The organism is Bradyrhizobium sp. LB13.1 (assembly GCF_054056815.1).
Map to the genome: position 1 here is coordinate 115,344 of NZ_JBSRYQ010000002.1, position 113,996 is coordinate 229,339.

General features: G+C 61.6%; 100 protein-coding genes and 22 pseudogenes (1 of these 122 only partly in view). 50 read left to right on the plus strand and 72 right to left on the minus strand.

Features of this window, described 5'->3' with window-relative positions; all coding sequences use genetic code 11:
• Positions 1-11, plus strand: partial view of a helix-turn-helix domain-containing protein gene (locus ACVWYI_RS37875; RefSeq protein ID WP_354052024.1) — the 3' portion only. It extends 274 nt beyond the left edge of the window; only the last 11 of its 285 coding nucleotides appear in the window; the start codon falls outside the window, past its left edge; the stop codon is at positions 9-11.
• Positions 12-343: 332 nt separating this feature from the next.
• Positions 344-532, plus strand: a complete 189-nt coding sequence (locus tag ACVWYI_RS37880; protein ID WP_354052025.1) for a hypothetical protein — start codon at positions 344-346, stop codon at positions 530-532.
• Between the two features lie 71 nt (positions 533-603).
• Here ACVWYI_RS37880 and ACVWYI_RS37885 read toward each other — a convergent pair whose 3' ends face one another.
• The 11 genes and pseudogenes from ACVWYI_RS37885 to ACVWYI_RS37935 all read right to left on the minus strand — a co-directional run bounded on the left by ACVWYI_RS37885 (position 604) and on the right by ACVWYI_RS37935 (position 11,320).
• Positions 604-1,884, minus strand: coding sequence for a cyclic nucleotide-gated ion channel (locus ACVWYI_RS37885; protein WP_456664831.1), 1,281 nt, complete (start codon positions 1,882-1,884; stop codon positions 604-606).
• Complete coding sequence (ccoS, locus tag ACVWYI_RS37890; RefSeq protein ID WP_148752182.1) at positions 1,853-2,014, minus strand: cbb3-type cytochrome oxidase assembly protein CcoS; 162 nt, start codon at positions 2,012-2,014, stop codon at positions 1,853-1,855. The genes ACVWYI_RS37885 and ccoS overlap by 32 nt, the downstream gene beginning before the upstream one ends.
• Entirely contained in the window at positions 2,014-4,203 is a 2,190-nt protein-coding gene (locus tag ACVWYI_RS37895) for a cation-translocating P-type ATPase (RefSeq protein WP_456664708.1), read from the minus strand. The genes ccoS and ACVWYI_RS37895 overlap by 1 nt, the downstream gene beginning before the upstream one ends.
• Positions 4,204-4,212: 9 nt before the next feature.
• Positions 4,213-4,698 carry a FixH family protein gene (locus tag ACVWYI_RS37900; protein ID WP_456664709.1) on the minus strand — a complete coding sequence of 162 codons (486 nt, stop codon included), beginning with the start codon at positions 4,696-4,698 and terminating at the stop codon, positions 4,213-4,215.
• A 15-nt stretch (positions 4,699-4,713) separates the two neighbouring features.
• A complete protein-coding gene (ccoG, locus tag ACVWYI_RS37905) occupies positions 4,714-6,180 on the minus strand; it encodes a cytochrome c oxidase accessory protein CcoG (protein ID WP_456664710.1) in 1,467 nt (488 codons plus the stop codon).
• Between the two features lie 101 nt (positions 6,181-6,281).
• Positions 6,282-7,159, minus strand: a pseudogene (ccoP, locus tag ACVWYI_RS37910) (cytochrome-c oxidase, cbb3-type subunit III).
• A 6-nt stretch (positions 7,160-7,165) separates the two neighbouring features.
• Positions 7,166-7,330, minus strand: a complete 165-nt coding sequence (locus ACVWYI_RS37915) for a cbb3-type cytochrome oxidase subunit 3 (protein ID WP_354052036.1) — start codon at positions 7,328-7,330, stop codon at positions 7,166-7,168.
• 13 nt (positions 7,331-7,343) lie between these two features.
• Positions 7,344-8,078, minus strand: coding sequence for a cytochrome-c oxidase, cbb3-type subunit II (ccoO, locus tag ACVWYI_RS37920; protein WP_354052038.1), 735 nt, complete (start codon positions 8,076-8,078; stop codon positions 7,344-7,346).
• A gap of 10 nt (positions 8,079-8,088) precedes the next feature.
• Positions 8,089-9,738 carry a cytochrome-c oxidase, cbb3-type subunit I gene (ccoN, locus tag ACVWYI_RS37925; protein ID WP_456664711.1) on the minus strand — a complete coding sequence of 550 codons (1,650 nt, stop codon included), beginning with the start codon at positions 9,736-9,738 and terminating at the stop codon, positions 8,089-8,091.
• Positions 9,739-10,023: 285 nt separating this feature from the next.
• Positions 10,024-10,449 (minus strand): CBS domain-containing protein, encoded by a 426-nt coding sequence (locus ACVWYI_RS37930; RefSeq protein ID WP_354052041.1) that lies wholly within the window; start codon positions 10,447-10,449, stop codon positions 10,024-10,026.
• Between the two features lie 36 nt (positions 10,450-10,485).
• Positions 10,486-11,320 (minus strand): annotated as a pseudogene (locus ACVWYI_RS37935) (universal stress protein).
• A 206-nt stretch (positions 11,321-11,526) separates the two neighbouring features.
• Here ACVWYI_RS37935 and fixL point away from each other — a divergent pair.
• The 4 genes from fixL (at position 11,527) to ACVWYI_RS37955 (ending at position 14,931) form a co-directional block, all read left to right on the plus strand.
• Positions 11,527-13,044: a sensor protein FixL gene (gene fixL / locus ACVWYI_RS37940; RefSeq protein WP_456664712.1), complete on the plus strand. Its 1,518-nt coding sequence runs from the start codon at positions 11,527-11,529 to the stop codon at positions 13,042-13,044.
• Positions 13,045-13,047: 3 nt separating this feature from the next.
• The gene (gene fixJ / locus ACVWYI_RS37945) at positions 13,048-13,665 is read left to right on the plus strand and encodes a response regulator FixJ (protein WP_354107613.1); all 618 of its coding nucleotides are present in this window, start codon (positions 13,048-13,050) and stop codon (positions 13,663-13,665) included.
• Positions 13,666-13,709: 44 nt separating this feature from the next.
• Entirely contained in the window at positions 13,710-14,129 is a 420-nt protein-coding gene (locus tag ACVWYI_RS37950; RefSeq protein ID WP_354107612.1) for a response regulator, read from the plus strand.
• A 103-nt stretch (positions 14,130-14,232) separates the two neighbouring features.
• Positions 14,233-14,931 (plus strand): helix-turn-helix domain-containing protein, encoded by a 699-nt coding sequence (locus ACVWYI_RS37955; RefSeq protein WP_354052051.1) that lies wholly within the window; start codon positions 14,233-14,235, stop codon positions 14,929-14,931.
• Between the two features lie 69 nt (positions 14,932-15,000).
• Here ACVWYI_RS37955 and ACVWYI_RS37960 read toward each other — a convergent pair whose 3' ends face one another.
• A complete protein-coding gene (locus ACVWYI_RS37960) occupies positions 15,001-15,441 on the minus strand; it encodes a hypothetical protein (protein ID WP_456664713.1) in 441 nt (146 codons plus the stop codon).
• Positions 15,442-15,703: 262 nt separating this feature from the next.
• Between ACVWYI_RS37960 and ACVWYI_RS37965 the strand changes: the two genes are divergently transcribed.
• Positions 15,704-16,455 (plus strand): IS5 family transposase gene (locus ACVWYI_RS37965; protein WP_247772603.1). Its coding sequence is split into 2 segments (ribosomal slippage): positions 15,704-16,034 and positions 16,034-16,455, totalling 753 coding nucleotides; the frame shifts between segments, so codons are not numbered across the junction.
• 184 nt (positions 16,456-16,639) lie between these two features.
• Here the strand turns inward: ACVWYI_RS37965 and ACVWYI_RS37970 are convergent.
• Complete coding sequence (locus tag ACVWYI_RS37970; protein WP_456664714.1) at positions 16,640-16,945, minus strand: host attachment protein; 306 nt, start codon at positions 16,943-16,945, stop codon at positions 16,640-16,642.
• Between the two features lie 412 nt (positions 16,946-17,357).
• Between ACVWYI_RS37970 and ACVWYI_RS37975 the strand changes: the two genes are divergently transcribed.
• Positions 17,358-17,528 (plus strand): hypothetical protein, encoded by a 171-nt coding sequence (locus ACVWYI_RS37975; protein WP_354107628.1) that lies wholly within the window; start codon positions 17,358-17,360, stop codon positions 17,526-17,528.
• Between the two features lie 268 nt (positions 17,529-17,796).
• Here the strand turns inward: ACVWYI_RS37975 and ACVWYI_RS37980 are convergent, their stop codons facing one another.
• Genes ACVWYI_RS37980 through ACVWYI_RS37990 form a run of 3 tightly spaced genes read right to left on the minus strand, consistent with a single transcriptional unit; the run spans position 17,797 to position 20,810 of the window.
• Entirely contained in the window at positions 17,797-18,909 is a 1,113-nt protein-coding gene (locus ACVWYI_RS37980) for an ABC-type transport auxiliary lipoprotein family protein (protein WP_456664715.1), read from the minus strand.
• 3 nt (positions 18,910-18,912) lie between these two features.
• Entirely contained in the window at positions 18,913-19,680 is a 768-nt protein-coding gene (locus ACVWYI_RS37985; protein WP_456664716.1) for an ABC transporter ATP-binding protein, read from the minus strand.
• 2 nt (positions 19,681-19,682) lie between these two features.
• Complete coding sequence (locus ACVWYI_RS37990) at positions 19,683-20,810, minus strand: ABC transporter permease (RefSeq protein ID WP_456664717.1); 1,128 nt, start codon at positions 20,808-20,810, stop codon at positions 19,683-19,685.
• Positions 20,811-21,010: 200 nt separating this feature from the next.
• Here ACVWYI_RS37990 and ACVWYI_RS37995 point away from each other — a divergent pair.
• Positions 21,011-21,157, plus strand: a pseudogene (locus tag ACVWYI_RS37995) (formylglycine-generating enzyme family protein); the annotation flags it as partial.
• An 84-nt stretch (positions 21,158-21,241) separates the two neighbouring features.
• Positions 21,242-22,594, plus strand: coding sequence for an oxygen-independent coproporphyrinogen III oxidase (hemN, locus tag ACVWYI_RS38000; protein ID WP_456664718.1), 1,353 nt, complete (start codon positions 21,242-21,244; stop codon positions 22,592-22,594).
• 542 nt (positions 22,595-23,136) lie between these two features.
• Here hemN and ACVWYI_RS38005 read toward each other — a convergent pair.
• Positions 23,137-23,259: a hypothetical protein gene (locus ACVWYI_RS38005; RefSeq protein WP_456664719.1), complete on the minus strand. Its 123-nt coding sequence runs from the start codon at positions 23,257-23,259 to the stop codon at positions 23,137-23,139.
• A 931-nt stretch (positions 23,260-24,190) separates the two neighbouring features.
• Between ACVWYI_RS38005 and ACVWYI_RS38010 the strand changes: the two are divergent.
• From ACVWYI_RS38010 to ACVWYI_RS38020, 3 genes and pseudogenes are all read left to right on the plus strand, one after another.
• A pseudogene (locus ACVWYI_RS38010) lies at positions 24,191-25,699 on the plus strand (thymidine phosphorylase family protein).
• 120 nt (positions 25,700-25,819) lie between these two features.
• Entirely contained in the window at positions 25,820-26,623 is an 804-nt protein-coding gene (locus tag ACVWYI_RS38015; protein ID WP_456664720.1) for a ribose-phosphate diphosphokinase, read from the plus strand.
• A pseudogene (locus ACVWYI_RS38020) lies at positions 26,614-28,202 on the plus strand (MBL fold metallo-hydrolase RNA specificity domain-containing protein). Before ACVWYI_RS38015 ends, ACVWYI_RS38020 begins: the two are co-directional and overlap by 10 nt.
• Positions 28,203-28,449: 247 nt before the next feature.
• On the opposite strand, the gene ACVWYI_RS38025 reads toward ACVWYI_RS38020, so the two are convergent.
• The 5 genes from ACVWYI_RS38025 to phbB form a co-directional block, all read right to left on the minus strand.
• A complete protein-coding gene (locus tag ACVWYI_RS38025; RefSeq protein ID WP_456664721.1) occupies positions 28,450-29,271 on the minus strand; it encodes an IS3 family transposase in 822 nt (273 codons plus the stop codon).
• The gene (locus tag ACVWYI_RS38030; protein WP_456664722.1) at positions 29,268-29,564 is read right to left on the minus strand and encodes a transposase; all 297 of its coding nucleotides are present in this window, start codon (positions 29,562-29,564) and stop codon (positions 29,268-29,270) included. The genes ACVWYI_RS38025 and ACVWYI_RS38030 overlap by 4 nt, the downstream gene beginning before the upstream one ends.
• A gap of 33 nt (positions 29,565-29,597) precedes the next feature.
• Entirely contained in the window at positions 29,598-30,089 is a 492-nt protein-coding gene (locus tag ACVWYI_RS38035; protein ID WP_456664723.1) for a poly-beta-hydroxybutyrate polymerase N-terminal domain-containing protein, read from the minus strand.
• Between the two features lie 61 nt (positions 30,090-30,150).
• Complete coding sequence (locus ACVWYI_RS38040; protein WP_456664724.1) at positions 30,151-30,525, minus strand: hypothetical protein; 375 nt, start codon at positions 30,523-30,525, stop codon at positions 30,151-30,153.
• Positions 30,526-30,622: 97 nt separating this feature from the next.
• Positions 30,623-31,348, minus strand: coding sequence for an acetoacetyl-CoA reductase (gene phbB, locus ACVWYI_RS38045; RefSeq protein ID WP_456664832.1), 726 nt, complete (start codon positions 31,346-31,348; stop codon positions 30,623-30,625).
• A gap of 238 nt (positions 31,349-31,586) precedes the next feature.
• Between phbB and mgtA the strand changes: the two genes are divergently transcribed.
• Positions 31,587-34,121 carry a magnesium-translocating P-type ATPase gene (mgtA, locus tag ACVWYI_RS38050; protein WP_456664725.1) on the plus strand — a complete coding sequence of 845 codons (2,535 nt, stop codon included), beginning with the start codon at positions 31,587-31,589 and terminating at the stop codon, positions 34,119-34,121.
• 31 nt (positions 34,122-34,152) lie between these two features.
• Here the strand turns inward: mgtA and ACVWYI_RS38055 are convergent, their stop codons facing one another.
• Positions 34,153-34,473: a hypothetical protein gene (locus ACVWYI_RS38055; protein WP_456664726.1), complete on the minus strand. Its 321-nt coding sequence runs from the start codon at positions 34,471-34,473 to the stop codon at positions 34,153-34,155.
• 162 nt (positions 34,474-34,635) lie between these two features.
• Between ACVWYI_RS38055 and ACVWYI_RS38060 the strand changes: the two are divergent.
• Positions 34,636-35,544: pseudogene (locus ACVWYI_RS38060) on the plus strand (recombinase family protein); the annotation flags it as partial.
• 821 nt (positions 35,545-36,365) lie between these two features.
• Here the strand turns inward: ACVWYI_RS38060 and ACVWYI_RS38065 are convergent.
• The 5 genes and pseudogenes from ACVWYI_RS38065 to ACVWYI_RS38085 form a co-directional block, all read right to left on the minus strand.
• The gene (locus tag ACVWYI_RS38065; protein ID WP_456664727.1) at positions 36,366-37,442 is read right to left on the minus strand and encodes a relaxase/mobilization nuclease domain-containing protein; all 1,077 of its coding nucleotides are present in this window, start codon (positions 37,440-37,442) and stop codon (positions 36,366-36,368) included.
• A complete protein-coding gene (locus tag ACVWYI_RS38070) occupies positions 37,439-37,957 on the minus strand; it encodes a MobC family plasmid mobilization relaxosome protein (RefSeq protein ID WP_456664728.1) in 519 nt (172 codons plus the stop codon). Before ACVWYI_RS38070 ends, ACVWYI_RS38065 begins: the two co-directional genes overlap by 4 nt.
• Before the next feature lie 72 nt (positions 37,958-38,029).
• Positions 38,030-38,781: pseudogene (locus ACVWYI_RS38075) on the minus strand (IS5 family transposase).
• A 428-nt stretch (positions 38,782-39,209) separates the two neighbouring features.
• Positions 39,210-40,187: a ParB/RepB/Spo0J family partition protein gene (locus ACVWYI_RS38080; RefSeq protein WP_456664729.1), complete on the minus strand. Its 978-nt coding sequence runs from the start codon at positions 40,185-40,187 to the stop codon at positions 39,210-39,212.
• Entirely contained in the window at positions 40,177-40,938 is a 762-nt protein-coding gene (locus tag ACVWYI_RS38085; RefSeq protein ID WP_456664730.1) for a ParA family protein, read from the minus strand. The genes ACVWYI_RS38080 and ACVWYI_RS38085 overlap by 11 nt, the downstream gene beginning before the upstream one ends.
• 574 nt (positions 40,939-41,512) lie before the next feature.
• On the opposite strand from ACVWYI_RS38085, the gene ACVWYI_RS38090 reads away from it, so the two are divergent.
• Both ACVWYI_RS38090 and ACVWYI_RS38095 read left to right on the plus strand, forming a co-directional pair.
• Positions 41,513-41,809, plus strand: coding sequence for a WGR domain-containing protein (locus ACVWYI_RS38090; protein WP_456664731.1), 297 nt, complete (start codon positions 41,513-41,515; stop codon positions 41,807-41,809).
• Between the two features lie 106 nt (positions 41,810-41,915).
• On the plus strand, positions 41,916-42,221 hold the full coding sequence (locus ACVWYI_RS38095) for an HU family DNA-binding protein (RefSeq protein ID WP_456664732.1): 306 nt from the start codon (positions 41,916-41,918) through the stop codon (positions 42,219-42,221).
• 264 nt (positions 42,222-42,485) lie between these two features.
• Here ACVWYI_RS38095 and ACVWYI_RS38100 read toward each other — a convergent pair whose 3' ends face one another.
• The gene (locus ACVWYI_RS38100; protein WP_456664733.1) at positions 42,486-42,668 is read right to left on the minus strand and encodes a hypothetical protein; all 183 of its coding nucleotides are present in this window, start codon (positions 42,666-42,668) and stop codon (positions 42,486-42,488) included.
• A gap of 147 nt (positions 42,669-42,815) precedes the next feature.
• Here ACVWYI_RS38100 and ACVWYI_RS38105 point away from each other — a divergent pair, with 147 nt between their 5' ends.
• Complete coding sequence (locus ACVWYI_RS38105; protein WP_024342295.1) at positions 42,816-43,016, plus strand: hypothetical protein; 201 nt, start codon at positions 42,816-42,818, stop codon at positions 43,014-43,016.
• Between the two features lie 169 nt (positions 43,017-43,185).
• Here the strand turns inward: ACVWYI_RS38105 and ACVWYI_RS38110 are convergent, their stop codons facing one another.
• From ACVWYI_RS38110 to ACVWYI_RS38130, 5 genes are all read right to left on the minus strand, one after another.
• Complete coding sequence (locus ACVWYI_RS38110; protein ID WP_456664734.1) at positions 43,186-43,605, minus strand: hypothetical protein; 420 nt, start codon at positions 43,603-43,605, stop codon at positions 43,186-43,188.
• Between the two features lie 108 nt (positions 43,606-43,713).
• Positions 43,714-44,946 (minus strand): plasmid replication protein RepC, encoded by a 1,233-nt coding sequence (repC, locus tag ACVWYI_RS38115; protein WP_456664735.1) that lies wholly within the window; start codon positions 44,944-44,946, stop codon positions 43,714-43,716.
• A gap of 197 nt (positions 44,947-45,143) precedes the next feature.
• Positions 45,144-46,163 (minus strand): plasmid partitioning protein RepB, encoded by a 1,020-nt coding sequence (repB, locus tag ACVWYI_RS38120; RefSeq protein WP_456664736.1) that lies wholly within the window; start codon positions 46,161-46,163, stop codon positions 45,144-45,146.
• Positions 46,160-47,374, minus strand: a complete 1,215-nt coding sequence (gene repA, locus ACVWYI_RS38125; protein ID WP_456664737.1) for a plasmid partitioning protein RepA — start codon at positions 47,372-47,374, stop codon at positions 46,160-46,162. The genes repB and repA overlap by 4 nt, the downstream gene beginning before the upstream one ends.
• A 483-nt stretch (positions 47,375-47,857) precedes the next feature.
• Positions 47,858-48,094, minus strand: coding sequence for a hypothetical protein (locus ACVWYI_RS38130; protein WP_456664738.1), 237 nt, complete (start codon positions 48,092-48,094; stop codon positions 47,858-47,860).
• 1,050 nt (positions 48,095-49,144) lie between these two features.
• Between ACVWYI_RS38130 and ACVWYI_RS38135 the strand changes: the two genes are divergently transcribed.
• From ACVWYI_RS38135 to ACVWYI_RS38155, 5 genes and pseudogenes are all read left to right on the plus strand, one after another.
• The gene (locus tag ACVWYI_RS38135) at positions 49,145-49,381 is read left to right on the plus strand and encodes a type II toxin-antitoxin system VapB family antitoxin (protein WP_456664739.1); all 237 of its coding nucleotides are present in this window, start codon (positions 49,145-49,147) and stop codon (positions 49,379-49,381) included.
• Between the two features lie 6 nt (positions 49,382-49,387).
• Positions 49,388-49,642 (plus strand): annotated as a pseudogene (locus ACVWYI_RS38140) (type II toxin-antitoxin system VapC family toxin).
• A gap of 283 nt (positions 49,643-49,925) precedes the next feature.
• A complete protein-coding gene (locus ACVWYI_RS38145; RefSeq protein WP_456664833.1) occupies positions 49,926-51,095 on the plus strand; it encodes an RHE_PE00001 family protein in 1,170 nt (389 codons plus the stop codon).
• Positions 51,096-51,282: 187 nt separating this feature from the next.
• Positions 51,283-52,020: a type IV toxin-antitoxin system AbiEi family antitoxin domain-containing protein gene (locus tag ACVWYI_RS38150; RefSeq protein ID WP_456664740.1), complete on the plus strand. Its 738-nt coding sequence runs from the start codon at positions 51,283-51,285 to the stop codon at positions 52,018-52,020.
• Between the two features lie 50 nt (positions 52,021-52,070).
• Complete coding sequence (locus ACVWYI_RS38155; RefSeq protein WP_456664741.1) at positions 52,071-52,931, plus strand: nucleotidyl transferase AbiEii/AbiGii toxin family protein; 861 nt, start codon at positions 52,071-52,073, stop codon at positions 52,929-52,931.
• Here ACVWYI_RS38155 and ACVWYI_RS38160 read toward each other — a convergent pair.
• The 21 genes and pseudogenes from ACVWYI_RS38160 to ACVWYI_RS38260 form a co-directional block, all read right to left on the minus strand.
• Positions 52,920-53,232: pseudogene (locus tag ACVWYI_RS38160) on the minus strand (type II toxin-antitoxin system RelE/ParE family toxin). The gene ACVWYI_RS38155 and the pseudogene ACVWYI_RS38160 overlap by 12 nt on opposite strands.
• Entirely contained in the window at positions 53,229-53,537 is a 309-nt protein-coding gene (locus tag ACVWYI_RS38165) for a type II toxin-antitoxin system RelB/DinJ family antitoxin (RefSeq protein WP_354116340.1), read from the minus strand. The pseudogene ACVWYI_RS38160 and the gene ACVWYI_RS38165 overlap by 4 nt, the downstream one beginning before the upstream one ends.
• Positions 53,538-53,668: 131 nt before the next feature.
• The gene (locus ACVWYI_RS38170; RefSeq protein ID WP_456664742.1) at positions 53,669-53,980 is read right to left on the minus strand and encodes a DUF736 domain-containing protein; all 312 of its coding nucleotides are present in this window, start codon (positions 53,978-53,980) and stop codon (positions 53,669-53,671) included.
• Positions 53,981-54,657: 677 nt separating this feature from the next.
• Positions 54,658-55,584 (minus strand): ArdC family protein, encoded by a 927-nt coding sequence (locus tag ACVWYI_RS38175; RefSeq protein ID WP_456664743.1) that lies wholly within the window; start codon positions 55,582-55,584, stop codon positions 54,658-54,660.
• Between the two features lie 296 nt (positions 55,585-55,880).
• Positions 55,881-56,258 (minus strand): annotated as a pseudogene (locus ACVWYI_RS38180) (hypothetical protein); the annotation flags it as partial.
• The gene (locus ACVWYI_RS38185) at positions 56,248-56,412 is read right to left on the minus strand and encodes a hypothetical protein (RefSeq protein ID WP_456664744.1); all 165 of its coding nucleotides are present in this window, start codon (positions 56,410-56,412) and stop codon (positions 56,248-56,250) included. The pseudogene ACVWYI_RS38180 and the gene ACVWYI_RS38185, both read right to left, overlap by 11 nt.
• Before the next feature lie 202 nt (positions 56,413-56,614).
• Positions 56,615-57,081 (minus strand): annotated as a pseudogene (locus ACVWYI_RS38190) (DUF7007 domain-containing protein).
• A gap of 15 nt (positions 57,082-57,096) precedes the next feature.
• A pseudogene (locus ACVWYI_RS38195) lies at positions 57,097-57,543 on the minus strand (DUF1419 domain-containing protein); the annotation flags it as partial.
• A 326-nt stretch (positions 57,544-57,869) separates the two neighbouring features.
• Entirely contained in the window at positions 57,870-58,361 is a 492-nt protein-coding gene (locus tag ACVWYI_RS38200; RefSeq protein ID WP_456664745.1) for a DUF3991 and toprim domain-containing protein, read from the minus strand.
• Between the two features lie 950 nt (positions 58,362-59,311).
• Positions 59,312-59,716, minus strand: a complete 405-nt coding sequence (locus ACVWYI_RS38205; RefSeq protein WP_456664746.1) for a hypothetical protein — start codon at positions 59,714-59,716, stop codon at positions 59,312-59,314.
• Positions 59,717-59,758: 42 nt separating this feature from the next.
• A complete protein-coding gene (locus ACVWYI_RS38210) occupies positions 59,759-60,790 on the minus strand; it encodes a hypothetical protein (RefSeq protein WP_456664747.1) in 1,032 nt (343 codons plus the stop codon).
• 178 nt (positions 60,791-60,968) lie between these two features.
• The gene (locus ACVWYI_RS38215; RefSeq protein WP_456664748.1) at positions 60,969-61,994 is read right to left on the minus strand and encodes a hypothetical protein; all 1,026 of its coding nucleotides are present in this window, start codon (positions 61,992-61,994) and stop codon (positions 60,969-60,971) included.
• 76 nt (positions 61,995-62,070) lie between these two features.
• Positions 62,071-62,466: a hypothetical protein gene (locus ACVWYI_RS38220; RefSeq protein WP_456664749.1), complete on the minus strand. Its 396-nt coding sequence runs from the start codon at positions 62,464-62,466 to the stop codon at positions 62,071-62,073.
• Between the two features lie 47 nt (positions 62,467-62,513).
• Positions 62,514-62,846 (minus strand): hypothetical protein, encoded by a 333-nt coding sequence (locus tag ACVWYI_RS38225; RefSeq protein ID WP_247803868.1) that lies wholly within the window; start codon positions 62,844-62,846, stop codon positions 62,514-62,516.
• A gap of 51 nt (positions 62,847-62,897) precedes the next feature.
• Positions 62,898-64,526 carry a hypothetical protein gene (locus tag ACVWYI_RS38230; protein ID WP_456664750.1) on the minus strand — a complete coding sequence of 543 codons (1,629 nt, stop codon included), beginning with the start codon at positions 64,524-64,526 and terminating at the stop codon, positions 62,898-62,900.
• A 12-nt stretch (positions 64,527-64,538) separates the two neighbouring features.
• The gene (locus tag ACVWYI_RS38235) at positions 64,539-65,108 is read right to left on the minus strand and encodes a hypothetical protein (protein ID WP_456664751.1); all 570 of its coding nucleotides are present in this window, start codon (positions 65,106-65,108) and stop codon (positions 64,539-64,541) included.
• A 468-nt stretch (positions 65,109-65,576) separates the two neighbouring features.
• Positions 65,577-67,667, minus strand: a complete 2,091-nt coding sequence (locus ACVWYI_RS38240; RefSeq protein WP_456664752.1) for a hypothetical protein — start codon at positions 67,665-67,667, stop codon at positions 65,577-65,579.
• Positions 67,664-69,490 carry a hypothetical protein gene (locus tag ACVWYI_RS38245; RefSeq protein ID WP_456664753.1) on the minus strand — a complete coding sequence of 609 codons (1,827 nt, stop codon included), beginning with the start codon at positions 69,488-69,490 and terminating at the stop codon, positions 67,664-67,666. Before ACVWYI_RS38245 ends, ACVWYI_RS38240 begins: the two co-directional genes overlap by 4 nt.
• A gap of 19 nt (positions 69,491-69,509) precedes the next feature.
• On the minus strand, positions 69,510-71,666 hold the full coding sequence (locus tag ACVWYI_RS38250) for a hypothetical protein (RefSeq protein WP_456664754.1): 2,157 nt from the start codon (positions 71,664-71,666) through the stop codon (positions 69,510-69,512).
• 59 nt (positions 71,667-71,725) lie between these two features.
• Positions 71,726-72,658, minus strand: a complete 933-nt coding sequence (locus ACVWYI_RS38255; RefSeq protein WP_456664755.1) for a hypothetical protein — start codon at positions 72,656-72,658, stop codon at positions 71,726-71,728.
• Positions 72,659-74,449 carry a hypothetical protein gene (locus ACVWYI_RS38260; protein WP_456664756.1) on the minus strand — a complete coding sequence of 597 codons (1,791 nt, stop codon included), beginning with the start codon at positions 74,447-74,449 and terminating at the stop codon, positions 72,659-72,661. It lies immediately after the preceding gene.
• A 372-nt stretch (positions 74,450-74,821) separates the two neighbouring features.
• Here ACVWYI_RS38260 and ACVWYI_RS38265 point away from each other — a divergent pair, with 372 nt between their 5' ends.
• Positions 74,822-75,682, plus strand: coding sequence for a hypothetical protein (locus ACVWYI_RS38265; RefSeq protein WP_456664757.1), 861 nt, complete (start codon positions 74,822-74,824; stop codon positions 75,680-75,682).
• A 275-nt stretch (positions 75,683-75,957) separates the two neighbouring features.
• A pseudogene (locus ACVWYI_RS38270) lies at positions 75,958-76,577 on the plus strand (aldehyde dehydrogenase family protein); the annotation flags it as partial.
• A gap of 48 nt (positions 76,578-76,625) precedes the next feature.
• Here ACVWYI_RS38270 and ACVWYI_RS38275 read toward each other — a convergent pair.
• Positions 76,626-77,357, minus strand: coding sequence for an autoinducer binding domain-containing protein (locus ACVWYI_RS38275; RefSeq protein WP_456664758.1), 732 nt, complete (start codon positions 77,355-77,357; stop codon positions 76,626-76,628).
• Between the two features lie 209 nt (positions 77,358-77,566).
• Between ACVWYI_RS38275 and ACVWYI_RS38280 the strand changes: the two genes are divergently transcribed.
• The 15 genes and pseudogenes from ACVWYI_RS38280 (at position 77,567) to ACVWYI_RS38350 (ending at position 90,946) form a co-directional block, all read left to right on the plus strand.
• The gene (locus ACVWYI_RS38280; protein ID WP_456664759.1) at positions 77,567-78,202 is read left to right on the plus strand and encodes an acyl-homoserine-lactone synthase; all 636 of its coding nucleotides are present in this window, start codon (positions 77,567-77,569) and stop codon (positions 78,200-78,202) included.
• A gap of 38 nt (positions 78,203-78,240) precedes the next feature.
• Positions 78,241-78,804, plus strand: a complete 564-nt coding sequence (locus ACVWYI_RS38285; protein WP_456664760.1) for a type IV secretion protein — start codon at positions 78,241-78,243, stop codon at positions 78,802-78,804.
• Positions 78,805-78,879: 75 nt separating this feature from the next.
• Positions 78,880-79,176, plus strand: coding sequence for a TrbC/VirB2 family protein (locus ACVWYI_RS38290; protein WP_456664761.1), 297 nt, complete (start codon positions 78,880-78,882; stop codon positions 79,174-79,176).
• The gene (locus tag ACVWYI_RS38295; protein WP_456664762.1) at positions 79,176-79,514 is read left to right on the plus strand and encodes a type IV secretion system protein VirB3; all 339 of its coding nucleotides are present in this window, start codon (positions 79,176-79,178) and stop codon (positions 79,512-79,514) included. The genes ACVWYI_RS38290 and ACVWYI_RS38295 overlap by 1 nt, the downstream gene beginning before the upstream one ends.
• Positions 79,507-81,873 carry a VirB4 family type IV secretion/conjugal transfer ATPase gene (locus ACVWYI_RS38300; RefSeq protein ID WP_456664763.1) on the plus strand — a complete coding sequence of 789 codons (2,367 nt, stop codon included), beginning with the start codon at positions 79,507-79,509 and terminating at the stop codon, positions 81,871-81,873. Before ACVWYI_RS38295 ends, ACVWYI_RS38300 begins: the two co-directional genes overlap by 8 nt.
• Positions 81,870-82,592: a type IV secretion system protein gene (locus tag ACVWYI_RS38305; protein WP_456664764.1), complete on the plus strand. Its 723-nt coding sequence runs from the start codon at positions 81,870-81,872 to the stop codon at positions 82,590-82,592. Before ACVWYI_RS38300 ends, ACVWYI_RS38305 begins: the two co-directional genes overlap by 4 nt.
• Complete coding sequence (locus ACVWYI_RS38310; RefSeq protein WP_456664765.1) at positions 82,589-82,834, plus strand: EexN family lipoprotein; 246 nt, start codon at positions 82,589-82,591, stop codon at positions 82,832-82,834. Before ACVWYI_RS38305 ends, ACVWYI_RS38310 begins: the two co-directional genes overlap by 4 nt.
• An 11-nt stretch (positions 82,835-82,845) precedes the next feature.
• The gene (locus ACVWYI_RS38315) at positions 82,846-83,832 is read left to right on the plus strand and encodes a type IV secretion system protein (RefSeq protein WP_456664766.1); all 987 of its coding nucleotides are present in this window, start codon (positions 82,846-82,848) and stop codon (positions 83,830-83,832) included.
• A gap of 48 nt (positions 83,833-83,880) precedes the next feature.
• Positions 83,881-84,180: a type IV secretion pathway protein gene (locus ACVWYI_RS38320; protein WP_456664767.1), complete on the plus strand. Its 300-nt coding sequence runs from the start codon at positions 83,881-83,883 to the stop codon at positions 84,178-84,180.
• A gap of 1 nt (position 84,181) precedes the next feature.
• Positions 84,182-84,853, plus strand: a complete 672-nt coding sequence (locus tag ACVWYI_RS38325; protein ID WP_456664768.1) for a virB8 family protein — start codon at positions 84,182-84,184, stop codon at positions 84,851-84,853.
• A pseudogene (gene virB9, locus ACVWYI_RS38330) lies at positions 84,850-85,702 on the plus strand (P-type conjugative transfer protein VirB9). Before ACVWYI_RS38325 ends, virB9 begins: the two are co-directional and overlap by 4 nt.
• Positions 85,703-85,713: 11 nt before the next feature.
• Positions 85,714-86,859, plus strand: a complete 1,146-nt coding sequence (gene virB10 / locus ACVWYI_RS38335) for a type IV secretion system protein VirB10 (protein WP_456664769.1) — start codon at positions 85,714-85,716, stop codon at positions 86,857-86,859.
• Positions 86,856-87,887 carry a P-type DNA transfer ATPase VirB11 gene (gene virB11 / locus ACVWYI_RS38340; protein WP_456664770.1) on the plus strand — a complete coding sequence of 344 codons (1,032 nt, stop codon included), beginning with the start codon at positions 86,856-86,858 and terminating at the stop codon, positions 87,885-87,887. Before virB10 ends, virB11 begins: the two co-directional genes overlap by 4 nt.
• Positions 87,853-89,799 (plus strand): type IV secretory system conjugative DNA transfer family protein, encoded by a 1,947-nt coding sequence (locus tag ACVWYI_RS38345; protein WP_456664771.1) that lies wholly within the window; start codon positions 87,853-87,855, stop codon positions 89,797-89,799. The genes virB11 and ACVWYI_RS38345 overlap by 35 nt, the downstream gene beginning before the upstream one ends.
• Positions 89,783-90,946, plus strand: coding sequence for an LPD7 domain-containing protein (locus ACVWYI_RS38350; protein WP_456664772.1), 1,164 nt, complete (start codon positions 89,783-89,785; stop codon positions 90,944-90,946). The genes ACVWYI_RS38345 and ACVWYI_RS38350 overlap by 17 nt, the downstream gene beginning before the upstream one ends.
• Positions 90,947-92,094: 1,148 nt before the next feature.
• Here ACVWYI_RS38350 and ACVWYI_RS38355 read toward each other — a convergent pair.
• On the minus strand, positions 92,095-92,463 hold the full coding sequence (locus tag ACVWYI_RS38355) for a hypothetical protein (protein ID WP_456664773.1): 369 nt from the start codon (positions 92,461-92,463) through the stop codon (positions 92,095-92,097).
• A gap of 866 nt (positions 92,464-93,329) precedes the next feature.
• Here ACVWYI_RS38355 and ACVWYI_RS38360 point away from each other — a divergent pair.
• A protein-coding gene (locus ACVWYI_RS38360; RefSeq protein ID WP_247772603.1) for an IS5 family transposase occupies positions 93,330-94,081 on the plus strand; the annotation gives its coding sequence in 2 pieces (ribosomal slippage) (positions 93,330-93,660 and positions 93,660-94,081; 753 coding nt in all).
• A 30-nt stretch (positions 94,082-94,111) separates the two neighbouring features.
• Here the strand turns inward: ACVWYI_RS38360 and ACVWYI_RS38365 are convergent.
• The 12 genes and pseudogenes from ACVWYI_RS38365 to ACVWYI_RS38420 all read right to left on the minus strand — a co-directional run.
• Positions 94,112-95,521: pseudogene (locus ACVWYI_RS38365) on the minus strand (IS30 family transposase).
• A complete protein-coding gene (locus ACVWYI_RS38370; RefSeq protein WP_456664774.1) occupies positions 95,436-96,161 on the minus strand; it encodes an IS3 family transposase in 726 nt (241 codons plus the stop codon). The pseudogene ACVWYI_RS38365 and the gene ACVWYI_RS38370 overlap by 86 nt, the downstream one beginning before the upstream one ends.
• 33 nt (positions 96,162-96,194) lie before the next feature.
• Positions 96,195-97,562, minus strand: a complete 1,368-nt coding sequence (locus tag ACVWYI_RS38375) for an IS110 family RNA-guided transposase (RefSeq protein ID WP_456664775.1) — start codon at positions 97,560-97,562, stop codon at positions 96,195-96,197.
• Positions 97,563-97,762: 200 nt separating this feature from the next.
• Entirely contained in the window at positions 97,763-98,080 is a 318-nt protein-coding gene (locus ACVWYI_RS38380) for a transposase (protein WP_456664776.1), read from the minus strand.
• 162 nt (positions 98,081-98,242) lie between these two features.
• Positions 98,243-98,689, minus strand: coding sequence for a hypothetical protein (locus ACVWYI_RS38385; RefSeq protein WP_456664777.1), 447 nt, complete (start codon positions 98,687-98,689; stop codon positions 98,243-98,245).
• A 344-nt stretch (positions 98,690-99,033) separates the two neighbouring features.
• A complete protein-coding gene (locus ACVWYI_RS38390) occupies positions 99,034-99,216 on the minus strand; it encodes an SDR family oxidoreductase (RefSeq protein WP_456664778.1) in 183 nt (60 codons plus the stop codon).
• Positions 99,137-99,679 carry an SDR family NAD(P)-dependent oxidoreductase gene (locus ACVWYI_RS38395; protein ID WP_456664779.1) on the minus strand — a complete coding sequence of 181 codons (543 nt, stop codon included), beginning with the start codon at positions 99,677-99,679 and terminating at the stop codon, positions 99,137-99,139. Before ACVWYI_RS38395 ends, ACVWYI_RS38390 begins: the two co-directional genes overlap by 80 nt.
• Positions 99,612-99,797: an SDR family NAD(P)-dependent oxidoreductase gene (locus tag ACVWYI_RS38400; protein ID WP_456664834.1), complete on the minus strand. Its 186-nt coding sequence runs from the start codon at positions 99,795-99,797 to the stop codon at positions 99,612-99,614. The genes ACVWYI_RS38395 and ACVWYI_RS38400 overlap by 68 nt, the downstream gene beginning before the upstream one ends.
• A gap of 678 nt (positions 99,798-100,475) precedes the next feature.
• Positions 100,476-100,643 (minus strand): helix-turn-helix domain-containing protein, encoded by a 168-nt coding sequence (locus ACVWYI_RS38405; protein ID WP_456664780.1) that lies wholly within the window; start codon positions 100,641-100,643, stop codon positions 100,476-100,478.
• Between the two features lie 284 nt (positions 100,644-100,927).
• Positions 100,928-101,275, minus strand: a complete 348-nt coding sequence (locus tag ACVWYI_RS38410) for a hypothetical protein (RefSeq protein WP_456664781.1) — start codon at positions 101,273-101,275, stop codon at positions 100,928-100,930.
• Between the two features lie 458 nt (positions 101,276-101,733).
• Positions 101,734-102,179 (minus strand): annotated as a pseudogene (locus tag ACVWYI_RS38415) (SOS response-associated peptidase); the annotation flags it as partial.
• Between the two features lie 3 nt (positions 102,180-102,182).
• Positions 102,183-102,437, minus strand: a pseudogene (locus ACVWYI_RS38420) (hypothetical protein); the annotation flags it as partial.
• A 146-nt stretch (positions 102,438-102,583) separates the two neighbouring features.
• On the opposite strand from ACVWYI_RS38420, the pseudogene ACVWYI_RS38425 reads away from it, so the two are divergent.
• From ACVWYI_RS38425 to ACVWYI_RS38435, 3 genes and pseudogenes are all read left to right on the plus strand, one after another.
• A pseudogene (locus tag ACVWYI_RS38425) lies at positions 102,584-102,963 on the plus strand (chromosome partitioning protein ParB); the annotation flags it as partial.
• A gap of 184 nt (positions 102,964-103,147) precedes the next feature.
• The gene (locus ACVWYI_RS38430) at positions 103,148-103,396 is read left to right on the plus strand and encodes a hypothetical protein (RefSeq protein WP_456664782.1); all 249 of its coding nucleotides are present in this window, start codon (positions 103,148-103,150) and stop codon (positions 103,394-103,396) included.
• Positions 103,397-103,470: 74 nt separating this feature from the next.
• Positions 103,471-103,656 (plus strand): hypothetical protein, encoded by a 186-nt coding sequence (locus ACVWYI_RS38435; protein ID WP_456664835.1) that lies wholly within the window; start codon positions 103,471-103,473, stop codon positions 103,654-103,656.
• 472 nt (positions 103,657-104,128) lie between these two features.
• On the opposite strand, the pseudogene ACVWYI_RS38440 reads toward ACVWYI_RS38435, so the two are convergent.
• Both ACVWYI_RS38440 and ACVWYI_RS38445 read right to left on the minus strand, forming a co-directional pair.
• Positions 104,129-104,773: pseudogene (locus ACVWYI_RS38440) on the minus strand (IS3 family transposase); the annotation flags it as partial.
• A pseudogene (locus ACVWYI_RS38445) lies at positions 104,701-105,327 on the minus strand (cation:dicarboxylate symporter family transporter); the annotation flags it as partial. The pseudogenes ACVWYI_RS38445 and ACVWYI_RS38440, both read right to left, overlap by 73 nt.
• A gap of 1,695 nt (positions 105,328-107,022) precedes the next feature.
• Here ACVWYI_RS38445 and ACVWYI_RS38450 point away from each other — a divergent pair.
• From ACVWYI_RS38450 to ACVWYI_RS38460, 3 genes are all read left to right on the plus strand, one after another.
• Positions 107,023-108,762 carry an autotransporter outer membrane beta-barrel domain-containing protein gene (locus ACVWYI_RS38450; protein ID WP_456664836.1) on the plus strand — a complete coding sequence of 580 codons (1,740 nt, stop codon included), beginning with the start codon at positions 107,023-107,025 and terminating at the stop codon, positions 108,760-108,762.
• On the plus strand, positions 108,686-108,895 hold the full coding sequence (locus ACVWYI_RS38455) for an autotransporter outer membrane beta-barrel domain-containing protein (RefSeq protein WP_456664783.1): 210 nt from the start codon (positions 108,686-108,688) through the stop codon (positions 108,893-108,895). Before ACVWYI_RS38450 ends, ACVWYI_RS38455 begins: the two co-directional genes overlap by 77 nt.
• Positions 108,896-109,141: 246 nt before the next feature.
• Positions 109,142-110,327, plus strand: a protein-coding gene (locus ACVWYI_RS38460) for an IS3 family transposase (protein ID WP_456664784.1) whose coding sequence is annotated in 2 segments (ribosomal slippage) — positions 109,142-109,395 and positions 109,394-110,327 — 1,188 coding nt in all. Because the reading frame shifts where the segments join, the coding sequence is not laid out codon by codon here.
• 957 nt (positions 110,328-111,284) lie between these two features.
• Here the strand turns inward: ACVWYI_RS38460 and ACVWYI_RS38465 are convergent.
• Positions 111,285-112,060 (minus strand): annotated as a pseudogene (locus ACVWYI_RS38465) (amidohydrolase family protein).
• A 788-nt stretch (positions 112,061-112,848) separates the two neighbouring features.
• Here ACVWYI_RS38465 and ACVWYI_RS38470 point away from each other — a divergent pair.
• The 3 genes and pseudogenes from ACVWYI_RS38470 to ACVWYI_RS38480 form a co-directional block, all read left to right on the plus strand.
• Positions 112,849-113,115, plus strand: a complete 267-nt coding sequence (locus tag ACVWYI_RS38470) for a hypothetical protein (protein ID WP_456664785.1) — start codon at positions 112,849-112,851, stop codon at positions 113,113-113,115.
• Positions 113,112-113,282: a hypothetical protein gene (locus ACVWYI_RS38475; protein WP_456664786.1), complete on the plus strand. Its 171-nt coding sequence runs from the start codon at positions 113,112-113,114 to the stop codon at positions 113,280-113,282. The genes ACVWYI_RS38470 and ACVWYI_RS38475 overlap by 4 nt, the downstream gene beginning before the upstream one ends.
• Positions 113,283-113,318: 36 nt before the next feature.
• Positions 113,319-113,656 (plus strand): annotated as a pseudogene (locus ACVWYI_RS38480) (acyl-CoA thioesterase); the annotation flags it as partial.
• Positions 113,657-113,996 lie beyond the last annotated feature (340 nt).

The window sequence follows — 113,996 nt, forward strand, 5'->3', positions numbered from 1 at the left end:
ATGGAGCTTAAGAGAGACGTGTCGACGGCACCAGTTCCGACTGTTCGAAATTCGCCCAGGTCTCAAGAAAACATCGGTTGTCCCACCTTTCGTTTTCGACTCAGCTCAACGTCGCCATGCCCCCCTCGTCGCAAAATCGGGCCATGAACTGGATTGCAGACTTTTGGTCGCGACTTCCAAGTCCGCTAGGGTGGCGGGAAATTGCGACGGCGCCGTTTGATCGCGAGATCGAGCTGGCCGTCATCAGCGATCACGTCGCCCCGCTGAAGCGAGCGTGCCTGCGCCACGGTAACGGCTGGCTTGATGCCGAAACACTGAGACCCGTAACCGTGACCGCGACGCATTGGCGCTACCGGATGCCAACCACGCTGCCGATGAGCTGCTGCTGATGAAAGAACCGCTGTTTATCAAACGAATAGCCATCGTCTGGTTTGCGGGATCCCGATTCGGTTCTCGGCGTAAGCGCCCGAACTGGACGCTGCTGATATTATTCACCGCGATCATGTTCGCGTTGCTGCTGCTGGCGCGCTGACCGCGGCCCACGGCGCTTGCAGGCCACCGCGAGGCACAAATACCGCCGCATCAGATGCAGCGGCGTCCGCTCTAGATAATCTTGGTATTTGGCAGTTCAGCCGGTATCAGATCACCGCCTGTTGTTGTTTCCAATTCTTCGCCCAGTCGCGCCTGCGCCGCGTCTCGGATGCGGGCCGCAATCTGCGGCTCCCGGTCCATCAGGCTGTGCAGGTCGGAAGCGTCGAGCGCAAGCAGGCGGGTCGTTTGCAGCGCAATCACGGTTGCCGAACGGCGCGATTGCCGCAAGGCGGCGATTTCGCCAAAGAAGTCACCAGCGCCGAGATGGACATGCTTGTGGCGCAGCCTGATCTCCACCTCTCCATCCAATATCAAATACATCGAATGCGCAGGCTCGCCGCGACGGGCAATAGTCGTTCCCTTGTCCACCTTCTGCGCGCGGAGAATCTTCATCACATCTGCGATCTGTGCAGCAGTTAATTCGCTGAACAAGGGAACCCTCGCCACCAACCCCCAGGTGACGACAAAATCCCTGCGATGCACTTCGTTGGCAAATGCCGTCGCCACGATACCTACTGGCAGCGCCACCATCAGCAGCCCGACGAAGATCGTCAATCCGGCTATCAGCCGGCCACCCGTGGTTATCGGCACGGCGTCGCCATACCCTACCGTTCCGAGCGTCACGATCGCCCACCACATCGCGTCGGGGATGGTGCCGAACCTGTCCGGCTGGGCGGCACCTTCGGCGAGATGCATCAGTGCAGCCGCCATCAGCGTCGCGCCACATAGAATCACAAAGCAGCCGACCAGCGCCCGACGCTCGGCATGGAGCGCCTCCAGTAACGAGCGCATCGCGGGAGAATAGCGGGTGAGCTTGAAGAAGCGTATCAGGCGCAGGACCAGAAGTGCTTTAAAATCGGCCGCTATGAACAGGGGCAGCCAGAATGGCAGCACCGCAGCGAGATCGATCAGCCCGGCTGGACTTGCCGCCAGACGCACGCGTGAACGGATTGCGCCGAACCGTTGCCACCTCGGATGTTCGATCGCCGTCCACAGCCGCGCTGCATACTCGATCGTGAAGGTGAGCAGGGCAGCATACTCGATCGCCTGAAACGCCTTGGCATACTGGCCTGCCAGCCTCGGCACGGATTCCAGCACGGTCGCGGCGAGCGTGACAACTATGAGCCCGATCATTGTCCAGTTCACGACCGCGCCGAATCTATCGACGCCGGAGCCCTGATCGAGGATGCCGTATAGACGTTGACGAAATTGCGTTCCCTGATGAAGGCGAGACACCGTTACCTCTCCGCCGACGACGGCTTCAGACCGAGCGATCCTGCGGCGGATCATCATCAGCAATTGCGCGCCAGGCGGCGCCGTCGAGATCGTCGTACTGACCGCTGCGGAGCGACCAGAGGAAGGCGACGAGGCCGGCTCCGCCGAGGGCCAGCGCCAGCGGGACCAGAATGACCAGGATTTCCATCACACGATCTCCCGCGAGCCGCTGCGCGCCCGCAGCGAGTTCAGCATCACCAGAATTGAGGATCCGCTCATCGCCGCAGCCGCGATCAACGGCGTTACCACGCCGCTGATCGCAACCGGCACCGCCAGCACATTGTAACCGATCGCAAGCCAGAGATTTTGCCGCATCAGGTGCAACGCCTTGCGTGCCGAATCGATGGCGGCGACGACCGGCGCCAGCGGCCGGCCGAGGAAGACGAGATCGGCGGTGGCCTGGCTGAGATGCGCGGCCGAGATCGGCGACATCGAGACATGGGCCGCCGCGAGCGACGGCGCGTCGTTCATGCCGTCACCGACCATCAGCACCTTTGCGCCGCGCTGCTTCAATTCCTCTATCCGCGCGATCTTGTCGGCCGGCGTGACGCCGGCCCGCCACTCGGCGATGCCGAGCGCATGGGCTGCCGCAATCACCGCGGGCTCGCGATCGCCGGAGAGGATCTCGATGCCGATATTGCGCGCCTTCAATGCCGCGATCACGGCTGGGGCGTCCGGGCGAAGGCCCTGCCGCACGGAGAAGATGAATTTTTCGCTTCCCCTGCTGAAGGCCACGATGGAGGCCTCGGAATCGAGGTTGTTCCCGCTGACCAACGCTTCTGCGCTGCAGAAGGTTGGACGGCCGAGGCGGATCTCAACGTCGTCAACTGTGGAACGCACGCCCTGCCCGGCCTCTTCGACCGCATTGAGGATCGGCGATTTGGCGCCCGCGGCCTGCGCGACGGCAGCCGCGACAGGATGATGGCTCGACAACGCGAGCCGGCCGGCGAGTTGGAAGATATCAGCGGGAATGTCGGCCGCGTTCGTGACCTCGAGAGCCGGCAGCGTCAGCGTGCCGGTCTTGTCGAAGATGACATGGTTGACTTCGGCCAGGCGCTCGATGGCATCGCCGGAATTGAGCAGCACGCCGGACTTGAACATCGCGCCCGAGGCGATCGCCTGCACCGTCGGAATCGCAAGCCCGAGTGCACAAGGACAGGTGATGATGAGGACCGCAACGCCGGTGATGATCGCATCATGCCAGCTCGCGCCGGCGATGACCCAGCCGAGAATAGTGATGAGCGCGGTCGCATGCACCACCGGCGCGTAGAGCCCCGAGGCACGATCGGCGAGCCGCATGTAGCGCGAACGGGCCTGCAGCGCGTTGTCGAGCAGCCGCGTGATCTCGGCGAGCAGCGTCGCTTCCGACGCCGCCGAGACCCGCACCCGCAGCGTGCCGGAGATGTTCATCGAGCCCGCATAGATCGGCGTGCCCTGCTCCGCAGTGACATAGAGCGTCTCGCCGGTGATCAGGCTTTGATCGATCTCGGAACGCCCCTCGATTACGGTGCCGTCGATGGCGCAGCGCTCGCCTGGCCGCAGCAACACGATGTCGCCGGGATGGATTGCAGCGACAGGCACCTGTAAAATCTCATCAGACCCGACGAACTTGGCCGCAGTCTCCGCCTTCAGCGCCGCGAGATTGCCCGCGACCGCGCGGGTCCGCCGCCGCATGTTCTGGTCGAGGAAGCGGCCGACCAGCAGGAAAGTCAGCAGCATGATCGCCGCATCGAAATAGGCGTGCTCGGCGTGGTGGACGGTCTCGACCACGGACATGCCGAGCGCGAGGCACACGCCGATCGAGATCGGCACGTCCATGTTGGTGGTCTTGTTGGACAGCGCGCGCCAGGCCGAGCGGAAGAACGGCTGGCCGGCATAGGCCACCGCCGGCAGTGCGATCAGCGCCGAGAGCCAGTGGAAGAAGTCGCGCTGCTCGGGCAGCATGTCCGAGACGTTGCCCGACCATACCGGGATCGACAGCATCATCACGTTCATGGTGGCGAACGCCGCAACGCCGAGGCAGCGCAGCAGGAAGCGCGATTCCGCGATCTCGGTCGCTTCCGCGCTCTCGGTCTCGTAGGGATAGGCCTTGTAGCCGAGTTCCTCGAGCCGATCGATGAAGCGGACAGGATCGAGCGTGCCCTCTTTCCATTCCAGCGCGACGCGCCGGTCGGTGAAGTTGACCCGCGCCAGCGTGACATCAGGAATGGCCGACAGACCGCGCTCGATCTTGGCCATGCAACCCGCGCAGTGAACGCCCTCGACCGCGAGGTCGATGTGCTGAAGGCCAGCGCCCACGGCGCGGACATAGTGAGAGAAATCGCGTGTCACCTGCATGGTGGGATCTCAGTTCAGGATCACGCGGTTACGCGACAGGAACACGCGGTCGCCCTTGGCATCGCCCTCGATGACGAGATCCCACTGACCCGGCGCGACCGATGCGGCATCGCCGCGATAGATGCCGCTGTCGGCCTCGGATAGCTCGACCGCGAGGTCTGCGCGCTTATCGGTCGGCCGCTCCAGGCGGCCCTCGAATTTCAATCCGGTCACCGGCTGGCCCGCCGCATCGCGCGCGTCGAGCTTGAGCACGGCGTGGCCGTCGGCGCGCCGCTCGATATGCGCACTGACTTTCCAGTTGCGCGCGACCTGGTCCCGTGCCGCCGAGATCTCGCGATCGTAAGTGAGGCCCGCGGCATAGGGGCTGTCGACGTCGGTGCCGGGCAGCGTCGCGATCGCGAGCTTCATCATGGTGACGTTGACGCCGATTACGACGCCGAAAAAGGCGACCAGCATCAGGAACACGTTGGATCCGGTCAGCGGCTTGGTGGCCATGGCAGTCTCCTGGTGTTACGGCGAGACGAAATTGTCGGTGGTGGTGGCAACCTCGCCGAGCCCGATATCGGTGACGTGGAAGCGCACGGGGATCGATTTCTCCGGATTGCTGTCAGCTGGCGCGGTGACGAGCAGCCGCAGCTCGCTGGTGGAGTCGCGCGGGATCACGATCATCGGGCGGTCCGGCGTCACGGAATCGGCACCGACGACATGTATGGTCAGATTAGCCGGGCCGTCCGCATCGATCGCGACGACGCGATCATATCCGCTCTTGTTCAGAAGACGTACCGTATAGGCGTTTCGAATCGAACCGTCGCTGAGCTTGACCGCGACCGGGTTGCGGTCGTGCAGCACGTTGAGGTCGAGCAGAGTGCGGGTCGCCAGCACGTAGAGCATGATGCCGCCGACGGCCGCGATGATCGCACTGTAGGCGATGGTGCGAGCGCGGACGATGCGATAGATCGGCGCCTTTCCGTCCAGGCGGCGCTGGATGTTGATGTCGTTGTCATAGCCGATCAGCCGCTTCGGCCGGCCGATCTTGGTCATGACGTTGTCGCAGGCGTCGATGCAGAGCCCGCACTGGATGCATTCGAGCTGCGGCCCGTTGCGGATGTCAATGCCGGTCGGGCAGACCGCGACGCATTGATAGCAGTCGACGCAGTCGCCGACATGCTCGCCGAGTGCGCGCAGCTCCGCGGCCTTCTTCACCGAGGTGCGCTTCTCGCCGCGATCGTAGCGGTAGGTGACGTTGAGCGCCCACTCATCGGTGAGCGCGGCCTGGATGCGGGGCCACGGGCACATATACGTGCAGACCTGCTCGCGCATGAAGCCGGCGAGCACATACGTCGTCGCCGTCAGGATGCCGATCCAAATATAAGCGATCATTGGCGCCTGCAACGTGAGAAGCTGCTTCACCAGCGTCGGCGCATCGTTGAAATAGAGCACCCAGGCGCCGCCCGTCCACCAGGCGATCATCAGCCAGATCGCATGCTTGAGGGCGATCTCGGAGACGCGCTTGAGCGTCAGCGCACCGCCCGCCTTGTCCTTGCGCATCCGCTCGCGGCGGTCGCCTTCGACGAAGCGCTCGACGGCGTAGAATAGGTCGGTCCAGACCGTCTGCGGGCAGAGATAGCCGCACCAGATGCGCCCACCGACCGAGTTCATCAGAAACAGCGCCACCGCGGCGACGATCAGCAGGCCCGTGAAGTAATAGACCTCCTGCGGCCACAGCTCGATGAAGAAGAAGTAGAAGCGGCTGTTGGGAAGATCGACCAGCACCGCCTGGCTGGGCGCGCCGACGCCGCGGTTCCAGCGCACGAAGGGCAGGAAGTAATAGACCCCAAGGCAGAATGCCATGAGGCCCCATTTGATCCGGCGGAAGGTCCCGGAGATGCTCTGGGGATACACCTTCTTCTGGGCCACATAGAGCGGTCCGTTATCGTCGTCCGATGTGAGCTCGTTCGGGTTCACGGTCTTGTTCATCGCCTGGGACTTCTCGAGGTGCGATTCAACCTAGCCCCGACCACGCCGCGTCAGTTGATCCAGCTCAAGCGGAGGCGTTTCTGTTCGCCCCCGCCCCTCAACTATTTTCCGCCGCCCAGGGAGTGGACGTAGACCGCCATTGCCTTGATGGTGGAAGGATCAAGCCGTCCTTCCCAGGCCGGCATGACGCTGGCGCGGCCCTGACTAATGGTCTCGATCAGGGTCGCCTCGTCAGAGCCGTAGAGCCAGATCTTGTCGGTCAAATTGGGAGCACCGAGCTCCGGGTTGCCCTTGCCGCCATCGCCATGGCAGGCGACGCAATTGTCCGCAAAGATCTTCTCGCCCCTGGCGGCGTCATAGCCCTTTCCGGTTGAGAGGCCCGACAGCGACCTGACGTAATTGGCGACCGAAACGATCTCGCCGCCCTTCAGCACGCCGTCCTTGCCGAAGGCGAGCATCTGGCCTTCATGGGTCTTAGGGCATGACCGGAGCGGGCACCAAACTGGATGGTCTGCATGATCTGGTCGAGCGTGCCGCCCCACAGCCAGTCGTCGTCGTTCAGGTTCGGATAACCCGTGGCGCCGGCGCCGCCGGAGCCGTGGCACGGCGCGCAATTGTCGCCGAACACGGTCTTGCCCTTGGCGCGCGCGAGCGCCAGCAAGGCCGGATCCTTCTCGATGTCGGCGAGCGAGGCCGCGCCCAACGCCGCCATCTTGTCGCCCCTGATCTTCTCGAGATTGGCGAGCTCGACCGCGACGTCGGCGCGCGTCGAGTAGCCGAACAGTCCTGTCGTGTTGCTGGAGATCAGCGGCCAGGCCGGATAGACGATCCAGTAGCCGATCGCCCAGACGATGGTGAGATAGAAGGTGATCACCCACCAGCGCGGCAGCGGCGTGTTGAGCTCCTTGATGCCGTCCCATTCATGCCCTGTCGTGGATCTGCCGGAAACGGAATCGAATTCGCCATGATGTTCGGTCATGATGTCTTACTCCTCCCGCAGCGGCAGCTGTGCCGCTTTGTCGAACTCAGCCTTGTTGCGGGGCCAAAGTGCGTAGGCGATGATCGCGAGAAAGATCGCGACGAAGACCGGCGTCCAGATCGTGGTCACGAGACCCGAGGCGAGATTGTCGAGTGTCAGAATGGCTTTCATCGGTGGTGCCTTCTCAGCGAAGATTGGCTTTCTCGTTGTAGATCTTGAAGTCGACCAGCGTGCCGAGCATCTGGAGATATGCGATCAGGGCATCCATCTCGGTCGGCGTGCCGGCCTTGCCGTCAAAATTGCGCACGACCGCCTTGGCGTAGCGTTTGGTGAAGGCGTCGGTGCCGGCATTATCCGGATCGGCCTGGGCCTTCATATCGGCGGCCGCGCTGGCGATCTGGTCGTCTGTATAGGGAACGCCGACCGTCCGCAGGGTGCGCATATGGTCGCCTATCGTCCCTGGATCGACTTCTGTCGAGCTGAGGAACGGATAGCCCGGCATGACCGATTGCGGAACGATCGCGCGCGGATTGCTCAGATGAGTGACGTGCCAGTCGTCGGAATACTTTGCTCCGACACGAGCAAGGTCAGGACCGGTGCGCTTCGAGCCCCATTGGAACGGATGGTCGAACATGCTCTCGGCCGCGAGCGAGAAATGACCGTAGCGTTCGACCTCGTCGCGCAAGGGACGGATCATCTGGGAATGGCAGAGATAGCAGCCTTCGCGGACGTAGACGTTGCGGCCCGCGAGCTCCAGCGGCGTATACGGCCTGATGCCATCGACCACCTCGATCGTGCTTTTGAGGTAGAACAGCGGCGTGATCTCGACGAGACCGCCGATCGCGATCACCAGCAAAATGCCGACGACCAGGATGATCGAGTTCTTTTCGAAGACTTGGTGACGTGTCCAGAACGACATGGGAAGCTCCTCATTCCGCCGCCTGAAGAGCGACGGGCATCTGGACTTGCTGTTCGCCTGTGCGAACCGTCATCCAGAGATTGTAGGCCATGATCAGCGCGCCGATCAGGAACAGCGCGCCGCCGGCGGCACGGATGACGTAGAAGGGATGCATCGCCTCGACGGTCTCGATGAAGGAATATTCAAGAAAGCCGAGCGAGGTGTAGGCGCGCCACATCAGGCCCTGGAGGATGCCGGACACCCACATCGCCGAGATGTAGAGAACGATGCCGAGAGTGGCGATCCAGAAATGCCAGTTGACGAGCTTCAGGCTGTAGAGGCCCTTGCGATTCCAGACCCACGGCACCAGGCAGTACAGCGCGCCGAAGGAGACGAAACCGACCCAGCCGAGCGCACCGGAATGCACGTGGCCGATGGTCCAGTCGGTGTAGTGGCTGAGTGAATTGACCACCTTGATCGACATCATCGGTCCCTCGAAGGTCGACATGCCGTAGAAGGCGACGGAGACGACGAGCATGCGCAGCACGGGATCGGTGCGCAGCTTGTCCCAGGCGCCCGACAGCGTCATCAGGCCGTTGATCATGCCGCCCCACGAAGGCATCCACAGCATGATCGAGAAGGTCATGCCGAGCGTCTGCGTCCAATCCGGCAATGCCGTGTAGTGCAGATGGTGCGGACCTGCCCAGATGTAGAGGAAGATCAGCGCCCAAAAGTGGATGATCGAGAGCCGATAGGAATAGATCGGCCGCTCCGCGCGCTTCGGAATGAAGTAGTACATGATGGCGAGGAAGCCCGCGGTCAGGAAGAAGCCGACCGCGTTGTGGCCATACCACCACTGGAACATCGCATCCTGGATGCCGCCCCAGGCGATATAGGATTTGGAGCCGAAGAACGACACCGGCAGCGCGGGGTTGTTGCCGAGATGCAGAACCGCGATCGTCACGATGAAGGCAAGATAGAACCAGTTCGCCACGAAGATGTGCGGTTCCTTGCGCTTCAGGATGGTGCCGAGGAAGACCAGCAGATAGGTGACCCAGACGATGGTGAGCCAGAGGTCGGCATACCATTCCGGCTCGGCATATTCCTTGGACTGCGTGACGCCGAGCAGATAGCCCGTGCCGGCGATGAGGATGAAATAATTGTAGCCGAGCACGACGAACCAGGGCGCGAGATCGCCGACGAGCCGCGCGCGGCAGGACTTCTGCACGACGTAGAACGATGTCGCGATCAGGACGTTGCCGCCGAAGGCGAAGATCACGGCGGAGGTGTGCAGCGGCCGCAATCGGCCGAATTGAATCCACGGCAAGTCGAAGTTCAGCGCGGGCCAGGCCAGCTGCGAGGCGATGATGAGCCCGACCAGGAAGCCCGCGATGCCCCAGACCATCGCCATGACGGCGGAGAACTTGATCGGGCCCATGTTGCAGTTGGGACGACCATTGATCTCCGCAGGCGGCAGCGCCGCCGGACGATCGTAATAGCGGTTGATGATGAAGAACACCGCGGCCAGACTCGCCGCCGCACTCAGTCCGGCGTGAAAGGCGAACGGCGCGTCGAGCGCCTTGGCCGAGGCGATCAGGCACAGGAAGGCAGTGACCGCGAACAACGCCGCCAGGCCGCTTTCACCTGACGTCATGGACTTGGAGATGGAGGGCTGGGGCATCGCGGATTCTCTCTGAAAGAACACGCCGCCAGAAACCACATTCACCCTCGCCGAGAATTGATTGAGATCAAGATTGGTCTTTGGTTCTTCGTATGAGCGGTATTTTGGTAACGGCCCCGTACATTTAGGGCGCAGCCAGATGAAGTGCTCCTGCTGCCCCCGCGCCGTCATTGCGAGGAGCTCTTGCGACGAGGCAAACCAGGATTTCGCCGTGGCGGCAGTCTGGATTGCTTCGCTTCGCTCGCAATGACGGAGGCTGCAACCCTACCGCTTAGCTTGAGACACTCACGCGCTCGCGGTCGCCTTCAGCGCCGTGATGACGTCCTCGCGCGCGACGATTCCGACCAGCTTTTGAGTGCTGTCGAGCACGATGATGCTCCGGATGCGGTGCTCGACCATGATCTGGAGCACGCGAGTCAAGCGCGTGTCGGGACTGACATAAATGAACTCGGGTGTCATGACGTCGCCGACCTTGCGGCTCATCAGGTCGTGATAGCGCGGCAGCATCTGGCTCGGCGTGAAGGCAAAGCACTTCAGGATGTCGAACTTGGTGACGATGCCGACCACCTGACCGTCATCCTCGACAGGATAGGAGTTGAAATCGTCCTGCTCGAACATCTCGCTGAGCGCGAGCAGGTCATGGTCGCGCTTCACCGTTTTGACGTTACGCGTCATGTAGCCGCCGACGGTCTGCTCAAGGAATTTGTACACGGCGCGTCCTCATCGATTCGTCTTGAGTTCGAAGCGTCAGTGCGACAGCAGCACACATCGGGCGGTTTGCGTGACTAGATATTGCGTGACGCCGCCGAGGATCAGCTCGCGGAAACGCGAATGGCCGTAGGCGCCGGCGACGATCAGCCCGGCCGCGATGTCGTCGGCAACCTTCTCCAATCGTTGGGCGGCAGTTTCTGCTCCACCCGCTCCCGAGACCCGCGCTGTCGCGGTGACGCCGTGGCGGGCGAGCCAGGCGGCAACATCGCTGACCCGCCCCACCACGGCCGAACGGTCGTCATCGTCCTCCGGAATTTCTACGATGGTGACGTCCCTCGCCTTTCGGAGCATCGGCAGCGCATCGGCCACGGCGCGGCGCGCCTCGGGCGTGTCCTTCCAGGCTACGAGAACGTTGCGCAGATCGAGCCAGGTGATCCGGTCAGGCACGGCCAGAAGCGGTCGGCCGGCCTGCATCACCAGATCCTTCGGGCTTACCAGCGAAAACGCATCGGAGAAGGCCGGGCTCTGTCCGCCACTGACCACGATGTCGGCGCAGCGCGCCTGCGCCAGGACGAATCGCGCGGGAAAATCTGCGGAGCTGCGCCATTCCGCGCGCCCGGCGCGGGTCCTGGTGGCAGCGTGGAATTCGGCCTCCAGATCGGCAAGACACCTCTTGACCGAGACCTCCTCCTGATCGATCAGGCGTTTGGGCCGCAGCGCCATCGGTGAAATAAATCGGCGGCGCGAACTTCGCTGCGGCGACCCCGACGAGTGCGGCCTCGTATCGTTCGGCGAGCTCGCCCGCAACCTGAAGGCGCGCATTATTGGGCTGATTCAGCGCGAGGCTCACCATCACGGTCGCGTATGTCATCGGGCGTCTCCGCTGGACTGTGCTTTGACGAAAATTGTAGCCCCGCGGCGATCCGGCAGGATGAGCTAGATCAAATCGCCCTCGCCGTGCCGCGGGAAATCCGCCAACGGAATCAGACATCGGAACTTGCCACCGGGGCTTCCTTGGGCGAAATTGCCGGCAGGTCGCGGCGGTTCGCCCCCGGACAGCAGAATGGGAGCAACCACGTGTCGCCGACCCGCGTAACGCATCCGCCACACGATCATCGCGGCGAGCATTTCCGCGTCCGGATCGAAGGATTCGGCGTCGGCACCTGGGATCTCGACCTCACGACGCGCGAGCTGGAATGGTCGGAAACCGCGCGGATGCTGCTCGGTATCGAGCGTGGCAGACCTGCGACCTACGATCTATTCCTGTCGCGTCTCGAACCCGACGACCGCGCGCGCGTCGAGACCGCGATCAAACAGATCTCCGAACGCGGCGGCGGCTTCGACGTCTCCTTCAGAATTGCCGGGACGTCCGACCGGAGCAAGTGGATCAGGGCCCGTGCCGGCCTGATCAGGGATGATGCGGGTGTCGCGCGCCATCTCAGCGGCATCTTTCTCGATGTCGACGCGGAGAAGCAGGTCGAGGAAACCCTGCGTACGCGCGAGACCCACCTCCGTTCCATCCTTCACACCATCCCTGACGCCATGATCGTCATCGACGGAGGCGGCATCATGCAGCTGTTCAGCACGGCGGCCGAACGCCTGTTCGGCTGGTCCGAGCAGGAGGCGATCGGCCAGAACGTCAGCATGCTGATGCCGGAGCCGGATCGCACCCGCCACGACAGCTACATTGCGCGCTATCGCTCGACCAAGGATCCGCACATCATCGGCATCGGCCGCATCGTGACCGGCAAGCGCCGTGACGGCACCACGTTCCCGATGCATCTGTCGATCGGCGAGATGCAGTCCGGCGGCGAGCCCTATTTCACCGGCTTCGTTCGCGACCTCACCGAGCACCAGAAGACGCAGGCGAGGCTGCAGGAGTTGCAGTCGGAGCTCGTCCATGTCTCGCGACTGACCGCGATGGGCGAGATGGCCTCCGCGCTCGCCCACGAGATCAACCAGCCGCTGGCGGCGATCAGCAACTACATGAAGGGATCGCGGCGGCTGCTCGCCGGCAGCACCGATCCCAACACTGCGAAGATCGAAACCGCGCTGGACCGCGCCTCGGAACAGGCGCTGCGCGCCGGCCAGATCATCCGGCGCCTCCGCGACTTCGTCTCCCGCGGCGAATCCGAGAAGCGGGTCGAGAGCCTGTGGAAGCTGATCGAGGAGGCAGGCGCGCTCGGCCTTGCCGGCGCGCGCGAGCAGAACGTGCAGCTCCGCTTCAATCTCGATCGCGGCGCCGACCTCGTCCTCGCCGACCGGGTGCAGATCCAGCAGGTTCTGGTCAATCTGTACCGCAACGCGCTGGAAGCGATGGCGCAGTCGCCGCGGCGCGAGTTGATCGTCACCAACAGGCGCGTCACCGACGACATGATCGAGGTCGAGGTGTCGGACACCGGCTCCGGCTTCCGGGAAGACGTCATTCCAAACCTGTTTCAGACCTTCTTCACCACCAAGGAGAGCGGCATGGGCGTGGGATTGTCGATCAGCCGCTCGATCATCGAAGCTCACGGCGGCCGCATGGTGGCCGAGAGCAACGCATCGGGCGGCGCGACATTCCGCTTCACTTTACCGGCAGCCGATGAGACCTGAGCAATGACGACCAAGGGACATGTCTACGTTATCGATGACGACGAGGCGATGCGGGACTCGCTCAACTTCCTTCTGGATTCCGCAGGTTTTGGCGTCACGCTGTTCGACAACGCGCAAAGCTTCGTCGACGCCCTGCCCCGCCTCGCCTTCGGCTGCGTCGTCTCCGACATCAGGATGCCGGGCCTCGACGGCATCGAGCTGTTGAAACGGATGAAGGCACAGCACTCGCCCTTCCCGATCCTGATCATGACCGGCCATGGGGACGTGCCGCTCGCGGTCGAGGCAATGAAGCTCGGCGCCGTCGACTTCCTCGAAAAGCCGTTCGAAGACGACCGTCTCACCGCCATGATCGAGACCGCGATCCGTCAGGCCGTGCCGGCGGCCAAGAGCGACGCCATCGTCCAGGACATCGCTGCTCGCGTCGCTTCCCTGAGCCCCAGGGAGCGGCAGGTCATGGAAGGCCTGGTCGCGGGCCTCTCCAACAAGCTGATCGCCCGCGACTACGACATCAGCCCGCGCACCATCGAGGTGTACCGCGCCAATGTCATGACCAAGATGCAGGCGGGCAGCCTGTCGGAGCTGGTCCGGCTGGCGATGCGTGCCGGCATGCTAAAGGATTGAGGCAGGTCAAAACGGCTCCCCCCCGTCCGTGCTACGCGATCGGAATGATCGAGATCGTCTCGCACCAACGGCGGCCAATGGCATCATCCGCACAGCCTATCGTCTACGTAGTCGACGACGATGAGGCCGTGCTGGGATCGCTGCGCTTCCTGCTGGAAGCCGATGGCTTTGCCGTGCGGACCTTCCGGAACGCCACCGCGCTGCTCAACGCGACGAGCCTGCCCGGCGCGGATTGCTACGTGATCGATTATAAGATGCCCGATATCAACGGCATCGAGCTCGCCGACCGATTGCGCCAAACCGACGGCGCCGCCCCGATGATCCTGATCACCGGCGATCCCGACCGCAATATCTCGGCCCGGGCGGCAGCGGCGGGCGTGAAAGACGTGATTTTGAAGCCGCTTCTAGATGAAAACCTGGTCAAGCGCATCCGCCGCGCTATCCAGGAACGGCACGGAAACTGACTTACGGGATTCTACGTAAGGGCACCTCCCTAAGATATCGCTCGAAATTTTCAGGCTGCGCAACCCCGCGTAGCAATGCGTCATCACAACGGAGATGACGCAGATGCTGACCCAGATACTCAACACCAAGACGATGAACACCCGGATCGGCGGCCAGATTGCTCCTGCCCATTCCCTCACCGACCAGTTTGGCGCGATCACCGGCCACGTCGGCCTTCTCGCCACCGAGTTTTCCTACTGCAAGGACGAAGAGATCTACGGGGAGGACGAGCCGGCCGAATACGTCTATCAGGTCGTCACTGGCGCTGTCCGCAGCTATAAGCTCCTCTCGGACGGTCGCCGCCAGATCGGCGCCTTTCATCTTCCCGGCGACGCGTTCGGCCTCGAATCGGTGCCCACCCACCGCCTCGCCGCCGAAGCCATCATCAACACCACCCTCCGCCTCGTGAAGCGTGCGAGCCTCGAAAAGGCCGCCGGCACCGACGTGCAGGTCGCCCGCAAGCTTTGGGCGATCACCGCAGGCGAACTTCGCCACGCCGAAGACCACATGCTGCTGCTGGGCCGCAAGACCGCGATCGAGCGTGTTGCGACCTTCCTGCTTGAAATGGACCGCCGCCTCGCGGTTGCCGGCATGATGGCACTGCCGATGTGCCGCCGCGACATCGGCGACTATCTCGGCCTCACGTTGGAGACCGTGTCGCGCGCGCTGTCGCAGCTTCACGCCCAGGGCATCTTGGGCTTCTCCGGCGCCCGCCAGATCGTCCTGCGCAACCGGGCGCGCCTGCACAATCTCGACGCCTGATTTCTTGTTTCTCGCCACCTGTTTGGCCGGCTGAATTCGTTCAGCCGGCCGTTTCTTTTGTCGCGACGCCTAGCCGGCATCGGCTTCCGCCGTATGCACGCGAACTTCGTGCTCGCAGCGCGCACCGCGTTTCCTGAGAAAATCGGCGACATCCCCGACCCTGCCACGCGCCCCATCCTGTTCGTTCGCCGTGCAGACCTCGACGATCGGGACCTGCGATGCTCGGGTCAGGAAAGGCAGCGCCTCCCGAGCCGCCAGGTGCGCTTCCCTTGTGTCCTTCCAGCCCACGAGGATGCGATCGACTGTCCGGCGTGTCACGCCGTCCGGCACCAGAAGCGTGGGACGCTCCTTTCGAATCGCGCCGACAGGATCGACGTTGTGGGGATGAGCGTCGTCGAGCTGCTGGCGCTTGAGGACGACGAGATCGGCAGCCCTGGCCTGCTCGACCAGACTCCGTCGGAAACTCGATTGCCGAGCGCCACTCCACCATCTCGGCCGGCGAACGGACAATCTGCCTGAACCACGCCTCTTTGGCTGCAGCGCTGCCCGAAAGCGTTCGAGGTCCTCCGACGCCATCTGCTCGATGATAACGCCCTCGACCGCGAATGTGGGCTCTACGGCGATCGCCGAGGCGGCGAGGATGAACGTCTCAAAGCTGCTCGTGAGGCCTTCCGCGATCGCAATCTGCCCTTCTTCCTGCTGTTTCGGTTCAAGCTAGGGTCTGTTGGGATTCAGGATTCTCATCGGGGCTTGGTTGTGATTCAAGCTTGGGATGGACCGATTCGTTTTGACTGACGCCCAATGGGCGAAGATGGAGCCGCATTGTCTTGGCAAGCCGGGAGATCCGGGCCGCAGCGGCAAGGACAACCGACTGTTTGTCGAGGCCGTTCTGTGGATCGCCCGAACCGGCAGTCCCTGGCGGGATCTGCCGGCGATGTTCGGCCACTGGAATAGCACATTCACGCGCTTTCGCGACTGGGTGAAGGCGGATGTCTGGAAGCGGCTGTTCGAGGCCATCTCCGACGATCCCGACATGGAATACGCCATGGTCGACGCCACCATCGTCAAGGTCCACCGCCACGGTCAGGGCGCAAAAGGGGGACGCAAAGCCAGGCGATCGGCCGCTCGAAAGGCGGCATGACCACCAAAATTCTGGCGCTCACCGATGCGCTCGGCAATCTCGTGCGCTTCGTGCTCCTGCCGGGACAGCGTTTCGATACGGTGGGCGTGCCGCCACTCATCGAGGGATTGGCCTTCAACGCGCTGATCGCTGATAAGGCCTTCGATAGCAACGCCATCATCGCCGAACTCGAAGCGCGTGGCGCCAAAGTCGTCATCTCCCAGCATCCGCGCCGTGCACAGCCTCTCGCCATCGACAAGGAGATGTACAAATGGCGGCATCTCATCGAGAACTTCTTCGGCAAGCTCAAGGAATTCAAGCGCATCGCAATGCGCGCCGACAAGACCGACCAGAGCTTCACTTCAATGATCTATCTGGCCGCGGCCGCGATAAACTCCAGATGAATCCCAACAGACCCTAGACCATGACGCTGACGAAAACATGCATGTCCTTCCTCCGTGCATTGAGGCAGGAGGGCACTGTACCCCTGCATCAGCCAGCGCCGGGCTTGACACATATCAAGCGAGCCAGTTCTTCCCTGCCGAGACATCGCGCGAGATCGAGAGCGGATTTCCCTCGCGCTCGGCTCTACGCTTCCATGCGGTGCTTTGCGATATCGCCGACCGGATGCCTCGTGAGATCCCCGGCCAGCTCCGCCACGATCCGCCACATGACGCCGGGATGAAGCTCCGAGCAAAGTGCAGCCAGCGTTCGCGGCGGCGCGACGACGATCGGCGCGATCGATCGTTCGCTGCGGACTACGCGCTCCGCGGCCGCCGCCACGTCGCTCACGAAAGGCCGCTCTTCAAAGGAACAGCGACCTTTCCGGCGGTCGCCGAACACAACGACAAGATGCGGCTTGAACACAACGACAAGATGCGGCTTTTGGGTCATTGCACGCCCTCGTTGCTGATAGTTTGCTGCTTTGGCGCTCACCCGGAAGATGCTTGATCCCAATCAAGGTCCGAGTACGCACAGTGCGACAGGATATTGAGCGGCCTGGGCAAGTAAGCGAGACGGAGACATGTCCCGATCTATCGTTCGTTTCCTCAAGAACATCGTTGGCGACAGAGGCCAACTTTTTGAGGCATGCCAACACACGACAGACGTCGACGCACATGACGAAGCCGAGGCTTTGCGATTGGCCAAGCAGCAGTTCTGCGCGTTGCGGGCGGTGGGCGACTGGACGCTGCATGCGGACCGCGTTGAGGTGAAGTCGGCCGACTTTCCGTCCTGAACCCGATCTGATGGGCAAACAGAGTGGCACGCCTCTCGGGCTTTACCCCGCGGTCACCGGCTTGCGGTCGTGACCGTCGCATCCGAGGCGCTGGTCAAGCCCGGCGCGACGCGTCAGGAAGTCGAGGAGACGCATGGCGTGGCCATCTACATGGGCGGCGGGCCCTCGCTGATGTATGCCGCGGAAAGCAGGCGTCGAAGATCCCACGCGGGCCGGTCACCTAATTTTGTCGAAGATTAGATCGTTTCTCCTCAGCCTTAAGGGATTGCGTTGCATTCCCGTCGGTATCCTGAGGGAGCAACGGTCGACGCGCGGATCACCTTCCGTAGAAGATTGCATCTCAATCAGCAGTTGATGCATGGCTTGGCCCAAGGTCGTACGCAGCAGCATGGACGACCGTTGCGGCATCGGCCGTCCCCGCGCTCTTCAGCTATTATGGTGGTTGATGACATGCATACGCCTGGACCACGTTGCCTTCGGGACATCGACGCAAAATGATGAAGCCGAGCTATCTTCGCATCGGCGCCTCGGCTGTCCAATTGATCATTTCCTCTGCGATCCGGGCAAACGCGGCATCGAAAGCCGCGACCGCGGCTGTCGGTTCAATCCTGTCGAGTTTCTCGCTCGTTTCCATCAGCCTTGAAGTGATTACCTTGCTGTCCTTATCGACGATCCTCACCGAGAATTCGATCTCTACGCGCGGTTCACCTCCCGTTGCAATGCGAAAGCGCCTGATATCAATGAGTAGCTGGTTATCCGCCTGCCCCAAATCAGCCGTACGCAGCGGGGCATGGGCCATGTCGTAGTTTTCAAAACTGTCGATCAGCCGCGCCTGCACCAGCTTGGGAATGCTGTCGGCCCACAGGAAGTCCGCAAAGCCCGGATTGTCGCCGCCTGATGCAAACAGCATGCGCTGGGTCTGGAGCATCGCGACCGCGGTCGGCTCAGGAATGGCCAGTGACGCCGAGAATGTCTTGCCGGCCGGTCCGAGGTTTTGTGGCGCATGCAAATCATAGGTGATCTTTTGTGCCGGCGCGCCGCCACCGGTCATCTTTTCGAGGCCCGCCAGAATACCGTCGAGCTTGCCGGTATTGCGCGCGAGGCCGTCGGAGAAGGTCTTGAAATTGGCGATAGTATCTTTCAGCGGACCGGAATTGTCCTGCAGCACCGAATCGACGCGCCGCAACGCATCGCGCGCCGCCTGCGTCATGCTCTGGCCTGCGCCGGCTTCGGCCGTCAAGGTCAAGGTCTCACTGGATTCGCCGACGATCATGCCGCCCTCCAAGGTCACTACAGGCACACCAGTCAGCCCTTGGAAATCGAGGCCGACCTCGGTATCGGCGCGCACTGGTGTGGTCGAAGCGACCGATATCGTCGCATTAACGAAGCGCGGATTGTCCGATGCAAGCCCGAGCTGGGTGACCTCACCAACGCGGATGCCGTTGAACAGAACCCCGGCGCCGACCAGAAGCCCGGGCACCGGACCGTGGAATTGCACGTGATAGCTCGCGCGGGGCCCGATGCCGCCAGTGTTGTTCAGCCAATAGACGAAGCCGAACACGGCGAGGATCGCGGCCAGCACGAAACTGCCGATCAGCACGTAGGGAGCGCGGGTTTCCATGTCTCATCTCATCTCGTGTTGAAGCATCTGCGAGCGCTTGCCGTGGAAATAGGCACGCACCCAGGGATGCTCGGATTGAAGCAGTTCGCGCATCGGGCCGATCGCCACGATCTTGCCGTCGGCGAGCGCGGCGACGCGGTCGCAGACCGTAGTCAGACTCGCAAGGTCATGAGTGACCATGAACACGGTCAACCCCAGCGTCTTTTGCAGCGTCCCGATCAACTCGTCGAAATCGCCGGCGGCGATCGGATCGAGCCCGGAGGTCGGCTCATCCAGGAACAGGATCGGCGGATCGAGCGCGAGCGCGCGGGCCAGCGCCACGCGCTTGGTCATGCCGCCGGACAGCTCGGCCGGATATTTGTCCGCATCCTGCGCCCGCAGTCCGACCATCTCCAGCTTGGCGATCGCGATCTCGTCCATCAGCTCTTTCGACAGCACGAGATTTTCGCGCAACGGAAACTGGACGTTCTGTCGGACCGTGAGCGACGAGAACAATGCCCCCTGCTGGAACAGGATGCCCCATGTCGTGGCCGCGCGTTTCGTGCGGCCGCCGATCGGCTGGCCCATGACTTCGATGGTGCCGCTTCGGCGCGGGATGAGGCCAATGATGGTTCGCATCAGAACCGACTTGCCGCCCCCAGAGGCCCCCACCAGCCCGAGGACCTCGCCCTTGCGAACATCGAGCGACAGATGGTCGAGCACGGTCTGGCGGCCGAAACCGACCACGAGGTCGCGGACGCGGATCGCCAACTCTTCTTGCGATTCGCCCATTGTCACATTCCGATCGAGGCAAAGAAGATCGCGAACAGGCCGTCGAGCACGATCACCAGAAAGATCGATTTCACCACCGACGTCGTGGTCTGCCGTCCCAGCGACTCTGCGCTGCCCTTGACCCGCAATCCTTCGCTGCAGGCGACGATCCCGATCACCAGCGCCATAAACGGCGCCTTCAGGATGCCCACCTCGAAATGGGTGACGGAGACCGCCTCGTGCAGCCGCGCGATGTAGATCGCCGGCCCCATGTCACCATAGAACTGAGCGACCAGGCCGCTACCGTAGAGCGCGGCAATCGAGCCGATGAAAGCAAGGATCGGCAGTGCGATGACCAGGGCCGCGACGCGCGGCAGGATCAGGACGTCGACCGGATCGAGCCCCATGGTCGAGAGCGCATCAATCTCCTCCCGCATCTTCATGGAGCCAAGCTCGGCGGTATAGGCGCTTCCCGAACGGCCAGCGACCATGATGGCGACGATCAGCACGCCGAACTCGCGCAGCACCAGGATGCCGACCATGTCGACGGTGTAGGACTCCGCGCCGAACCTCCGGAAATGGAAAAATCCCTGCTGGGCGATGATGGCGCCGATCAGGAAGGTGATCAGCACGACGATGGGGATGGCCTGCCAGCCGATGCGATAGAGCTGGTAGATCAGCGATGTCAGTCGCAGCGAGCGCGGCCGGCGCAGCACGCCGATCACGGCGATGAACAACGCGCCCAGCATTTGAAGAAAGATCGTGATGTCTTCGCGCGCCCCGACCGTGGACTTGCCGAGATCGCTCAGCCTGAGCAAAATCGGGTTGGGTGCAGGCGTCGGCGGCGGCTTATGGCGGTTGACCTGACGCACCTCGTCCATCAGGCCGCTGAAATTGTCGGCGACACCGACGAATTGGGCCGATCTGCCTGACGATGCCGCCCTGCGCGATAGCTTCTCCAGGACCCAGGCGCCGAGCGCGCCGACGCCCGACATGTCCAACGTCACTGCCCTGGATCGATCCACATCGGCGCCGACCGAACGCGAGAGCGTTTCAAGCGTAGTCACATTCGCTGCGGTCCAGGGCCCTTCCGGGCGCAATTTCAGCACATCGCCGGATGGCGTTGCCAGCAACAGCGGTTCGGAGTTCACGCTTCCACCTCATCGGGACAACCGGGTCCGCATTCAGCTGTCAGTTCTAGGCCAGCGTGTGGCGGCGGGTTTGACCTGCCTCAAGACCGAGACGACGCTGCCTGCTTGAGGCAAATCAAGCGCGGACGCGCGGGCGGACCTTAGGTTCACTCCATTCAATGGAGAGATCAAATCGATGCTCGACAGCGTCAGGATGCCCAACCGACTTCATCCGCGATCCCAAGACCGGCGGCTGCGCCCAAGGCGTTCCGCCCAGCAATCTTGGCTTCCGACTTGTGATCGAGCCGTCGCAGCCCGCCGTCGCAGGCATCGCCACCAGCGTCTCAAGGCTCCTCCGCAGGAGCTGAACTCTCGCTATCGACTGCTTGCGCCAGAGCAACGTCTTTCGCTCACGGCTCCGGTAGACGATCGGGATCAGAAGGAGACAGAAGATGCGATCGGATCTGGCGCAATCGTACGGACAGGATAGGCTTCCCCGCTACACCAGCTACCCCACCGCGCCGCATTTCTCACCGGCGATCGGCGAGGCCGACTACCGGACCTGGCTCGGATCGCTTTCGCAACGGCAACCAGCCTCGATCTACCTGCATGTACCGTTCTGCCGCTCAATGTGCTGGTACTGCGGTTGCCATACATCGGTGACGAAGAAGGATGACCCTATCGCGGTCTACACCTCCGGACTACGTACGGAAGCGCATCTCGTCGCCGAGGCCATCGGGCACCGCCTTCCGATCTCGCATATCCACTTCGGCGGTGGCACCCCCACCATCATGACGCCGGAAACGTTCGCCGACCTGGTCGGGGCGCTGCGTTACTCCTACTTCGTGCTCCCCGACGCCGAGGTCGCCGTGGAGATCGACCCGCGCACGCTGACGGAGCCGATGGCGGAGGCGCTCGGCTTCAGCGGCGTCAACCGGGCAAGCCTTGGGGTGCAGAGCTTCGATCCCGAGGTCCAGCGCGCGATCAACCGCCTGCAGAGCTTCGAGCAGACGGCCAGGTGCGTCGAGCTTCTGCGGCGGGCCGGCGTCGGCAAGCTCAACTTCGACCTTCTCTACGGTCTGCCGCTGCAGACGGTGGATTCCTGCCTCGATACGGTGGCCAAGTGCATCGAACTCCGCCCCGACCGGTTCTCCGTGTTCGGGTATGCGCACATCCCCTCCTTCAAGAAGCATCAACGGAAGATCGACGAGAACGCCCTACCGGACAGTGTCGAGCGACATCTGCAGTCGGAGACCATCGCACAAGCGCTGATGGATGCGGGCTACGTCCGGATCGGCTTCGACCACTTCGCCTTGCCTCATGATAATCTCGCAGCGGCCAAGCGCGACGGTCGGCTGCGCCGGAACTTCCAGGGTTACACGGATGACACCGCCGAAACGCTCATCGGCTTGGGTGCGAGCGCCATCGGACGGATGCCTGATGGACTCGTGCAGAATGCCGTACCGATACGCGATTACCTCACGCGCATCGCCGAAGACCGAATCGCCAGCGTCAAGGGCTATGCTTTCACCGGCGACGACCGCTTCCGTGCGGATCTCATCGAGCGGGTGATGTGCGACATGGCGGTGGACCTTTCACGGATCGCGCGGTCGCACAACCAGGACCCCAAGACGGCCGTCATAGACCGCGCTCGGCTGCTCAGCCTGATCGCGGACGGTGCCGTGACGATAAAGGACGACCGGATCACGGTCCGCGGCGGCGCCGAATTCCTGGTACGGAGCGTCGCTTCCGCGTTCGATGCCCACCTGGCGCGATCGACTGCCACGCACAGCCGAGCGGTTTGAACAAGTCCACTGGATCCAGAGTGCTCGCGATCTGCGCCAGCTCAAGGGGTGTCGGGATCTCGATCGGTCTCGGACGGCTTCTCCGGAGGGACTTGCGCCTCCGCAGTCCACCATCCGCCGGCGCGCGTGCGGATCTCGGATCTTCGAGAACGCCCGCAGCAATCGCAGCGCTTGCAGATCTTCACGAATGCTCATCGTCACGACCAAGTACCAGCGAAGCCATCATGGGCTCTCATGATGCTACTGCGTGCCGGTATATCGCAGGCGAAGCCGCCGGCAGGCGCTTGATGTTGCCCACGATGGATCGTTCTCCCGTCGCCGATCCCGTCAGTTCGGTGCAGTACCGCCCTGCGGCCCGCAGCGAGCCCGGAGAGAACCTCGGCCGTCCGATTGTTGCGGTGGCCGATCTGAACCGGACGGTTTTGGCGCGCCCGCTGTCGTGGGCATAAACGGCCCACTGGTCGCCCTTCCCGGAATAAGGCGCTTATCCGGACGTACAACGCGTCGGCGGCGCTCCAGATGGTGACGTGGACGACCACCCACTAGTCGTGGCCAAGCAGGTCCAGCGTCTCGGGCGGGTCCACGAAGTCGATGGTCACTAGCACCCGCTGCTCCTCGATCCCCAGCGCCGAGACCTTCAGGAATCCGGCGGGATCTACTCGCACCAGTCCCTGATGGCTGACCGCCCCAGCCGTCGATCCGGACGGGCGCTCCGACCTTGATCTGCACCGCATCGGTCGAGACCCGATCCGCCACGACCTCCAGGTCAGCTGGCTGCCGATGTAGACCAGCGGCGGGCGCGAGCACCCGGACGCAGCTGGCCGGCTCCGCGGACGGCCGGGCGTTTGCCGGGTCCATCAGCCGCGCCGCCAGGGTGCCCGCTGGTCTGCCTTTGGCTTGGCCTGCTCCTGCTTCTGGTCGGGTGGTGCCCTTCGTGTTCCGCGGCCGATTGCGCCCAGTCGGCGTGCCGGAGCATCGTGACGAGTAGCGCGGCGGCAAAGGTGAAAGCGCTGGCAAGCTCCTGATCTGAGGATCCAACTCTTGGATGAGCGCTCCGGCCGCTTGATGCACGTCGATCCGGCAAACGATGCGCTCGCGGCCCGGCTGCGATCACTCGTTGCGCTGTGTCAATACTACCTCTGCGGTTCTCTGCTCCGATGTGCCACATTCACCGGGAGAATGGACATGATCACCAGAACGCTGATTCCCATCGTAGCCGCCGCCGCGCTTGCTGCGCCCGCCATGGCCCAAAGCACGGACGGAAAAGGACGGTCATCACTATAGCGACGGCTCGAAGACCGAAGTCCCTCATCACATGGGCAAAGGACACGGTCGGCTCCTCCAAGGGAGACGGTCGGCTCCACCAAAGGATGGGGCGTCCGGAGGCCATCATTACACGGGGGCCCCGACACTTCGTCGCCGCACCACATGAGCGACAATAAATCACGACGCTTTCGCCCGGTTCGCCCCGGGACGAGCCGTCGCTGACAGAGCGCGGCACGGTCAGTCAGTCGACATCGGCACGCCTGCCGTGACTTCAGCCAGGCGCTCGGTCTCCTCGACGAGCCCTATTCTCGCTTCACCGCGACAAAGAGTCTGCATGATAAATGCTATTCTACCCGGCCGCGCCCAGCTCAAGAGAACGTTGTTGTGATCTCCCGCCGGTCAACGGCGCTGCGGCCCGACTTGTTTCGAGGCTTTTCCAGGGTCGAGCTGCGCAGCGGCTCGAAGACGCAACTGGCGACCGTGCTTCTCACTGATGACGACACCCTCGTCGGGCCCGACGAGCTTGGCATGGCGGAGCCTGCGTTTCGGCGCTTTGGGCAACCGGCGGGCAGCTACATTGCGGTCAGCCCTGCTCCCTCCCCGCCAAGCCTTGACGCGGTTCGCGTCAAGGTTCAGGGCAAGACGCTCGAGGCTGCCGAGATCGGCGCAGTCATCGAGGATATCGTGCATTACCGCTATTCGGACATGGAGATCGCAGCGTTCCTCGTCAGTTCCGCCAATTTCATGACATCCGGAGAGCTAATCGCTCTTACGGAGGCCATGGCAAGAGCCGGGACGCAACTCAGATGGAATGCAAGGACCGTCGTCGACAAGCATTGCATTGGCGGCATTCCGGGCAATCGCACGTCCATGATCGTGGTCCCGATTGTGGCCGCGCACGGACTGATCATCCCCAAGACCTCGTCGCGCGCAATCACGTCGCCTGCCGGAACGGCCGATACCATGGAGGTGCTGGCGCGGGTCGACGTCAGCGTCGAGGAGATGAAGGAAGTCATTGCCGCATGCCGCGGCTGCCTGGTCTGGGGCGGGCACGTCAATCTGTCGCCAGCCGATGACATTCTGATCTCCGTCGAACGACCGCTCAGCCTTGATACGCGCGAGCAGATGGTAGCCTCCATCATGTCGAAGAAATTGGCGGCCGGCTCCACCCACCTCCTGATCGACCTGCCGGTCGGCCCGACGGCGAAACTGACCAATCCCGCCGAAGCGATGCGGCTGCGCAAGCTGTTTGAGTTCGTCGGCGACCATTTCGGAATTACAGTCGAGGTGGTTGTGACGGACGGGCGCCAGCCGATCGGCAACGGCATCGGCCCGGTTCTGGAAGTGGAGGACGTCATGGCGGTGCTCACCAACGATGCCGACGCCCCTATCGACCTGCGCGAAAAGTCGCTGCGGCTCGCGGCGCATCTGCTGGAATACGACCCGCAATTGCGCGGCGGCAGCGGCTATGCGCGCGCCCGCGAACTGCTCGACGGCGGCGCTGCGCTCAAGAAAATGCAGGATATCATCGACGCCAGGGTCCGTCCTCCTGCCGTAACGACCTCGGCAAGCTAACCTTCGACGTCGCGGCCGCCGACGACCGAAATCAACTGCCTCCAGCTGAACCGACTGGGGCGAACCGCAGGCGCGCCGCTCGACAAGGGCGCCGGGATTAAACTGTTGCGCAAGATTGGCGATCGCGTCGAGAAGGGTCAACCGCTCTATCGAATCTATGCCTATGATCAGTCGGAACTCGATTTAGCCACGACCGCCGCAAAGGCGAACTGCGGTTACACCATCGGCACGAAGCACCCGGTAACGGGCGAGACGGCTTCGTGACCACGACCATCATTCAGAGCCTGCCGTCATCGTCCCGCGATGCCACCCGGCTCGCCGCGCGGCTCGGCATTCCCTACCACCTAAATCGCGGTCCATGAATTTCCCGACGGAGAAGTAAAGGTGACGGCCACACCGGCGGCCCCTGTGATCATCATCTATGCATCGCTCGACCGGCCGAACCGGAAACTGATCGCACTGATCTTCGCCGCCGAAACGTTGCGGCGCGGAGGCGCGAAGCGCCTTGTGCTGCTGGCGCCCTATCTCTGCTACATGCGCCAGGACGCCGCTTTCCACCAAGGCGAAGCAATCAGCCAAAGGATCATCGGCGAGCTGATCGCCGGATGCGTCGATCGCGTCGTTACGGTCGACGCACATCTGCACCGAACACCTGACATTGCAACAGTGTTTCCGGGAATCGCATCCGACAATCTCTCGGCGATGCCGGCGATATCAGACGCACTGCGCAAAGCGGGTCTTGATCCGGCGACCTTCCTAGTGGGACCGGACTCGGAATCCGAACCATGGGTCAGCGACCTCGCTGGTAGGCTCGGACTATCCTATTGCATCGCGCAGAAGATCCGGCGCGGTGATCGCTCGGTCGAGATCCGATTTCCGGAGCCTGCCCGCATGTCCGGTCGTCCCGCCCTGATTGTTGACGACATCGTCTCCTCGGGCGGCACCATGGTGGCTTGCGCCAGAGCTCTCAGATTGGCCGGCACGACAACGATCGACGCCGTCGTCACGCATGCGCTGTTCTCCGAAGAGATCTATCGCGACATGATTCAGTCCGGCATTCGCTCGATCCGTTCGACGCACAGTGTGCCGCACTCCACCAACGCAATCGAACTCGACAATCTATTCGTCGACGCCTTGCAAGACGAAATGATGTTCGTAACCATTCCGGAGACAACACGATGGGCGTAACTATCCGGTTTTGCGGTGCGGCTCGCACGGTGACGGGCTCTTGCCACCTCTTTGAAACCCGATCCGGACGCTTTCTGGTCGACTGCGGCTTATGAAGGACAGAAGACCCTGAAGGAGCTGAATTACAAGCCGTTTCCCTTTCGCGCGGCGGACATCGACGCCGTCCTCCTGACCCACGCCCATATCGATCATAGTGGCCTGCTGCCGAAACTCGTCCACAATGGTTTCTCCGGCCGCATCCTGGCAACGCGCGGCACCATCGATCTCTGTTCCTACATGCTGCCCGACGCCGGCAACATCCAGGAGTCCGAGGTCGCGGCGCTGAACCGGCGCAATGCGGCCCTCGGGCGGCCCGAGGTCCGCCCGATCTATACTCAGGCCGATGCGGCTGCCTCGCTGCAGTCGTTCGCGCCAGTCGACTACGAGAAATGGGTCGACGTGATTCCGGGCGTTCGAGCTCGCTACTGGAATGCCGGTCACTTGCTCGGCTCCGCCTCGATCGAGATCGAACTCGCCGACCAGGACCTGCCGCAGATGCCCCTTCGCATTCTTGCCTCCGGCGACATCGGTCCCGACGCAAAACTGCTGCAGCCCGATCCTGAGGCGCCTACAGGCTTCGACTACGTCATTTCAGAATCGACGTATGGCGACAGGGAACGGATGCCGATCACGGCTGATGCGCGCCGGGCTCGTCTGTCCGCAGAAGTCCGCGACGCTGCAGCCCGCAAGGGCGCTGCTCATTCCGGCCTTCGCGGTGGAGCGCACCCAGGAACTGATTGTCGATCTGGTCGACCTGATGGAACGCGGCGAGATTCCGGCTGCACCGATCTTCCTTGATTCGCCGCTCGCGATCCGCGCCACCGAAGTTTTTCGCAAGCACGCATCAAGTCTTGATCCCGCGGTCGACGTCCGTCGATTGCTGAACTCGCCGCAGCTCCGGTTTACTGAAACGGTCGATGAGAGCAAGGCGATCGCCAAGTTGACCGGCTTTCATATCATCATCGCCGCCAGCGGCATGTGCGATGCCGGGCGTATTAGACATCATCTGCGCAATTGGCTTTGGAATGCCAGAGCCACCGTATTGCTGGTCGGCTTTCAGCCCCAGGGAACGCTGGGTCGGATCCTTATCGATGGCGCCAAGGCCGTTCGTATCCAGGGCAACGAGGTCAGGGTTGCGGCGCAGATCCGCAGTATTGACGACTATTCCGGACACGCCGACGGAGCGGAGCTGGCGCGGTGGATCGCCGCGCGTCGCCCGATTCGCCGTGACCTGTTCCTGGTTCATGGCGAGGAACCGGCCATCGCTGGTCTCGCGACACGTACTTCGGGGCAAATCATGCCGGCGCCGCGGGTTATCCAGCCGCTTCTGGATGATGCCTATGAATTGTCAGCCGCGGTGCCGAGGCTTCTCGATGGCTCACATCACCGACGGCTGGCGCCGGAAGCCGTGGTAAGGCTCGACTGGCACAACGACATGTCGAGACTCGTGCTTGACATCAACGATCGCATCGAGGCCGCCGCAGACGATCGCGCGCGCGGCGTTATCGTTCGAAGGCTAAGGCGCGCGCTGGACGAATGAAGCCAGGTCGATCTCACGCCGTGTAGGGCAACATTATCACCCGGCACGGGCTTGGCTCGATGACAACTTTGCCCAGCTTTTTCCGACATCCGGTTATTAACTCCTGATTGAGGCAAATCAAAACTCCGTACGCTGCCGCGTGCGACACTTGTCAATGCTGGTTCAAGGAAACTCATTTGGAGAGAAATGAGCTGGTCCCGGTTGTCTGAACAGAATCTCCGCGTTGATAAGTGGAGCCTCTGCCGGGTTAGGCTGCCAAGCGGATTGGCAGTGGGGTGAAGTAGGCTTGATCACGTGTGCTGCCGTCAAGGCTCGAGTGGGGACGGCGGCGATTGTAGAAGTCGAGATATCTGCCGATCGAGTCGCGCGCCTCGCTGACGGTCTCGTAGGCCCGCAGATACACCTCCTCGTACTTGACGCTGCGCCACAGCCGCTCGACGAACACGTTGTCCCGCCAAGCCCCTTCCATGCTGATGGCGATGCCGTTGCCGGCGAGCACGGCGGTGAAGTCCGCACCGGTGAACTGTGAACCCTGGTCGGTGTTGAAGACGTCAGGCCGGCCGTGCAGCGCCAAGGCATCCTCCAGGGTCTCGACGCAGAAGGCCGCTTCCATCGTGATCGATAACCGCCATGACAATACTCGTCGGGTAGCCCAATCGAGCACGACAGCGAGATACACGAAGCCGCGCGCCATCGGGATGTAAGTGATGTCCATCGCCCAGACCTGGTTCGGACGCGTGATCTCCATGCCGCGCAGCAGATACGGATAAATCTTGTGGCCGGGCTCCGGCTTCGTGGTTCGGGGGCGGCGATAGAGCGCTTCTATCCCCATCCGCCGCATCAGCGTTTTGACATGCCGGCGGCCGATCTTGCACCCCTCGGCAGCAGCAGGCCTCTCAACATCCGCGAACCGGCGAAAGGAAACTCCAGATGCAGCCGATCGAGACGCCGCATGGACCGCGAGATCGGCGTCCGACACCGGGCGCGGCAGGTAATAGACGCTGCCACGGCTGATCTGCAAGACTTCCGCTTGCTTCGTGATCGACAAATCGTGCTCGCGGTCGATCATCGCTTTGCGCTCAGCAATCCCGCCTTGGTGAGCGCACCTTCTAAAAAATCGTTCTCCAGCGTCAGCTCGCCGATCTTGGCGTGCAGCGACTTTACGTCCACAGCCGGCACACTTCCAGATCCGAAAACCTCGGAAGCTCCTCCCTCGAGCTGCGCCTTCCACGCCATAATCTGATTGGGATGGACGTCAAATTGCTCAGCCAGTTGAGCTATCGTTCGGTCGCCATTCACGGCAGCGAGTGCCACCTTGGCCTTGAAAGCCGGCGTGTGGTTCCGGCGCGGTCGTCTGCTCATGGTCTCTCCTGTTCGCGGCGATTATCGCCGCCGTCAGGCAGAAACTCCACTTATCCTCCTGTTCACATTTGCGGGGCCAGCTCTCTCGACGATGGCCTCGTTGGGTTTGGCAACGCCGCGCACGCCGGTCGTCACGTTGTGGCACCATTGCTCGCCAAGCAGAAATGCCTGCGCAAACAGGTTGAACGGTGCAGCTTCCCACTCCGGCCGGGCGAAACGCCGATCCTGCGGCTGCGGCTTGATCAGAGACCAGGGGCCATGACCGGCTGCGAAGAATTGCTGGGATGCTTCGAGAAGCCGTTCGGCGTCCCGGACCGCCTCCTGCGAATTCTCAAGCTGCCGCTGTGGCGAGGCCGCCAAATGCGAAAGCCAGTCGGTATAGGCCAGCAACAGTGCGATGGGCGAGATGCCCCCGCTGAACCGCGCCAACGTCGCATGAAACGCGCGATCAGCGAGGTTGGACTCGCCCACCGTCGGATGCTGGGTCTGCGTTACGTCTACGCCGCTCAGGGCGACCGCGCGCACAGGCGCCGGCAGGACCGGTGCCTCCGGCGTTGGCATGACCGAATTCGCTGGCATGGACTGATCAGCTCAGCGGACGGGTTCTAAACAGACTTGACGCGCCCTCGATCACCCGTTCGCCGTTCTTGAATACCTGATCGCAATCGCGGCGGATGAACTCAAGCTGATGCTTACTGCATTCTTCGTACATCGTTCTCAAGTCCCTGACGGAATGCGCGCCGGCCAATTTCGAGGCAAATTCCGCAAAGAGGTGCATTTCGGTTTGCGTTCGATCGAGGAATTCATTGCCGAGGATAACACACTCCTCGAGCATCAATTTCTGGGCACCAAACAGGAAGCTCGCGGCACGCTCTTTCGCCCTCGCCATTTGCGCTTCGGCCTCCGTCGTTGCCTGCTTCGGGTTCGCAGTAGCCGCTTCGGAAAATTCTGGCCTGGACATGTTGACCTCTGGTCTTGGATGCACCTGATTTTTACGTTCTAGCGCCCAACCACACATTGAGCTGTATCAAGTGGGGCTCCGATGATCCCGCGGGCAATCACGTCATAAATTGCCCTCCATTGATTGAAATCGTGGATCCCGTGATGAAGCCGGCTTCCTCGGCAACGAGGAATACCACCGCGCGGGCGATTTCCTCGGGCTCGCCGAGGCGGCTGACGGGGATCAACGGCAGGATGTTTCTCTCCAGCACGTCCTTGGGCACCGCCTGCACCATTTCGGTATTGATATAACCGGGACAGATCGCATTCACGGTGATGCCGCCCTTGGCGTTCTCCAACGCCAGGGCCTTGGTGAAGCCGATATCGCCGGCCTTTGCCGCCGAATAATTGACCTGGCCGAACTGTCCCTTTTGGCCGTTGATCGATGAGATGTTGACGACCCGGCCGAATTTGCGGGCGCGCATGCCCTCGATCACCTGTCGGGTCATGTTGAACAGCGAGCCGAGGTTGGTGTTGATGACCGCATTCCACTGATCGATCGTCATCTTGTGAAACGCACCGTCCTTGGTGATGCCGGCATTATTGATCAGCACGTCGATCGGACCGAGGTCGGCTTCGACCTTCTTGACACCAGCGACACAGGCATCGAACGAGCTGACGTCCCATTTGTAGACGGGAATGTCTGTCTCGGCCTTGAATTTCTTCGCCGCCGTGTCGTTGCCGGCGTAGCTTGCGGCAACCCTGTAGCCAGCAACCTTCAAGGCCTTGCTGATCGCTGCGCCAACGCCGCGCGTTCCTCCCGTTACCAACGCTATCCGTGCCATCATCTCTACCTCGGTTATTCGTCACGCTCAGGCTGCACGAGAGTTCGATAGAGCCATTGATCCAGCGCAATGGCGGGCGAATTGCTCTCGTCGCGATCGTTCAACTGAAATCTGGTCGGAGGAGGTTGCCGCCTTCACGTGGCTAATCGCGGCGCACGATAGCCCAATTGAGGCACATCAACGGCCTATGCGATCTTTCGGGGCAAGAACCGTCAAATCGATTTCCCTGGAGATGGTAATGACCGCTCCGCAGCAAACGACGGGCGCAGGCCGCACGTTCTGGTGCGAACCCACGGATGGTCTCCTGGCCGAACTTAGTACCCAGCTGACCGGGCTTACCCAGGAGGAGGCCGAAAGACGATTGCGGATTTACGGTCCCAACCGGTTCGAGGCCACTCACGGCGAATCTTTGCTCGTCAAATTCGGCAGACGCGCTCTCAATCCACTTGTGGCGCTTCTGATCGCAGCCGCCGCGGTTTCCGGCATCAGCGGTGACTTTGGCAGCTTCTTCATCATTGTCCTGGTTCTGACGCTTTCCATGACTCTCGACGTCGTGCAGGAGCACCGCGCGGAACAAGAGGCTGAGGCGCTGCGGCACTCCGTTGCGGTCCGCGCCGACGTCATGCGCGACCGCAAACAGGTTACGCAGCCCGTCAGCACCCTTGTCCCGGGCGATATTGTAATGTTGCGAACCGGCGGCCTCGTTCCCGCAGACGGCATTGTGCTGGAATCGGACAATCTTCAGCTCGACGAATCCATCCTGACGGGAGAACCGTTTCCGGCGCGCAAGAACAACACACCATGTCCTGCCATAGAGCTTGCCGATGCGAGTAACGCGCTGTTTGCAGGCACTTCCGCGGTTGCCGGGACGGCAATTATGCTGATCGTCGAGACCGGTCCCCGCACGCGTTTTGGGGCGATCGCATCAGCCCTCGCCGCCAATGTCCCGCCGACGGCCTTGGAACAGGGCGTCCGGCATCTCGGACTTCTGATCCTGCGCCTTACAATTTTTCTGACGCTGTTCGTGCTGCTTGCCCACCTCGCCTCCGACCGGCCGGCCATGCAGTCGATCCTCTTTGCCGTGGCGCTGGCGGTTGGGCTTACGCCTGAGCTATTGCCGATGGTGATGACCGTGACGCTCGCGCGTGGGGCCAAGCGGATGGCCTTGCAGAAGGTAATCGTCAAACGGCTTTCGGCGATCCACGACCTTGGCGCCATGGACGTGCTCTGCGTTGACAAGACGGGCACCTTGACCGAAGCCAAAATAACGCTCGCTGACAGCGTCGATTGGCAGGGTCAAAAAAGCGATCGCGTGCTCCAACTAGCGCGGATCAACAGCCAATTTCAATCGGGCGTTCGCAGCACCCTAGACGAGGCCATTCTCGCAGGTCAGGCGAAGGCACCCGAATGGGTGCGCCGGGGCGAACTGCCCTTCGATTTCAGCAGGCGATGCCTGTCGATTTCGGCCGAACGCGGCGGCGGGATTCTTCTTGTTACAAAAGGTGCTCCGGAAGCCATCCTATCCCGTGCGGTGGCTGTCGAAGTCGACGGCCTGGCCCATCCGCTTGACGATATCCGGCGAAACCGCCTTGACGCCGAGCAGCGCCGGCTGAACGAACAGGGGTTTCGTTTGCTTGGCGTCGGAATCAGGTCCCTCCCTGCCGAGGAAGCGAGCTTGACGCTCGACGATGAAGCAAATCTGACATTTGCCGGCTTTTGCGTTTTTGCCGACCCGCCGAAGGCCGATGCCGCACAGGCAGTCGCCGATTTGGCGGCACTCGGGATCAGACTTAAGATCATCTCGGGCGATCAGAGCGCGGTCGTGCAGCATGTGGCGAATGCCGTCGGCCTCGCGCGCGACACCGTTCTGACCGGCGCCGATATCGCTCAGCTCACCGATGTCGGCCTTGCGGCAAAGGTCGAGCAGGTCGACCTGTTCGCTCGCGTCGATCCCGATCAAAAGAAGCGCATCATCGACGCACTCCGGATGCGCGGCCATGTTACAGGCTTCCTCGGTGACGGCCTCAATGATGCCCCCGCGATCCACGCCGCCCATGTCGGTCTGTCCGTCGAGGGAGCAACGGATGTGGCCCGCGCAGCAGCAGATATGATTCTGTTGGCATCCGACCTCAATGTGCTTGCCGAGGGTGTTCGCGAAGGCCGGCGCACGTTCGCCAATATCCTGAAATACGTCCGCATGGGCACCAGTTCCAACTTTGGAAACATGCTGTCCATGGCGCTGGCCTCGATCATGCTCCCGTTCCTGCCACTGCTTCCGCTGCAGATCCTGTTGAACAACCTGCTTTATGATCTTTCTGAGATCGGGATCCCCTTCGATGCCGTAGACGCGGAGGACACAGCGCGGCCGCGCTCATGGGATATGAAGTCTATTCTGCGATTCACGATGATGATGGGGGCGGTCTCATCCCTGTTCGACGCCACCACGTTCGTCATTTTTCTGAAGGGCTTCGGCACTGATGCCGCGCAATTCCAGACCGGTTGGTTTGTGGAGTCGATCGCAACGCAGGTTCTGGTGATATTCCTGATCCGAACCCGGCGAGTCCCGTGGCGTGCCACACCGGTCCATCTCGCCTTGACTGTCACTTCGCTAAGTGCGCTCGCAGCAGGCGTCTCCCTCGTGGCCAGCCCGCTGCAACGTTTCTTTGGGTTTGTGCCACTTTCGTGGCCGCTGATCGGTGCGATAGCCGCCGTGACAGTGGCCTATCTAGCAGCCGCCGAAGCCGCGAAGCACTTTGCGCTCCGCGGATCCTGATCCTGCGGAAGCGCACAAAACGCCTAGCACCTCAGCGCGCCGGCTCGCCGAGATGGAATCGGCGGCGTCCCAGCGCGATGATTTCGCGATCTGTCGGATGATCGCAGGCCTCTGCGTGGAGCTCGCGCGTTTTTGTCGAGGCCAGGCCTTCCTGGAGATGCTTCAACAGCAGGGTTTTCTCAGTTCCGGGACCCACGATGAGGATCGCTTCACTATTCTTCAGCATCTCGTCAATCCGAGGAAGGAAAGTCGGATCCTCGACCGCCTTGCCGGAGCCGATGGCGTTGGCCTTGTGATGCAGATGCCCGAACGGCGCGCAGGTAACGTTCGAATTGCTGCTGGCCAGGCACAAGACGCTTCTGAGGGAAACCTTCCGGCAGTACTGGAACGTCGTCGCAGACGAAGTCCCGCTTCCCTAATTTTAACCGTGCAGGGGTCTCAGGCCAAGAAGCGCTTCCCCTGGTTCCCGTGCATGGCTAGACTCGTTATTCTGTATCGCGTGAGGAAGTTCGTAATGGCCCGCAAGAACCTTCAAGTCTCAGAAGCGCCCGAGAATGCCGCCAGGCCACGGCCGCGCAATGTCTTGATCTATATTCGGGTCTCGACTGAAAAACAGTCAAATAACCAGTTGAGCCTGGATTCGCAGGAAGACAATTTAATCACGCGTTGCAAGCGCGACGGTGACAACATCGTCGGCATCTTCCGCGAGGAGGGCGAAACCGCCACCAACATGAAGCGGCCAGCCTTCGAGCAAATGATCGCGCGCGCGACCGATGGCACGCGCGCGGTCGACGCGATCATGGTGTATTCGTTTTCCCGCGCGTTTCGCAACCAGGTCGAGCAGGAGCTCACCGTTCAAACGCTGCGCAAGCACAAGGTGGAATTGATCTCGCACGCCGAACCGCTGGCGAACGACGACACCGGCGACATGTTTAGGAAGTTCATCGGTATCGTGAACGAATACCAGTCTAAGGAAACGGCCCGTTCCACCATGAGAACGATGAAGGCCAATGCTCAGCTCGGCTACTCCAACGGCGGCATCATTCCTTTTGGCTACAAGTCGATTGACGCAGAAGTCATCGGCAACAAGCAGAAGAAGAAACTTGCCATCGAGCCGGTCGAAGCGGAGATCGTGATCCGCGCCTTCGATCTGGCCAAGAACGGTGACGGCAATAGCGGCCCGCTCGGAACGAAGAAGATCGCGGAGTGGCTGAACGCGCGCGGCTATCGCTCGCGCAACGGTTCGCTGTTCGGGACCGGCACGATTCACGAAATTCTCACGCGCCGCGCCTATAGCGGCGTCCGGACCTTCAACGAGTTTGATCGGAAGGGCAACGGCGAGCGCAAGGCGCAGTCCGAGATCGTCGAATACGAAATCCCTGTTATCATCGACCAGTCGACCTTCGAGGCGGTCCAGGCCTTGCTGGAGTCGCGCCGGCCGCGGTCTCGTGGGCCGCGGCTCGCCTCGGCGCCGTCCTTGCTGGGCGGTCTTGTCCGCTGCGACTGTGCCAAGTCCTGTGCCCTGACCACTGCTACCACCGGCACGTCTCGGACCGGCGTCATCTACAGCTATTACAAATGCATCCAATCAATCAAAAAAGGGCAGCACAAGCACGGTGACGGCGCCTCCTGCAGCAAAAGCAAGATTCCGCGGCCCGTCATCGAGAAGCTCGTGGTCGAGGCCCTGCTGGATCAGCTCCTGCAGCCCGAACGGGTCACGGCCATCCTGACTAGCTTGAGGGCCCGCCGCGACGACCGGCAGGCCTCGGCTGACCGTCGCCTGGTTGATCTCGCCCGGCAGGCTACCGACGCAGAAGAACGCCTCTCGCGTCTCTATGCCTCGATCGAGGCAGGTACCATCGACGGTACGGACCCGACGCTGAAAGAACGAGTGGCCGCCTTGAAGACGACCCGGGACCGGGCGCTTGAGGCCCTCGATTATGCCAAGAAGTCCAGCGCGGTCCCGATCGAGATCGATCCGGTTGCCATCGACCGCTTCACCCGTTTGATGCGCGAACAACTCCTGTCGGGAGATGTGGCTGCCCGGAAGGCCTACCTCAGCGCTATCGTGGATGCCATCGTCGTCAGCGACCACACCATCCGCATCATCGGCTCAAATGACAATATCAGGGCCACGCTCGGCCCGAACGGCGAACCGAGAACCCCGGTTCGCAAATCTGTTCAGGAATGGTGCCCAGGGGCGGAATCGAACCCGGAGCTCAAGGTTACGATTCCTGCACTCGCTTATCTCGTCCGCTCATGGCCGCTTGCTTTGTCGCGCCCCTCTGCGTCAACGTCCTGGTTCGCGTCTCGGCGCCGGCTCCTGGTCAGCTCCGAAAGCTCATTCTTCAGCGCATGCTGGCGCGTTTCGACAGCGGGCATGTCGTTGACGAATTGACGGATCTGTCGCGCGAGCGCGTCATCGCGCGCCGTCCCAGAGCGCTGCAGCTCGGCCGCGAAGTCGACATATCGCTGCCGGATTGCGTCCTGACGTGACCGGATCCGGGCGTCCCAAGGTCGTTCTGTCGGCTTGCCTCCCCTCACCTCACGGAGAACTTCCTCCCGCGCTAGCCGATCGACCTCCGGCGCAATCTTTCGCTTGCGCAAAGCGAGCACCGCCCCCCGATCGGCCTTTCGAACCCGTCCGCGGGTTCGCCGCGGCGTTGCCTCCGCCGCGAACCCGCGTAGCCGGAGTTCACCAGCAAACCGCTCGCGCCAGGCCTGAAGATCCGCCTTGCGGGGGTTGAGGCGCCTGCCGTCATGACCCAGGGACCGAACGGTCAAGTGCACGTGGGGATGCTTATCATCGAGGTGCTGGACGAAGACGTAGTCGTGATTGTAGCCGAACGTCTCGATGGCAAATGCCCGCGCCGAATCCTTGACAGCGACCGCATCGGTTCCAGCCGGCATTGACAGAATGATGTTGATCGAGAGCGATCCATCACGGCGGCGCTTGTCGTCGAGACCGACATCATCCTCCCATCGTTGCTGCAGGTCCTTCAATCCGGACGGCCCCATCATCGTCGTGCCCTGCTCTGTTTCCGCATCGAGCTCGCCATTTCGCGTGATGTACGCCAAGTGCGATTTGAGATGCGCCGCATCTTTGGTGCGGCCGGTGATCTTGACCATCACCTCTGGTGCCCGGCGCACGATGCGTTCGAGCTTTGCACGCATCGCCGGCGTCAGGCGGCCGGGAGCAGCCGGATCGGGGATATCCCACTCAGCCCGTCGTGGGCGACGATTGGGCGTCTCCCAGACATACGAGATCGGCGGAAGTTCGGAGGCCAGGTCGGTCGGCCGCGGCGAGGAGCGCCGACTCATCGCCTCCCATCCCAATAGTCCGCGTTGCCGTGCAGCGCATTACGCAGTTGCGCGAGCTCTTTTTCAATCACCAGCTTGGTCTCCCGAATTGCGGACAGATTGGGCTCAACCGCCCTGCCCTGCAGCACACTGGTGTTTGCCGCACGCGCGATCTGGTTGATGTTGCCACCGATCCGGTTGAGCTCGCGAACGATCGCTCGAAGCGCGTCATGCTCGCTCGGGGAATGCTGCACTGGCGATCCCAATCGCGAGCGCACCAGCGCGACGATCCACCCGGTTCGGGTCATGCCACGCTGATGTGATACTTCCGCGAGCTGCCGCATCTCGCTTTCGCGAAACCGCACCGTCACCTTCTCCGGCCGTCCGACCGGCAACGCCAAGATGCGCGGCTCTGGCGCAGCTAGTGCATCGGCAATGAGACGCCGCAGCAGCGCGGACTTGCCGCCCTTGGTAGCGGCAAGAACTGAGAACTCCGCCGCGACTTCGTCGGGGACGCGAAGCGAGATCAGAGCCATGCACTCCAATCCCAATCGCGATGTAATACATCGCTGGCGCGAAGCCTATCCTGCACTAGGGTCTGTTGGGATTCATCTGGAGTTTATCGCGGCCGCGGCCAGATAGATCATTGAAGTGAAGCTCTGGTCGGTCTTGTCGGCGCGCATTGCGATGCGCTTGAATTCCTTGAGCTTGCCGAAGAAGTTCTCGATGAGATGCCGCCATTTGTACATCTCCTTGTCGATGGCGAGAGGCTGTGCACGGCGCGGATGCTGGGAGATGACGACTTTGGCGCCACGCGCTTCGAGCTCGGCGATGATGGCGTTGCTATCGAAGGCCTTATCAGCGATCAGCGCGTTGAAGGCCAATCCCTCGATGAGCGGCGGCACGCCCACCGTATCGAAACGCTGTCCCGGCAGGAGCACGAAGCGCACGAGATTGCCGAGCGCATCGGTGAGCGCCAGAATTTTGGTGGTCATGCCGCCTTTCGAGCGGCCGATCGCCTGGCTTTGCGTCCCCCTTTTGCGCCCTGACCGTGGCGGTGGACCTTGACGATGGTGGCGTCGACCATGGCGTATTCCATGTCGGGATCGTCGGAGATGGCCTCGAACAGCCGCTTCCAGACATCCGCCTTCACCCAGTCGCGAAAGCGCGTGAATGTGCTATTCCAGTGGCCGAACATCGCCGGCAGATCCCGCCAGGGACTGCCGGTTCGGGCGATCCACAGAACGGCCTCGACAAACAGTCGGTTGTCCTTGCCGCTGCGGCCCGGATCTCCCGGCTTGCCAAGACAATGCGGCTCCATCTTCGCCCATTGGGCGTCAGTCAAAACGAATCGGTCCATCCCAAGCTTGAATCACAACCAAGCCCCGATGAGAATCCTGAATCCCAACAGACCCTAGAAAACGCGAATCCTTCCACCCCCTCGATGTTGATTCAAACCAACGGGCTCGGCAATCAAAGCGCGAGAGTTGCTGCAGGTGAGATCCAACCCAGCCGACGATCGGTGCGGAGAAGAATGCCATTGGGAATGACGCAGCTGCCACCTCTGATGCTTCTATTCCACCAACGTCGCGCGCACAGATCGACGACATCGGCACCGAATATGTGGACCGCGGCTTTCCAGCAGCCTCCGGCCTCTCTACAGCGCTGTGGGGGGCGCGTTCGGCCTCCGGCTGCTGCGCTAACGCGCCATCCTTCGGATGGGAAATCCGCTCCGGCGGCGCGCACCAACTGTGGCAGCGTTTCTGAGGAGGCTGTCTAACACCAGCTTCATGCGAAAACGATCTCTTCGATTGTGAGGGTCGATGCTGGAACCTCTTCCGGTTCTTCTGCGCCATCGACCAACAGTACTGCGTGCCGTGAGCCTTGAGACGCAAGTCGATCGACCAGAAGACAGCCAGTGCGATCTTGGTGCCGCACTCTGATCGTCAGTGACGAGCTCATGCGCGCGTTCCGATCGACCGAACGATTGGGGGACTTTTCCGCGATCGCCGTCACACGGTCTCTCTCTTCGGGCAATGCCACTTGCGGTTCGATCGGGCTTGGCTCAGGTTGAGCTTCAGGCGGCCCTTCACCATCAGCAGGGGAGCCGGAGGCTTCGCTGCGAACTTTGCGAGCCAGCTGACGGGCGTGGGCATCGGTGAAGCTCTCCTGTGCTGCGCATAAGGTCTCGATGGCGTTGGGCTGCTCACGCCAAGCCTGGTAGAGTTCATACACAGCACGGATTGATGAGCCGGCAAGCTTCGACCGGAGGAACTCCGGCATGCTCTGGACCGACGCGTAGCGAGACACCCAGTCCCTCGGCTTGCCGAGCTTGCGCGAGATGTCGGCTTGGCTATCACCCAGCTCCAAACGATCCGCGATGAACGCCGCAATTTCCGGGGCATTGAGGTCATCGCGCTGGATGTTCTCGATCATCTGAGCATAACGATCCGCAGACCCAACGGCATGAATGAAGGCCGGGATGTCACGGAGCCCGGCGCGCTTAGCGGCACGATACCGCCTCGCACCCATAATGATCACGTACCGGCCTTCCTCCGTCGCTTGCCTCAGCACGATCGGTTGCAGCACGCCATGCTGACGGACTGATTCCGCTAGCTCCTCGAGCTTCTGCTCATCGAAGCTGCGACGGGGCTGGTCTGAATCTTCGTCAATACGGTCGATGGCGATGCAAGTCGGTTGCCCGATCGTGGCGGCACCATCTTCCGCGGCGTCGATGAGCTGCTTAAAGCTGAGATCAAGCGCCATGTGCCGTCTCATCCATTTGCGCGACGATCTTGGCGAGCACCTCGCGGATTTCTCGACCAGCCTCCTGCGCAGAGCGACGCTTCAGCTTCCAGACCGGCAGGCGTTCCGCAACGGCCTCAGCGTAGCCGTCCCTTGCAACGATCTGGCCCGGGAACACATATTTGCCAGCCTCGCGCAAGAGTTGCTCAAGATGGGTCCTTTGACGAGGCGATTTCGTGTTGAAGTTCGAAGGCAGCAACCCGAGGAACTTCGTATCCTGGCGGCCATAGCGCCTCTGCGCGCCGATCACGGTCTGCATCAGACCTTTGACGCCCTTAATCGAATAGTCCTCCAGATAAATAGGGGCCAGCACATGCGACGCCGCAACCAAACAGCCGACACTCCGAAGTCCAAGTGATGGCGGCGTATCGATGACGCAGGCATCGAACTGATCCGACGCGATAGCGAGGTTCTGTTGCAGAGTCGTTATGGCGGCCGCGTTGCTGCGATCGAGATCAGTCAGCGAACTATCGGCCGGCGCGAGCGTTAGGCCTTCATCTTCCCGAGGTACGACGCGTATCCCCGGCTTGAACAGATCCGCGGCTAACGTTGAACCGGTGTAGTGCCTCAACGTGTCCGACGCATTGCTCTGCGCATCAACGTCGATCACGAGAACGCGGAGATCCGCTTCCGCCATGAACCAGGCCAAATGCACCGCAAGCGTCGTCTTGCCGACTCCGCCCTTTTGATTGTTGATGACAATGGTCTTCATCTCAAAGTCCGAAATGGGTCTAACGGGGCGGGCGGCATTTCCTCATCCAATTATGTCGTGGCGGATGTTGGTTTGAACCAACAGCGATCGCGAATCCGATCACCGGAACGATCCCGAAATTCATCGGGCGAATCCCCTGTCAGAAGAGTCAGGTCAGTTCATAGCCATCGAGGGGAGCAAATTCTGGGACGCGAGGCCGGGATCGTGCTCGTTGCTGGGCGCTCTGCGAGACGGTCGCGAGAGGATCGTCACGCGAAGGCGCGGAGACCGCTTGTGGGCTCCGGGAGCGTCGCCGCGGCGGCGCGAGTAGAGCCGTCCCCGAAAGGGCTCGCCCAAGCAGGCAAGACTGTAAGAGCCGCAGGAAGCTTTAATTTTAGAGCCAAATCTCTTGCGAGCGGCTGTTCTGATAAAGACTGGCGCAATTGCAAGCTGGGCATTGCGACGCGCACGTCCCCATGGCGACGTCTCCATCGAGGAGAGATTCAACCCGGCAATAGGACGGGTCGCGGTATTTCCGGCGCAATGGACCTATCGATAAAATGAATCGATCTGCCCGGTCGATTCATAAAACTCATTGGACGCCGCTTCCCTAGGAAGCGAGAATCTGTCCGTGCCGAAACCCGAACCAGAACCGCTTCATCTGCGCCGCATCGATGCCGCGCGCAATATGCGGCGGTTCTATGCGCTGTCTACGCAGCCCACCTTGTTCGGAGAAATGTCGCTGATCCGCAATTGGGGCCGGATCGGCACGAGTGGCAAGATCATGGTGCAGACCTTCGGTGGTTGTGCGGAGGCGGTCGAAGCGTTCGAACGGCTGGAGCGTGCCAAGCGGAGGCGCGGTTACGCTGTCGCGGAGGAGAAACTGTCATAGTCTGGCGATTTTTCGGGGATTACGGCTCTGCCCTGTGATGCCGGCTCTATCTGTTCCGCGGCCTGGTGTCAGACGAGCAAAATCGAAACAAGACGGAGCTCGTCCCATGACAACTGCCGATGAGATCGCCGAAAAGATCGCAGCCGAGAACGACCTGACAAAGGCTCAGGCGAAAACCATCGTCGATAGCGTTTTCAAGGCGATCGCTGATGCGGCCGTGAGCGGAGCCGAAACGAGTCTTCCCGGGTTCGGCAAGTTCAAGGTCAAGGATAGCCCCGCTCGTGAGGGCCGCAATCCATCGACCGGCGCAACGATTGCGATCGCAGCTTCCAGGAAGCTGACTTTTACGCCTGCCAAAGCCATCAAGGACGGTCTCAACGCAGGAGCGGACCGTAACGACGGTGCATCGTAAGATGCAAGACGAGGGACTTATGCCCCCTCCTCGGCTGCGAGCGCTTCGTTGCGTCCGCATCCATGCGACCGACCGCCCTGCGAGGCGTGAAACAGATGCTAGCGTCGCTGGCCATACCGGCCTCCGAGTCCGGGACGATTCCGCCGGCACGCGCGCTGGAACGAAGCTGGGCGTTCGGGTTGCAACGCCACAGCGTTGGAGAGGGTTGTGAGCAAAATCGGCTCTGCAGCAATCCGGCTGCCGGGCTCGATTTCAACTCGACCGTTATTTGGCCGGCGGTCGCAGCGGGCTTTCCGCCCACTTCCGGGCAGCGGGATCGCGCAGCGGATCGTCCTCGCAGACCAGGCAGACGCAGCGCGGCCGGCCGGGCGCGACGTCGTCGGGCACGGCCGTCATCGGCTTACCGCACTTCGGACATAGCTTCCGGCTGAAGTAGAGCGGAGTCATGGTTTTTGCCTGCCGGGACCAGCTTAGTTCCCCGTGCACCGCGAGCACAATTCAATCGACGAAAATTGTCCGCATGAAACAGACCGCTTGACGCGGAGCGCGTCTCACACTGAAATCCGATTTTCAGTGATGTTGCGGGGTGGCGTAGTGGAAGAATTTTACAGGGGCTTCGCGCAGCGGGCGCGCGATCTGGCGGAGAACGCGGACCCGTTCACCAAGCGGCGGCTACTCGACCTAGCCCAGCGATACGATCTCAAGAGCAGACCGGGAGCCCCGGGCGGTCGGACCCTCCCGCCACCGCGCGCGACGCCACCGACGGCGCTGTTTTCCGGCTCCGGCGAAGCTTAAGACTAGTCCGAGCGCGGCCCGGTCGTCGGTTTTCTATGTTTTCATCGACCGGAACGAGTGTTCACCGACCGTCCTGACCGGTCCGGGTGTCGGCCGCCCGCGGTCGCGGTGCTCGCGTTAGTGCAAGCTGGCCTTACAGCACTGAGCCGCGCACGCGCGCCGCGAAGGGTCATCGCCTGCGCCGCGCGATCTCGTCAGCGACCATGCCCTCCGCCCGCACCAGCCGCTCATGCAGGGTCTCGAACATATCGAGGATGTCATAATTGGGTTCATTCTTGCCCTGCTCGATGGCTTCGGCGACGAGCTCATCGAGGGGCGTCTCCTTCAATTGGCCTCTCTCCAGAAGCTCTTCAAAAAGACTATCGCTGCTCGGCTGCGGTTGGACGCGACCGTCGGAGTTGCACCAGACGGTGAATGTCTGTTGTCCCAGAACGGCGTGCTCGACCATCTCCGCATCCAACGGAATCAGCGTCCCCCAGGCCTCGCCCGCCTCGTCCGCGAACCCCGCCACGTACATCCGTTGCTCCGCGGCGCCTTCATCACGAGGCTGGAAAAACGACGTGAGGATGATTGGAGCGTGTTTTGCCATGACGATCTCTCCGAACGGCTTTGCGTCGACACAGCGCAGAAGCCGGGTCAGTGCGGTTATTTTCGATCACACGAAAAAGGCAAGGTCTGGGAACGGCGCCTCATCGCCTCACGCCCGCTGCTTATCTCGCCGGCGAGAATTGATCTGCGCCATCAGGATCGGGCCAAGCGAAAATTCGCCGACCTCGGCTTTTCGCGTCAGGCCGCGCAGATAACCGCCGGCGGAATTGATCGCCGTCCCGCGCTGCAGGATACACGCGACGACGATGGCTGCGGGCACCTCGCCCATAACCTTTTGAGCCTCCTCCCAGGCGCTCGGGCTGATGCCTAGCATCGATCGCACAACGGTCGCGGTAGCGAGGAAATCGCGCCAGTTCGAAACTCCACCCTTCGCATAATCGACGATGTCAGGACACGCACTCAGGACCATTCCTAACGGATACGCCCCCTCCCCGACTCGCGCGGGTTGAGGTTTGGGCTCAGCTCCCGCCGCCCTGCCTTCTCGAAGGCCAGGTTCAAGATCAATAAGGGCTTCTGGATTTGAATTCTGTATGTGGCGCTCAGAATGGGACTCATTGGCGCTCGGATTCTTGGATTTAATGTGTGCTTCCAGAAGATTGAGTACGTCGTCGGCAAGCTGAGATAACTCGTCGGCGATCGGCTCGAGCTCCTGGCGCGTAGCCGTGCGCGGAATCTGATCGACGATCGCGCGGAAGGCAGCGTGCACAACCTGCCAATCGGCAGGCCCCTGCCCTCCCCTTCGCGTCGGGACGGCTTCCTCGATGCCAGTTGCAATCATCTTCGCGACGTCGCGCCGGCACAGCGTGATGCGCTCTCGTACGAGCTTGAGTGCGCGGGCCTCGGCTTCGATATCGGCCGCCAGGCTCTCGAACTCCTCCGAGCGCACGACCAGCGGCGACAGATCGAAGCCGAAGGCGAGCTCGATTTCGCCGGCATTGTCCTTCCGCGCATAGCGCTTGCCATTCGGACTGTCGCGCCGAACGATCAGACCCGCGTCGACCAGCACAGCGAGGTGGCGCCGCAGCGTCGATGCCGGCATGCCGTGCGCCCGCCGGGTGAGTTGATGGTTTGACGGAAAAACAATCAGATCATCCTCCCCGGTGAGCGCGGTTTCGGGATGGAAGGTCAGCAGCGCGTTTAACACCGAAAGCGAGCGCTCCGACACGCCAAGGCGCGGCCGTGCCGTGCAGATGGCGTGGAAGATCTTCCATTTGTGCACGATCTTTTCGGGAGGACGTTCCGTTGCGACCATCTGGCTTGCCACATGGGCAAGCGTCAACGATCGCCGCCCAAAGGGCGTCGTTGGGGAGTGTGACTGCATGTCTTTGCCTCAGCTGGGCAAAGAAAACCTGCTCGCCGAAACAGCGATAAAACCGCGTAGAAACTCTTGACTGCGATTCGCGAAAGTGATTCTCTGTCAGTCGCCAAACTTGAAGAGAAGGCTTCCGGAACTCCGTTTCGGGGGCCTTTTTTCTTTTCCCTTGTCTGCTCCTGGTTCGTGTTTATGGAACGAGGCTGTCAGGCCTCGGTGGTTTCCTGGCCGCCATTCGTCTTGGAAAAGGCGTCGAACAGGGCCGGGAGTTGGTCCACAAGAAACGCCGCGAATGTCACCGGAACATTCTTGTCGATGGTGAGCTTTAGTTCGCGGTCGGTGTGACGGATCTGGGCAATCTTGTCGCCGGATGCAGACAAAACTGGCTTCTCTTCCGATGGCTTCGATGTCCCCGCGGGAGATGGACGGCCTGCTGCTGAGAATGCGGCGAGAAATCGCGCGTCGGTTTCCCGCTCTGCAAATTTCGGTTCAACGATCGCCGCTCTGACACGTTTGAGCGCCGCGGCATCCTTGATTAGTTCAGCGAACGACTGCCAGCGGCCGCGGCCAACTTTCGAAGCCTTTCCGATCGCTTGGATAACGTCGGTTGGAACCGATCGAGCGACGGCAAGGAGTTTCGAAGCCTCGGCCCGATCGATCGACAACGCATCCTGCACGACCGACCGGCTATGCCCTGCATCTTCGATATGCATCGCGAAGCTGGCGCGCTCAATGAAACTCAAATCTTCGCGCGGTGCGTTCTCGAGTCCTTGCGCCACGACAAGCGCTTCATCTGACAGGGATCGCAGGATAGCTTTGACGGGAATGCCCAGCTCACGTGTGGCGCGGACGCGGCGATGACCATAGGCGCTCTGGTAGCGCCCTTTTGCTTCGGGATGCTCCCGAACGAGAACGGGCACCTCTTGGCCACGTTGTGCGATTGACTGTTTAAGTGCCTCGAACGAGCTATCATCACTGTCGCGGAACCTGTCGGCGAGCGGTGATGGATCGATAAGCGAGGGGTCGATTTCCACTATCAAAGCACCGGCTGCAATTCTTTCGCGAAGCTCCTCGTTCTCCTTCTCGACTTCGGAAAAAGAATCCTTCAACGAGCGGACCGAGCCCGACGAGACCCGCGGCAAGGCGCCGGGCATGTTGTCAGCTGACAACGGGCTAGATTGCGGGGCCGTGAAAAGGCTCTTGATGGTGTCAGTACGTTTGCTCATCGACCCCACACCTTCTTGAGAAGTTGCGCAACTTCGGCATTGACGGCGTCGACTGATTCTAGTGCCCGGTCGTAGGCGCCTCGCCCTACCGTGCCGCGCTCCAGCTCATAAAGTGACTGCTTGGTGAGACCGGCATTGGCGATTGCAGTCGATTTCCAAACGGTGGCCTGGAGCACATCCGATCCAAAGAGGTTACGAAGGAGGGCCACGATTTGAGCTTCGGGCACGTCGTTGGGATCGTGACGCGTGATGACATACCGGATGAAATCGTGATCCAGTCGGCCGCCAGCTTCCTCGATGACGGACATGAGATCCGACGTCATGAGGAGAAATTGGCTCATCGATGCGACATCGACCATCTGCGGATGGATGGTCACGAGCATCGCGGTGGCCGCGTTTAGCGCGCCCATGGTCAAGTAACCAAGTTGGGGTGGGCAGTCGATAACAACGACGTCGTAGTCGTCGGCAACTTGGTCGATGGCGCTGGCGACGCGGCGAAAGAACAAGTCGTGTCCGCGTTCACGCCGCTCGATCATTGCGCGAGGCGTATGGTGCTCGAACTCCATAAGCTCGAGATTGCCTGGAACGAGACCTATCCCGTCAAAGTAGGTCTTCCGGACGATCTCGCGCATCGGCCGGCGGTGCTCGTCATATCGGATGGCACCATAGAGGGTTTCATTCGCCCCAATATCAAACTCGGGCTGGTACCCAAACATCGCGGAAAGCGAAGCTTGCGGATCGAGGTCAATCGCAAGGACCCGAAAGCCGGCAAGGGCGAGATATTGTGAAAGATATAGTGCCGTCGTCGTCTTGGCGGAGCCGCCCTTGAAGTTCGCTACGGTGATAATTTGGAGCTTGTCGCCCGGCTGGCGGCGCGGGAGAAATTCCAACGCTTCTCGAGGGCGCGCGCTGGCTAGATACCCGCGCAACTCATGAATCTGGGCCAGAGTGTAAGATCGGCGCCCCCCGGGACCCGTCGCCGGGTTCGGTCCAAGTCCGTCGAGCGAGAGCTGTCGGAGATACCCATCGGAGACGCGGGCAATTCGCGCAACCTCCCCGGAGGTGAACGAGCGGAGAGACTTACTGGCTGAAGGCGGGAAAAGCGTTGTAGCTAGCGAGCGAAGCTGGCCGGAAAGGATGCCGGCGTGGCGGGTGATCCGGGCAGACGCCGTCTTGCTCATGGTAAGTGTATCTTCCGCTAAGCTCGGCATTTGCTTTCTCAAGACGGTTTCTGCGCGTCAGACGCCTAATCTCCGTCTTGAGAGATGGCCACGATTCTATGATTTGAGCAAGAATTAAAGGGTTAATGACTTATTAACGCTCGATGGCGCGCTCCACGGCGAGCAGAGCCTTTTTGATGCACCGCCTTGTTGATGCACCGCCTTGCTGTTGTCAGCTGACAACAACGGCTTCAGCGAGTCGGGCGAACCTCCACTATGGCGTGAGTCGGCCGGCCTTCACGAGTCTCCAAGCTTCATTTCGTAGCTCACCAACTGCTGCGCTGAACGGTGCTGCGGCCGCTGGAGCTTGGGCAACGGGACGAACTCCGCGGCGCGGCCTCCGTTGAGTGCTCAATCTCAGACCATGCAATGCAAACTCCAGAGAATCGCGCCACCTTGTGGCGTCGGTTCCCCCCTGCCATTCGCCCGACGCCGCGCCCCCCGGTCCCACGAGGAGCACCCTCCCCGCCTCGTCTACGACACTGGCCTTAGGCTCCCGAGCTGGATGGCGAGGCAGGCTAGAATGGCGATGTCGGCTCGCTGGGGTTCTGCGGCGCGCCGGACCGTCTCGGTGTCCATCGAGGGGCTGCGCGTCACTTCGCTGCGCCGCCGCTCGCCCGAAAAGACAAGCAGTACCGCACGGTCGCAGGGGTCCACCAGCCGGTTGGACGAACAGCTCGCGAGCAACCGACCAAGCACATCCCAGGTCATCCGCGCTTGCTCTCCCTCCGCGCTGCCGTGACCACACCGACGAACCGCCAGCCGAGACGTTGATCTCAGACTCGGCGCTGCGAAGGGACCCTCCTGCCCTTGCCAGGATGCAAGGTGCCAACGCCCGCCATTCATCGCTCCACCGGGGCGCGAGCGATCCGGCGAAGGAACGGCAACGTGCAGTCGGGCCGTCACCTGACCGACATGGCGTGTTGCGGATCAATCTTGCGCGGGGCCGGATCCAACTCATGATGCTGGATGCCGAGTTGAGGGCAGGCGAACCCGCTGCCGGATCTTGGGCGATCGCAGGCCGACATCGGGCGGAGCCATAGCCGTGCGTGATCCGGAAGAACCAGCCTAAGAGCACGCCGGCCTCCCGATCGGCTCCTATCCGGAGATTGATCCGAGGCGTCCGTCGTGGGAGCAGTACTCCTTTGGCGATCAGCAAGGCCGTCGATCGAATACGATCTTCCCGATGGTGGGTGCCGTCGCGAATACCTGCGCGGCACTCGGATGGAGCCGACCCGACACGCGGAACGCCGGCTTGCGCTATGGTGCCACCAACCACCCGGTGAGCGATTGTTGTCAGCTGACAACAGGGGCCTTCCCAAGGGGATGGATGTTGTCAGCTGACAACAATTTGTGCCCTCCGGTCATCCGTGGCTCCAACTCGCCGAGACACGACTGGTATCGCATCAGTAGTCGCCGTCGATCCGCGCCCCGCGGAATTCAAAGCCGGGAAAGGCGCGGGCGAGGACCGGGACGAGGTCCTCGTCAGCCCGGATGATCTACCAGGACGGCCTCAGGGGGAAGCGGCGTCCGGGAGACGGAGAGGGGAGGCGTTCACAGACAATTAACCATAAAGATTGACCTCACACGCCGCGAAGGCCGCGCGTCTTGGCGGGACTGCCGGGGATGCCCCTGGATCGAAGCAAGCGATCGGGGACTGCTCGCACCGTCGACCTGAGTGGGCCCAGATCAGCGAGGCCTAAGATGCTGACAAACCTGCCAAGTATTTAAGGATACACGATGAGGACTGGAGGAGCGCGCATGGCCTTCCATATCAAGAAGCCGGAGACCGACGCGCTCGCCCGCAAGGTGGCGGCGCTGAAAAAAATCGGCCTTACCGAAGCAGTGCACGCGGCACTCGCCCATGAGCTCGCACGCGAGCAGGGTAAGCTGTCTTTGGTCGAACTCGGCGTCCAGTTTTTGCCGGGATCTGCGCGCCAGGGGCGATCCGCACCGGGCGCAGCCCGCCGACAAGGCGTACCGCGACAGTCTGTATGAGGACGCCTGACGTTCATTGACACTTCGGCCTTGACCGCGCTCCTGACCGACGAGGACGAGGCACGCGAGCTTTTGGCTCGCCTGGAGCGGACCGGAGCGCGTCCGACGTCACCGTTGGCGGTGTGGGAGGCGGCGGTCCGGTGGCGCCTGAGACGGTACGGCTCGCGCTCGACGCCTTCGACCGCTTCGGCAAGGGCCGGCATCCGGCGAGCCTCAATTTCGGGGGCTGTTGCCTACGCTTGCGCCCGGCATCTGGGGTAACTCTTGATGTTCAGGGGCGGCGACTTTCCGCAAACCGATATCGAAGCCGCCTAAGCGACCCCGGCCGGGCGGCCGCAGCATCCGGAAAGGAAGCGGCTTGTCCGGAGTAGGGCCGGGGGTTGGCACGGAGTACGGTTCGATCTGAAGCTAGGCGGCGATGATTTTACCGGGCTGCGGGCTCGGAATCGTTGATTAGGCGGTGACGACCAACCCAATCGGTAAGGGCGAGTTATCGATAGTGAGGATGACAGGAACCCGCGTCGCTATGACGGAATCCAATGCTATGTTAGCTTCCGTTTCGCCCATTCTCGTTAAGGTTATCAAGATCTTGCCGACAAACTACAAAATCCCCGATCCGCTGCCCTGGGCTCAACTCGTCGGTCCGCTCGCGGTCGCAGAGGATACTGTCGCCCGGCTCGACGAGCGGCTAGCCAAAAGCCTAATCCGCGACGGCACAATCAGCCGGATGCACTTCGCCGACGCCTGCGCCAGTCTGTGGCTTGAAGGCGAACTTGTCCACCTCGACGACTTGGTGCTCCACGACGCCGGCATGGATGTCCGCACCCCCACCCACGAGCTGACCCGGGCCCATGCCGTATTGCGCGTCCGTCGGCGCATCGCCGAGGCGAAGCCCAATTGGGCGCTGTCAGCTGCCGGACTAGCTGACCTCCGAGGCCGGGGCGAGCGAGAGGAGGGCAACCGGAAGGAAGTTGAGGGAAGTCTCGGGGTCAACGAGGACGCGGAGGGGGAGGAGGTGGGTTTCGAAGGGCCGCTTGGCGCCACCGATCCCCATCTGGCCGCCGCCTTCGCCGCGGTCGACGCCGCGAACGCCCGAGCAGAGCGCAGGCTCGCCGACGAGGCTCGGTCGCGGCCGGAGCGGGATCCGCTAGTCTACGATCCCGACTGGGACGAGGAAGGCCGTCTGGATCACTGGCGCGGCGTGGTCAACCAGACCCGCAGCTTGCCGCCGACCCTGGCGGCGGCGATCGCTGCGGATGCCTGGGACGCGATCGAACCGCTCGAGCACTCGCCTTGGCTAGGCCGCCTGCTCGCAGCTAGCGTCTTGCGCGATCGCGGCAAGACACGCTGGCATCTGCCGTGCCTGCATGCCGGGCTGAAGAGCATTCCGCGTGAGCGCCGGCGGCCACGCGACGGCGCAGCGCGGCTTGTCGTGCAGCTTGAGGCGATGACGGCCGCCGCCGAGGCCGGCCGCAAGGACCACGACCGCTGGCTGATGACCAGAAACCTGCTCGCCCGCAAACTCGCCGGCCGGCGCGCCACTTCAAAATTGCCAGCTCTCCTTGACTACGTGTTGACCCGGCCGATCGTCTCGGCCGGCATGATCGCGGCGGAGCTCGGGATCACGCCTCGTGCTGCCCAAAACCTCGTCGCCGAGCTCGATCTGCGCGAGACGACCGGTCGAGGACGCTATCGGGCATGGGGAATCCTGTAGAGCACGGCGCGGCCATTGAGACCGCAAGCAACCCTTATGTGACTCTCACTCGTGGGGGGTCCTGGGGGGCCCGTCGCAGTTCCGTCGAGGCCTAATTTAGATTAATGTTAGTTATCATAATCTGACTACGATTTTGACACCCAATTCAAGCTTGCGGGATTTTTTGAATTGTTAATAATATCGTAGCATGGCTACGATTCACAGGGACAAGCTAAACAGGCTTTATACCCGCGCGGCGCCCGCGACGCCGCTGGCCTCCGATGACCTCGCTGCCCTCGGGATATCGGCCGACCTGGCCGTCCACTATGTCCGCGCCGGCTGGCTGCAGCGGCTGGCACGCGGTATCTATTGTCGGCCCAACGATCCGCCCGCCTTACATCCGAGCCTCGTCCTGCTGCAGCGGAGCTTCGAGGGATTGCATGTCGGCGGCAAGTCCGCGCTCGACTGGCATGGCATCCGCCACTACGTCTCCCAGCGGCCCGTGCTTCATCTGTACGGTTGGAAAGCGGGGCGGCTCCCTGAGTGGTTCACCCAGCGCTTCCCGGCCGAGTACCACCGCAAGCGGCTCTTCAAGGAAGAGCCCGGCGCGATGTTTCATGTCGTGCCCTTCGAGAACCGCAAGGGCGGCCCACTCGTCTCCGCGCCCGAGCGCGCACTGCTAGAGGTGTTAAGCGAGGTTGGCATCCGGCAGCCGCTGCAAGAAGCGCGCGAGTTGGTCGAGAGCACTTACAGCCTGCGCGCCGACGTGCTGCGCGACCTGCTTAAGCAATGCACGAGCGTCAAGACCGTGCGCCTCTGCCTGCAGCTCGGTCGCGAGCTTTCACAGCCTTGGGTCGGCAAGCTCGATCCGTCCCAGTTGCCCATGGGTAGCGACCGGCCGTGGGTATCGCGCTCGGCTGACGGGCTACTGGTGTTGAAGCCATGAACCAGCTCTAGCTCGACAGCGCGCGGCTGCTGGCGCGGGTTGCGCCGCTGGTGCTCGTTGACGATACGTTCGCGCTCAAGGGCGGCACGGCGATCAACTTGTTCGTGCGCGACATGCCGCGGCTCTCGGTCGATCTCGACCTAGTGTTTCCCGACCATACCCTGCCGCGCGAGCAGGCGCTTGAACGCATCAACGAAGCCATCCGCAAAAGCGCCGCGCGCCTGCAGAGGCTGGGCTTCCAGACCCACGCGCCGGCCATTGCAGAATCTGGGGAGACCAAGCTGCTGGTGCGGCGTGGCGGCATCGAGGTCAAGATCGAGGTCAACTTCGTCATGCGCGGCGTCGTCCATCCGGTCCGCACGGCCTCGCTGACGCCGAATGCACGCGACACGCTGCTGGCGGATCTCGAAATCCCGGTGGTGTCGCTCGAAGACGTGTATGGCGGCAAGCTGGTCGCGGCGATGGACCGCCAGCATCCCCGCGATCTGTTCGACGTCATGCAGCTCTTCGCGCACGAGGGAATCACGGCCGGCATTCGCCGGACTTTCGTCGTCTATCTCGTGAGCCATAATCGGCCGGTGCATGAGGTCCTGTTTCCATCGCTGCGGGATATCCGCCAGGAGTTCGAGAACAACTTCTCGGGCATGACCGCCGAGCCCGTTAAGCTCGATGCGCTCTTGGCAGCGCGCGAGCGCATGGTGCGCGAACTGCAGCAAGGTCTGAACGCCAATGTGCGCCGCTTCCTGCTGTCGCTGGTCGCCGCAGAGCCCGAATGGTCCCTACTGGGCGTGCCCCACCTGGAGCAGCTTCCCGGCCCGCGCTGGAAGCTGCAGAACCTGGAACGTCTTCGGAAGGCCAACGCCCGAAAATTCGCCGAACAATCGGACATACTGGCGCGACTATTCGGATGAGTGGTGGGACTGAATTGCGACCCGGCAGACGATTCCGGCCAAAGGCTTCGATGGGTCATGCAGCGCTCCGCTTTCACCGTCGACTAGGTACACCGCAACATAAGGTGTACGCCGGATGACCAACTCGCGCGTGCCAGCGACACGCCCAGGCCGGCCACTGTCAGGAAAGTCGAGCAGGCGCCGCGCGGCATCGGCAATCTGTTCATCAACATGAACCGCCGCACGGGGATTTCTCGGCTTCGATGTAGCTAAAAATGCCGTCGCGATCGGACAACGCGAAGCGCGACCAGACGAGTTTCACCGTTCGTGCTCCGCCGCTTTTCGAAGCGCAGCGGCACGGCGTTGCGCGAAATGCGCTTCGACCTCGGAATCATCGAGATTTGGCCGGGTATCCGCCAGCGCTTGGAGCACCTTCTCGCGAAACCAGCTATCGTAAGCTTGGCTGTTGCTCACGAGCTCCAGCGGAAGCATCCCTTCGTTGGCCGTGCGTGTCAGCAGTATCCGCACAGCGTCGGATACCGTGAGACCCATGTTTTCCAGAACCGCGGTAGCCTTTTCCTTTACATCCGCATCGATTCGGGTTTGGACGAGGGCATTCGAAGCCATAGCGACCTCCTTTGTTCGCGGGTAATGTAATGCATTTGAATGACATGCGCCAGAGACGTCACAGCCCCGTGACCGGGGATCACAGCAGCAAAACGGCCCCGCCTTTCGGCGGGGCCGCTGGCTCGGCGCCCTCAATCCCGGTTCGGGCGGGACCAGATGAGCTGGAGACCTTCCTGGCCTTCCACCTCGATGAGGGTGGCGTAGATCGGAGCCGGGAAGCTCGGATCGTCCAGCTTGACCGAGAGGTAATCGCGCTCGGTGTCCCTGGCGGTCTTCTGCCAAGCCGCTCCCAGTTCGACGTTGCCGGCGAAGATGCGGAAGTGCGGTCCCTTGTCGGAGGGGCTCTCGACCCGAACCAGCTTGGCTTTGGCATTGAGGGCGAGGGTGCGAACCGTGCCGGTGAAGCCGTTGCCGGTCGAGGTGAAGGTGCCGATGGTCGCCATTGTCGTGTCCTTTTCAGTTTCCCGGGCCGCGCCCATCGCGACCTCGATGGCTGGCGACAGACCGGAGGCGGTCGACCCGCACCCCGCAGGGGCCGGCACGCAGTAGAGGGCAGCCAGGGCGCGACTTTCTTGTCTTGCGCGAGGAATGGACGCGCAGCGGTCCAGGGGAAGAAAGTCGTAACCGGCTGTTGCGGGGGTAAGAGCGAGGCGGCGTTTAAGCGACGACGCCCTTCGGTCAGACATGTCCAATCGAGGACGACGTGGGTGTGCCAGAAGAAACGGCTGAGGAACACGAATTGCGATCATCGATACCTTGACCGAGGAAAGAACCCGATCACGGCTCGTCGCATGCATCTGGCAAACCGCCAGGCTTGCGCGTTGAGGTACGAACCGGGAAGGCAGGCGCGCTGCTCGGCCCTCAAGAGTAACACCGGGCCGCAAAGTAAACCCGCAGACCACGAGCGAGATTTGCGCAGCAAAGCGACGACCCGTGCAAAGCCAGAAGTCGTACTCTCGAAGGAAGGAGGCAAGATCGCCGTCAGGACGCGATATCCAGCACGAGGAACAGAGCGCGCTGGCCGTCGAGCGGCCAAGCAAGGGGCAGCTGTCTCGGCGCTGATCGCCGGATAAGTAAGGGCCGGCAGGCAAGCGCCGACCCCAATCACGCTGTGCGCTCATCATGCCGCTTCCTCGACGTCTGCTGCCTTCGGCTGCAGGTCGTGCAGATAGGCGACGGCGCGTTGCGCTTGCGCAGCAGCCGAGAAGATAAAGCACTTCTCATTAGACAAGACCTCCAACCACGACTTGACGTAGCTTGCATGATCCGGCCGCGGTTCAAGTTCGGGAACGATCCCGAGATCCGCGCAGAGGAAGCAGCTCCCGAGTTCCGCGATCAGCTCTTCGCGCGCGCGTTCGCTCCGATCCTTGCCGTAACGGCTGAGATCGCGATTAACGCGGTGAGCGGGAGCGGTCCAGTGCACGGTCTCATGGGCTCTGACGGCGACATAGGAACCCGTGTCGCGAAAACTTTCGATCGGCGGCATCTGAATATGATCAGACGAAGGCGCGTAAAACGCCATCGAGCCGCCGTGGCGAACAATCGCCCCGGTGTTGGCAAAGAAAGCGTCGGCGTGCGCGTTGCGCTCGATCGTTGATGCGACGACGGGTGGCTGACCGTAGTAATGCGCGGGCAAGCCATCGACTTGATCGACGCAGAAGACGGTATAGGCCTTGAGGAAGGGAATACCCCGTTCGATTTCATCGCCGTGAGCGTCGGTCTCCATCTTGGTGAAGCGGCTCGCATACACCACAGTGCTGCCGGTCTCGTCCTTACGGACATGCGCACCAAGTTCACTGGCCTGCTTGAACGTCATCCAGATCGGCGAGCAGAAGCCGCGCGCGATGGCTTCTGACCAAAGCAGCAAGACGTTGATGCCCGTATAGGGCTGGCCGTTGTGCCGCAGCGGTCGGGTGATGCGGTCCGCTATATTCGCGGCGGTCCAAGGTTGAACCCAGGGGCGCACGTCGCGTTCGAGCTCGGCGATGATGCGGTCCGTGATCCGGGCGTACAGGTCGCCTCGCGACTTTTCTCCGTTCCTGCTCATTAGAATAACCTCCGTCCGGGAGGCCGCGCCAATCGCGGCTCCTCACGGGGTCCGCCACCGCCGGGCTCAAAGTCCGCGCACCCGAAGGGCCGAAGCAGCGCGGAGGACGGCGAAGCCGTTGCGCGGACGTTGGGCCCGGCGCAGGACCACGGGCCGGGAGGGGCCGACGATGGCGAGCAGCAGGGGCGGCGGCTCCCTTTGTTGCAGCGTCGACACGAAAAAGGGTCGGTCTCGCGGATCGGCCCGTCAGGTGGCAGCAGTGGAAGAGGCGCGGGGCCAAGGCCCCGCGCCGACAGTCAGTCGAACGCCGACATCTGCGCCTTGGCCGCTTTCCGGCCGACGGTGTCGGTCGTGTTGTCGACGGGACGCTCGAAAGGCTTCCACGTCTCGCCGACGACCTGTTCGTAGGCGGCGACGGCGCCTTCGGCGGCCATGCGAAGCGCGTGAGCCTGCGCGCCCATGTCGGCGGCGAATTCACGCTTGCGCTGCGCCTGGCTATCGAAGCCGACCGGACCATCGAGGTCCTCATCGCGGCTGTCGTTGGCGAGCTTGGCGGTCACATCTCGCGCTTCAGTGACTGCTCGAGTGTAGAACTGGCCGGCGCCATGCGCCGATCCGACATAAGCACCGACGATCCGTTGCAGGTGGATCTGCATTGCGCGTTCACTCAGGCCATGGATGAAGCGACGTCGTCGCCAGCGACGCCCGGCGCCGAATCGATGCCGGCATGCCTGGCGTAAGGATGCCGTCGAGTGCGTAGGCGATGGCGCTCTCGGGAGTATGATGCGCGTGCGGGAGGAGATTCACCGCGACAAGGTAGAGGATCATGACTGAACCTCGTTTCTGGCGGCGTCGGCCGGGTAAGGCTGTGGCGCATGGATGGATACGCGCACGGCGCGCCTCCAGGCGTCCGTGCCAGTGAATTGCCGTCGAAGCAGCGGATGCCAGACGACGAGGACCGGCGTTTCGCCGACCTCGTCAGCGGCCGTCTGCCAGCCGAAGGCTTTGGCAATGAGGCGCCAGGCATGGGTCACCTCCAGCCGACGAAGTCGGAGGGGCCGCTGTAGACGAGGTGGCGCGCCTCGTCGATCACGAAGCCGAAGCGGCCGACGTGATACTCGCCGGAGGGGACGAGGAAGCGGCGCTCCTCAGTCCCTGGCCCGCGCTTGCCGCCGAGCGTCGAAACGACCTCAACGAAACCGCTCTCGTGCTTGGACGTGATGGCAGAGACGACGACCCAGTCACGCGCGTGCGCGTGCTCGAAGGCGCGGCGATCCTTTTCGCGGGACTCGCCCGCCTGGAGGATCGTGCCGGAAATCGCCTCCCAGGCGTCGGGCCAACTGTCCTTAATCGTTCTCTCGCGGCGCAACGCCGTTCGAACGCCGTGAAGAGCTGCGGAAAGCTCATAGCCACGACAGCCCATTCGGCGTCTTCCTCGTACCAGCCACCCTCCGAGCGCAGCATGGGATGGACCCTGCGGTTGCGCTCGGCGGACAAATGGAAGCCGCCGTGGCCCGCCGTCGAGTGGCAGTCGTCGTGCGTGCTCGACCAGATGTGCTCGAGCCGCTCTTCGCGCGTCATCGCGCGGACAGGACGAGATTCGCGCTCGATGATCGCGGCCTTCATCCGCTCCGGCGACGCTCCGTCCGACAGGTCGCAGTAGCCGTGGAACCAGCGCATCTGGCCGTCAATCAAAAGTGACAGGAAAACGCTTGTCACGCTTGCCGTCATGAATTCGCGCATCGCGAACATGTCGGCGCGCATCCATAGCGGCGGCAGGATTTCGAGCATGTAATCATGCTCGGACTCCGCGATCTCGAACCACTCGCCGGCGAAGAGATGCCGTGCATCCCCCTCGGCCATGGCCGGATCGCCGCGATGGCGGTTGAACATGCGGTACATCTCGGGGCGCGTCGCGACGCCTTCGAAGACTTTACGGATGGTAGGTGAGATGTGCATCGGCGGCTCCTCTTGGCCTGGCCGGACTGAAGCGCGAGCGATCGGCGTGATCCCTTCGTCACTTCAGTCCTTCATCACACCTCCTCGGCAGCCGCCTCTCCGGTCCGGCGGGTCAAGGGCCGCGGAACGCGGGCGAAGCTTCACCCTTGACGCGCCGGCCGGGCATGCGGCAGCGGTTTACCCTCTTCCTATTTTCTCGCTCTTTATTCGGACTTCCCACGTCGCATCGCTCAGGTGCAAGCCCCGCCATTGCGATCATGTGGGAGCCTTGACGCCGCGCCACCCGCGCGAATCCGCGCGTCGGGCGGACCTCCGCCTTCGACTACTCAGCTGTTCTCCAGTCTCCTCGCCGGCCCCATCAGGTCCTCATTCCAGTCGCCGGCGGACGGTCGCGATCGCGCATAGTGCACGCTCGCTTCCGCGGCGATGGCACGAACGCGATCCGCGTAGACGTCACCCTGCCGATTGTTGTCGGTTGCTGCCTCAAGCCGGGCGTTGGGGCGCCTGGCCAAGCTGCGGATGGCTTCATCGGTCGCCGGCGACCAGCCGCCTCCGGTGCTGACATAGAGGGTATCGGAGCGGTGGATCTCGATCGCGGCAAGGCTCATGGCATCGATGGCCGCCTCAGTGATGCAAATCCGCTCGGACCTGGCCGGTCCGAAGCGAAACAGCTGCTTGGCGGCGTCACTGGCGAAGCCGCGCCATGCCGGCCCACGCTCCTCCCAGCCCGTGAGCGCTCCAGCAGAATCGCTATGTGCCGCCCACATGCTGCCCTTTGGCCCCTCACGCAAACGATCGGAGGCGACCGCCTGCTTCACGATCTCGGAAGGCAGCCCCCGCTCATTGGTGAGATAGCGCCAGGCTCGCGAGCCGGGGCGCGGTTTGACACGATGTCCCCAGCGCTCAGCAATAGATCCAGGCGCCTTCGGCCTTGCCGGACGCTGCCACGCCGGTGCGCTGGGGACGAAGCCAACCGCGTCCGCAACACGATCGCATCCGTCAGGGATGGTAGCCCGCAAGGGGGAAGACCCGCCTGCGGGGCTTCAGCGTAGCAGACAGCCCGGCCCGCCGGGCGACGCCCAATTTCCTGGTCGACGATTCCGCGAAATCATCAGGTACAATGAATTGCCGGAGCTATCCCTTTTTGCTGCATACGCCGAACTCACCTAGTTTGAACCGGACGTTTCCAAGTTCGCCAAACGAGGTATGATCTGTCCATCACCGACTAAGGTGCTGTCATAGGCATCGTTGGCTTAGAGGTCGATCGCGCTCCCGCCTGCCAACGTGGGGCCGCCAATATCTCATAGTTCCGAGTCTCATCTCGTTCCCACATTGCCAGAGTCCGCCAGATCATCGAAAGGCAGCAAACACTAATTCCAGCAACCAACAGGACTCCATGACGTGCACGGCACCATCTCGCTTAATTCAGAAGCTCGGGGCAAGGGCGAGGCGCAGGTCGGCTTCAGCAGATTGCGCGCAGGAATAACGCTGCGGTTTGTCCGGTGATGGATTGGATCGAGAGATCAGGTTTTTCAAGTAGTTGGAGGCGGTATGTGCGCGACGTGTGCACCGGGAGATCAAAGCAAATCTCATCACAGGTAGCATGAGCATGTCCTCTGAGTTGGAGAAAACGCGTTCGGAGGGCGCGGGCACCGTTGATTGGTTGCGCCAACGTGAAGCGCGATGTGAGCGCGCGCCACGGAATTCGATCAGAATCAAGATATTGAATCAACGGTCGCTGTTACACCGATACGGCCGGCACTTCGTGTCACGACTTGGGCAGCAGCAGCTTGAGCGCGCTGATATACGCGTTCCAGTCCGTTGACGTCGCCGTCGAAGCGCAGGCCTTCCGCGCGAGCGCTTCCGGATTGCTGGAGACGATCTCGTTTGGCTTCTTGCGCGCGTTCGCGATCAGCGGACCGTAGATGTTCCACCACAGACGCTTTCCCATACGCATGGGAGTGAGCCCGTCCTCAGACGCGTTGGCGACCCGCGCATCGACGTACATCGCATAGGTTAGGATATGGGTCGCGAGCTGCCAAGCGTAATCCGATGGCGTGCGGTTCACGATCTCGTCCTTGGTCCAGAGTGCGCGGCACGTCAGGCGCGTCGCGGCCGGTGCCGACGCACTGGCGCCGACCCAACTCGAGCAACGGATCGTCTCCTGTTTCATGGCGTACTCAACCTCGATTTCGTGGGTCACTGGATTTTCGACTTATTTCATGTTGTCCGGATCGAGCACCCACTCGCCGGGAAGGTCGACGTTGCCGGGATAGGTCTGGGCGCAAAGGCCCAGCCGCGCGCGCAGGCCGTTCGCTTCGCCGCCCGGCGACTGGGCGCCGTGCAGCGCCTCGACCGCTGTCCCCATGTGCAGCCCGAAATAGAGGTTCCGGTTCCTGAGCTCGGTCATGAACCGAGGATCCGGATTGCCGTGCGCGGCAAGGTTACTTTGCGCCGCCTTGTCCCCGAGGATCTGCACGCCGGCCGTGCAGCTACTCGACGTCACCCATACCGGCATGCTTGCACGGGTCTTCTGCTGCTTCGATAGATCGGTCGCGTCGAGGTTGTTCGGCGACGGTTGCGCGTCGTGCAGCCGCCAGAGCCCGGCGATGGTGGCGAGTCTCCCGTCGACGGCATCGCGCGTCGCGCGCCCGCCGGTGCCAGTGAAGGTCTCCACCTTGACGCCGTCATTGTCGGTGATGCGTTTGCGGATTTCGCCGGCCAGGGCGTTACCCTTGGCGAGAATGATGGTCTTTGCCCCCAGGTGATGGGCGCCGAGCGTGATGGTGTCGTAGGGCGTGGCGGCCCACAGTTCGCTGTCGAAGTCCTTGAGCGGCTCCAGGATCACGATCTCCGCGGCCTCCCACGTGCCGGCCGGGCCGGGGGACTGGACCAGATGGTTCCAGGTGATGTGCAGCGTCGGCCGGTCGCGGAAGTCGGGCTCCACGTTGGGATACTTTCCGGTGATGCTTACCTCGATCGGTGCAAAGTCCATGTGCGAGCCGATCGTCCCGCGCGGCGTGAAGATCTGATCGACCGTCAGTCCTCCCTTGTTGATCGCATGCACCGCATAGAGATGCGTGAGCGCCTCGCTCCAGGACATGTTGCGGATCTCATCGCACTTCTGCGCACGCGCCCCGCCGGCGGTGCACAGGACCGCGATTGCGGCCAGCGCTGCGATGGCCAGGGCTCTCGCGCAGGAGCTGACCGATGTTCTCTCCTGCTCGGTGTGAATCTGTCTCGTCATTGGGCCGTTCCCTCAATTCCCTCAATGCACCGATCATTATCGGCATGTACAAAATCCGAACGCATGCCACGCGGACGAACGCGTCCGCGCCCAGGCGTCGCGTGGCATCAGGCAAGGTCAGTTCGCTTGAAGAGAAAGCCTAGCGCAACGAGAGCCGCCCCATGTCCCCGCATCACAGTTACTGCCGCGGATAGCAGCGCACGCGCTCCGGGTATGTGGCGACGTTGGTGATCCGCAGGGCTTGGGGTATGTCCTCGCTCCATAGCGGTGTGTTCATGTTGGCGCCGCCGGCGTTGTTCGGGCTTCGCGTGGCGTTGCCGGCGAGGTTCTGGGCCGTGACGCGGTTCACTTGCGAATGTCCGCCATAGTCCCGGTTCGCCGGATGACCGTCGACGCCGAGCAGGTAGCCATTGACCCGCGCCGCGGACGAGCGGTCGTTGAACTCCATTCCGCAGGACGTGAGCAGATGCACGTCGACCGGAGGCGCCGCCTGGTGCTCATTGGCTTGCCAGTCGACAAGAACGGTCTTCAGGATGCGGCACGTCGGGTTGTCGAGATGGTCGAGGCAGACCTCGATACCGAAGGTGCGATTGTCGCACCGCCAGGCATTGTTCTTGCGCTCGTTCCAGTCCATCAGGAGATGATGGAAGTTGGGATTGTGCAGCGCCGCCTCGTTCGGCGGAGCGCCGTCGATGTCGGAGACGAGGCGCTTATGCACGAAGTTGAAGGGCGCGTCGGCGGCGCCGCCCTTGACCATGCAGGCCGTATTGAAATAGGCGCGCTGGCCGCCCGGCAGGTCCACCTTGGCGTCCGCCGGCTGAGACGAGAAGATCGAGCCGGGAACGAACAGCCAGTCGGCGAAATCGGCGTGGACGAACATCTTCCGCAAGGCATCCAGGATGTTGATCATCTGGTTGAACGAATAGGCATTCTGGGCGTTCGGGGGCCGGAAGTAGAACTCCGGCGCCATGAAGATCTTCAGCGTTGTCGCAGCGTCGCCTCCGGCGAAGCGCAGGCGATTGGCGGCGTAGTTGACGACGCTGGCCATTCGGCGAAGCCTGGCCACACTGTCCGCATCGGGGAGGGCAGGCACCGGCAGCCGTGGAACGGCCTCCGGCGCGTTGCCGGGCTGGACGACCTGGAGGGTCGGGATTTCGTAGGCGATCAGTTGGACGTGGGTATAGTTCTTTGCCGCATAGGCCATTGTCGTCTCCTCGTGCCTTTGATTGATAGGGAGACCGTGCGCCGTTCGACGGGTCGGGCCGTCGGACGGCGACGGGTTAATCTGCCGGGAACGCGTGGGGCGTCTGGTCCGAGTTGGTCGCGGATACCAGGACGGCTTCGCCGTCGAAGGAAAACACGATGGTGTCGTTGGTGTTGAGCTCGTTGTCCAGCGGCGAGCCGCGGTCGACCACGACATCGCGCCGTCCGACACCAGATCCGTCCGCGATCATTGTCGCGGTGAGTCCGTTGAGGTAGATGTCAACCTCGTTGCCATAGGCGACGTCCTTCACGCCGGCATCATCGGCAATCGTCGTGACGTCCGACGATGGCGGGCGGACGCCCAGGCTCACGTCGACCGTGCCCGCGTTATTCTCGGGATGATCGCCCTTGCGGACGATTAGCGTTACCCTGAGGTGATGAACGGTTCTGTTAATCAGCGTCTTCATGGCCATAGGAAATCTCCCTGTTCTCTGCATCATCACGAAGCCGTAGCGATCGTTCAGTAGACTTGACGGGTCGACACATAGAACGTGTTGTTCGCGAAGTTGAAGTCGACCGCGTTGAACATGTTCAGCTCGTTGTCCAGCAGGGAGCCCCTGGTGATCACGACGTACTGTTGTCCGAGCATCGCGCCGTTGGAGAGCGCGATCAGGTTGATGCCGTTCAGGTAGATGTCGACATTGTTGCCGTAGTCCTGCCAGGACTGTCCGTGCGCAGGCAGCGCGAAGTCCTTCGTCCCCGCTTGATCTCGCGGGTCTTCGCTACTGCGTATCGTCAGCGTTACGGCAAGCGGGTACTGACTGAGGTTGCTAAAGAACTTGCGTCCAGCCATCGTGTCTCTCCCTTGGTTTTCGCCTCTCGATGTCCTGTTGCGCGCACTCGCCTACGCGCACGGGCCCGTGCAATGTGCGACTTGATCCTTCGTAATCCAGATCGACGGCATGTCGGTCTTCGCCGTGCACTCGGAACATGTTTTTGACCCGTCCTGGCGCACGACCATGAGCCGGTAGGGGTATTCGTCCGGCTTCTGGTTTCCGATTACGATGTCCCGTATCGATCGTTCGGCCGTGATGGTCTTCTTCTGCGCGTCGCCGTCGAATGCGATCGTCTTGCCGATGGCAAAGATCAGAAGCAGCTCCGCCACGTCGGGCATGTCGGAAAAAACGCCCTTGGCCGTCCGTACGCTGAATTCCGCAGGATAGGTGTTGGTCGTGCCGGTCTCGATGATGTCGTCGAAGAAGGACTTCTCCCGGTCGGTCGGCAGCCTTGCGTTGAAATCGATTCTGTCGGCGTACCTGCCATCGGACAGCTCGACGTCGACCCAGCCTCGAAACAGCGGGTTCTCCGGCGCCCCGCTGAAGATCGCCGCCCACAGCGCGGTGAACTGCGCGAAATTCATGTCGAGCTCGTTGCGCAGGCCCTCGGCGAGGTCGATGGATGCCTCCATCTGCACCGCGGGATCGCTGCCGGTGGCCGCCGCGTTCGGCAGATATTGCGTGAACCTGAGCTTGACCTTGTGCGCGTCCTGGAGCGAGACCATCTGCGGCTGCTGACCGAGCTTCGCCTTCAGCGACTGCGCCGCGTTGTTGATGCGTTCGAGATCGACGACGGGTCTGCCGTAAATGCGGAAATGGGCGCGCGTCGCCTCGACGGTCGTGCCGCCTGCAGGCAGGGAAAACTGGAGCAGCGAGACGGTCGGAGCATCCTTTGGTCCCTTGTCGAAGGCAAACTGGTCAGGCAGGTAGAAGACGCGCGAAGGGTCCTGGTTGTCCTGGTAGTAGTTGTAGGCGCGATCGTGCCAGTTCACCTGCCACTGCACGTAGCCGGGCAGTTGCGGCGCCGAAACCTGCGCCGTGTAGACGCAGTTGAGCACCAGATACTGGTTGGGAAAGTCCGGATCGCTGGCGGCCGCCATCTGGGAATATATCGAGGGTTCCGAGAACGGAATTCCGTTGAACAGGCCCACGAGGCCGCTGCGGATCACGGGATTGCTCCAATTGCTCTGGACGAATGCCGGCGTTTGCCGCGCCGCCAATTGCAGCGTCTGGGCGATTTCGATCGCCACGTTTGGATTGATGTCGAACAGGGCGGCGCGAACCACCTTCGCCTGGTTCGCGGCAAGCTTGACCGACAGGCGGTGCACGGCACCGCCGGCATAGGCGTGATCGAACGGGATCCTCGTTCCTCCACCGCTCTGGTTCACGACGAGGGTAAAGGTCGTGCCGGTCAGACAGGGTGTCGCGCCGTCAACGGTGCCGGCGATCTCCGGAGCAGGGACCGATTCGAGGAAGAAGGTCAGCAGGCCGTCGTCGGTCACGCTCGGCTGCAACGCCGTCGAGCCGCTCGAGGTTTGCGCGGCCGAGCGGTAGGCGGGCAAATAGAATCTGGCGCCGGCCGCGGTGTTGAGCAGCACGGTGGACGACAGCGCGTCCGAGGGGTTGATCAGCGTGTCGCCAAGCTCGCCCGCACGGCGCTTTCCCTGTAATACCTTCACTGTCGACGGTTGCGACATTGTGCGATCCCCTCAATCGTCGTGGATGAATTCCGGCGGTGGGCTGACCGAGACCTGGAGTCCCAGCGCTCGCCCCGCGCCGGCGGAAAAGGTCAGCATGTTGTGAAACCCGGATTGAAAGAGGCGCTGTGCCAGCGGCTGGGTGAGCGCGCCGTAGCAGCCAAGTGACCAGCCGCGGCCAAGCACGGAGATCAGAAGCTCGCGCCGCAAGTAGCCGTCGCCACCGGCAAGAGCGGACGGCAAAACGAAGATCGAGAACACTGGATCGCGGCCGCCGGGCTGCACCGAATAGCTGAAGCCGTATTGCGCCTCGGGCAGCGTGTCCGGCCCGCCGTCGCGACGGAAATGGAATGAACGAATGAGCCCCAGCAGGTCGTCCTGGCGTGCTGCTAGTCCGGAGCGGGCGAGCAGGCGCGTCAGCGTCGACACTGCGGGCCTGGCCTGCGACAGTTCGAAATAGAACTCGCAGCGATCCGAGTCCGGCGTTCCCCCGAGTAGCGCAAGCTGCGCTTCGCCGTCCGGCAGCACGGGCGCGCCGAGGTAATCTGTCAGGAGCGCGGTGGTCGCCGCCGCCTTCGGCATTTCGGCGTAGATCTTGAACGTCGTCGCCGAGGTCCACGCCCGCTTGTGACGGAATGCCGAGCCAGGCGCCGTATGCCAGCGGCGTATTGCGCTGGAGGTCTTGAAATTGCCGGGGGATCCCGACCCAGCCCGGATCCAGCCCGAGCTCTCCGAGCAGCGTGTCGATGCGGGCAAGGCGCCGTGCGGGCGGTATGTCCGGTCCGCCCACCTCGATGGTGTATCTGAGGTCGTCGGACATTGTCGAGAACGAGAACTCCAGCGGCGCCCCGTTGCGATTGAGCACGCCCCCCGACCACGCTTTGCCCTGGCGGGCGGACGTCAGGCAATCCCGCAACGCTATGCCGCTGGTTCGCGCGAACGCGCTGGCCAGGCCGGGGTCGTGGCGCGCGATGGCTTCGATCGAACGTTCGAAGCCGCGCCGCTGCGCCGCGCCCGGGCGATGGTCGCGCGTGATGCCGGCAACGCTGCTCACGCCGGCACCTTGGACGGAATGGTGTTGACGCCGCCGACCCGGGCCTTCTTGAGCTGGAAGGAATCGCCCGATAGAAGGTCAACCTCGCATTGCACCACCAGCGAGCTTCGCTTGTCGCCGAAATCCTTGAGCGTCGGAACGATCCGCTTGAGCTTCTTCACGCCCTTCTGGTCCTTCTCCAGCGTGAACTGGTCCTCCCATTCGAAGTCGCCGTCCTTGTAGGTGAGGGTCAGATCGACGCTGTCGGCGTCGTCGCCAAAGCCGGCCGCGAAGAACACCGGGATGTGATCGACGAACCGGTCGCGGACGATGACCTGTTTGTCCATCACCGGCTCGGGCCCGTATGTGTAGGAAACCTTCGATCCCTTGCGCACTTCCACCCGGTACTGGATCGGATCGGGCTTGAACTTCGCCTCGCTGCGGATCTTCAGCGTTTGCGAGGACGGCGCGCCGTTCTGGAAGACCACACGCTTGTCGCCCTTCCATCGGCTGCCCGTCAGCGCGACCACGACCTGGTCGTTGGTCTCCCAGACGAAGTCGTCGCTCAAATTGACGGTCAGCGTGAGAAACTCGGCGACGCTTTCCGGCATCGCGGTGATCAGCGCCCGCTCTTCCTCGCCCTTGGACGAGTACCGAAATGCGTCGCTCTGCCACTCGTCGCTCGGGTTGAACACGTAGTCGACGTCGTACTCGACCTCCGCGGACCCAGATTTGTCGTACTGAAACTTCACGGGATTGTCGCCGGTGACGGTGCCGGCGTTCACCGTCAGGGTCTTGGTGGTTCGCCCCGCCGCGCCAGCGCCGGCGGGATACCGCCCCGTGACGTTGAGGGTACGCAGGCCGACCCTGGTGCGGTCAGCCTCGTCCGGAATCGCCACGGTCACGTTGAGGGGCAGTCCGAACGGATCCTGCGCACGGTTGACCTGCGTCACGTACCTCCCGCGAGCCTGTTCGTTGTCGCCCAATCCCTCGAGCACGAGCGCCTGCGGCAGGATCGGAAAGGCCTTGGCCTTCCGTTCGGAGTAGAGAAAATCGATCGAGTTCTCCTGCTTGCCTTCGTAGTAGGAAGCGCGGACGTTGACTTTCGGGATGAAGGTAGTGGCCGCCTTGACGATTTCCTTGACGGCGCTGTCTGCCTCGCCCTCCTTCTTGCCATCCTCCGCGACCTTGTCGGTCGCCGCCTGCTCGACGTCCTTCGCCTTCTCGACGGCCTGGCTGATCTCCGGCTTTTCCTTCAGCGGGCTCCAGTTGTCCTTGTCCCGGCCGATCGACACCTCGAAGAAGTTCTTGAGGATGTATTCGAGCAGGATCTGCTGCGCCCATTTTAGTCCTTCCTGCGGCTCGCCCGTGAAATCGGTGACCTCGATCTTGAGATCCGTCTTCGACATGATCTTCTGCCACTGCGCCTGGATCCCGAGATCGAGCACGAAGGCTTCGAGCGGAATCGATGTGCCGAGGCTGAGCTGGAAATCGGTGATGGTCTTCTTCATCGTGCCGGCTACCTTGAACGTGACCGACGGCCGCATCGCCAGGAACTCGAGCCGGTAGAGCGCGGCAATCGCGTTGGAGCCGGACAGGATGGCCTGCTTCATGGCCGCCGCCAGCTTGCCCTCCTTGGTGAACTTGACCGAGCAGACCGCAGCGTTATCGCCGACCAGAGAGGACGATCCGGCGTTCCAGACGAGCTGTTCCTTGCTTTGATAGAGAACGCTGGGGTCCGTCTTGAGACCTTCGCCCGCGGTTGCCGCAACCGGACCCAGAATGGAAAAATTGACGTTTCCGGTCTGGTAGGGAACTGCGGAGAGGGTGAGCTTGGATGCGTTGACGCCGGTCTTGCTGGCGATCATCCCCTTGATCGTGTCGAGCGTCGCGGCCGGGACGGCGGTGTTGACCTCGAAATTGAGGAAGCCGGTGCCGTCGGAATCCGATTCGGAATCCGTGTACCAGAGATAGGACAGCACCTTGCTCTTGTTGCGCTCGGCGAGCCTGACCGTTCCCGGGAGATACCAGAACTGCGTCGGGGACTCGTGATCCGGATAGACGTCGATGCCGTCCTGCTGGAATTTCTGACTGCCGATTAAGATCATGTGCGACTCCCTTGTTCTGCCATGACGACGGACGCTTTCGGGCTTGGTATCGTGACGTGCGCTTCGGAGGTCTCGAAGGGGACGGCCGGCGTCGGCGGCGTCGCCGAATCGACGTTGATGAACTGCCGCTGGCAGCTCAGTTGCTTGCCGTCGGTGTACCAATAGGCAAAGGACGTTGCCGGCGAAGACCGCGTCAGCTCGAAACTGTCGTTGCCGTCAGCCCAGAGCTGCGGGCCGCCGGACGGAGTGACGGTCAGGTCGATGGCACTCCACGTGCCCCAATCGAAATCCCGGCTGGCCTCGAAGTGAACCACCCGGCGCAGAAGCGGGTTCAGGAAGATCGTGGCGCCGGCTGGGAGTCCATTCAGCACGAAGGACGAGCTCGATCGAGGCTGGCAGGTGGCAGCGAACTCCACGTCGTCCAGCTTAGCCGGCTGCGACGCGAAGGCGTCGATCTGGCCAGAACGTAGGTTGGGGCCGAGGACGAGGACCGGTGGATCGAACGCGAGCGGCGCCGGCCCCTTGAGCTCCAGCTTGATCGACCTCACCAGGTCCCACGGAAATTCGTCGGCGACGCTGATGGAATACATCCGGTAGGCGTAAAATTCGGCGGGCAGAATATCGAGGAAAGCCTGCTCGGGCCGGATGTCGATCGCCTGCGAAGCGCTCACCGGACGCTTGTTGCCGAAATGGGATTCGCACCGGTACCGAGGCAGGACATCATTACCAGGCAGGTGGATGAGCTCGACCGGCCAATCCGCCGGCTGGGTCTTGTTGAAGACGTTCGTAAGCTCCCCAGTGTTACCCAGCCGCTTGATTCTGACATTGGCCGCAACCAGAGGTGCGGCGTCGAATGCGGCGTGGCAGCGAACCGTGAGCTCCTGTCTGAACGGATTGCTGGCCGGCAGCACGAGCGGTGGCCGGGCGGCGAGGGCGTCACTCAGTCCGCTCAATGCGCCCTGAATGAAGATCTTGCGCGTCACCGCGCCGCTGATCTTCATGTTGCAGTCGAGCCGCCGGGCGATGTTCTGGATGTCGTGCACTGTGCTGCTGCCGAAACCGATTATCCAGCTGCCGCCTTTTGCTTCCGGAAGTGTCGCGAAGCGCGGCGCCGGCTCGAGCAGGCTCTGGAGGCTTTGGAGAAATGCGCGCCGAAATCCCTCAGGAGGCGGCTCGCCGGTATCGTTCTCGGCCACGACCCTGATGACGGCGCTTTCCTTCAGGTCTTCGAAGGTCTCGATCTTCTCGAAGCTGACGAACAGGAAGTCAGCCGACGTCTTCTTCTGCACCCAGTCGCGAAACCGCGTTTCGTCAAATTCGATGGAGTAGCTGTATTGCGGCCGAAACGCCTCGTAGGAGAGGCTGTAGACGATCGAAATCGGAGGAGCCTGCGGATTGCTGCCGCTGTTCTTGAGCAGGACATATTGATCGAGGGTGAGGTTCACGGCCAACGCGACGGAGTTGCCGCCGAACAGGGAGGGGACGGCGCACACCGGCTCGCCGCCGATGATGGCGGCTGCGACCGTGCCGGCGCTCCACGGCATCGCGACGAGCTGCGCGCCCTGGGTTGTCTCGCGCAGCCGCTCTTCCGCTTTGGTCCTCGTCGCCTCGTCCAGCTTGAGGTCGGCGACGAAGGACAGCATTCCCGCGCAATCCTTGCGGGGCTTTTCGTAGAGGACGATCGCGAACTGGTGGTCGCCGTTCGTTCGCGCCACGGCGGGACGCGTCGAGCAGCAATAGAACAGCTTGGGGTCGAAGAAATCCCTGTAGAGAAGGACTCCTTCGACGCCTTGCAGTTGGATTTCGTGATCGTCCGCGAGCATGGGGGATTCCCGGCGTTGGCTAGATCCTCGAGATCTTCGTCGGTGCGACCCGGATCAGAGGGTCGGTCTTGACCTCGGCCAGGTTTCCTCCACTCGGATCCGTCATCTCGTTGTCGTTGACGATCGCCGTGACCACCCGGAACGACGACGCGTGGCCGCTCAGCGCCGGGACGCGCCATTTGAACGGCCCGCGGGACGTGGCCGATGAATCCAGTTCGATCAGCTGTTCGAATACACGGTCGGCGTCCTGGCTCTTGAACGTGTATTCAACCCGGAGCGTGGCGGCCGTCGCGCCGTCCACGAGCGCGAACTTGAGGGTGCGGACCATGTTGCCGAGCGGGTTCTGCAGGCTGATGTCCGCATTGCCGCGGTCCGGGGTGCCCTGTATCCACTCACCCTCGACCGGATCGCCCGAAATCGGATTCAGGGTGACCTTGTACTGGATTGGTCCGGCAATGGGCCTGCCGAACGGCTTGGCGATGAAGGCGGGCGCATCCTTCTGAAGCGCGACCTTCTTGTGCCAGTCGCCGTACTTCACATCGACGGTGGCGCTGTCGACGATGTCCCAGGGCAGGTCGATGCCGCTCAGCGACACGCTGAGGACGCCAAGGTCGACACTGCTGAGATCGAGATAGTTGGTGCCGCTCAGCTTCAGTCCCTTGACCTGCAACGACGGCGTGCCGTCGGTGTAGGAGACGAGGTAGTTGTACGAAAGCACCCGCTGGTCGCTGGGGATCCTGACGTCGAATATTCCCTTGAGCTTGACGTCATCGACATTACCTTCGGCGCCGGGCTTGTACGTCATCGTGGTGACGGGACCGCTGGTGCCGAATAGCTTGGTCTTGACGTAGGACAGGTCTGTGATGGCGAGCCGATCGATCGCACGGGCCTTAAGATAAGCGAGGTTCGGCGGATTGACGGTGACGTCGACCTTGAAGAACGGCTTGTCGTTGAGATCGATCAGCTGGAAGAAGGTCGTCAGGGGCTCCTTGCCTGCAAGGGCGCTGATCTTCTGAAGCGGCCCTTGCGGGTTCCTCGGGATGGTTGTCGCCTGTGTCAATGTATAGGTGCGGGACTGGCCACTCTTGGCCTCGAGCGTCCGGACATTGTCGATGTTCAGGGCATCCAGCTTGACGTCGGGAAGCTGGGATTTCGCCATGTCCTCGAGCTGCTTCCCCGCCCAGTCGGTGAGCAGCTTGCGTACTACGTCGCCGTCTTCCTTGGACGCGACCGCCGGAAGGACGATGTCGGTCGCGCTGTTGACGGTCTCGTTGTATTCCTTGCCGCGCTCGACTTCCTCGTGGTGTGTACGTCCCCACGAATCCCGCCACTCCTTGTCTTCGACCTTCAGTTTCGCGATGACGTCCTTGCTGAGGGTGACCGTCGCTTTCGCTTCCGGGAGCAGGCCGTCGAACTCGACGTTGTAGGTGACACTGATGACGCTGACGCCCTTGTCCTGATTGTATTCCGGGGGCTTGCGCGAAGACTGGTCGAACGGCGGTCCGCCGAGCCCGTGCCAGAACAGATTGGCGCCGAGGTCCTGGAGATTGAAGGTGACCACCGCAGCATTGCTGTTCATCAGCGACGGAGTGGTCTGGACGCTGCCCGTTGAATAGGACGGCGACCCCTTTTGATAGGCATCCAGATTCGTGAACGCCTGCACGGTGACCTTGCCCGACCTGAACGGCACCGGCTTGATGGAGCGCTCCGAGATGCGCGGGAGAAACTGCTTGTAATCGCGGCTCCTATCGAAGCTCGCCTTGCTCCTGTTGACGGCAGCGTCATCGAAGCCGAGGCTGGCCTTGAGTTTTGCGACCTCGTCGGCGTTCTTGGCATCGACCGCCTGGCACAGTGCGAAGGTCGTCTGCGCGATCTTGACGACGGTCTCATTGCTGTTGAGAGCGGCGCTGACTGCGTCCTGGACTTTCGTGTCGCTCATATTGGGCATTGGCAGTGCAGCGGTGAAGGTGCAGATGCCGCCCGCTTCCTGGTTGTCGCCGAAATACCAGGTTAGATTGAAGGCCGGCTTGCCGTCGACGGCCTGGTACGCCGGCTTTTCGGCCAGGGCGTAATAGGTGTCCTTCTCCTCGCTGTCGGGGAAGAAGGTGTAATCCATGGTCTGACCGAAGGCATAGGGAATGCCCTGGACCGCGATCGCCGGAGAAAGTTTCAGCATGAGACGTGCTCCTCTGTTCGGTTCAGCATTCAGCTTGGGTTCTCGCGGATGTCCGGCGTCTATCTCGGGGGCTCCGCAATCGGTGCGCTCACTTCCGTGACTTGCTGCAAGCCGGCGTTGCGGCCGAGCCAGCCGCCCAGATCGGCCGAACGGCTGATCTGAAACGTCGCGTCTTCGGTCGCCGGGGATTCCCAGGTGACCGGCAATGAATTCACGTAGGCTGCGTCTGCGCCCATCTGCTGCAGCTTGTCGAACAGCACCTTCGCCACGTGGCTGCGGGCGGCAGCTTCCGCCTTGCTCTTCGTCGCGTCGGATACATTCGCCGTGTCGATGCGCGTCAGCTTGATGCGGCCGCTGGAGATCGCGTCATCGAGTGCGGCTGTGCATGCGGCGAGATCGGGCAGCGGAGGCGGCGAATCGGGATCCTTTTTCCTTCCGAACCAGCCGCCGGAGCTTTCGTCCGGCTTTTGCGGCGCCAGTACCTTCAAGGTCGGCGCAAGGTCGCCGGCGATTTTGACCGTGGAGCTCTCGCGCGTGTCGAGCCGGCCCTGATAGGTCAGTGTCAGGATGCTCGATTGTCCCTGGAAGGCCGCGATCGCGGCGGTCTTTTCCGCCGACGTCAGCCGGTCGTTGAACACGACGCGCTGCTGGGCCATGCCGGAAGCCGGGCTCGGCCCGAAAGTGTGGGTGAGACCGTCCGGAATCGTCACCGTTAGCGATGCTGTCGGCTGATCGAGCGCAACCGGCTGCAGATCGATGCTGCCGATATCTGGATATTGGGCTCGGATCGCGCGTTCGGCCGCCTGAAGTGCCTCCGGCTCGGCCCGCCACACCGCCTGCAGGGAGAGTTGCGCCGCCACTGGGCTTAACATCAGTTGGGCGATTTCGACGGTCGGTGCACCCTGGATGTACTGGAACTTGCCATCGCGCACCGGGCCGACGGGGATGCACAGGAGATCGCCACTGCCAACTCCGTTCGGTTGATTGGACATTCAGTGTCTCCCTGCGTCGAGGCGGGCTGCGTCGATGACGAGGTCTTGGCGCGGCGGCAGAAACTCCGACCACGGCGCCTGGTGATCGTCCGTCGATGAATGCCGCCGGTAGCGGTAACGATTCCTGAAAATGTCAGTCGCGAAATAGCTGAACCGCATGCTCGGCCGGGCGGTCGAGAATTGGAGTACGATCGGCTGCGCTCCGGCGAACTCGGCAAGGATTTCGAGTTGAAAGGTCTGGGTGGTGGTCCCGAACCGAACCGTCACGCTTGTCGTCTGTGGTCCATAGTCGCGGAATGCACCGAGGTCTGCGGTCATGGACCGGCAGGGCAGGTCGAGCCCGAGCGCGTGGTTCGGTTGTTGCGGATCGCGCGCCGTGATGGTGAGGCGGGCCGCTTCGTCCAGTGTCGCAAGAAAATAGCTCACGGCGGGCGCCTCCGCCGTCAAGCTTGCGGTCAAGCTGCCCGCTGCGGGGGACGCAGCCTCGAGCGCGAACGAAACAATGGCCTGGCTCAGCAAGTCCTGCGTCGCCCGCACCGTGACCCAGGTTTTCGGCAGGTAGCTGGTGTCGATGAACAGGAAGTCGCTGTCGCAGTCGAACCGCGGCATCTCGATCACCTGCCCGTCCGAGACGACGGTGACTTGCGCGCCAAACGGCTTTGCGCCCGCGATGCTCTTGTATTTCAGGTCAACCACAGCGGTTTGGTCCGTAGCCGGATAGAGATCGGTCGTTGTCGCGGAGGTTGTGCCGGACTCGGAATGGGCTTGGTCGACCTGCAACGTGAGCTGGATCGCTTCGCAGTTGCGAAGCCCGGGAGGCAGGGCGGAGGTGACCGTGACGCGCCGCGTCTTCTGCTCGTCCGGAAGTGTCGGGACCAGCGTAAACTGCGTGACCCATTGCCGCGCGCCGGCATTGACGATCGGGGTAAAGGGGTCGAAATTCAGAAAGACGGGCACTTCGGTGAATAATGGTGTCCGCAGATCCCACCGCGTCGCGCCGCTGGCACCGTCCGGCGGCGGTTTGAGCGCAACATGCGGGCCGTCCGAGATCTGCGGGCAGGGCGCGGCCTGGCCGAAATGGTGCCGAAGGCGTCCCGCCACGGCGAGGCCAAGGCTGCGGCCTGTTCCGCCCCGATCGCCCCCGTCGAATTGCAGAGCGTCGGCGGGCGGATCGTCAAACAGTCTCACCATTTGCCGGAATGGGACGCCGCTTCCGCCGGGATTGAGCTTGGCGACGCGTGCGATGAGATCGGCCGCGTTGAAGGTGACCGTCGTGTCGATCCGCGGCAGAAACGCCGACATTCCGCACTCGACGGCGGCTCTTGCGACCGTGACGGTGCCTTTTTCGAGAGCGCCGTAGATGAGCTGGGCGGAAAGCGCCGAAATCCGGCTGTGCAGCGTCGCCCGCTGCGCATTTTCCCATGCGAACGGCGCCGTCACATGCGTGTCATCGCACTCGAGGTGACAATAGGTGCCGGTGGTGAAGGTCGCCGGCATAAGCGCGGCGCTCGCACCGTTTTTCGAGATGAGATCATAGACGGCCGAAAGATGACGGTCGCGCTCGAGACCCAGATCGATGACGGCGTAAAGGCTTTCTTTGACAGTTGCGTCGTTGCGGTCCGAAAAGAATTCGAGGAAGAACCACGGTAGGCCGTCGTCTTTGCGGCCGAGAAGCGCCTTTCGCGGAACGGCGAAGTAGAGGTGCTCGTCGCCGAAAGCCGGCAGGACGACGAAATCCTCGGTCAGCTTGGCGCCCTGCCAGTCCGGCGTGCGTTGATCGATCTCGGACATTAGAGCGCTCCCCGAAATGCCGAGGTTCCCAGTCGCCGAAAGTCCAGCTTGCAATCGCCGCCTGGTTGCAATCCGTTTGGCGGCGGTGTGAGCGACTGCTGAAGGCCAATCGAGTGCGCAGCTTCGACGGCATCGCTGTGCAGTGAACTGCCACTTGCTATCCCGGTCATGTACATGTCTTCACGCGTCCCATGGTAGAGCTAACCATAATATTCGATCTATACGAGTTACAACCTTAAGCAGAACCGTTCGCGTCTGCTTGAAACTTATTGCAGATATCTGGAACCCTGGAGCGAGGCGCGGCTTGCTCTGCGTGAAGTGCGATCGTCTTCTTGTCGATGCGGCCGGAAACGAAATGTCTGAGCCGGCGCGGTGACGATGGTCGGGGTTCCGTACAAGTCCGCCGGAGAGATCCTTGCTCACCCGCGTTTCACTCAGGCTCGCCTCGCTCACGTCGACGCTTTAGCCGCAGTGTTCGTCAGGAGCAGAATTCCGAACCGGCTCATCGTCGACGCGGCCTGCGTGCTGACGGCGGATCTCCTGGTCGGTTTTTTTGCGGCCCATGACCGCGGTGATCCGACGACCTGGGCGACCGTGGGACGGTTGCAGAAGCTCGTCGCCGAGCTCGGCCTGGCGAGCCCGCGCCGCATGGACGATCTCATCGCCCGATTTCGTCAAACCGGCTGTGTGGAAATGGCGTCGAGCGTGGTTGACAAACGGATTCGGATTCTGAAGCCGACGGAGCGGCTGCTTGCGCACGACCGAGCTTACGTAGCTGCTCTGTATCAACCTTTGGACATTCTGTTTCCGGACCGAGGCTACGAGCCGTTGGTTCGGCGGGATCCACACGTGCATCTGGCGATGCGCAGAATCGGTTCTCTCGAGTTTCCGATCGTCACCGCGTTCATCGGCCGCCATCCGGCGATCATGATGTTCCTCGCCCGCGATGCCGGTTACTGCGCCTTCCTTTTGCTGATGAAGGCGGTGCTCTCGGGAAAGCAGCTTGTGAGCGACGAGTTGTCCTTCACCGCCATTGCCGAGCGGGTCGGAGTCTCCCGGACACACATCCGTAACCTGTTCGTCGAGGCTGCGGCGGAGGGCCATGTCAGCCTCACCGGGGCAGGGGGCTACGTGGCGAAGGTCCACGGGCGGCTGTTTGATACCTTCGATCTGTTCCTGGCGGACATGGCCTCAAGCTACGATGCGATAGGCCAGATGGCGCTCGCGCGATAAGAAGATTCGTGAACGACGGCGGATTCGAGTTTAACCGCTGAGCGCTGCGCCGGAACATCTCAGTAGGGAGTGTGAGCGACAAGGGAAGAGCCGGGCGAGTTCAGCGCTTGCCGTTATCAGTCGCTCGCGTCGAGCGAACACAACGTCAAGTAGACGGCGCCGCGTCGTTCAAACGACGCTTTGGGGCTCGCCTGGACATCTTGCTGTTCCGCGCGCAAGGCTGCCCGGCTACCATGAAGCTCGTAGCGTGATTTCTCTAAGCCTGTTCGAATTGCGATGGTGCGGATATCGATGCAGCGGTCAGGGGCCAAGACGCCCAAAATACCGAAACGCTGGCCAGACCTGCGTATGCGTCAACCGCATCCTGGCACAGGACAAGGTCTGCGATGTGTTTGTCTTGCGTCTAGCGAGCCAGTTGGCGCTCTAAAGGTCGGTGCCGGGACCGGGCCGGGTGTCACAATTGATCCGCTGATCGACATGGGGCTGCCATAGAGAAAGTTGAAGAGCACGCTCCCGACCCTTTTCCAGGGGAGCCTGCGCCATCGCTGGTGGCAAGCGCCACGCACTTGGCGCACGTTCTTCGATCCGACAGTGTTGATGGATGCTACGCGGGACATGTTGATCTTCCGCGAGGAGATCTTCGGTCCTGTCGCGCCTGGTGTTCCGGTTCAAGACCGAGGAGGAGGCGATCCGGCTCGCGAACGATACCTAGTTCGGCTTGGCGGCCTATTTCTATAGGCCGAGATCTCGGGCGCGTCTGGCGCGTCGCCGAGCCGCTTGAGTATGGCATAGTCGGAGTCAACGAAGGAATCATCTCAACGGAAGTTGCCCCAATCGCGGAATGAAACCGAAGGGCAACGGCCGCGAGGGGTCGAAACACGGCATCGAAGATTAACTCGCAATGAAATATCTGTGCATCGGCGGACTCTAGCAGGCCTGCACACTATGGGATTAATCCCTGCCGAAACGCGAGGGCCACAGCGTGTGGAAGGGTCAGTGCAGCAAGATTACGCCTGGCATTGTCCAGATGATACTTCACCCCACGCGGCGAAACCCCGAGAAGCTCCGCAATGTCCTGCATCGTCTTGCCGTCAGAGATCCACGCGAGACACTGCCGCTCGCGCTGAGTGAGGACGCTCCCCTGCTGACCATCTGCCGGCGTGCGTCCGATTCTGGCGGCGTTCACATGCGCATGATAGGTGAGACCCAACCTTTCCAACATGTCCCGCGAGCTCTCGATGAAGCGATCGAGTCCAAGGCTGCGGTCGTCCACCGCGAGCGTAAACGCCGCGAACTGGTTTTGGCTTGCGGGAATGCGAACCGTAAGACCGGTCCTGATCTTGAAGCTGAGCGCATCGTCGAACAGACGGCGTTCTTTCGCCGACTTTGCGCTCCGCGCTTCACGTCCATCCCACAGAAACGTCCGGCTTGTGTTTCGCGGGTCCTGAAGAACGGGATCGATGTGGTCGTACCCTTCCCGAAAATAGTGGCTGGTCCAACTCTTCGGGTAGGATGAGATCAGTTTGGGGCCATTCGCGCGGTGGCCAAAATAGGCGAACCAGCGGAAACCCAATGCATGCGCGGTACGTTCTGCGACACGCCGAAAATCATCTTCCGTATGAGCGGAATGAAGACAATCGACAAATTCGTTGCATGCTCTTTTAACGTTTTCCATTGCGCCCCTCTCTTGAACTGTTCTGAGTTCTCTAAAGCGAGCTACGCGCCTGATTCGCGCGCTGCGTGTGGGCATCTCTATTGCGAGGTTGCGGCAACTTTTGGGCAAGAACAATTCCAAAAACGCCCTGTCAGAACTGACAGCGCAACGCTGTGACCGCCCCTGCTTTCTTGATGTCGAAGCTGTGATTCGTAAGCGGGAGGTTGAGAATGAAGGTCGTTGTGCGCTCGCGTGCGGCGCTTCTGCACGACTTTGAACTGGCAATGGGAATGCATCGTCTGCGAGGGCGCGTGTTCAAGGAGCGCCTCGACTGGGATGTCTCTGTCGCGGGCGGACTGGAGATCGATCAGTACGACTCCTTCGAGCCGACCTATCTCCTGCCGCTCGAGCAGAGCGATGTTGCCGGTTGCGTTCGCCTGCTGCCGACCACTGGGCGCAACATGCTGGCGGAGACGTTCCCGGTGTTGCTGGATGGCCACGCGGCACCGAACGTCGCCCGAATCTGGGAGAGCTCGCGCTTTTGCGTTGATACCAAAAACGTCGCGGCCACAGCTGGGAACGGCTTGCGGGAAGCAACGTACCTGCTTTTTGCGGCAATGATTGAATGGGGCCAGCAGCTCGACCTTGAGGCCATCGCGACGGTCACTGATCTGCGCATGGAGCGCATCTTGCGGCGCGCCGGATGGCATCTCCAACGCCTCGGCACACCTTGTCAAATCGGGGCGACCCAAGCTGTCGCCGGACTGCTGCCGGTCACCGACCGCGCTCTCGCGGCGATTCGATCGGCCGGCAAGATCTCGGGGCGTGCAATTGACGCGCCGTCAAGCCTTCCGCTCGCGGCATAGCGTCTGCGTCTTCAACTCCCGAAACAAAGTCATCGACAATGGATCCTGCTGCATTCTCGGCTCTGGTCGAACAGTGCGCGCCGACGCCGAACCTCGTGCGGCCGCTGGCGGCGATTGTGCGGCAAGCGAGCTCGTTCGAGCCGCTGCTCATCACAATTCAGGGGCGGAAGTCGATTCCGATTCAAGCAAATGACCGTGACGAAGCGATCCAGCTCGCTACGGAGGCCATCGCCACCCGCCAGCCGGTCCGGACCGGTCTCGCTCAACTTGATGCCGAGGATTTGAAACAGGCCGGGCTGACGACGACCACGACCTTCGACCCTTGCCAGCATATCGCTGGCCTTGGCAGATTGTTCGAGGCTCGATTGAAAGCAGCAAACCTGAACGCCTCGGGCCGTGATCAGGCCATTGCCAGCGTTGTCGCGAGTTTCGCAGGCAAAGCTCCCGGCACAAGGCCCGACTCCGGTAACCAACCGACCGTCGGCACTTCCAACGGCGACATGCCGACGATCAACGCGCCTGCTGCCACCGCCAGGGAGCGTCCGAACTGGGATGTCTACCGCTCGGGCGCTGGTCGGTCCGCCTTCGTCTATGAACGATGAGGAACTCTTTGTTTTGTCTCAACTCAACACCGCGGTCCGGATGGGTCCGGCTGCACTGCCAATCGGAGCCGTGTCATGACTTCTCCTCTTAAGAAATCCGTCGCGCTCGTGTGCATCGGGGCCGTTCTCAGCATCGCCTTGGTCGAGCCTGCGCTCGCGCAGACCGCGAACATCGAGGGTGTGCTGCAGAACATCGTCAACATGCTAACCGGCAACGTCGCACGCCTGCTGGCAACGCTGGCGGTCATCATCGTCGGCATCGCCTGGATGTTCGGCTATCTCGACCTGCGCAAGGCCGCCTATGTCGTGCTGGGCGTCGCCATCACGTTCGGCGCCTCCGAGGTGGTCTCGACCCTGACCGGAGGTCGTTGATGATCGAGGCCGCGCGTCTCACAGAGGACACCTTATTCCTCGCCTGCACGCGTCCGGCCATGATTGCCGGCGTCACCATGGAAGCCATGGCCCTCAACGTGATGTTTTCCTGCATCCTGTTCCTGGTGGCCGGGAGCGTCCTCTACGGCCTGGTCGCGATTCCGATCCATGGTCTTTGCCGCATCATCTGCCGGCACGACCCCAACATGTTCCGGATTCTGCTCGCCTGGATCGAAACCCGCGGACGCACGCGCAACGCGTCCTTCTGGGGCGGATCGTCCTGCACACCCCTCAAGCTCATTCGGCGATATCGAACACGAGACCTTGGTCATGCGTAACGCAGCGCTGAAAACCCGGGAGATCGGGCCCGAAGTCTACCTCCCGTTCGGCCGACATGTCGCCGATACCGTGATCAGTCTCACGACCCGGGCCCTGCTCACGGTGATCCGGCTCGACGGCACCTCGTTCGAGACCGCCGAGACGGCGGATCTGAACGATCTTCACGCGAAGCTGAACCTCTCGCTGCGCAATATTGCGGATCCGCGGCTGGCGCTCTGGACCCATCTGGTGCGACAGCGCACGTCGGACTATCCGGTCGGGGCATTCCGATCGGCATTTGCAGCTTCGCTCGACACGCAATATCGCGACCGACTTCGCAAGGCAGCGCTATTTCGCAATGACCTCTATCTGACGCTGGTTTGGCATCCCGGTCGCGCGCCCGGCGATGCTGCGGCCGCCTTCTTTAAGCGGCTTGGCCGGAGCGCTGCTGCTTCCCTTGAGGTCGACAGCGACGCCTTGAAGCGGCTAAACGATGCCAGGCGCGATATGGTCGCGGCATTGGAGCGCTACGGCGCCCATGCCCTCGGATTGACTGAGCGCGACGGCATCGTGTTCTCAGAGTCGATGGAGTTGCTCCACGCCGTCGCGTCCGGCGAGTGGATGCCAATTCCGTTGCCGCAAGGACCGATCGGCCCCGCACTCTACTCAAACCGCGTCATCTTCGGCCGTGAAGCCATCGAGATCCGCAGCGCGGGTGGATCGCGCTTCGCTGGCATGTTCGGACTCAAGGAATATCCAGCGTCCACTAGGCCGGGCCTGCTAAACGCGCTGCTTTCCGCGCCTTTCGAGCATATCCTCACGCAATCCTTCGCGTTCTTGTCGAAGGCAGATGCCAAGACGGTCCTGACGCGCAAGCAGAACCAGCTGGTTTCGGCTCAGGATCCGGCGGCCTCGCAGATCGACGAGCTCGCTGACGCGCTCGACCATCTCGAATCCAACAGGTTCGCACTCGGAGACCATCATCTCTCGCTGCTGGTCTACGCCGAGACGCCTTCGCAGCTCCAGGATCACATGAGCGTGGCGCGGCGCGCCCTGGCGGACGCAGGCGCCGTGGTCGCGCGCGAAGATCTCGGCCTTGAAGCGGCCTATTGGGCGCAGCTCCCTGGGCTCTTCAAATATCGGGCACGGACTGGGGCGATCAGCTCGCGGAATTTCGCGGCGTTCTCGCCGTTCCACGCCTATCCCACAGGACAGCCTGCCGGCAACCATTGGGGACCGGCGGTCGCGATGCTCAAGACCGCCTCCGGCTCACCGTTCTATTTCTCGTTCCATCACGGCGACCTCGGCAACACCTTCATCTGCGGCCCCTCCGGGTCCGGCAAGACCGTCGTGCAGAACTTCCTGCTGTCGCAGGCTGAGCGGCTCGGCGCCACTTACGTCTTTTTCGACAAGGACCGCGGCGCCGAGATTTTCATCCGTGCCGTTGGCGGTACCTATCTGACGCTCCACAGCGGCATTGCGACCGGCTGTGCGCCGCTCAAGGCGCTGGAGCTGACGCCAGCCAATCTTTCCTTCCTGGGCGAACTGGTCCGGAAGCTCGTGACACCGGACAACCGCCCGCTGACCGTGACCGAGGAGGAGCGGATCGATTCCGGATTGCGAGCGCTTGCCCAGCTTCGGCAGGAGGAACGCTCGTTCGGGGCGCTGCGGGCTTTTCTCGGCCAACAGGATCGCGAAGGGATCGGCGCGCGGTTGGAGCGATGGTGCCAGGGCGCTCCTTACGGCTGGGTCCTGGATGGCGAGCAAGATGCCATCGGGCTGGATGCCCGGTTCATCGGCTTCGACATGACCGATCTCCTGGATCATCCCACCGTTCGCACCCCGCTCATGATGTATCTGTTTCACCGGGTGGAGCGCCTGATTGACGGCCGGCGCCTGATCATCGACATCGACGAATTCTGGAAGGCGCTTGGCGACGAGGCATTTCGTGATCTCGCCAACAACAAGCTGAAAACCATCCGCAAGCAGAACGGCGTCATGGTGTTCGGCACGCAGTCGCCGCGCGACGCGCTGGCCTCCCCGATCGCACACACGATTGTCGAGCAGTGCCCCACGCAGATCTTCCTGCCGAATGCCCGGGGAACGCGCTCGGATTATGTCGACGGCTTCCATCTGACCGGCACTGAATTCCGCCTCATCAAGGAGGAGCTCGCCCCCGAAAGCCGACGGTTCCTGGTCAAGCAAGGCCACAACTCGGTGGTAGCGGAACTTGACCTCAGCGGCTTCGATGATGCGCTCGCCGTCCTGTCCGGACGAACGGAAACGGTCGAACTGCTCGACCGCGTTCGGGCCAAGGTCGGCGACGATCCGGCAGACTGGCTGCCGGTATTTCATGCGGAACGGAGGACAATCCGATGACGGCTCAGCGTATCCGGGCGATACTCACGTCCGCCTCAGTCCTGACGCTCCTAATGGCATCACCTGCGAGAGCTGAGATTGTATTCGATCCCAGCGTCTATGCGCGGCAATTCGAGCAACTCACGGAGCTGAAGAAGCAGGTCGACACCCTGACGTCCCAGCTCAGGGTGGCGCAGGATCAATTGAACCAGGCCAAGCAGCTCTATGACAGCTTCAACAAGCGGACCAACGCCAACGACGTCGGCGCGCTGCTAAACACGCCGCAGTCCCGGAAAGTCCTGCCCCAACAATTCTCTGACATCGAACGTCTCGTGGCGGGGCAGGGCGGCGGCAACTTCGCCGATGCGATGAACCAGTACCTTTCGCAGAACCGCGCGTATGCCGGCAACAGCGGCAAATCGTATTACCAGAGCGAGCTCGAGCGGATCGCGAGGCAGACCGGCGCCAAACATTCCATGGGCCAGGCGGTCTACGAAACCGCCTCGCAGCGTATCGATGCGCTCGAAGAATTGAGAACGCGCATTAGCTCGGCGACCGATGTCAAGGAGACTCTTGATCTGTCAGCGCGGCTGCAGGCCGAACAGGCATTGCTGCAGAACGATGTGCTCCGGATGCAGGGTCTGGCGATGATCCAGCAGGCCCGTGTGGACATGGACGGACAACGGGAACGCGAGAAGCAGCGCCAATTGGTCGATGAAATGAAGGCCGCCCTACAATGACGAGGAAGGCATCCATTCTGGTCATCGCTGTCGCCGCTACCCTAACGGGCTGCAACGAGGCTGATAGGACCGAGCAGACGAAAACCGTCGGCTGGTTTCTCGACCATCGGGACGAGCTCGCGGTGGCCATCAAGGCGTGCCGCGACAATCCCGGAGAATTGGGAAAGACACCGAACTGCATCAACGCCAACGAAGCGCGCAACACAATCACCATCCAAGAGATGAAAGACGCCCTGAAGTAAGGATCGCCGCGATGGCCGTAAACGTCTTTGATAGTTTCCTAAAAGAGTTCGAACAGCCTATCACGGCATTTGTATCGACCTCAGTGTCTAATCTTGCCTCCTACATTGATGGCCCCCTCCGCACGGCCGTAATGCTCTATGTCATCCTGTACGGTTTCGCCGTAATGCGGGGCGCAATCTCTGAGCCAATCATGGAGTTTGCCTGGCGGGCGATGCGGATCGTAGTCGTGGTGCTGCTAGCGACCAACTCGAGTGCGTTCCAGCAATACGTCACCGGTCTGTTCTTTGATTCCTTGCCGAAGGAGATCGGCAACGCCTTGGCGGGCTCTGGACTGAATACCAACTCCGGAGCTCCATTCGATCAGCTTCTTTCCAAAGGAATCGACGTCGCCAACCGGATTTACGAACAAGCCGGTCTGACTAACATCGCGCCCGCACTGATTGCGGCCATTCTCCTGGTTTTTGTGGCGGTTGGGTCCTTCTTGCAGTTTGCCATCCTGCTCTATGCCAAGGTTGGTCTGGGCGTCGTGATCGCGCTGGGCCCGATCTTCATTGCGCTCGGCCTATTTGAGGCCACGCGCCCATTTACGGAAGCCTGGCTTCGGCAGGTCGCGAATTTCGTGATCCTGCTGGTGCTGGTGGTCGCTCTGGTCGGGTTGATGTTAACGACGGTCAGCGGCTTCATCGACAGGTTCGCGGCAAACGCCGGCTCGGCCGGCGAGATGGTGGTGGCCGCTGTCGCCATCAGCGCGGTGCTCGGCCTGTCCGGTTACATCTCGCTTCAACTGCCGGTCATCGCAGGCGGCCTCGCCGGGGGTGGTGCGTCGCTCGCAAGCCGGCTGGTCACAAGCCCCATGATCGCCAACGCCACGGCCGCAGCCAGCGGCGCTTATGCCGGCGCCCGTTGGTCGGCTAGCCGCGGTCTCGCCGCCGTAAGAGCGGGTCGGCAGGGCGGCAGTATGCGGCGCACGCGATCGCCGGGGACCACGGCGGCGTAGGCAATCATCGACGGCAACAGGCGACAGACAAACAGGGGCATCAGAACAATGTGGCGTCGACTATTCATCATCTGCGTCATCGCATTTCAGCTTGGCGGCTGCGCGATCTGGTCAAAGGCGCCGCCGTCATGTGACGGGCTGGCTCGCCGACCGCTCAATCGCTCGCTGTGGGATTGGGAGACAGGCACGCCGTTGGCCACGCCAGAGCCGCCAATTCCGCCATCGGCGCCAGCACCGGTCATCCGCAAAGGCGAGACCACCCCAGCAGCGCCCTCCAAGCAACTCGCCGCATCAGGCTACGAGGCCACCATCGCAGCCTCTTACCGCGCTTGCGGCAACGAGGCGTGAGATGGTCGGACATGATGACCTCAAAACCTATTTCGACAATGCGCGTCGATGGGAGCAGGATCTGCTGCTATCGGCCCATCGCTCGCGACGAACGGCATGGGTGATTGCCGCGGTTGCCTGCGCATTGGCGGTCGCCTCGCTCAGTGCGGTCACAGCGCTTGCGCCGCTCAAGACAGTCGAGCCGTTCGTGATCCGGGTCGACAATGCCACCGGCGTTGTGGACACCGTCTCCGCCCTCAGTTCGACGCCGGCGCGCTATGACGAAGCCGTCACCAAGTATTTCCTCGGACGCTACGTTCGCGCGCGTGAAGGTTACAGCTATCCGGAGGCCGAAACCAACTTCCGCACCATTTCGCTACTCTCGGGCCAGGGCGAACAGGCCCGTTTCGCGGCCTGGTATCGCGGCTCAAATCCCGAAAGCCCGCAAGTCGTTCAAGGGCGTTTCGGCGTCGCCACGGTGCGGATCAAGGCGATCTCGCTGCTGGCCGATAATGTCGCCTTGGTGCGCTTCATGAAAGAAAGCCGCAAGGGCGAGGAAACCCGCGTGACCCATTGGGTCTCGACCCTGACGTTCTCCTATGCCAATGCGCCAATGTCCTCCGCCGACCGTCTCATCAATCCGCTCGGCTTCCTGGTCTCGGAATATCGCGCCGATCCGGAGGTCGTGCCATGAAATCCTTCGCTCTCTTGATGACCTTTGCCCTCGGATTTGCCGAGCCGGTTCTGGCGCTGCAACAGCCCTCACCGGGCCAACATGATGCCCGGGTGCGCACGGTGACCTACGATCCCGCCAACGTGGTCCGGGTCAATGGCGTGATCCGGGCATCCACCCAGGTGTTGTTTGCCGATGATGAAGAGGTCGCGCACGTTGCGATCGGCGACGCGATCGCATGGGAGGTTGCACCGGCAGGCTCGATCCTTTTCCTCAAGCCGCGGGAAAAACATCCACCGACCAACCTCCAGGTCGTCACCACGCGCCCGGGATGGCCGCAAGCGGTCGTATCAGTTCGAGTTGTCGATCGCCGAGACAACGCTGGCGGACAGTTACTTCGTCGTCCGCTTCGTCTATCCCGGAGACGAGATCGAGCGTCGGCGCACTGAGGCGGCCGCCCGCGGCGCCGAACGGGAAGGCGCGCTGATCGAACAGACTTTTGACCTGCATCATGCGTACGGCGCGCGCAACTGGCGCTTTTCCGCGCAGGGCTCGATCGACCTCGAACCGGAAGCGGTTTTCGACGATGGCAAGGAGACCACGTTCCGCTTTGCAGGGAACCGCGAAATCCCCGCGATCTACCTGATCAATTCGGACGGCTCGGAAAGCCTGGTGCCGAAGGATGTCCGCGGCGAGCTCGTGGTGGTTCACGCCACAGCCCGGGCGTTTCGGCTGCGCAAAGGCAACGACGTGCTCTGTGTCTTCAACGAAGCGTTCGACCCGGTGGGGATTAACCCGGGAACTAACACCACTAGCCCCTCGATCGAGCGGCGGGCCAAGAAATCATCTCCAATTCCAAGACCACGATAGGTTAGCGCGATATGACCGAACATCAAGATGAGAGGATCGCCGGCGACCGTGGCATTACGCCTGTGGGAGGAGGGGACAACGCTCGCGCGACGATGCTCAAACGCGGCTTCGGAGCGCTGGCGCTCACCGCATTTGCCGCTCTGATCATTTGGGGCACCTGGAAAGGCGATAAGCCGGTCAGCGATTCCGCCCGCAGGCTGGTGATCCGCCAAGCGGCAGCGTTCGAGCCCATCCCGGAAGTACCTCCCGCACCGATCACCACGGCCTCAATCGGAGCCGCGCCGGTCGCAGCCGCGCCAGCCGCTGCCGCGCCTGCCTCCGACCAGCTTCTGGAGAGCGCCCGTCGCGCACCGGTGCTGGCCTATAACCGACCGAGTTCTGCGGGACGCGCCGCCCACGACAGCGTGACCGGAAGTGTCGTCACCGATCCCTATGGATTTGGCCAGGGCGAGCCGCGCAACGACCTTGCCGACAAGCTGAAGCCCACGCCGATCGAGGGCGTGCGCGCAGCGCGGCTTCCCAACCGCAATCTGCTCATCACCCAGGGCACCTCGATCCCGTGCGTGCTGGAGACGGGGATGTCCTCGGACGTGGCGGGTTTCGTCTCCTGCGTCGTGGTGCGCGACGTGATGTCGGATTCCGGCAACGTGGTGTTGATGGAAAAGGGCACACAAGTGGTTGGCGAATATCGTGGCAATGTGCGGCGCGGTTCAAAACGCCTGTTCGTGCTATGGACCCGCGCCAAGACACCGACCGGCGTCATTGCGGCATTGGCCTCGCCGGCCACCGATGCGCTGGGCCGCGCCGGCTTCGACGGCGACATCGACCCCCACTTCTTTGAGCGGTTCGGCTCGGCGCTCCTGCTATCGGTTGTCAATGATGCCTCCTCGATCGGGCGTCAGCAGCTGCAGGACAGCTCTATCCAGATCAACAACACCAGCGGGGCCACCAACAGCGCCGCGGCAATCGCCGTCGAGCAGTCCATCAACATTCCGCCAACGCTGAACAAGAACCAGGGCGAACTGGTCAATATCTTTGTTGCGCGCGATGTCGATTTCTCCTCGGTGTATCAATTGCGGCGGGTTGAGAGCCGAACGCAGATAATGGACCGCACCATCCCCGGGGGCCTCGTGGCCCCGGCCGTGGTGACAAAGTGAGCGCCATACACTCCATAGAAGGGGATGGCAGCCGGCTCGTGCTGGCGCGCTATCTGGAGCCGTTGGCTCCATTTCTGGCAGATAAGTCCCTGACCGAAATCGTCGTCAACCGACCCGGCGAGATTTTCGTGGAAGGTTCCGGCGGCTGGACCCGGCACGAAGCGCCAGCTCTGACGCATGCCTATCTTTCACACCTGGCGATCGCGGCCGCCGGCCACACCCGCCAGGATATTGGTCCGGAACACCCGGTGGTCTCGACCACCCTAATCGCCGAGGAGCGCTGTCAAATCGTCGTGCCGCCGGCTGTGCCAGCTGGCACGGTCAGTCTCACAATCCGCAAGCCGTCCGCTCTGACGATGACGCTGGACGCCTTTGAGCGGACAGAACTGTTCGAAGAGGTCCGTGGCGCCAATGACGATCTCACGGCCGACGAGCATCGACTTCTGGCTCTGAAAGAAGCCGGCGCCTGGCGCGATTTCCTCGAGCTTGCCGTATCAACTCGGCGCAACATTATCATTTCCGGGGCCACCGGTTCGGGAAAGACGACGCTATCGAAGGCACTGATCGCGGCGATACCGGCACAGGAGCGGCTCATCACCATCGAGGACACCGCTGAGCTTGTGATTCCTCATCAGAATTGCGTGCGGCTGCTCTATGCCAAGGACGGGCAGGGCCTCGCCAAAATTGGACCGCGCGGACTTCTCGAGTCCTGCCTGCGGATGCGGCCGGATCGTATATTGCTGCAGGAACTGCGCGACGGGACAGCGTTCTTCTATCTGAGAAATGTGAACTCCGGCCATCCGGGATCGATCACAACTGTTCACGCCGACAGCGCTCGGCTCGCCTTCGAGCAACTGACGTTGTTGGTCAAGGAAAGCGCGGAAGGCCGCGACCTGCACCGTGACGACATCCGCTCGCTCCTGCTGCTTCTCGTCGACGTCGTCATCCAGATGCAGAAGCGGGACGGCCGCTACCGCATTTCGGAAGTTTATTATGACCCCGCTCGCAAACGCGGCCAGATCAGTTAGGGCCGCGCAGGGCCTGGCGGTCGCGCTCGCGGCCTGCGCGCTGTTCCTGCTGGTCACCTCGAACGTGCTGCTGCTAGGGCTCAGGCAACACGACGGCGGCCTGCACTGGTCGGAGATCGCCACAGGCTGGCCCCGTTACGGCGCTGACCCACGTTTCGATCGCTGGCTCACCCTATCGACCCTCGCGGGCGTGGTCGTGGTCTTTGGTCTGCTCGGTGCACTCTTCCGACACCGTCCGCTCCCGCTTCACGGCAGCGCTCGTTTCGCTTCCGAGCGCGAGATCAAGGCCGCTGGCCTGCGATCCAAGGAGGGCGTGCTACTCGGCCGCAAGCATGGTGCGCTACTCTGCTTCGGCGGATCGGAACACGTCCTGGTCTACGCGCCGACCAGGGCCGGGAAGGGCGTCGGCTATGTCATTCCAAACCTGCTCAATTGGCCGGATTCAGTTGTCGTGCTGGATGTGAAGAAGGAAAACTGGGATCGCTCGGCGGGGTTTCGCGCAGCCCACGGGCAGGAAGTCTATCTATTCGATCCGCTCGAGGAGAATGGACGCACTGCGCGCTACAATCCGCTTGGCTATGTGCGCAGCGATCCCGCGGACCTCTATGACGATCTACAGCGCATCGCGGTGATGCTGTTTCCGGCCGAGAGCCGCGGCGATCCGTTCTGGTTCGAGGCGGCCCGTTCGGCCTTTGTTGCGATTGGTGGCTATGTCGCGGAAACGCCGGGATTGCCCTTGACCATTGGGGAGATCCTGCACCAGCTGTCCGCGGCCCACGACCTCAAGGCACATTTCGAGAAAATCATCGCCGTTCGCAGGTCCGGCCCTTCGCCACTGTCACGACATTGCATCACGGCGCTGAACGACTTCCTCGCGGCTTCCGAGAACACCATGAACTCGGTGCGCAAGACCGTCACGGCGAGGCTCGGGCTCTGGCTCAACCCTCGCATCGATGCGGCGACATCGACCAACGATTTCGACTTGCGGCTACTGCGGCAACGGCCGATGTCGATCTATCTTGGCGTAACGCCTGACAATCTCGACCGCATGGCACCGCTCCTCAATCTGTTCTTTCAGCAAGTGGTCGATCTCAACACCCGCGAGCTGCCGGAACAGAACTCAAAACTCAATCGGAAGGTGCTGCTGTTGCTCGATGAATTTCCGGCTCTAGGCAATGTCAGTGTGCTCGCAAAATCCGTGGCGTTCATTGCCGGTTACGGCATTCGGCTGCTCACCGTGGTTCAGAGCCCGGCCCAACTCCGCGCGATCTATGGGATCGACGCCGCCCGTAACTTCATGACCAACCATGCCGTCGAGGTCGTCTTCGCCCCAAAGGAACAGGACGTCGCAAATGAGCTCTCGGAGCGCATGGGTTACGAGACTGTGAAGGCGCGTAGCCGCAGCGGACCTAAAGGGCTGGCAATGCGCTCGACCAGCGAGACGATCTCAGAACATCGGCGCGCCCTGATGCTGCCGCAAGAGCTGAAGCTTCTTCCAAAATCCAAGACTTTCATCCTGGGCACTGGAGTTCCGCCGATCGTGGCCGACAAGATCGTCTATTACGAAGACAGGGCGTTCCTGACACGACTGCTGCCGGCGCCCGTCCCGGAGATGCCCAGAGGCCGCTCGATCGCTCTGCTTGACGCCGAGATCAAGGAGCTTCGTTCCGAGGTCGCTGAACTCCGGGCGGTATTTCGATCGCGGCCGATGACGGATGACGAGGTGGCCGATCCCTCCACAATTCCTGCCAATGCCAGTTTTGATTTCGGAGACGTAGCGGTGGATCTTGAAGGGCTCTCCGAGGAGGACATGAAAGCTTGGACCCTGAACTACCTCGACGCCCAAGCCATCCCGGCGGCGCGACGGGCAAGCCGCAAGCAGAACGGACGACAGCATGAACGGCACGCGTGAGGGGAGCGAGGAGTACAGCCTCCGGCGGCAGGATAGCCCGGGCCGCGATCCTGAAAAGCCGGGAGAGACTTCGTCAGCGAAGTCAGCGCCGACCGACAAGTCGTCCTCTGCGACAGTTGATCAAAATGCACTCCCCGATCGTATCCGTCGCAAATATTACGTGGTCGCCAATCAGTCTGAAAAGGACGGGTTAGCCGGGGAGGCGCGGCTTTACGCCGACGAGCACGGCGAGTATCTCGCCTTCAAGGTCACCGAGGATCTTCTGGTCACGCGTCTGGCCGCAGCCGAGGTAATCCGCGACATGGTCGCCGTAGCGCAACATCGGAAATGGGAGTCTCTCCAAGTCCGCGGTTCGGCGGAATTCCGGCGCGAGGCCTGGCTGGAAGCAGGCGCGCGAGGGCTGGAAGTTCGGGGTTATCAGCCAACCGAGCTTGACCGGCAGACGCTTGCGGATCCGCGAGAAATTTGGGACCGGACCCGTTCAGACACGCCCGGAATCCGCTCGGCTACCGAGAAACGTGAGCGCGCGTTGAGGTTTGACTACGATAAAGGCGTACCGGGACGTCTCGTGGAGGTCGGTCAGGCGCCCTATCAGAATCGCAGGGACGCCGAGGCTTCGACTTATGTTGCTCTCGAGCTCGACAATGGACGGCAGCATCAGGTATGGGGGGTTGGTCTTGAAAAGGCAACGGCCGATAGCAAAGCACGACCAGGCGATCGCGTTCAGGTACGCAGGGACGGCGTCGAACAGGTCACAAAGGAGATCACAGTGGTCGATGCCGCCAACGGGCAGACGCGCGTTGAGCGACGACAGGTGCCGCGTAACCGCTGGCGAGTGACGGCAGAAACGTTTCGCGCAGCAGATCGACGGGCGGTGGCGCGCGACCCCGATCTGGTGGCAGCGCAGTCGCAGATGGTTAAGATCGAGAAGGTGCTAGAACGCGCGTTTCCGAACGACGAGCGGGCACGCCAGAGTATCATCGAAGCGGCGAGGGAGCACATTGCCCGACACCTTGAAAAAGGGCGCTCGTTTGCCCGGGCCACAGTCGTAGAGCCCATTCGAGATCGTCGACCATCAGAAGGAGATAAGGAGCTCCGTATAGGCCAGAGCGGCGAACGTAGGAGAATGCAAGAGCGTGACCGTTGATGCGCGGGGTCACACAATCAACCCGCCGGCGCCGTCAGAGTTGAGTTCTGTTGGCAACTCCGCCGCGGGGCGACGGCCCTCTCGGTGGATCGCCCAGAGCATAATCCTTGGGTCGGGGTTCGAGTCCCTCTCCCGCTACCAAAACCCTTCAGTTGCAATAGTTTACACGCTTATTCCAGGGATCCTCTGAGGCGATGGTGTCCGTAGCAAATCCGTAGCAGACGTTCGGCTCCGCCCCCGTTCCGACAGCGTCGCTCTCTGTTCGTATCCTTGCGCTTGGCCATCCGCCGCCCGCGCAGGGAATCCATCCGATGCCTTCGCGTAGACGTCGGCGAGTTCCTGCCCGAGCATTCCGTTAGCGACGATCAGCGCGCGTACCGGGTCGACCGGGGCTCGGCCGCACGCTTCGATGACGTGGCGGACCGCCGCCTCCAGTTCGGCTGCCTCGTCGGGTGATTGCTGCTCGACGGGCGCGGCCATGCGAATGATTCCTCTTGCGGTGACGGGTCGATTTTGTTCTCTATAGGTTCTCAAGGAACGCTGGGATTGCCGCGGGTATCGGCGATGTGAACCGGTCGTCACGAGGAGGACGGCTGCTGGCCGGATCTCAGGTGAGCCGCCGCAACTGGCTCAGAGACGGCCAGCGCGCATCGAACTCCGTGTCGTCGGGGCCCGCGCGCCACGCCTCGATGCGGGCGAGTCATTCCTGCTCGCAGTTCTGCCAGCACACCCCGTAGTAGCGGTGCTCCTCATCGGTCAAGATCGCGCCGCATCCTGCGACGGTGTCATGCCCTGTGCAGATGAACTGCGTCATCACATGGCCCCCTCAAGAGCCCGCGCCTCGCGCGGAATACCTCACCGTCGATGACGATCATGTCACGATCTGGCGGCCCGGGCATTCGAGCGTCGGCGGACCATCCCGCGTGAGGAGGGTTCATGAGGTCTGGCCAAGGAACGATCACATAGTCCAACGAGCTGAGACACCGCGCGTAGCGCTGCGGCCATCCGGCATCCTCCTCGCCAGCATCCTTGGCGGCGTACAGTAGGCGTCGCACTTCCTGCAGCGCCACTCAGGCAGCCGCCGTGGCCGGCGTAGCTTGATGTCTCGTCGGCATCTTCGTGCTCGCAGAGGGAGTCTTCGGCCATTGTCAGATACTGTAGCGTTCAAGCGTCAGCAGGCGGAAGGGCACCGGCTCGAACGGGACATCCAACCCCCGTGGCGGCCCTTCGTAGGGAAACATGTCCGGCAATCCGTCATCGACGTTGTTCGTCACGGTGTCGATCTCCGGCGCGGGCGGCCGCGTCATGAAGGTGCTGTCAAACAGGCGGCGGTCGGCGGGCATCAGAAGTCCCGACTCGGGAGCTTCGGCAGAACGGGCTTTAGCGAAGCGCGGCAGACTAATCCTCGCCGCATGTTCTGCAAATTCAAAACGGAAAATGAGCGCTCGCTCGAAACTCTTCGCGCGTTGTGAAGCTAAGCCTTCAGGCTGCGCTATCGCAGCGTACGTGAGGCTCACGACGACGTGCGATGGCCGCCTTGCTGCAAATTCGTTACGGTTGAGCGCGTGTAACGGGAAGCTAAGCTTGGTTCCCTGCCGTTAGACGTCGATCCCGTCTACCGGAATCCGGTCTCAGCGAAGCGCAGGACGTTCTGCGGAAGCTGCGCTGTCGGCTCGTCGATGCCGCTAACCGTACGGACGAGGAATCGTAGTCCTGCAGCGAGCCGATTAAGCCGAGCTCGAGGACGGATGCTATCAACAAATGATCTCTTGACCCTCTCCGCGGCCGAGATCTCTGACGCAATGTCCTGCGCGTCTGCAATTTCTTGTCTTCGTATCGGATAACAAGCGACATTCTACATACGGTTTTCGTTTTGCGGCGATCGCGTATGCTTGGCACCCGCTGTTCAGGCGAGCCCTGTCCCGCAGTCATCAGCCAAAACAAGGGCTTGGAGCTTATGCTAGTATCCGGCTCTCTTGGAAAGTTTCACGCCGACAGTACGTCCTGCCAATCAGTTCGGCCTGTGGTTCTCGTCCTTGCAGGGCAGTGGCTCAGCGGCCTCACGTGGCTTTAGGAACACTTCGATGCCAACCTGAACGTGTAACGAAGAAGCGTAGCCCCTCCTCTGGGCGGAAGAAAAAGGTCGGTCGAGTCGGTCAAGAAGCCGCCGGAGCACTAAGCTCTGTTCCGGGTATGGCATCGGGCGACTTTTTCTTGCCCAGGCGAGCAGCGCCCCGGTTCGCCACGGGATTGCCGCCGTCGCGACACCGCGAAGTCGAGCTGCCAGAGCGCTTCGGCAGCGAGCAACGATGCTAGGGCAATTGACTAGGGTCTGTTGGGATTCAGGATTCTCATCGGGGCTTGGTTGTGATTCAAGCTTGGGATGGACCGATTCGTTTTGACTGACGCCCAATGGGCGAAGATGGAGCCGCATTGTCTTGGCAAGCCAGGAGATCCGGGCCGCAGCGGCAAGGACAACCGACTGTTTGTCGAGGCCGTTCTGTGGATCGCCCGAACCGGCAGTCCCTGGCGGGATCTGCCGGCGATGTTCGGCCACTGGAATAGCACATTCACGCGCTTTCGCGACTGGGTGAAGGCGGATGTCTGGAAGCGGCTGTTCGAGGCCATCTCCGACGATCCCGACATGGAATACGCCATGGTCGACGCCACCATCGTCAAGGTCCACCGCCACGGTCAGGGCGCAAAAGGGGGACGCAAAGCCAGGCGATCGGCCGCTCGAAAGGCGGCATGACCACCAAAATTCTGGCGCTCACCGATGCGCTCGGCAATCTCGTGCGCTTCGTGCTCCTGCCGGGACAGCGTTTCGATACGGTGGGCGTGCCGCCACTCATCGAGGGATTGGCCTTCAACGCGCTGATCGCTGATAAGGCCTTCGATAGCAACGCCATCATCGCCGAACTCGAAGCGCGTGGCGCCAAAGTCGTCATCTCCCAGCATCCGCGCCGTGCACAGCCTCTCGCCATCGACAAGGAGATGTACAAATGGCGGCATCTCATCGAGAACTTCTTCGGCAAGCTCAAGGAATTCAAGCGCATCGCAATGCGCGCCGACAAGACCGACCAGAGCTTCACTTCAATGATCTATCTGGCCGCGGCCGCGATAAACTCCAGATGAATCCCAACAGACCCTAGGCAATCGGCGGATTCAAGCGGTCGTCGCAACACCGAATGTGTTCCACTCATGACAGCAACTCGTCAAGCGCGTCTGCTGGTGTTTTCCAACCCCAAAGTTTTTCTCGGTCGAGCATTGAGGGCCGCGGCCACGGCGGCGATGTAGTCGGCGTTGTGGACGCTCAGGTCGGTGCCTTTCGGGAAGTACTGACGCAGCAGCCGATTGGTGTTCTCGTTGGTGCCACGCTGCCAGGGGCTTTTGCGGATCGCAGAAGTAGACTTGGACACCCGCGTCGATCTTGAGACGATCGTGCTGAGCCATTTCGGCTCCCTGATCCCAGGTCAGCGAACGACGCATCTCTTCGGGCAAGGTGATGATGGTGCGCGTAATCGCGTCGCGCACGGCTTCAGCTCCGTGTCCCGCGAGAGCAGGGCCATTCTTCATGCGTGGAGCTTCGCCATGCCCCGCAAGCCGGGGAAGATGCAGCAACATCGTGAAGCGTGTTGTCCGCTCAACCAGCGTGCCGATCGCCGAGCTGCCAAGACCAAGGATGAGGTCTCCCTCCCAGTGGCCCGGCACCGCGCGATCGGCCGCTTCGGCGGGGCGTTGACTGATCATGATCTCCGGCGAGACAAAGCTCTTGCCTCGCCTGCGTACGCGCGCCCTGGGGACCCGCAATACGCGCCCCGTTCGCAAGCAGGCCGACAGTTCGCGGCGTAGCGCTCCCCGACCCTGAACGAAGAGAGCTTGATAGATGGCTTCGTGGCTGATGCGCATCGTCTTGTCGTCCGGGAAGTCGATCGGCAAGCGTCGGGCAATCTGCTCCGGGCTCCAAGCCCTGGCCCATCGCCGATCCTTTCGCGGGCCATGCCGGCGGCCCTTCCACGGAACGGCGGGATCAGGAACGGCAGCGCCACTCGGGGTCATGACCACGCCGGCCAGTCGCTGCTCCAGATAAGTGCGCAACGTTGTGTTGAGCGCAAGCTTAGTCGGTTTGGGCCGACGGGCCGATCGCTCGGCGTGCCATTGGGCTGTCGATGCACGATACTCCAGGCCGCCGCTGCGCGTCGCGGCATTGCGTCGTAGCTCACGGGAGATGGTCGAGGCGGATCGGCCAAGTCGGCGTCCGATCTCGCGTCTCGAAAGGCCCTGAACGCGAAGAAGTGCGATCTCCTCACGTTCCGCAAACGAGAGGTACCGCCCGGACCGCGGCTGGGTTGAAGATCTGAACATCGCTGGTGCCATGCCGCCTGCCTGTCGGAACAATCTGGTTCCGACAGGCTGCGACATACCAGCCGCTAATGCAGCATCCTCGCTGGTCATTCCCTGCACGATCCCCAACCAGAATCGCTGGAGTTCAGATCGCCCCGCTACCGGCGGCCGTCCCGGTGACGCCAACGGTGCTCGTCCAGAACGGTGTGATCGTCGCTTTCGAATGCCCATCGCAACCTCCTTCGTTCAGGTGTTGCGACGACCGCTTGAATCCGCCTTGAATGCCGCGATCGGAATGATGGATCAGGCCGGCGCCGGGCCTTTGTCCCTTGATCGCCATTCGCAGCGCGGTGAGCGGCAATTCGGCGCGCAGATGGTCATCCATCGCCCACCCCACGATACGGCGGCTATACAGATCCATGATGGCCGCCAGGTACAACCATCCCTGGCCGGTCCAAATATAGGTAATGTCGGCGAGCCAGACCTGATTGCGCATGGCGGCCGAGAAGTTCCGGCCGAGCAAGTTGGGCGCGATCGAAAAGCCATGCCCGCTATCAGTGGTGCGGCAGCGTCGCGGCCCGGCCGAGATGGCTCGAACGCCATGGTCGCGCATCTGCCGCTCGATTCGGCCACGGCTTGCGTGGTGGCCCTGGGCCTTGAGTTCGACATGAATGCGCGGGCTGCCATAGCGGCCATGACTGTCGCGATGAACCCGCTTGATGCTCTCCAGCAGCTCTCGATTGGCCGCAGCCCGGGGGCTTTCGGGGCGCGACCGCCAAGCATAGTAGCCCGCGGGCGAGACGCCGAGCACACGGCACATGATCTTAACCGGATAGTGCGCGCGGCGATCTTCGATGAAGCGGAATCTCATGTCCGGGGTCCAGCAAAGATCGCGATCGACTTCCTAAGAAACAGCCGGATTGGCATCCGTCGGAATGGCCTGCAACACGAAGCCCAGAGATTTGGCCCGGCGCTGAAGGTTGGCGAGAACGCAGCTGCGATATTGTTGCTCATATTGGTGGGCACCTGGATCCCTGTAGCTCATGCCGTGCCGGAGGGTGTTGTAAAATAGAACCGCAATCTTGCGGGCGGTCGCTGTCACCGCCTTTGACTTACCCGCACGTAAGGACAGGCGGCGATAGAATGCTCCGAGCGCCGTATCGCTTCGCCCCACCGTGGTGGCCGCCAACCGCAACAGTGCGGCAGCCCGGCTGGAAGATCTCCGGGTGCGCGAAGAAAGCACTTTGCCGCCGGAGATTTTGTTGCCCGGTGCAAGGCAGAGCCAGGACGTGAAGTGCTTAGCGCTCGGCCATGCCCTGAAAACCGTGCCGCACTCGCCGATAAGCTTCAATGCGAGCGACGGACCCAGTCCATGGATCTCAGTCAGATCGACGCCGAGCACGCCGTACAGCGCGGTCCTGACGTCAAAGGTGGGCGTGTTGATCTGTTTGGTCTTGATGCGCGGCTTGGATAGCTTCCCGACCGGCTTTGCCCCTTTATTTCCTAGCGCGGCGATCAGGAGTTCGAGCTTGCGGTCACAGTCCAGCATCTTCGCCTGGTAGACGTCGTAGAGTTCTAGCGATTGACTCAAGGCGAAGACATGTTCGTGCCGGTCATTGCCTACCAGTGCCGCGCGAATGGTCTCGGTGGATGAATGGCATCGCACGTCCCGATAGGTTGCCAAAACATCAGGATTGCGCTCGCCTGCAACAATGGCCCGGATAATCCGCATGCCAGTGGCGCCCGTGATGTCCGAGACGACATGATGGAGCTGCAGGTTCATCTCCATCAAGGCCTTTTGCATATGCTGGATATGGGCGGCGGCATATTCCACAAGCCGCTCGCGCTGCCGCAAATAGGCCCGCAGTGTTGCGATCTCGGCATCGGGTCGGAAGCTGCCTCGTAGCAGTCCATAGGAATGAAGCTGGCGTAACCACGCGGCATCGCTGACGTCGGTCTTGCGTCCGGGCACGTTCTTGGCGTACCGGGCGTCGACCAGAATAACCTCAAATCCACGCTGCTCCAGGATTTCATAGGCTGGGATCCAATAGACCCCGGTGGATTCCATCGCGACACTGGTCACGCCGCATGCGCTAAACCAATCCGCCAGATCATGGAGATCTTGTGTAAATGTGCCGAACGCGCGCACGGGAATGTCAGTGCAGTCCGGGTTCACCGCAGCCATGTGCATCTTTGATCCGATGTCGATGGCGGCCGCGCTGACGTTGACTGGCTTCAATTCCGGCCGGTCACCGGTCGTCCTCTGGGGCATCGCAAATCCTCCATTCACTCATGAGCGGAAGGGTCTGGGTTATGCAATCGTCATCTTCCTATTCGGGATCGCAGCCGAAGCGGCGTCACCACTCTCAAGTCCGCATGCACCCATGGACCACGTTTTTTAACGGGGACAGTGCCTCCAATAAGCTGACGGCCGCTACCCTCCCAGCCGCAGAGGATAACACAGTGCTGTTTCTACCCCGCACAGGCGCGCAACGGCCCTGGACAGTTCTTTAAAATGTCGCGCTCCATGCGCAGCTGTTCGTTTTCCCGCTGCAGACGCGCAATCACGTCAGCCTGGTCCGCCGACGGCAGCGCCGCCTGCGATGTGGGAGCCTCGGCGCTGCCGCCGGCTCTCACCGCGCCCCGCTCCGCAACCCATCGGCTCAGCACGGAACCGTCAAGCCCGAGATCCTTCGAGACCGACTTCGCCGAGCGGCCGCTCGACAAAACCAGATCAACTGCCTGCCGCTTGTACTCGTCCGAATAGGAACGTCGCTGCCGTTTCGCCATCTGGCACCTCTCGCCGTCTAAGCTACAGGTGTCCACCAATTTAGAGGAGGCTCAGGACCGATTAGCCGAGCTGATATTGGTGACGTTCTCGTACCAGCCGCACTCTCCTTGTGGTAAAAGCGCCGCGCCCCGCGTGTGCTCCTGCCAAGGAAAGTTCGGCTTTCATCCCGCTGGTCGACCTCCTTCAATCCGGAGAGTCGGGAATTGCCAAGAACCGAAACGAAAAGTAACGTCACGTCCTGCGAGAAAGTTAAGGGGTGGCAGTGGTGAAAGCCACGCGCTGGCGAACGGCGCAAGTTCAACATTCGCGAGGGATTTCGCGCTTTCAATCGAATAGATCGCGTCCCGGGCGACCCGCTCCCTGGCGCCTTTCATCCAGACCTGAAGAATGCCAACTTGATCGACCGCGGAAGCGGCGTTGGTGAGCTTTCCCAAAAAATCGGCAACCTGCGTCGACTCTTCTTGAATTCGCAACGAGCAATGCCAGTATATGTCGAACAGGCGCTTCCATACTTCGGTCTGCATTCCGATGGCTCTCTTTGTAACGTTATTAAGGCGTCCTGCCGCAAGGCCGACGTGATCTTTGGTGTTGGCTTCTTTCGTGCTCACATCTCCGCGTCCTTGCTGCATTGCCGAGAGTTATTCTTCTTCTACCTAGACCGAGAGCTGCTCGATGAAGCCGTGAAAACGGAGGCTGGCGCTTTGTATTTGAGCCTGGTCCCAACGGTCCACTCCTTCTCTCCCAGCCATCCGAGTGACCAGTTGGCGCTTCGAACTGCTTTATTCCGTCAAGCGGGCCGCCTGGCAGTTTCAAACGTTCGAGCATCTTGATCCCGTGCCAGCCATATGCCTATCACGAATGCGACAGAATGAGGTCTGCGAGGATGGGCAAAGGTTTCGTAGTTTCCGCTGGTGTACATTGCGCGTTCCCTCCGATTGGTCGGCGGTTGATGTCATGCAAATAGGTCCTCCAACGCAGGCCATTTATGCGGGACGCCGATCGTCAAGCCACCATCGAGGACTATCTCAGCACCTGTCATGTAGCTGGAGTCGTCGCTAAGTAGGAATGCGACCGCCCCGAGACACCTCCAGCGGATCGGCTGCCCGTCCCATTGGAATTGGAAAGAGAGCGGCATCCAAGCTCTCACTCATGCCCGTGCTGACCAGACCAGGATGGACTGAGTTGACACGGACTCCGGAGGCGGCGCCCTCGAGCGCGGCAGACTTGGTGACTCCCCGCACGCCGAAATTGGAGGCGACATAAGCATGAAGGCCCGGGCTCCCTAGCAGCCCCTCGACCGATGAGACGTTGACAATCGACCCCCCGCCCGCGCGCCGGATTGCTGGCAGGGCGGCTTGAATTCCGAGGAATACGCCAGTTAAACTAACTGCTAAGGTCCTGTTCCATTGATCGAGTGGAAACTGCTCGATTGGAGCCATGCTGGCGATTCCCGCATTGTTGACGAGCCCATGCAAGCTGCCGAAGGTGGCTTCTGCTGCCGCGATCACCGTCGCCCACGATTTCGGCTCGCTAACATCCTGGTGGACGTAGATGGCGGCATCGCCCAGTTCGGAATGCGAGAGCCTCACCGTATTCATCAAGGATATCGGTGACCACGACCTGAGCGCCCTCCGAAACGAGCAAACGGGCATGGGCTGCTCCCATCCCGCGCGCCGCACCAGTCACCAGAATGACTTTTTCGTTTACACGTCCCATGACACAGTCCTCGCTGAAGCGATCAATCAGTTTAAAGCGCTTGTACAGAGGGCGCTGCGCATCGGGCTGGCCTTGGAGAGCTGTGAAACGCGACGCGCATATTCGCGACTTGGCGGATAAGGGTGATTCGCCGGCACTAAGCTGGCGGTAGCGGAGAGATGGCTTCGGGGGGTCTCTCGCAACATGGGATGTCTTTGCCACGTTCTACTGCTCTTCAGTTCTTACCATGGCCCGGCGCCGCCCGCGATCGTGCGACAAACAACAAGCAATGTGCGTGCCAGGAGCAGGCAGGTTGCCTGAATGACTCTGGCCAGTAATTCTCGCGAGTCACAGCGATCAAGTCGGTCATCGTGTGAGATTTGCGACGTTATGGCTCCAACCGAACGTTGGTGAGAGGGGGCACCAAGCAGAACAGTCGTGCTTGATTCCATACACTTCGATATGCGGCAATCACAGTCTTTTAAGTAGTAGGACCGGTCGTCATTGTGAGCGCCAATACCAACATGGCTCTTCTAGCAAGGCTCTCGGACTGCGCACAAACAATCTGAAGGGCCGTGGCGGTACGCTTACGTTACAGCGACAATAGTGGCTTCGAGTTGCGCAACATTACTGCGAACGTTAACAGCGCGATTGTCGCGTTCGAACTCCAATGTCCAAAACGTGACGCTGCGTCCGCACCTAGTCCACAGCTTCTGCGCGGAACCGCTCGACCCATTTGGCGACGGTCTTCGGTGTCGTGTTGAACAGGTCAGCCGCGTCGACTTGGCTCAGCCCACCTTCCACCACGCTTCGCACCATCGCCTCTCGACCTTTAGGCATCAAAGCCGCATTCTTGTGGACGTTCATCTGGTCTCTCCTTGGTACACTGAAGCTTCGCAACCTCAGCTTCCTCGGTTCAGACCAGATGGACAATCTCCTGAAAGACCGCACCTAGGGCCTGGAGAACCTCAATGTTTCAGTGGCATGCCGCTTGCTCCATTCGGGGCTCCGTACGCGATGCTAGCGCGCAGGCGCTCGGTTATGGATGGGGAAGCGCACAGCGGGGTATCTTGATGCGATCTGGACTTCTTTTCTTGGGAGCCACCACAATTGCCCTCGTCGCAAGTGCGAGCAATTCGGCAGACCTTGAGCTAGCAGTGCAGCTGCCACAGGCTGTATGGAGCTGGCCCCGAGAATATATTGGCGGGCACCTCGGCGGTTCTTACGGTCGTACGTCCTTCACTGATCTCCACGGCCTGCCAGTCTATGGCGACCTCGTCGATACCCCAGTTTTCCTTGTAGGTGGGCAGATCGGCTACAGGTGGCAGAAGAATAGCTTTATATTTGGCCGACTTGGAGGCCAGCGGTGCTGTCTCCGACGGCACAAATACCTGCCTCGTCGCCTGCGGAAATGTTGTGAGTGCGATTGCAAGACAGGTCCCGACGTCTTCGCCACTGGGACCGGACGGCGCGTATGTCCCGATCTCGCTCTTGAGCAACCGTATCTGAACTGCAGAGGACAATAGAGCGATCGAGTAGCTCCACGGCTCAATATCGAAAGTAGCAACTACAAGCGTGCAACAACGGGGAGCAAAGTCATGACTCTTTTTCAGACCAACGCGATTGCGTGGTCCAAATGGACAAGTCAGTTTCAGGCTCGGATGCCGAACACCGCGCCGACCATCTTCCAGGCCAACACTGTGATGGCGTCGCTGGATTGCCGGACCGGGTGGTCTGGACTGAACCTCTATCGCGGTATGTTGGCCGGCGACCGTCTTCCCACCTTCACCCGGGCAAATTCCGGTGCGAACGGCGACACGGGTATGACGCTCTCCGACGATTTTGAGCAGTATCTGCTGCAACTGAACGTCGAGATGCGGAAGAAGGCCCCTGGTACCGACCGGGCTGACGCTGCGCGGAAGTTGACGAAGTACAACCGCGCCCTCGATGCCGGCGAGCAGGCGAGGGGACGGTCCTCATCGAGCGCAAACCAAATATCACCGGCCTCGGCCTTCTTGAACTCGCTGAAGGAGTTGAACGGCACCAAGCAGCGATTTTCGGTCCCCAGCCATCGCGTCCAGTGCTTGCTCTTCACGTGGCGGATGTTTGTCGTGCCGCCGTCCGGCTCCATTCTGAGCAGTTCCTTGAAATCGACCGTCTTGCCCTTCGCCTGCAGCTTCTCTGCTCGTTTCTTGGTGGCGTCCATCATTGCCTTTGATGACCATGGCATTCCCCATCGCGCTGTCGCGAGCTCGCGGCCCTCGGCTCCGTTGCGCACAATCGGTGCCTTGTAGTCCGGAAACACGCCGGGCATCGGCGCCAGATTGCCGACGTATCGGTTTACGACGCGAAACAGCGCGCTGATCGCGGCCTGGTTGGTCGTGATCGAATAAGATTGCACATCAGTCAAGCTTCGGTTCGAGGGTGGCGAGGTTGCCAGGTCAATTGTAGCAGAGTCGCGGATGGACGCTGGCCCGCCTTGGTGCACTTGCGACGATGTAGCCGGCTGGCGAGATCGTGCACGAAGGTGGTTGGCGGATGTTTCATAGCCGCAAGGTCGACGTCGCTTGGGCGCGTGCACCTGATCTCGAGCCAGGGAAAGCCCCCATTTACAGCCTGATCGATGGTGGGCGACGGATCGATAGGTTCACGGCCATCCGCGGAAACGTGGACAGCGGTGAGTGGGCCCACCAATATCGCGACAGGAAACTCGTGCGCCTGGCGGGAAAGTCCATCTACATTCTGCACGACCTGTAGACGCTGCAGAGCGCGGCTTCGGTGCCGAGGAAATCGCTGCCCGTTTCGGCGTGACGCCGCATGTGGTGCGGCAGCGCCTGCGGTGGGCGCGGTCTCTCCGAAACTGATGCAGGTCTATCGCGAGGGCGATCTGGCCCTTGAGCAATTGACGGCCTTTGCCATTACCGATGATCACGCCCGGCAGGAAGGTGTTTATGAGCGGCTGTCCTATAACCGGGATGCCAGCGCCATCCGTCGCATGCTCACCGAAACCCATGTGGCCGCAACCGACCGCCGCGCGCGCTTTGTCGGTATCGAAGCGTACACCGAAGCAGGCGGCTCGATCCTTCGGGACCTCTTCACCGAGGATCGCGGCGGCTATCTGGAAGACGTGGCGCTGCTTGATTTGCTGGTCACGGCAAAGCTTGGTCGCGAAGCAGATGCAGTTCGGGCTCTCGCCCTTGATCGCGAAGGGTCAACGCAACAGACGGTCCGGGTGATCGACTGCGATATCCACCCTTCGATGACGGCGCGACCGAGGTTCATCATTTCTCGCCAGGCAATGGATCGAGCATTTGATGGTTTAGGGCAGCCATTTAAGACACGCGTTTTCGGAGGCCCTGAGCCATCCACGGATGTCGCCGGATGCGGCGCGCGTCGATGCTCATCCCGATGAGGGCGGTCCTTCCGGGTCCAGTCTCGCCATGATGCGTAGCCAGCATCTCGATCCCAATGGCGTCGAGCGCGGTATGCTGATTCCGCTGCGGTGGAACCCCGGCACTCAAAGGAATCTGGATCTGGGCGTGGCCCTGACGCAAGCAATGAATTCTTGGCAGATCGAGCGGTGGGTGAAGCCCGAACCGCGGCTGCGGCATCTGTTCTGATAGCGTAGGAAGACACGGCCGGATCCGTCGCAGAAATCGACGCTCGTGCCCCGGACCGAAACTTCACGCAGATCCTGGCGCTGCCGCGGACCGACGAGCCCTTTGGGCGACGCCGTTACTGGCCAATCTTCGAGGCCGCTGTGCGCAACAAATTCCCGATTGCCATTCATGTCGGCGGGTCCATGGATGGGAATTCGACATTCGGACCGGAAAATCCTGGTGCGATCCCAAACGAACCAAGGTGCGAAGCTTTGATCTGAAAGTGGAGGCTCGCGGCTTATTAATCGAAAGGCGAGCCTCAGGCTGAGACCTTTCCGGTTTCGATCGAGAAGCAATACGTCGTGATCGAAGTGTGACAACAGATCGGACACGGTCAGTTGGCAAAAATAGAGTACGCGGAGGAAGCGCGTGTTTAGGAATCTTAGAACCGCAGTCGCGATCGGTATGCTGGTTGGCGTCGCCGCGCCGGCGTACGCCCAAGGTTCATCCTGGGAGTCAGTCGTTGCGGACGCAAAGAAAGAGGGCAAGGTCGTTGTCTACAGCATGGCCTTGGGGGCACCTTACTATCTGGCTGTACTGAGATCCAGAACTGGCCCCGGTTGTTTGGACAGCGCCGCGCGGAATTTAAGTGGATTCCTGCCGGTTTATGCTGAACGCGGGGCCCTACGATTTTGTCGTTGCGTCGGGGGGGCGTAGCCCGACCAGAGCGACGACAAAATCGTAAGGCGACGGTCATGCGGCTATCACTTGCGTGCCGAAGTAAGCCTCGTCGGGCGTGCGACCGTCAAGGCTCGAGTGAGGGCGTCCCTGATTGTAGAAGGCCAGATACTTGGCAATTGACGCTCGCGCCTCGGACACGCTGTCGTAGGCGCGGAGATAAACTTCTTCGTATTTGACCGTGCGCCAGAGCCGCTCGACAAACACGTTGTCGCGCCAGGCGCTCTTGCCGTCCATGCTGATGGCGATCTTCGCGTCCAGCAGCACATCGGTGAACTCGAGACTGGTGAACTGGCTGCCCTGGTCCGTGTTGAAAATCTCGGGCCTGCCGTGCTTCGCCAACGCCTCCTGGACCGCTTCGACGCAGAAGGCCGCCTCCATTGTGATCGCGACGCGATGGGCCAGGACCCGTCGGCTGAACACATCGACGACCGCCGCGAGATAGACGAAGCCACGCCGCATCGGAATGTAGGTGATGTCCATCGCCCACAGCTGGTCGGGCCGCTCGATCTTCAATCCGCGCAACACAATAGCCATGTCAGATAGAACGTGGCGATCAGGCCTGCGATATTGCCGAGCGCCTGAGGCCCGTAAAGGCCAATGATGAAGGCCATTGCACCGAAGGCACCGATGGGCGCGACCTTCACGACGATTGCAATGACGCCGAACATCGCGTGAGCGACATCGGCGACGAACGCACGCACGGTGTGAGCCCGCTCGCTGAGACCCATCAGTGCGAAGCCGAACAAGATCGCGAACAGCAGGACCTGGAGGATTTCGCGTTGCGCAAACGCCCCGACGACCGTGTCCGGAATGATGTGCAGGACGCAATCCACCGACTTCATCTCGCTCGCTTGCTTCGCATAGGCGGCGACCGCCGCCGCATTCGACTGGCCCTGGAAACCGGCGCCCGGGCGCAGCAAGTTGGCGACGATCAGGTCTAGCGCTAGCGCGAAGGTCGAAATGATCTCGGGATGGCTGATGAGATCGCCTGCATGCGTTCCGACGATTCCGCCGACGATCACCCGATTAGTAGCACTATCGAACATGAGCTTGGTGAAACCTTCGTGCCGGCCGTTGGCGATGGCGCGGCCAGATGCTTCCCATGGGAACACCGCCCTGCCGAATTTGATGCCTTCGGCCTTGCACTGCTCTTCGGTCGTGCCGGGCCATGCGGCTTCGGGATCTGCGTAGGCGACGGACGGAATCAACATTACGGCCGAACGCTAACAGGCGCGATTGTCGGGTTCGAACCCGAATGTCCCAAAGCTGACGCGTACATCCGCACCGGCGCCTGGAGAACCTCAATTGTTCAGCGGCATGACGCTTGCTGCTCCGTACCCGACGCTAGCGCGAAGCGCCTCGGTTCGTTCGTCGATGAAGGCTTTTTGGAAATGATGTTATCGAAAGCCACCGCCATGCTGGCGTTGACCACCTGCCTGTCTTCGATCGCCTTTGCGGCGCAAGCATTTGAGACTTACAATATCAAGGATGGGGCGGGAAATGCGTTTATGGAGTTACGCTTTTTCGGCGTCAATGATGGCGCTTATCTGCCCGAGTCTCCTGCTTCAACCTGGAGTCTACAGCCGGCGCAGATCGATGAAGTGCTGGATGCCGTGCGGTATTGGGGTCAGATCATCAAGGTGGTGCCGGGACAGCACCCAGCCATCATCAATATCGGTACCAATGACCGACGGAATGCATCTGCCGTTAGCCCGCCATCAGTTAACGAGAAAGGCTCCGAAACGCTAGTGGAGGCGGCGATCACCAACCACCAGATGGGCAAGCTCCACAACGGCGCGCATGGGTTCATCACTGTCGGTAAGATGGGCTGGGCACCCGCTCCCTTCACTCCATCACAATTAAACCTGACCCCGCAGATCGGTACGACCATGGTGATGATCCATGAAATTGCGCATACACTCGGCGTCTACTCCCCTGCCGAAGGGTTTTTCTCCACGCTTACTGCGTGGGACCTTCATTTGCGTGACGAGAACGGTAAAATGGCCGCGGCCGGCCAGTACATTTGGTGCAAGGTCTGCCTCGCGCCGGCCGCGGGTGCCGACGCGTTCGATGCACGCAATGATCAGGCCTATTTTACTGGTAAACACGTCAATGCCGTGCTTGCCGGTGCCATGCCTGGTATTCGGGTGCGTACCGGCAGCGATTTTGGAGACAGTGACAGGCCGTTCTTTTCGCATATGGAACTCAAAAACGGTCTGATGAGCCACCAGGCATACCGCAACTACCCCGTCCTGATGGAGGCGGAACTGGCGGCGCTGCAGGACCTTGGCTATACGATAGACCGCCGCAATTTGTTTGGCCATTCGGTCTATAATGAGGGGCTGACGCTCATCAACGACCATCCCTTTTTCGCCCGCAATGCAGCTGGTACCGACTATGTCGCCAATACGTTCAACATGGCGACGTTCGGGCTCGGCCTGCATGTCTATGGCAGCAACAACACTATGTACCAGCGCGCCGATCTACTGTCGGGCGGCGCCGGCGGCGGCGGTATCCGGGTTGATGGAGCGCGCAACGACCTGACCATCTTGCCGGGCACACGCGTTTATGCCGATGGTGCTAATGGGCGCGGCGTCATGTTCGCCTACGGCAAGGATCACGCATTTACGCAGCGCGGTGATGTGGAAGCTCTTGGTAAGGACGGTATCGCGGTCAGTTTTGACTTTGGCCATAATGGAATGAGTGATGCGTCAGAGTATCGCGGGTCTTATTTCGTTGGCTCCACTAAGAAGAACTTGCAGAAAGATTTCCCGGATTATGACACAGGGGCATGGGGCGAAGTCAGCGGGCCACTGGTCGGCACCTTTGACCTGAGCGGGCGTGTGGCCGGACGCAATGCCGCCATCTACATGTCCGAGAGTGGCTATGTTGGTCGGATCAATGTGATGCAGGGGGCGAAGATTGACGGCGACATTACCTCCAATTACGCACAAGAAGATAACAAGAGCCATCTGCGTATCACCAACCTGACTTTCGGGTCGAAAGCCGACAGCAATGGTAAGTCGAGCGGTATTGCCGATCCTGAGTTCAGGTTTGCCTATGACGGTAATATTGCAGGCAACAATCTCTCGCTGCACATCGACGGCGGCGCCACGCAGTTTACCGGCAATCACCGGCTGTATGATGTTGCCGTGGTGCAGTCGGCGACACTGTCCGGCAAGGGGATCTATCAGATAAATGCGGCGCAACAATTCCGCAATGCTGGGATCGTAAACCCCTCGGTGCCCGGTGCCGTCATCACCATTAACGGAAATTATATCCAGTCCGAAAGCGGTGCATTGCAGCTTGCCTTCAACGATCAGAAGGCGATCAGCAGCCTGACTGTCAATGGCAATGCAGATCTCAGGGGTAGCATTGCCTTCGCTCCCGTTAGAGGCTGGTACCAGAATGGCTTTAGCATTACATCGGATAAATGGCTGGATGCTGCAAAAGTGCATGGTGCTTTCGAAAAGGTTACCACGTCGCTTGCCTCGCCAACCTTGACCGCAAAAGCCACCAAAATTGATAACAACCTCCATGAGGTGGAGTTGTCCCGCGCCGCCAATGCCTATGCGCAATACGGTAATAGTGCGAACAGCCGAGCAGTTGGCGATGTACTCTACCGAACTACTGACAATGCCAGGCGCGGATCACCAAATCTGATCGCCGCACTGGATTTCTCCGCCGCCGACGGTTCTGCCATTCGCGTCGCCCTGCCGCAATTGTCAGCTGAATCTTACGCTTCTGCGATTGGTGTGCTGGTCAATGACAGCGCTGCCTCTCGTACCGCTGTCAATAATCGTCTGCAATACGTTTTCGGCGGCTCTCCTGCTGGGTCCGCTTCATTGCTGGGTGGTGCACCAGTGGCGCAAACCACCGCGGCCTCTGCTACCGCCAGCGACACCGCGGCGCCCCATCAGGTGAGCAAGGATGATCTCAACCCTGCCTGGGCTGAGCAGTTTGGTAGCTGGTCGAGCCAGTCTGGCGACGGCAATGCAGCGCGGACCAGATCCAAGCTTGGCGGTTTCATCAGCGGTATCGATGCGGCGGTCTATGACAATTCGCGGGTTGGCGTGATGGCTAGTTACAGCCGTTCAGACTTCGAGACAGTGGAGCGCGGCTCTTCTGGCTCGAGCGAGAATTACACCGTCGGTGGCTATGCCGGTACAGAATGGGCTCTTTCCCGTAGCGCAATCGGTCTGCATACCGGTCTTGCCTATACCTGGCACAACATTGAGATGGCCCGCTCGATTGCCTTTAGCGGCTTCAACGACAAACTTTCGGCTAATTTCAATGCTGGAACCTTCCACGCCTTTGGTGAACTGGGCTACAAGCTCAATCTGGGTCCGCTCTCGGGCCTCGAACTCCATGCTAATCTGGCTTATGTGCATGCGCGCACTGATGGTTTTGACGAAAAGGGGCTGAATGGCGCAGCCCTCTCTGTCCAGCCCGGCTCGATGGACAGTACGTTGTCAACGCTGGGCTTGCGTGGCTCGACTGCGTTTAATCTTTGGGGTTATGCGGCCACTGCCCTCGCCGATTTTTGGCTGGCGTCATGCTTATGGCGGTGTGACTCCGACCTCGAAGGCAAGCTTTGCTACGGGGTTGGTTGCCCTCACCTCAGCCGGCAGTGCCATTGGCCGTGATACCGCGGTCGTTGAAACTGGCTTTGACGTTCATCTCAACCAGGACACCACTTTTGGCCTCGCTTACCAGGGTCAATTTGGCGCGGGTGGCCCACGGAACGGCGTCAACGCCAATCTGCACGTGAAATTCTAAGCCCCAGAACGCCACCTCATCACGATTGAGGCGGCCTTCTACAGTTCCACTCCCTTCTGCATCGTGGTCTGAATAGCCGCTGCATCCTTCGAGTGAGTTGGGACTGACTGATCCCCTCGTCGAAGAGCTATGGCGGGAAAGAGGGTGATGACGACTGGAGATAGGCGGCGCATCGAGGCGACTTGACCTGCCCCTGCAAATTTCCTCCACGGGGAGTTAGAGTCCGGCCTTCTCAAGGACGGACAGATGAAGCGAGCCAGGTTTACTGAGGAACAGATTATCGGCGTGCTGCGGGAACATGAGGCTGGTGCGAAGACCGCCGATCTCGCGCGCAAGCACGGCGTCTCGGAAGCCACGCTGTATAATTGGAAGGCCAAATATGGCGGCATGGACGTTTCCGAGGCCAAGCGGCTGAAGCAGTTTGAGGAGGAGAATGCCAAGCTAAAGAAGCTCCTGGCCGAACAGATGCTGGATGCTGCAGCACTTCGCGAGTTGCTTAAAAAAAATGGTAGGGCCCGCCGCCCAGCGCGAGGCTGTCGCGCATCTGCAGGCCGAACTCGGCCTGTCGGAACGGCGGGCCTGCTCGATCGTCAGCGCCGACCGCAAGATGATCCGATACCGCTCGTGTCGGCGGCCGGATACCGAACTGCGCATCGAGTTGCGTGAGCTCGCGCATGCGCGCAGGCGGTTCGGCTACCGGCGGCTGTTCGTGCTGCTGCGGCAGCGCGGCGAGCCGTCCGGGATCAACCGGATCTACCGGCTGTATCGCGAGGAGGGCCTGACCGTACGCAAGCGGCGCGCCCGCCGCCGCGCTGTGGGCGTACGGGCTCCAATCCTGGTCGAGGCCAGGCCGAATGCCCGCTGGTCGCTGGACTTTGTCCATGACCAGTTCGCGTGCGGTCGGCGTTTCCGGATCCTGAACGTCGTCGACGACGTCACCCGGGAATGCCTGGCGGCGATCCCCGATAGCTCGATCTCGGGACGCCGAGTGGCGCGCGAACTGACCGCGCTGATCGAACAGCGCGGCAAGCCCGGCATGATTGTTTCCGACAATGGCACCGAGTTTACCTCGAACGCCATGTTGGCGTGGGCCGAGCAGCACATCATCGATTGGCACTTCATTGCGCCGGGCAAGCCGATGCAGAACGGGTTCTGCGAAAGCTTTAATGGCCGAATGCGCGACGAGCTTCTCAATGAAACCCTGTTTCTCAGCCTTGATCACGCCCGCAGCCGCATGCCCGAATGGGCCGACGATTATAACCGCCAGCGCCCACATTCGGCGCTGGGCTATCTCACCCCGGCGGCCTACGCCGCCTCCCTCACCGCAACATGCGATCGGCTGCGCAACCCCGACCAGCTCCGCCGATCGCATGTTGCTCCACCCGCGCCTCGTGGCGTAAAACAAGCCGAGACTCTAATTGCCGCTGGATGAAAGTTCGGGGGCAGGTCAGACTGTCGAGCCTGCCAGAACCTGTCCAAGGAGAGCAATGCCTATGAAGTCTCCCTCCGGTAAGGGCCGCCTGGGTAGACTCGTCCAATTGGTGCGTAACAGTGCTTATGGACAGCCATAAGCGCAGTACTCAGCTTCAACGGCTTGAGGTGGTCGAGACTGCTCGTCCTCGGGGCTGGTCGGTTAACGCAGAAGGTGCGGATGGTGACGGAGAGCTTTGAAGCGCTGCGCGATATCGTCGACGGCACGGCGGCACGGCACATCACGCTCGTTGCTGATATGGCGTCGCGTGTTCGGTCCCGAGCCGATCAGCGAACGATCTGGCTTTGCGCGTGTGGTCCTTGCCGCTGAGGTCGAGCCGGCGGTTGCTGCCACACTGGCAAGCGGACAGATCGTGATCGTCTTGGCAGGAATCACCAGTGATTGTCGAGGCCAGCGCTGATGCGGCGGCAGTGGCGCGGGTGCTGTTGGTTCTGGAGCGTCGATTACTCCCGATCTCTTCCAACGCACGGATCTGAATCCGTGCCGGCTACACCGACGTGCGCAAAGGCATGCAGGGTTTGTCATTATTGGTGCACGTTGCGCTGCTCGGGACCCCTAGTCGCCAAAGGCTGGAGAATGCCGTACTCCACGCAGTAAGGGTCCAAATGGTGCGTTCGCATGAAATCTAGGTCGCTTCCGGGAGGTCCCCCGCCCGGGGGCCAAGCATCGAGCCGACTGATAGCGGGCGACATGCGCGGTAAGCGATCATGTCGGAAAACGGCTCACGTGTGTGAATGCCGTAGGTCTCGGCATGGCTCCGCCAACGCTCGGACAGGAATGCAAGGACGTCGTCGCGCGATCTGGGGACCGGATGGATGTCGCAATCCACTATGCTCCGGAGATCGGTGCTCGACTTAAATTCCGACAAAAAGATCTGGTTTGTCATCGCAAGGACCCTCACATTTCGCCCAAACGGGGATACGTCTCTAACGCGTTCTCCGCGAGAACGCGCCGTGCTGAATGCTTCATTAGAGCCGGAGGCAAGGCGCTCAGCTCGTCGAAATGCCAGTGAGGATAGTCGGTCGAAAACAGCAGCATCCGATCGGATCCGATCTGTTCCAGAATTCGCTCCAGCTGGTCTTGCTCCGGCGGTCCATCGACAGGCTGAATTGTCAAACGCACATGGTCGCGGATGATTTCGGCAGCGGGACGCTTTACCCAAGGAATTTCGGCGCGAACGCCGCGCCATGTCTTGTTGGCTCGCCACATCAGCGCCGGAAGCCAAACGAAGCCCGATTCCATGAACACGACCTTGTGCGCCGGAAAGTCGCGAACACGCCCTCGGCGACGAAGCTAAGAAGCTGACTTCCAAAGGCGAGCGATTGCGCCGCATAGTCTTCAATATAGTAGGACGGCCAACCGATCGAAGTTGGCGCATGCCGAAAGCTGCTTCCAGCATGTACGCCGATCGGCAGACCGTGACGCTCGGCTGCCCTGTAAATGGGCCAGTAGAACCGACGTCCGAGGGGCATGTCATCCATGACGAGCATCGGCACCTGGACAAACCGCTTATCCCCCGCGCGGCGCTCTATCTCCTTGATCGCCAGCTCGGGGTTGCTGAACGGAACAAGGATGGAGGCACGCAACCTGTCGTCCTGGTCCAGCCATTCCGCCGCCAGCCAATCGTTGATGGCTCGACAAAGAACCGCCGACATGTCTTCGCTGTGCAGCATCTGAGCGGCGTGAATGCAATTGCAGATGGCCAGGCGCGTTCCGAAAGGATCGAGCACCTGCCGCCTGAGTCGTTCGATTGCGCCCACTTAGCCGGACGCTCGCCAACGGGTCTGACCGAGATCGGGGCGTTGGGCGGATAGCTGGTGAGAGCAAATCCCAACGCGATCGATGCCACGAACGATGAACGACTCGCGCCAGTACTCGTCGACTTAAGGGAGAAGAGACTTCAGACTAGGGACGGACACATGTATGTCGCAATCGGCCGGTGCAACCGGAAATGTTCGACGCGTCAGAGCGTCGCTTTCTCTCAGTGCATCAGACGTCATACATGGCGTTCCCATTTGTTTTCCGGATATCTCCCGTTACCCGCCGAAGCGACCGGAATTTCCGAACAATAATTGTTTTTGCATCCAGCCTGGTCCCGTATAATTGATAGGTCAACTAATAGATGGGCGCCGGATTCCGTGAAGGACGCGAAGACGTGAGGATCGCGCCGCTCGGGTTACGCCCGGACAGCTACCGTTTAGCGACGGAGGTCCCAATTCCCGGCAGGCAAACGGAAGCCCATAGGAAAACATGCGCATTCTCCTGTTCACAAAACTCGCCGCCGAGCAGATCGCCGATCGCGTGCGGGATATCGCGGGCGAAGACCTATCCGTCGTGAACGACCACGCCTCGTTCATTAAAGCGCTTCCCAAGGCGGAGATGCTCCTGATTCCGGATCCTCTCTATTCGGACGAAGTCGCATCAATTGTTCGGGAAAGGTCCGGCAACCGAATGGCTTCAATTGCTGACGGCAGGTTTGGACAATGTGGAGCGCTACGGAGTGCCTCCCGGAACCGTCGTCACGAACGCCGCCGACGCCTACTCTCCCGCCGTGGCCGTCCATGCAGTTTCGTTGATGTTGGCGCTCAAGCGGCAATTGGGAAAGATGCTGTCAAACCAGGAAAGGCGCGTGTGGGACCGCTCGCTCGTCGCTCGCTTGTCCACGCTTGACGGCGACGTCGCCGCGATCATCGCTTTCGGCAGTATCGGTAAGAAATCGCGACGTTGATCCGGCCGTTCGGCGCTCGCGTCATTGCGGTGTCGCGGTCCGCCAGGGACTACGATGAGGCCCACGAGGTCGAACCGATCACCAATCTTCAACTCGTGCTGAAGCGCGCGGACATGATTTGCAAGAAATTGGGTCTCTATACGCGCAACAGGGGAACTGCGCTGTGACAGTCTCTCGGGATGGCGAAATTCGAGACGGGCGGTTTCCTGCGCTTCATGGAACGCGGCAGAACGAATTACTTGCGCCTGCTCGGCATCAACCAGCAAGCGCTGCTCGAGGGAACGCGGAACAGTGCGCCGGGCTTCGCCTTCGTTGTCCGTTCCATGACAATTGATTTTTAAAACCGGCGGTCTTGGAGGACCTGCTCGACATTGTCACGGTCCCGCAAGAGGTAAGAGGCGCGTCAATTGGCTTGCTACAGGAGTGCGGGCGCGGGGGCGATCTCTTAGTCTCGGCGCGTGTCCGGGTCGCGTTTATCTCAGGGGGAAAAGCGCAGCGCATCCCAAAGGCTCTGAGGCTTGCTATGGAAGAGCACAGATAGAATCCGATTTTTGTTCAGGCTTTAACGCTCCAGCCGGCCCAAGGAAATCAATGCGCTGGCCTTGTGTTGCGAGTCAGAGTTCACGAGGCTTCTCGTAGATGTGTACTGGCTGGCGCGGAGCGCCGGCTCGTCCATCAATAAAGTTTGGCCGCTGCCGGACGCATTGTCGCGCACAGCCGAGACACGGTGGTTCGACCCCGAAGAACCGTCGCTGATTGGGTCTTTCTTACTCCGCTGGTTCGATGACCGTTGCGTCGAGCCTCCATCAGCAAGCACTCGCTTCTGGGTGAGCTCCGCAATCGCGCGTCGAAAAAGCACTGTCAGAAAAACGCTTATTTCT

Coding starts and splice junctions, on each gene's coding strand:
- ACVWYI_RS38405 (WP_456664780.1), bottom strand. CDS start 100,643: ATGAACGTCCACAAGAATGCGGCTTTGATGCCTAAAGGTCGAGAGGCG.
- ACVWYI_RS38450 (WP_456664836.1), top strand. CDS start 107,023: ATGCAGGGGGCGAAGATTGACGGCGACATTACCTCCAATTACGCACAA.
- ACVWYI_RS38275 (WP_456664758.1), bottom strand. CDS start 77,357: ATGGAAAACGTTAAAAGAGCATGCAACGAATTTGTCGATTGTCTTCAT.
- fixJ (WP_354107613.1), top strand. CDS start 13,048: ATGACGACCAAGGGACATGTCTACGTTATCGATGACGACGAGGCGATG.
- ACVWYI_RS38320 (WP_456664767.1), top strand. CDS start 83,881: ATGTGGCGTCGACTATTCATCATCTGCGTCATCGCATTTCAGCTTGGC.
- ccoO (WP_354052038.1), bottom strand. CDS start 8,078: ATGTCGTTCTGGACACGTCACCAAGTCTTCGAAAAGAACTCGATCATC.
- ACVWYI_RS38085 (WP_456664730.1), bottom strand. CDS start 40,938: ATGAAGACCATTGTCATCAACAATCAAAAGGGCGGAGTCGGCAAGACG.
- ACVWYI_RS37900 (WP_456664709.1), bottom strand. CDS start 4,698: ATGGCCACCAAGCCGCTGACCGGATCCAACGTGTTCCTGATGCTGGTC.
- ACVWYI_RS38210 (WP_456664747.1), bottom strand. CDS start 60,790: ATGACGAGACAGATTCACACCGAGCAGGAGAGAACATCGGTCAGCTCC.
- ACVWYI_RS38290 (WP_456664761.1), top strand. CDS start 78,880: ATGACTTCTCCTCTTAAGAAATCCGTCGCGCTCGTGTGCATCGGGGCC.
- ACVWYI_RS38225 (WP_247803868.1), bottom strand. CDS start 62,846: ATGGCTGGACGCAAGTTCTTTAGCAACCTCAGTCAGTACCCGCTTGCC.
- ACVWYI_RS38185 (WP_456664744.1), bottom strand. CDS start 56,412: ATGATCCTCTACCTTGTCGCGGTGAATCTCCTCCCGCACGCGCATCAT.
- ACVWYI_RS38390 (WP_456664778.1), bottom strand. CDS start 99,216: ATGCCGCTCTCTTTCCAATTCCAATGGGACGGGCAGCCGATCCGCTGG.
- ACVWYI_RS38245 (WP_456664753.1), bottom strand. CDS start 69,490: ATGCTCGCGGACGATCACGAAATCCAACTGCAAGGCGTCGAAGGAGTC.
- ACVWYI_RS38230 (WP_456664750.1), bottom strand. CDS start 64,526: ATGTCGCAACCGTCGACAGTGAAGGTATTACAGGGAAAGCGCCGTGCG.
- ACVWYI_RS38250 (WP_456664754.1), bottom strand. CDS start 71,666: ATGCTGAAACTTTCTCCGGCGATCGCGGTCCAGGGCATTCCCTATGCC.
- ACVWYI_RS38300 (WP_456664763.1), top strand. CDS start 79,507: ATGCGTAACGCAGCGCTGAAAACCCGGGAGATCGGGCCCGAAGTCTAC.
- ACVWYI_RS38370 (WP_456664774.1), bottom strand. CDS start 96,161: ATGAGATTCCGCTTCATCGAAGATCGCCGCGCGCACTATCCGGTTAAG.
- ACVWYI_RS38325 (WP_456664768.1), top strand. CDS start 84,182: ATGGTCGGACATGATGACCTCAAAACCTATTTCGACAATGCGCGTCGA.
- hemN (WP_456664718.1), top strand. CDS start 21,242: ATGCGATCGGATCTGGCGCAATCGTACGGACAGGATAGGCTTCCCCGC.
- ACVWYI_RS38400 (WP_456664834.1), bottom strand. CDS start 99,797: ATGGGACGTGTAAACGAAAAAGTCATTCTGGTGACTGGTGCGGCGCGC.
- ACVWYI_RS38310 (WP_456664765.1), top strand. CDS start 82,589: ATGACGAGGAAGGCATCCATTCTGGTCATCGCTGTCGCCGCTACCCTA.
- ACVWYI_RS38170 (WP_456664742.1), bottom strand. CDS start 53,980: ATGGCGACCATCGGCACCTTCACCTCGACCGGCAACGGCTTCACCGGC.
- ccoG (WP_456664710.1), bottom strand. CDS start 6,180: ATGAACAAGACCGTGAACCCGAACGAGCTCACATCGGACGACGATAAC.
- ACVWYI_RS38110 (WP_456664734.1), bottom strand. CDS start 43,605: ATGGCAAAACACGCTCCAATCATCCTCACGTCGTTTTTCCAGCCTCGT.
- ACVWYI_RS38305 (WP_456664764.1), top strand. CDS start 81,870: ATGACGGCTCAGCGTATCCGGGCGATACTCACGTCCGCCTCAGTCCTG.
- repC (WP_456664735.1), bottom strand. CDS start 44,946: ATGCAGTCACACTCCCCAACGACGCCCTTTGGGCGGCGATCGTTGACG.
- ACVWYI_RS38030 (WP_456664722.1), bottom strand. CDS start 29,564: ATGAGCAGACGACCGCGCCGGAACCACACGCCGGCTTTCAAGGCCAAG.
- ACVWYI_RS38240 (WP_456664752.1), bottom strand. CDS start 67,667: ATGATCTTAATCGGCAGTCAGAAATTCCAGCAGGACGGCATCGACGTC.
- ACVWYI_RS38150 (WP_456664740.1), top strand. CDS start 51,283: ATGGCTACGATTCACAGGGACAAGCTAAACAGGCTTTATACCCGCGCG.
- ACVWYI_RS38350 (WP_456664772.1), top strand. CDS start 89,783: ATGAACGGCACGCGTGAGGGGAGCGAGGAGTACAGCCTCCGGCGGCAG.
- mgtA (WP_456664725.1), top strand. CDS start 31,587: ATGACCGCTCCGCAGCAAACGACGGGCGCAGGCCGCACGTTCTGGTGC.
- phbB (WP_456664832.1), bottom strand. CDS start 31,348: ATGGCACGGATAGCGTTGGTAACGGGAGGAACGCGCGGCGTTGGCGCA.
- ACVWYI_RS37895 (WP_456664708.1), bottom strand. CDS start 4,203: ATGCAGGTGACACGCGATTTCTCTCACTATGTCCGCGCCGTGGGCGCT.
- ACVWYI_RS37950 (WP_354107612.1), top strand. CDS start 13,710: ATGATCGAGATCGTCTCGCACCAACGGCGGCCAATGGCATCATCCGCA.
- ACVWYI_RS38065 (WP_456664727.1), bottom strand. CDS start 37,442: ATGAGTCGGCGCTCCTCGCCGCGGCCGACCGACCTGGCCTCCGAACTT.
- ACVWYI_RS38295 (WP_456664762.1), top strand. CDS start 79,176: ATGATCGAGGCCGCGCGTCTCACAGAGGACACCTTATTCCTCGCCTGC.
- ACVWYI_RS37955 (WP_354052051.1), top strand. CDS start 14,233: ATGCTGACCCAGATACTCAACACCAAGACGATGAACACCCGGATCGGC.
- ACVWYI_RS38145 (WP_456664833.1), top strand. CDS start 49,926: ATGTTAGCTTCCGTTTCGCCCATTCTCGTTAAGGTTATCAAGATCTTG.
- virB10 (WP_456664769.1), top strand. CDS start 85,714: ATGACCGAACATCAAGATGAGAGGATCGCCGGCGACCGTGGCATTACG.
- ACVWYI_RS37915 (WP_354052036.1), bottom strand. CDS start 7,330: ATGAAAGCCATTCTGACACTCGACAATCTCGCCTCGGGTCTCGTGACC.
- ACVWYI_RS38380 (WP_456664776.1), bottom strand. CDS start 98,080: ATGGCGAAACGGCAGCGACGTTCCTATTCGGACGAGTACAAGCGGCAG.
- ACVWYI_RS38235 (WP_456664751.1), bottom strand. CDS start 65,108: ATGCCGAAGGCGGCGGCGACCACCGCGCTCCTGACAGATTACCTCGGC.
- ACVWYI_RS38345 (WP_456664771.1), top strand. CDS start 87,853: ATGACCCCGCTCGCAAACGCGGCCAGATCAGTTAGGGCCGCGCAGGGC.
- ACVWYI_RS38040 (WP_456664724.1), bottom strand. CDS start 30,525: ATGTCCAGGCCAGAATTTTCCGAAGCGGCTACTGCGAACCCGAAGCAG.
- ACVWYI_RS38025 (WP_456664721.1), bottom strand. CDS start 29,271: ATGATCGACCGCGAGCACGATTTGTCGATCACGAAGCAAGCGGAAGTC.
- ACVWYI_RS37980 (WP_456664715.1), bottom strand. CDS start 18,909: ATGGAAACCCGCGCTCCCTACGTGCTGATCGGCAGTTTCGTGCTGGCC.
- ACVWYI_RS38280 (WP_456664759.1), top strand. CDS start 77,567: ATGAAGGTCGTTGTGCGCTCGCGTGCGGCGCTTCTGCACGACTTTGAA.
- ACVWYI_RS38095 (WP_456664732.1), top strand. CDS start 41,916: ATGACAACTGCCGATGAGATCGCCGAAAAGATCGCAGCCGAGAACGAC.
- ACVWYI_RS38395 (WP_456664779.1), bottom strand. CDS start 99,679: ATGAATACGGTGAGGCTCTCGCATTCCGAACTGGGCGATGCCGCCATC.
- ACVWYI_RS38135 (WP_456664739.1), top strand. CDS start 49,145: ATGGCCTTCCATATCAAGAAGCCGGAGACCGACGCGCTCGCCCGCAAG.
- ccoS (WP_148752182.1), bottom strand. CDS start 2,014: ATGGAAATCCTGGTCATTCTGGTCCCGCTGGCGCTGGCCCTCGGCGGA.
- ACVWYI_RS38430 (WP_456664782.1), top strand. CDS start 103,148: ATGTCGCCGGATGCGGCGCGCGTCGATGCTCATCCCGATGAGGGCGGT.
- ACVWYI_RS38260 (WP_456664756.1), bottom strand. CDS start 74,449: ATGTCCGAGATCGATCAACGCACGCCGGACTGGCAGGGCGCCAAGCTG.
- ACVWYI_RS38375 (WP_456664775.1), bottom strand. CDS start 97,562: ATGCCCCAGAGGACGACCGGTGACCGGCCGGAATTGAAGCCAGTCAAC.
- ACVWYI_RS38220 (WP_456664749.1), bottom strand. CDS start 62,466: ATGGCCATGAAGACGCTGATTAACAGAACCGTTCATCACCTCAGGGTA.
- ACVWYI_RS37970 (WP_456664714.1), bottom strand. CDS start 16,945: ATGACCCAAAAGCCGCATCTTGTCGTTGTGTTCAAGCCGCATCTTGTC.
- ccoN (WP_456664711.1), bottom strand. CDS start 9,738: ATGCCCCAGCCCTCCATCTCCAAGTCCATGACGTCAGGTGAAAGCGGC.
- ACVWYI_RS38130 (WP_456664738.1), bottom strand. CDS start 48,094: ATGACCTGGGATGTGCTTGGTCGGTTGCTCGCGAGCTGTTCGTCCAAC.
- ACVWYI_RS38215 (WP_456664748.1), bottom strand. CDS start 61,994: ATGGCCTATGCGGCAAAGAACTATACCCACGTCCAACTGATCGCCTAC.
- ACVWYI_RS38285 (WP_456664760.1), top strand. CDS start 78,241: ATGGATCCTGCTGCATTCTCGGCTCTGGTCGAACAGTGCGCGCCGACG.
- ACVWYI_RS38255 (WP_456664755.1), bottom strand. CDS start 72,658: ATGTCCAATCAACCGAACGGAGTTGGCAGTGGCGATCTCCTGTGCATC.
- repA (WP_456664737.1), bottom strand. CDS start 47,374: ATGCCGAGCTTAGCGGAAGATACACTTACCATGAGCAAGACGGCGTCT.
- ACVWYI_RS38205 (WP_456664746.1), bottom strand. CDS start 59,716: ATGAAACAGGAGACGATCCGTTGCTCGAGTTGGGTCGGCGCCAGTGCG.
- ACVWYI_RS38070 (WP_456664728.1), bottom strand. CDS start 37,957: ATGGCTCTGATCTCGCTTCGCGTCCCCGACGAAGTCGCGGCGGAGTTC.
- repB (WP_456664736.1), bottom strand. CDS start 46,163: ATGAGCAAACGTACTGACACCATCAAGAGCCTTTTCACGGCCCCGCAA.
- ACVWYI_RS37985 (WP_456664716.1), bottom strand. CDS start 19,680: ATGGGCGAATCGCAAGAAGAGTTGGCGATCCGCGTCCGCGACCTCGTG.
- ACVWYI_RS38080 (WP_456664729.1), bottom strand. CDS start 40,187: ATGGCGCTTGATCTCAGCTTTAAGCAGCTCATCGACGCCGCGGAAGAT.
- ACVWYI_RS38165 (WP_354116340.1), bottom strand. CDS start 53,537: ATGGCTTCGAATGCCCTCGTCCAAACCCGAATCGATGCGGATGTAAAG.
- ACVWYI_RS38100 (WP_456664733.1), bottom strand. CDS start 42,668: ATGACTCCGCTCTACTTCAGCCGGAAGCTATGTCCGAAGTGCGGTAAG.
- ACVWYI_RS37885 (WP_456664831.1), bottom strand. CDS start 1,884: ATGATGATCCGCCGCAGGATCGCTCGGTCTGAAGCCGTCGTCGGCGGA.
- ACVWYI_RS38175 (WP_456664743.1), bottom strand. CDS start 55,584: ATGAGCAGGAACGGAGAAAAGTCGCGAGGCGACCTGTACGCCCGGATC.
- ACVWYI_RS38315 (WP_456664766.1), top strand. CDS start 82,846: ATGGCCGTAAACGTCTTTGATAGTTTCCTAAAAGAGTTCGAACAGCCT.